Origin of the sequence: Pseudomonas monachiensis (genome assembly GCF_047345015.1) — a bacterium.
Classification (GTDB): Bacteria; Pseudomonadota; Gammaproteobacteria; order Pseudomonadales; family Pseudomonadaceae; genus Aquipseudomonas; species Aquipseudomonas monachiensis.
Genome location: NZ_CP178857.1, coordinates 3,025,466 through 3,140,808, shown reverse-complemented (window position 1 = coordinate 3,140,808; position 115,343 = coordinate 3,025,466). Strand labels below are relative to the sequence as shown.

The following is a 115,343-nucleotide window of genomic DNA, read 5'->3' as shown; positions in this document are numbered from 1 at the left end:
ATCAACCGCCAGCATCCGGTGAAATTCGAACAACTGGACGACCTGGCCCATTACCGTGGCGGCCTGTTGTTCGGCGAGAGCTATGGCGTGGAGTTCGATCGCATGGTTGCGCGCAACAACAATATCGAATGGGTTTCCGACAGCCACCAGAACTTCGGCAAGCTGATTCGCGGGCGCATCGATTTCATCACCCAGGAGCGGCGTACCGGCCAGTTGTACGTGGAAAACCTGCCCGGCGGCCAGGACATCGTCGCCTTGCCCAAGGCATTGAGCGTGGACTATCTGCGGGTTGCCGTGTCGCGACGCTCGCCCTTGGCCACTCGCATGCCCGAAATCAATGCGCAGTTGCAGCGCATGGTCGACGGCGGTGACATCGAGCGCTGGCTCAACGAAAGCGAAGTGACCTACCGCGACATGATCAACCTGCCGGCGGATGCGCAATGATTCGCGCCCGTCCCGGTGGACTGTTGCGGCGCCTGCTGCTGTTCATTCTGTTGTTCAGCCTGTGCTTCACCGTGCTGGCCAGCAGCGTGCAACTTTACATCGAGTATCGACGGGAAATGCGCGACATCGAATCGCGCATGGAGCTGATCCGCGCCGGCTACCTGGCCAGCCTGGAACGCAGTCTCTGGGACTTGAACCAGGAGCAGCTGAATGTGCAGTTGCGCGGGCTGGTGGACTTCTCCGACGTCGCGCGGGTGCACTTGACCAGCGCCGATTTCGACCTGGTACAGGGCAATCCGCACCCCACGGGCCCGCTGCGCATCGAGCGCTTTGTCCTGGACTATCAGCCGCCGTCCGGCCCGTTGCGCAACCTTGGCGAGCTGGAGGTCAGCACGGATCTGGGGGCGGTGTACCAGCGTCTCTACGCCACCGGTTTGACCAGCCTGCTGTGGATGGCGGTGTTCCTCTGCGGCCTGGCCGTTGCCTTGTCGGGGCTGTTTTATCGACTGGTAACCCGGCACCTGAAAGTCATGGCCGAGTTTGCCCGGCGCATCGCCGCCGGTGAGTGGCACGAACCCCTGCACCTGGACAAGCGTCGTGGCAGCGACGAAATCGACACCGTGGCCCATGCGCTGGACGATATGCGTCGGGCGATCCTGCGGGACATCGAGCGCCGGGAAACCGATCGCCTGGCCTTACAGGACAACCGTGACGAGCTGCTGAAAATGGTCGAGCGCCGCACCGCCAGCCTGATGCGTGCCAAAGACGAGGCGGAAGCGGCCAACCTTGCCAAGTCGCGGTTCCTGGCGACCATGAGCCACGAACTGCGCACGCCACTGAACGGCATTCTCGGCATGGCCGAATTGCTGCGCGGCGCGCGCCTGGATGCCCAGGACGGCAAACGCCTGGATGCCTTGCACAAGGCCGGCGAAGGCTTGCTGACGATCCTCAATGAAGTGCTGTATTTCGCCAAGCTGGAGGAGGGCGTCAGCCATCCCGAACCGGTGGATTTCTCGCTGCGCCAGTTGCTCGACGAGGTGCTGACACTTCTGGAACCGCGAGCGCTGAACAACGACACGATCCTCAGTTGCCGCATCGATCAGCGGATTGCCGAGTATCACCACGGCGCCGAGCAGTTCCTGCGCCAGGTGCTGAGCAACCTGCTGGCCAACGCGATCAAGTTCACCGAAGGCGGCGAAGTCGGCGTCGAGGTGGCGCTGCTTGGCGAAACCTGCGAACAGACCGGGCAGCGGCTGCGGGTCAGTGTCACGGACGACGGCATCGGCATTGCCCCTTTGATGCAGGCGAAGATTTTCGAGCGTTTCACCCAGGCCAGCGAAGAAGTCGCGCAACGTTTTGGTGGCACCGGGTTGGGGTTGGCGATCTGCAAACATCTGGTGGAGCAGATGGGCGGCTGCATCGGTGTGGACAGTGAAGAGGAGCGCGGCAGTTGCTTTTGGTTCGAGCTGTCCCTGCAACCGGCCAGCGGCGTGGCTGAGGTTGCGCCGGTTCGCGCGGCGGGGCCGGCACTGAACATCCTGGTGGTCGAAGACGTGGCGCTCAACCGCGAAGTGGTCAAGGGCTTGCTGCAACGGGACGGCCACCGGGTGTGGCTGGCCGAAGAAGCGGATCAGGCGCTGCAACACTGCGCGGCTCGGGTGTTCGACCTGATGCTGCTGGACGTGCACCTGCCGGGCATCAGCGGTGTCGAGCTGTGCCGGCAGATCCGCAGCAGCGACGGGCCGAACCGTCACACGCGCATCTTCGCCCTGACCGCCAGCGTGCAACCGGCGCTGGTGCGCGGTTATCTGGATGCCGGCATGGACGGAGTCCTGGCCAAGCCCTTGAAGCTGGAAAACCTGCGCCAGGTGCTGGAAGGGCAGGCGCCTGTGGCCGAGTCGCTGCCGAGCGATGAGGCAATGGACTGGCCGCTGTTGCAGACCCATCGCAGCCTGTTGGGTGCGCAAAAGGTCCAGGGCCTGCTGGCGGTGCTCCGCGACTCGATCCTGCAACACCGCGATGCGCTGCATGAAGCCATGGCCGCCAACGACTGCACAGAGGTCGCACAATTGGCTCACCGCCTGGCTGGTAGCTGCGATTCCCTGGGTTTTCGGGCCTTGGCCACAACGTTAAGGGCGCTGGAGACCTTGGCGCTGGCAAACGATGAATCGGCGATCCAGCACATGAGACCCACGCTCGATGAGCAATTGCAGCACTCGCTCGAGACTCTCAAAGGCCTGTTGCAGAGCTGACGTACAAATTTGTTACGACTTTGTACAACTTCGATCTTTACGGTCAACGCGAACTTACATGGCTTTCCAATAATCGACGCAACCGCCGCAGCGCGGTCTTCGAAGCTTATTGGAGATAATAATAATGAATTGCCGTAAAGCTGATCCCTCCCTGCGCCGTGACGTCCTGTCGCGCGCTGTTCACCTCAACGACTGCTGAGGTGCCGACATGAACGAAAACACTGATCGTAAAGGCATACAGCTGACCCGCGCCCTCAAGAGCCGGCACATTTTCATGCTGTCGTTGGGCGGCGTCATCGGCACCGGGCTGTTCATGGGCTCCGGCGTGACCATCAATCAAGGCGGCCCGGTGGGGGCGATCCTGGCTTACCTGTTCGCCGGTTTCCTGATGTACCTGGTGATGGTCTGCCTGGGCGAACTGTCGGTACAGATGCCGGTGTCCGGTTCGTTCCAGACCCACGCCACCAAATACATCGGCCCGGCCACCGGGTTCATGATCGGCTGGGTGTACTGGATGAGTTGGGCCACCACCGTGGGCCTGGAGTTCACCGCCGCCGGCATGCTGATGACCCGCTGGTTCCCGGCGGTGCCGATCTGGTATTGGTCGGCGCTGTTCGTGGTGGTGCTGTTCGGCATCAATGCCATGGCGACCCGCGCTTTCGGTGAAGCCGAATACTGGTTTTCGGGGATCAAGGTTGCGGCGATTCTCGGTTTCATCGTGGTCGGCGTGCTGGTGATCTTCGGCGTGATGCCCCTGAGCAGCGGCGCACCGGCGCCGATGGCGAGCAACCTGATCGGTGATTCGTTGTTCCCCAACGGCCTGTCGGCGGTGTTCGCGGTGATGATGACCGTGGTCTACGCGTTCCAGGGTTGCGAGATCATGGGCGTGGCCGCCGGTGAAACCGATCAGCCGGAAAAAAGCATTCCCCGGGCCGTGCGCAACGTGGTGTTCCGCGTGCTGATCTTCTACGTGCTGGCGATCATCGTGCTGTCGGCCATCGTGCCGTGGCAGCAGGCAGGGCTGATGGAAAGCCCGTTCGTGCAGGTGTTCGACATGGTCGGCATTCCCTACGCCGCCGACCTGATGAACTTCGTGATCCTCACCGCAATCCTCTCGGTGGGCAACTCCGGCCTGTATGCCTCGACGCGCATCCTGTGGGCGATGTCGAAAACCGGCATGGCGCCGAAAAGCCTGTCGCCATTGAGCAAGCGTGGCGTGCCATTACGCGCCTTGAGCATCACCCTGTGCTTCGCGCTGGTGTCGCTGATGACCAGCTTCGTCGCCGCCGACACCTTGTTCATGGTGCTGATGGCGGTGAGCGGCATGTCCGGCACCGTGACCTGGATTGTCATCGCGCTGGCGCAGTACAAGTTCCGTAAGGCGTACTTGCGTGAGGGCGGCAAACTCAGCGACCTGAAATACCGCGCACCCTGGTTCCCGGTATTGCCGTTGATGTGCATCACGCTGTGCTGCTCGCTGTTCGTGTTCCTGGCCCTGGATGAAACCCAGCGTCCGTCGCTGTATTGGGGCTTTGGCTTCATTGCCCTGTGCTATGGCGCGTACTTCCTGATCCATCGCAAGCGCCAGGGCGTATTGGCGCCGAGCTTGCCGGCTGTGTAATTCCTTCAATCCAGCACATTCCCTGTGGGAGCGAGCTTGCTCGCGATGGCGGCATCAGGTTCAACATCACTGTTGACTGGTCTACCGCTATCGCGAGCAAGCTCGCTCCCACAGGGGTTTGCGGTGTTCGGTAAATTTGCGACCGGCCTCCTGTCACCAGTTGTTCGAAGTTGTAACAGCGCCAACGGCTTACGCTCGCCCATCTATAAATAATTCAATTAAACCAATGTGTTACATGATTTTTGAGCTTGTTACAACTCATCTCCCCGCCGATTGCCGCCTTACTGAACACTCGTTTAGTATGGCCTCAAGTCGCATCACCTCAGACCAATCACAATAATTCGAGGATTCCCATGACCACTCAATCGTCGCTGCTCAGCCAGGTCGAAGCAGGCGTTGCCTGGATCACCCTCAATCGCACTGCCCAGCGCAATGCGCTGGATATTCCGACGCTGAAAAACCTGCATGGCCTGCTCGACGCTTTCAACGCCGATCCGGCGGTGCGCGTGGTGGTGCTCACCGGTAGCGGCCGCAGCTTCTGCGCCGGCGCCGACCTCGACGAATGGGCCGATGCCGAAGCCCGGGGCGCGCTGGAGACCTACGGCTGGACCGAAACCGCCCACGCCCTGATGACCCGCCTGCACAGCCTGGAAAAACCCACCATCGCCGCCATCAATGGCACCGCTGTCGGCGCCGGGATGGACCTGACCCTGTGCTGCGACCTGCGCATCGCCGGGCAATCGGCACGCTTCAAGGCCGGCTACACCAGCATGGCGTACTCGCCGGACGCCGGCGCCAGTTGGCACTTGCCGCGTTTGATTGGCAGCGAACAGGCCAAGCGCCTGCTGTTCCTTGACGAGTTGTGGGGCGCCGATCGTGCCCTCGACGCCGGACTGGTCGGCGATGTCTGCGCTGACGATCAACTGCTGACGGTCACCAGCGAACTGGCCGCACGCCTGGCCGCCGGCCCGACCTTCGCCTTCGCCCAGACCAAAAAACTCATGCGTGAAGGCGCCGAACGCAGCCTCGCCGAACAACTGCAAGCCGAGCTCGCCGCCGGCCTGCTCTGCGGTCGCAGTGAAGACGGCAACGAAGCCCTGCGCGCCGCCATGGAAAAACGCCCGGCACGCTTCATCGGTCGTTGATTCCTCTCCATCTCCCAGAACACGAACAACAGGTAGCAGCATGAATTTCCAACTGACCCAAGAACAAGAAATGTTGGTGGACTCGGTACGCAGCTTCGTCGAGAAGGAACTGCTGCCCTATGAAGAACAAGTCGACCGCGCCGACGAGGTCTCCCCGGAACTGGCGGCGCAGATTCGCGGCAAGGCGATCGCCGCCGGCTTCTACGCCTTCAACATGCCCGAGGAAGTGGGCGGTGGTGGCCTGGACTACCTGTCCCAGGCGCTGATCGAACGCGAGCTGTCCAAGGTGTCCTGGGCGCTGCACGTGTTCGTCGCGCGGCCGTCGAAAATCCTCATGGCCTGCACCGGCGACCAGATCAACGACTACCTGTTGCCGTGCATCCAGGGTGAAAAGATCGATTGTTTTGCCCTGACCGAGCCGGGCGCCGGCTCCGACGCCAACGCGATCAAGACCCGCGCCGTGCGTGAAGGCGACGACTTCATTCTCAACGGCAGCAAGCATTTCATCAGCCACGCCGGCCATGCCGATTTCGCCATCGTCTTCGCCGTGACCGACACCTACGAACACAACGGCAAAAAGCGTAACGCCGTGACCTCGTTCCTGGTCGACCGCAACACCCCGGGCATGACCATTCGCCGTGGACCGAAGTGCGTGAGCAACCGTGGTTACCACACCTTTGAAATGTTCTTCGACGACTGCCGTGTGCCGGCCAGCAAAGTGCTGGGCGAAGTCGGCAAGGGTTGGGAGGTGGCCAACGCCTGGCTGACCGCCGGGCGTGTGATGGTCGCGGCCAACTGCGTCGGTCAGGCCCAGCGCGCACTGGACGTGTCGCTGCAATGGGCGGCGGATCGCAAGCAGTTCGGCCAGCCGATCGGCACCTACCAGGGCGTGTCGTTCAAGTTGGCCGACATGGCCACACAAATTCGTGCAGCTGAACTGCTGACCCTGCACACCGCCTGGAAAATGGACCAGGGCACCATGACCGATGGCGAGGCCGGCATGGCCAAGCTGTTCGCCAGTGAAGTGCTCGGGCGTACTGCCGATGAGGCGGTACAGATCTTCGGCGGCATGGGCCTGATGGACGAAGGTCCGGTGGAGCGCATCTGGCGCAACGCACGGATCGAACGGATCTGGGAGGGCACCTCGGAAATCCAGCGCCACATCATTTCCCGCGAGCTGCTGCGGCCGCTGCTGCGCTGATCGGCCCGGAGAATTCCCATGTCCAAAACCATTCGTGACAACCTCAAACGCATGCTCGCGCCGCAACACGTGGCGTTCGTCGGCGGCCGCAGCATGGCGCGTGCACTCAAGCGCTGTGCCGAGGGCGGCTACCAAGGGCAGATGTGGCTGGTCAATCCGCAGCACGACAGCCTTGAAGGCGTGCCGTGTGTACGCAACATCGCCGACCTGCCATGCGGGCCCGATGCGGTATTCATCGCCACCAACCGCGAACTGACCCTGATTTGCGTCACCGAACTGGCCGCCATCGGCGCGGGCGGGGCCATTTGCTACGCCTCCGGCTTCGCCGAGACCGGCGCCGAAGGCCAGGCCCTGCAACAGCAACTGCTCAAGGCCGCTGGCGACATGGCCTTGCTCGGCCCCAACTGCTACGGCCTGCTCGACTACCTGCACAGCTGCGCGCTGTGGCCGGTGGCCCATGGCGGCAAGGCGGTGGAGAAGGGCGTGGCGGTGCTGACCCAGAGCGGCAACTTCGCCTACAACCTGTCCATGAGCGACCGCTCGCTGCCGGTGGCCTACATGGCCTCGGTGGGCAATCAGGCGCAACTGGGTGTCGCTGAACTGATGGACGTGTTGCTCGACGAGCCTCGGGTCACCGCCATCGGCCTGCACCTGGAAGGCCTGAAAAACGTGCCGGGGTTTGCCCGCGCCGCGCACAAGGCGCTGGAGAAAGGCATCCCGATCATCGCCCTGAAAACCGGCGTGTCGCAGATCGGCGCCGAACTGGCCTTGAGTCACACCAGTTCGTTGTCCGGCTCCGATGCGCTGTACGACGCGCTGTTCGACCGTCTCGGCGTGATTCGCGTCAGCGGCCCGGTGAGTTTTGTCGAAACTCTCAAAGCCGCGGCTTGCGGCAATCTGCCGGCGGGCAACAGCCTGATCGCGCTGGCCTGTTCCGGTGGCGACGCCGGGTTGATTGCCGACTACGCCGAACGCAACGAACTGGACCTGCCGCAACTCGATCCAGGGCAGGTCGGCGAACTCGCACAAGTGCTGCCGACCTACGCCAACCTGGTCAACCCGCTGGATTTCACCACGGCGATCTGGGGCGACGGCGAAGCCTTGAACCGCATGCTCGACAGCGCGCTGCGCACCGAAGCCGATGCGGCGATGCTGGTGCTCGATTACCCGTCGGAGTTCACCGGCGAGCGCAAGGAGTGCGACCTGCTGCTGGAGTTGTACTGTGCGGCACTGCAACGTCACGGCAAGACCGGCTTCGTCACCTCGGCTTTCCCCGAGCTGCTGCCGGCCCATGCCCGTGAGCGTCTGCACGCCCAAGGCGTCGCGGCCTTGCAAGGTGTTGAAGATGGCTTGGCCGCGTGGGGTCGCATCGCCGGTTATCAGCGCAATCGCCAGACTTTGCTGGCGCTGGGGGAATCGGCGTTGGTGCCGTTGTGCCCGCAAGCGCTTGCAGGCGAGGGACGCTTGCTCAATGAGTGGGACTCCAAACAGGCGTTAAAAGCCTTTGGCCTGCCGACGCCAAACGGCGTATTGAGCACCCCGGACAAGGCACTGAAGGACGCCGAGGCATTGGGCTATCCGCTGGTACTCAAAGCGGTCAGCGCTCAACTGCCACACAAGACCGAGGCCGGTGCCGTGGCGCTGAACCTCAAGGACGGCGCGGCATTGAGCGCTGCGCTGGAGAAAATGCGCGCCAGCATTGCCGCTTATGCCCCGGGCGTAGCCTTCGACCAACTGTTGCTGGAACCCATGGCCAAAGCGCCGCTGGCTGAACTGATTGTCGGCGTCAAGCGTGAAAACGATTTCGGCCTCGCGCTGGTGATCGGTGCCGGCGGCATTCTGGTGGAGTTGCTCAAGGACAGTCACAGCCTGTTGCTGCCGACCACCGACGGCGCGATCCGCAATGCCTTGCTCAGCCTGCGCAGCGCGCCATTGCTGCAAGGTTTCCGTGGTCGCGAGCCTGCTGACCTGGACGCCTTGGTGACCGCCATCCGCGCCGTGGCCGACTATGCCTGCGAGAACGCCGCTCACCTGCTGGAACTGGATGTGAACCCATTGTTGGTCGGTGCCCAGGGCACAACTGCGGTCGATGCGTTGATTCGCCTCGGCCAGGAGTGAGGACATGAATATGCAAAGCAAAACCTTGACCGGTGGCCAGGCCCTGGTGCGTCTGTTGGCCAACTACGGCGTCGATACCGTGTTCGGTATCCCCGGCGTGCACACCCTGGAACTGTATCGCGGCTTGCCCGGCAGCGGCATCCGCCACGTGCTGACCCGCCATGAGCAGGGCGCCAGTTTCATGGCCGACGGCTATGCCCGGGTCAGCGGCAAACCCGGCGTGTGCTTCGTCATCACCGGCCCCGGCGTGACCAACGCCGCCACCGGCATCGGCCAGGCCTATGCCGACTCGATTCCGATGCTGGTGATTTCCAGCGTCAACCACAGCGCCAGCCTGGGCAAGGGCTGGGGCAGCCTGCACGAATGCCAGGATCAACGGGCGATGACCGCGCCGATTACTGCGTTCTCGGCAGTGGCACTGACCGCCGAAGACCTGCCGGAGCTGATCGCCCGTGCCTACGCGGTGTTCGACAGCGAGCGCCCGCGCCCGGTGCACATCTCGGTGCCGCTGGACGTGTTGTCGGCACCGATTGCCCGTGACTGGAGCAACGAGGTGGTGCGTCGCCCGGGTCGCGGCCCGGCATCGGCCACCGCCATCGATCAAGCCGTGGCCAGACTGAAGGCTGCCAAGCGCCCGATGATCATCGCCGGTGGTGGCGCGCTCAATGCCACCTCTGAACTGCAAGAAATCAGCACCCGACTGGCCGCGCCACTGTTCACCAGTGTTGCCGGTAAAGGCCTGTTGGCACCGGATGCACCGTTGAGCGCCGGTTCATCCCTGTGTGTGGAACCGGGCTGGAACCTGATCGCCGAGGCCGACGTGGTGCTGGCCGTCGGCACCGAAATGGCCGACACCGATTTCTGGCGTGAACGCCTGCCGCTCAATGGCGAACTGCTGCGCATCGACATCGACCCGCGCAAGTTCAATGACTTCTATCCGTGCGCGGTTGCCTTGCACGGCGATGCACAACAAACCCTCAGCGGTGTGCTTGAGCGCCTGCCATCCGACGTACGCGACGCCGGCGCCGCCACTGCCTCGGTGGCCGCCCTGCGCGACGCGGTCAAGGCCAGCCATGGCCCGTTGCAGTCGATCCATCAATCGATTCTCGACCGTATCGCCGCAGAGCTGCCGGACAACGCCTTCATCAGCACCGACATGACCCAGCTTGCGTATACGGGTAACTACGCCTTCGACAGCCTGGCTATCCGCAGCTGGCTGCACCCGACTGGCTACGGCACCCTGGGTTACGGCTTGCCGGCCGGCATCGGCGCCAAATTCGGCGCGCCGCAGCGGCCCGGCCTGGTGTTGGTGGGCGACGGTGGTTTCCTCTACACCGCCCAGGAGCTGGCCACCGCGGTGGAAGAACTGGACAGCCCGCTGGTGGTGCTGCTGTGGAACAACGACGCCCTGGGGCAAATCCGCGACGACATGATCGGCCTGGATATCGAGCCCATTGGCGTGCTGCCGCGCAACCCGGATTTCGCCGCCCTCGCTCGTGCGTTCGGTTGCACCGTTACCCAGCCGCAAAGTCTCGCCGAGTTGCAAACCGACCTGCGCCACGGCTTCAAGCGCAACGGCGTGACCCTGATCGAGCTCAAGCACGCCTGTGCGCAGTGATTTGCATTTTAAGGGGATGAAGCGATGCGCTTTTCCGATCTGACTCAACGAATCGCCGGTGACGGCGCCGCCGCGTGGGACATTCACTACCGCGCCCTGGCACTGCGCGAACAGGGCGAAGACATTCTGCTGCTGTCCGTGGGCGACCCGGATTTCGACACGCCACAGCCCATCGTGCAGGGTGCTATCGACAGCCTGCGCAGCGGTAACACTCACTATGCCGAGGTGCGCGGCAAGCGTGCCCTGCGTGAAGCCATTGCCAGGCGTCATCAGCAACGCAGCGGCCAGTCCGTTTCGGCGGATCAGGTCACCGTGCTGGCCGGGGCGCAATGTGCGCTGTTCAGCGTGGCCCAATGCGTGCTCAATCCGGGTGACGAGGTGATCGTCGCCGAACCGATGTACGTCACCTACGAAGCGGTGTTCGGTGCTTGCGGTGCCGTGGTGGTGCCGGTGCCCGTGCGCTCGGAAAACGGCTTCCGTGTGCTGCCTGAAGACGTCGCCGCGCGCATCACCCCGCGCACCCGGGCGCTGGCACTGAACAGCCCGCACAACCCGTCGGGCGCGAGTCTGCCGCGTAGCACCTGGGCCGCCTTGGCTGAGTTGTGCATCGGCCACGACCTGTGGCTGATTTCCGATGAGGTCTACAGCGAACTGCTGTTCGAAGGCGAGCACGTCAGCCCGGCGAGCCTGCCGGGCATGGCCGGGCGCACCGCGACCCTCAACAGCCTGTCGAAGTCCCACGCCATGACCGGCTGGCGCGTCGGCTGGGTGGTGGCACCGCCATCCCTGGCCGCGCACCTGGAAAACCTCGCGTTGTGCATGCTCTACGGCTCGCCGGACTTCATTCAGGACGCTGCCGTGGTGGCCCTGGAAAGCAACCTGCCGGAACTCGAGGCCATGCGCGAAGCCTATCGCCAGCGTCGCGACCTGGTGTGCGACAGCCTGGCCGATTGCCCCGGCGTGCGGGCGTTGAAACCCGATGGCGGGATGTTCGTGATGCTCGATATCCGCCAGACCGGGCTCAGCGCCCAGGCGTTTGCCGACCGCCTACTCGATCGCCACGGTGTGTCGGTCCTGGCGGGCGAGGCCTTTGGCCCGAGCGCAGCGGGGCATATTCGCCTCGGTCTGGTGGTCGGTGCCGAACCGCTGAGCGATGCCTGCCAGCGCATTGCCCGTTGTGCTCAAGAACTGATGGAGGCCCAGGTTCATGCTTAATCACAAGACACTGTTTATTGGTGGTCGCTGGCAAACCCCGTCGGGGCAGGGCATCGCCGAGGTGATCAACCCGGCCACCGAGGAAGTCTGCGGTAGCGTTCCGTTGGGTGATGAACTCGATGTCGAAAACGCCGTGGCGGCGGCTCGCCGGGCCTTCGCTTCGTGGTCACGCACACCGTCCAGCGTGCGTGCCGGGTATATCCGTGCCCTGGCCGAGCAACTGCGCAATCGTGCCGATGAGATGGCCGCGGTCATCACCACGGAACTGGGCATGCCGGTGCAGTGGTGCCGCTCGGTGCAGGTCGACGGGCCGATCATCGGCCTTGAGCAATACGTCGAACTGGCTCATCTCATGGACGAAGTGCGCGAAGTCGGCAATTCGCTGGTGATCCGCGAGGCGGTGGGCGTCTGCGCGTTCATCAACCCGTGGAACTACCCGCTGCATCAGTTGATCGGCAAACTCGCCCCGGCACTGGCCGCCGGTTGCACGGTGGTGGTCAAGCCGAGCCAGGAAACCCCGCTGCATGCCTTCCTGCTGGCGCAAATGATCGAGGACATCGGCCTGCCGGCCGGGGTATTCAACCTGGTCAGCGGCCCGGGATCGAAAGTCGGCGAAGCGCTGGCCAAGCACCCGGACGTGGACATGGTGTCGTTTACCGGATCCACCGGCGCCGGCGTTCGCGTCGCGCAGGCGGCGGCGCCATCGGTCAAGCGGGTGTGCCTGGAACTGGGCGGCAAGTCGCCGTTGCTGATCGCCGAAGACGCCGACCTGGCAGCGGCGGTGCGCTACGGTGTGCAGGACGTGATGATCAACTCCGGCCAGACCTGCACCGCGTTGACCCGCATGCTGCTGCCGGCCAGCCGTTACGCCGAGGCCGTGGAACTGGCACTGGCGGAAACCCTGAGCCTGCCCATGGGCGACCCCCTCGACCCGCAAAGCTTCCTCGGCCCGATGTGTTCGGCCGGGCAGAAACGCACTGTGCTCGACTACATCAAGGTCGGCCAACAGGAAGGTGCACGGCTGCTGTGCGGCGGTGACACGCCGTCCGCGTTCGAGCGCGGCTTTTATGTCAGCCCGACCCTGTTCGCCGATGTCGACAACCGCATGCGCATTGCCCAGGAAGAAATCTTCGGCCCGGTGCTGTGCCTGATCCCCTATGCCGATGAGGCGCAAGCGATCCAGATCGCCAATGACTCGCCGTTCGGCCTGTCCAGCGGTGTCTGGGCCGGCAGTGCCGAGCGCGCCTTGCAACTGGGGCGGCAGATGCGCGCCGGCCAGTGCTTCCTCAACGGCGCGGCGTTTAATTATCAGGCGCCGTTCGGTGGCTACAAACAGTCGGGTAACGGTCGAGAATGGGGTGAGGAGGGGTTGAACGAGTTCGTCGAAGTGAAGGCGATCCAGGTGTGACGGTTGGCGATTCAAACTGTTCGTCAACCACGATGGTTGCTACTCCACACCGTCAACCGATACGCGGGAACAAATCTAAGGAACCACAATGAAAGTACTGATCGTCCACGCCCACCCGGAACCGCAATCCTTCACCGCCGCCCTGCGCGACCAGGCTGTCGCCACCCTCGAAGCCCAGGGCCACGAAGTGCAGGTCAGCGACCTGTACAAAATGAACTGGAACCCGGTGGCCAGCGACGCGGACTTCTCGAATCGGGAAAACCCCGAATACCTGGTCTATGCCCTGGAACAACGCCTGGGCGTGAAGAGCCAGTCACTGGCGGCGGACATCCAGGCTGAACTGGACAAACTGCTGTGGGCCGACCTGCTGATCCTCAACTTCCCGATCTTCTGGTTCTCCACCCCGGCCATGCTCAAGGGCTGGATCGACCGGGTGCTGGTGTCCGGCATCTGCTATGGCGGCAAGCGATTCTACGATCAGGGTGGTTTGGCCGGGAAGAAGGCACTGGTGACCGTGACCCTGGGTGGACGTGAACACATGTTTGGCGAGGGCGCGATTCATGGGCCGCTGGAAGACATGTTGCGCCCGATCTTGCGTGGGACCTTGGCTTATGTCGGTTTTGATGTGCTGGAGCCGTTCGTGGCGTGGCATGTGCCGTACATCAGTGAAGAGGCGCGCCAGCAGTTTCTGGTTGATTACGGGCAGCGGCTGCAGCACTTGAGCGACGACCAACCACTTGTATTTCCGAAGCTGTCGCAGTTCGATGACAAGCTCTATCCGCTGACCACCAACACTTAATATGCACCGCATACCCTGTGGGAGCGAGCTTGCTCGCGATGACTGACTACCAGCCAATATAGATGTCGACTGACAGTCCGCTATCGCGAGCAGGCTCACTCCCACAACTCCCACCGCCTGTTCGGAAGTCCATCTTTGCGGGGCCGTTGAACTACACTTTTCAGTTGTTCCACCCGATCGGCAGGGCGACGCATGACGTCGCTTGCCATCCGCCAGTCGCCCCAAGGCTTGCCCATTGTTGCAAGCCTGTCGGAGGTCATCATGAATAGGTTTTCACCGGTCAGTCTGTGCATCGCATTGTCGGTTTTGAGTAGCCCGGGATGGGCGCAATCGGTGGTGCCGATGAAAGGGCAAAGTTCTCAACAAACCCAGGCCGACATCAACGAATGCAACAGCATTGCCGCCAGCCAGGGCACCTCGACGTCTTCCTCGTCTTCCGGCGGGCGGCTCAAGGGGGCCGCTGTGGGGGCTGCCGCTGGTGCGGCCGGGGCCCAGGTGCGCGGCAATCAGCACGACGACGCTTATGATCGTGTCGACGATGACAGGAAACAGGACTATCGCCAGGACCGCGCCAAGGAGACGGCGGCCGCCGGGATGGTGGTCGGTGGGTCACGTCAGCGTCAGGAACGCCGGGCGGATCAGAAAACCACCCAGGCCAATACCGCGTCGGCCTACAGCAGCTGTCTGCAGGGCAAGGGTTATCAGGTCAATCCTTGAACTGACCCTGAACCGGGCGCCGGCCGCCTGAACAGATCTCAACCTGTGGGATCTTCAGTGTTTCAAGAATCCGGTCACGAGCACAGCTTCCGGGGCTTGAGCTCGCTGTTTCAAGGAAACAGACGGATAAGGAAACTGCCTGTAGCACAAATCTGACAACCGTTCATCGGTGAACTACGCTGCGGTACGTACCCTCGATCTGAATTTCGTGACGTAAGGATCCGACACATGCGGAGCAGGCTGCTCGCTGTAATGTTTACTGTTTTCGGGATGTTTTGGTCGGTGCAACTGTGGGCCGAAGATGCGCCGAAAGTGGTTGATGCTCCCGTTGAATTGAAAGTGGCCAACCGCAGCATCATGGTGTTTCGCGCGACCATCTTCGGAGAAGCCCCGGTGTCGCGGGTCAAACGGGCGAAAGCGGTGATCGGTGAGGCGCTGGATGACACCGACGATCTCAATGTCTCCATCGACCCGATCATGAAAAGCTACATGGTGCTGCTGGGCAGCCGGCGCGCCTTTATCGTTTCGCCCAATGATTTCGACGCGACCGAATTCGACACGGTACAGCAGGCCGCCGAAGCCGCGGCCGACCGGCTGCGCCAGGTCGTGGCCGAAACCCGGGAAGCCCGTAACCTGCAGTTGATCCTGCGCTCCGTAGTCGCTGCGTTGATCGCCACTGGCGTTTACATCGCGCTGCTGTTCGGCATGTCGTACCTGCGGCGCAGAGTGCTGAAGAAACTGCCCGAGCTGATGCACCGGCACACCCAGGCCCTGAAAGTCGGACGGGTGCCGCTGGTCGACGCCAATTACCTGTATCCGCTGGCCAGCCGCCTGCTGGAGCTGGTGCGCTGGGTCGTCGTGTTGCTGCTGACATACGAATGGCTGGGCTTTGTGCTGTCGCGCTTTCCCTATACCCGTCCCTGGGGCGAAAGCCTCAACAATTATCTGCTGGAGCTCGGCGGCTATCTGCTGCAAGGGATCGTCGGTGCCATACCCGGGCTGGGCGTGGCGCTGGCGATCTTCTTCATTGCCCGCGGCGCCACCGCGTTCATGCGGCGGATACTGCGGCGCATGGCGGCACCGGGCACCCTCAGCTGGCTCAACCATGAAACCCTGCAACCGACCCAACGCCTGACGTCCCTGGCGATCTGGCTATTTGCCCTGGCCATGGCCTATCCGTACCTGCCGGGTGCCGGCACCGATGCCTTTAAAGGCTTGTCGGTGTTGATCGGCCTGATGATTTCCCTGGGCGCCACCAGCGTGGTGGGGCAGGCGGCGGCGGGGTTGATCCTGACCTACACCCGAACCTTGCGCCCCGGCGAATTCGTGCGCATCGGCGACTACGAAGGCACGGTGACCGAACTGGGCATGTTCACCACCAGTATTCGCACCGGACTGGGCGAGGTGCTGACTCTGCCCAATTCGATGATCACCGGCACCGTCACCAAGAACTACTCGCGGGTGGTACAAGGCCCCGGCTACGTGGTCGACACTATCGTGACCATTGGCTATGACACGCCGTGGCGACAGGTGGAGGCGATGCTGCTGGAGGCCGCGAAACGCACGCCGGGGATTCTCGAAGTACCGCCGGCCCAGGTGTTCCAGACGGCCTTGTCGGACTTCTACCCGGAATACCGGCTGGTGGCCCAGGCCATTCCCAGCCAGCCTCGGCCGCGCGCCGTGCTGCTGAGCATGCTGCACGCCAACATCCAGGATGTGTTCAACGAGTACGGCGTGCAGATCATGTCGCCGCACTACCTGGGCGATCCGCAACAAGAGAAATGGGTGCCCCAGGACAAGTGGTACCCAGCCCCGGCACAAGAACCGAAGGAACCGTGATTTTTCGCCTGAAAGGGAGTTCGCACCATGCTTGAGTTCATTCTCCACGCCCTGCGGACTGACCCGGAAATCGCGGTGTTCCTGGCCATTGCCCTGGGCGTCTTCGTCGGCCGCATCCACATCGGCAGTTTCCACCTCGGTTCGGTGGCCGGTGCGCTGTTGATGGGGCTGCTGATCGGCCAGATCGGGCTGGAGGTGCCGACCGGATTGAAGTCGGTATTTTTCGTGATGTTCATCTATGCGGTCGGTTTCAAGAGCGGGCCGGAGTTTTTCGGCAGCCTCAATCGCGGCACGCTGAAACTGGTGGTGTTGAGCGTGGTGCTGTGCGGGACCGCGCTGGCGGCGATCCTGCTGATGAATGCGGTGTTCGATTTCGACGCCGGTTTCACCGCCGGGCTCGGCGCCGGTGCACTGACCGATACGGCGATCATGGGCACCGCCACCAGCGCCATCAATCAATTGTCGATCGACACCGTGGCCAGGGCCCAACTCAACAGCCACATGGCGATTGCCTACGCGATCACATACCTGTTCGGCACCATCGGCCTGATCGTCTTCGTCGGTAGCATTGCCCCGAAGTTGCTGGGCGTGGACCTCAGGGAGTCGGCGCGGGAGCTGGAGCTGGAGTTGGGTATCGCCAAGGAAGAAGACGCGATCACCGTGCCCTACACCCGCATCGTCGTGCGTGCCCATCAGGTGGCGGCCAATGGTTCGGCGAATGGGCAGCGTATTGCCGAGGTGGAGAAACAGCACGAGTCGCTGACCGTCGAACGCGTGGTACGTGCAGGAAAAATCTTCGAGCGAGACGAAGCGTTCACGCTGATGGCCGGGGATATCGTCGGGGTCTACGCCTTGCGTGAAGCCGTGGGCACGCTCACCCAGTGGATCGGACCGGAAATCGACCATGCCGAATCCTTGTCTTTCCCCACCCGTGAGGTGGACATCGTCGTGACCTCGCCTGAGTTCGCCGGCAAGACGATCCATCAGGCGAAAAGCCGGCTGGAAAGCGCCAGGCGCCTGGGCTGCTTCATCAATACCATCACCCGCCAGGGCTACGAGTTGCCCTTGCTGCCCAACACCGTGCTGCGTCGAGGCGACGTGATTACCCTGACCGGCCGCACCGCCAGTGTGGAAGCCGTGGCCAAGCGGTTAGGGCGAATTCGCGAGCACAACTACAAGAGCGACATCGCCGTGCACACCCTCGGCATGGTGCTGGGCTCGTTGCTGGGGCTGTTGTCGACTCATGTCGGGATGATCCCCGTGGAACTGGGCATCGGAGGCGGGGTGTTGGTCGCCGCGCTGGTGATTGGCTGGTACAACTCGCGTCACCCGGAAATCGGCGCGTTGCCGCCCGCCGCGCAATGGGCGTTTTCCGAGTTCGGCCTGACCGCGTTCGGCGCGGTGGTCGGCTTGCTGGCCGGTCCCGCGGCGTTTGCCGCGATGAAGGAACAAGGCCTGGCATTGCTGCTGTCCGGCGCCGTGGTCACCATTGTGCCGCCGTTGGTGGCGCTGTACTTCGGCCGCTATGTGTTGCGCCTGCACCCGATGATCCTGTTCGGCGCCCTGGCCGGTGCGCAGACCGAAGCCGCTTCGATGAACAAGATCATCGAGCAGTCCGGCAGCAACACCCCGGTGATTGGTTTTACCGTGTGTTATGCGATTTCCAATGTGTTGCTGGCGGTGTGTGGGCCGATCATTGTGTTTGTCGTTGCCGGCTAGCAATTTTGCAACCGCAGTGACTTCTGTGGCGAGGGAGGGCGCATTGCGGGAGCAAAGACGCACCTGAGCACCGGTTATCGGGCCCGGTGCCAAGGTGGGGGCATCGCACAGAGTGCGTTGAGCGACCAGCAAGGCCGCTCAGTTGCAGCGGTATCAGAAAAGCATGTAGGCGGATGCGGTCGTCTGATTCAGGTCGATCTCTCCGACCTCCAGGACTTCGTATTCGGCGCGCAGGCCGATGTTGCGAAAGACATCGAGCTCGACGCCGACACCGTAGGTCAGGTCAACCCCGGTATCGTCGTCGGTGGCATTGCCGTCGGCGTCCCAGGCGTGAGCGCCGACACTGCCGAACACCCGCAGCCGATCACCCAGCGGAAAGCCGACATGGGCGGCAGCCTGGGCCGATTTACCATCGAAGTCGACGTTCTTGTCCTTGAACTGACCGAGGTCGACATAGGCGCCCTCGAAGGCCAGGTAGCTATTGACGCGATACCCGGCAAAAACCTTGTAGCTGGTGTCGTCGTCATCCAGTCTGGATTCGTCGGTCTGAATGCTGCTTACGCCAGCTCCAAGATATAAACCTTTGTCATCAGCGAGCGCCTGAAAAGACAGCAGCGATAGCAGTGAAGCGAAGCCAAGGTTTCGAAGTAGCATGTTGAGTGGAGTCCTTGTACAGGGTTGTCTGGTGTTAGGGTTCGGCGAGCATTTGAGGGACCATGAGGGGTTAATAGAAGTCATTGATTGATATTTTTGGGTCGTAGGGCGGGATGTTTTCCGGACATTGAAAGTAGCGTCTTGCCAACGCTTGAATCGGCAGTGCTTTGGAGAACAACCAGCCTTGCGCCAGTAGAACCCCTTCCGAAACCAGATGCGGAAGTTGTTCCTGAGTCTCCACACCTTCGGCCACGACCTTGAGCCTTAGCGATTTGGCCAACTGGGCAATGTGGCGCCACAAGGCATCCTTGGCCGCGATCTTGTCGCCTGCGATGAACGAGCGGTCTATTTTCAGAATGTCGAAAGGCACTGAATCGAGGAGCGAGAGGTTGGAATAGCCGATGCCGAAGTCGTCCACGGCAATGCGGTGTCCGCACGCACGAAGCCGTCGCAATTGCAGGGCGGCGGGCTTCTGATCGAGCATGGTCCTTTCGGTGATTTCAAAGGCCATGGCGGACACAGGCATGTTGTAGGTTGCCAGCACGCTGGCCACATAGTCCGGGAAGCTCGGGTCCTGAATATCCTGGGCGCAAAGATTGACCGTAATGTAGAAGTCCTTGCACGCCCAAAGGTAGGTGCTGTAATCCTGCGCCACTTGTCGAATCACCGAGCGCGTAAGTTTGCGGATCAAGTCAGACTTCTCCGCCACCGGGATGAAAACATCCGCCGGCACTTGGGTACCGTTGTCGTTCCAGTGGGAAAGTGATTCGGCGCCCACCAGATAGCCCGTCGTCAAATTGACGATAGGCTGGTAGTGAACGCCCAGCGTGTTGGTTTTCAGGGCTTTGCGAAGCCGTACGGCGGTAGAGGTGTAATGTCGTTGAATACACCTTGCGAGCAAGAGCAGGGCTGTAAACAGGCACGCAAGGCCAATGAATAATTTGAGTTTGAGACCAGTCAGGTAGCTCAACGGAAGAGAAACGACAGCGATCAGTTCATTTCGGTTGCCCGCAAAGGCGATCAGGACCTTATCTGCCGAGATAACCAGTTCTTCCAGGTGGAAGGGTTTGTGCATCGTCAGCGGTGTATGGCCGGTGGAGGCGATGGGCACTGCGCCGCCGGGGCCGATGAGGTCCAGTTGCAGGTCCTCGGGAAACTTCAGATTATCGAGCAGGATCTTCTTGTTTGCCCAGACGTAGGTTGACTGTTCCGACACAATGATAAAGTCGGTGTCCGCGGAAACCCTGTGGCCAGCATCCACCCAGTAGGTTCGCTTTCCAACGGAGAACTTGCGTTTCTCGCTACCGGCCAGTATCGACGGGAGTTCTTGTCCGTAGGAGGAACAGATCTTGCCATTGGGCAACTGGATTGCCGCTTGATCAACAAATCGCAGGTTCTTGACCAGGTCAGCCAGTTGCGAGTATTGCTCGACGGAGCATTCCTGACCCGAACGATCAAGATCGTCGAGGGTTTCCAGTACTTTGTCGATCTGCGCATTGGGTTCCACTTGAGCAGCACGCAGATCGGCATAAATGTTATTCAGCTTCCGTGCAATGAATGGCTCCGCCAGTACTCCAGCACTGAGCCATGCGGCCCAACCCGCTGCAGCAATCAGACAGACAGTGACTGCGTGCCTTCCAAGTAACGCTTTATATGCGGCAACCATCGACAAACCTCGAGGTATCATTATTTCACTGTGCATCCTGCAGTCGCGGATTAAACGACTTCAGTACCAGTCAATTACCCAGGCCAATAAGATGCCGCTTGCATAGACGACCATGCACAGTGCGATTTTCTGCTTGAGTGGCAGTGTGTTTATTCGATGATGCATGCTTATCTCCCTTGAGTAGGCAAATAAGCAATTTTGGATACCTGTGGTTAATCAAGGGAAATCATTAATCATCATTTACGGGGCATTTATAAATACCGGTTAACGATGATTTCTACCCTCGGCGACCTGATTGTAAACGGGAGAGACCGTGCTCCTGGGCCTGGCTGAGTTGCGCCTGGCCGTTTCCGACGGCGTCTCTCCGTAAGCCAACTGATACGCCTTGGAAAACCGGCCCAGATGATGAAAATTCCAGAACATCGCGGTTTCGGTGACGGTGGGCCAGGTTTTATTGATCAGGTCGCGACGGGCGCTGGCGAGTCTCAAGTTTCTGATGTAGGCGATAGGCGACATGCCGAACGTTTCAATGAAGCCAAAGTGCAGGGTGCGGGTGGTGGTTTCCAGTTGCCTTACGAGCGACTTTATAGTGAGCGTTTTTTTTGTGTTTTCATGGATGTACTGTATGGCTTCTATCGCCACTTTTCTTCTAGTCGGGACTTTGCGGCTGAAACCGCCTGCGGGTGTCAGCGATTGCAACAATGAAGCAAGCACTGCACTTCCAATCGCAGATCGCTTTGCTTCATCGCATTCAGCCGAAGCCGTGTCGCTGATATCGACACAGCAAGCACTGATGGCTTGAATGGCCGATTGAATGAATTGAAAGTTTTCAGCCTGATAGCTGTGGTTTGTCCGGTTTGCAAGGATATCTATGACAGGGTGATCTTGGCGGTATCGGTCATAGTGTTCCAGTGTCGTGGTGAGGGTGAAAAGTGTTTCATTCGGTTCGCAGGTGTAATGCACCGTTTCATCGCTGTGCAATACGATGACTTCGTTAGGCCGCAGTTTGTGATCGTTGACGACGGGGCGACCAATCGGCGCCTGGGAGATGGCGAATGTCACGAATCCGGCAGGGACAGAACTGACCAGGGTCACGGATGAGTCGAACTCAAGACGACTGCACTGCAGTTGCGGGCTGTGAAAGAGTTTGTGTTGCCGAATGCGCGCCTCATGCTCGGCCGGAAAAAGGCTCATTTCCCAATTGCCTATTGTTCTATTCAGTTGGCTCGGCAAGGCGGAAGACAAATGAAAGATCTCGTCGGGCGGTGCGATACTCATGAAATTGAAGGCTCATCTGTTAAATGAATAGGGTCAAGCCTGACGGGCAGTCACGGAGAAGATACGCGATTGGCCGTTCTTGCTGTCGGTAAGCTCGACCTCGTTTCCATTGGCTTTGAACGGGGTGTCAGAGGCCCCGGATCAGTTCCAGTTCCGCAGAAAATGCGTACTTGCTGTCCAACGCTGAGTCGTCCATGTGTTGAACATTGCGCGGATCGATTTTCGAACTGAAGATCTGCGATTGGGGTTTCATCGGGTCAATGGCAGCTGCTGTAAAGGCGTGAAAGTCGTCGATACGATAACCGGTTTTTACCTGATAGCCAGTTTTCACGGTACTTGGGGCCTTCTTGTTGGTTTCGATACTCGTCAATTTGGCACTGTAGAAGCCCTTGTCGTCGGCCATGGCCTTGAGGGAAAGCAATAAACCAAACGACACGGTGACGAAGTTTTTCAGTAGCATCGAGGCGATTCCTTATTAACAGTTTATTCAGGCAGAACAGAATGTCAGCTGTATCTCTGCCACGACTTGGGCTGTAAATAATCTCACTTCGATTGTGCCTGCCAAAGTCAATAACTCATATTTGCCAGGTCGCCGGAAGAGGTCAGTCAGCGCTTGCCCCTGCGGATACAACGCTCCTCAAAGTAGTATGAACCAGTTGGCGTAGCTCATGCCGGCATCACTTTGTGGTGGAGCAGGGAGAGCAGAATCACTGTTCTGTTCGTCCGTTTGATACTCATTCTCACTGTGGATTTTCAGATGCGACAGTTTCTGACTGTCATCCGGGCTTGTTTCAATTTCATAATATTCAATGGTCGTGCTTTCGACGGAGCGCTCGTCGTGTGCCAACGAATAAAGTGGCATGGCAGACAGAAAAAAGACCGCCAGGTATCCGAAAGTCGTCGTTCTATGGGTTCGCAGGAAATGCATGGTTTTCACTTGATTCTCCTGTATAGGGCATTGTCCCGGGCGAGAATCAAGCAAGCTCGATTCCAAGGATTATCGGCGAGGGATTTTTGGCAGGAGAGACGTATGATTCAAATCAATAAGTGTTATTTTTGTTTGAAGGGTTCTTTGATGTGAACCTGTGCCAGGTGGGTGTCGAGTCGCTACCTGAGGCCGATTAATGGCTCATGCAGCGCAAGCGGCCAAGTTCATGGATGTAAAAACACGCGGCGCCTTTATCCTGGGTCGGAATCAACTCGTAGTTAAGAATGGCGCCTTCTTGCAAGACATACTGACGCCTGAAGAACAGGTCAGGGGTCTTTTCAATGGCAAAAAGTTCATTGTCCTGGCTGAGTTTGACATTACTGACTTTGATCTCGACGTGTGTCTTGCTTTCTCCGATTATATTCGCCGAGATGGTCGCATTACGGATTTTTCCATTCAGGCTTTCCAACGTGGTTCCCGTGAGTCGACCATGCCCGATAGTGAGGTATTCTTCGGTATTGAGTTGGTTGAGATCCTCCAGCCATTGTCGGGATTTTGTCTGGTAGCTGATATTTTCCATGTAATGCGAAGGAGAGTAAAAAATGGAAAAAATGCACAGTGCATTGATCAAGCCTATAAGAGGCCAGTGAACGGCCTGCGGAATTTCAAACTTCATAAGGTGACTTCCAGACATTGACGAATCATCAAGGCGAGGTCTCTTTCGCTGCTGTTCAATTGCAGATTTGCAGTGCTTTGATCCTGGCGGATGCACGAAACGGAATAATTGGCTTTATACAGGTTGATCCAGACCTGGCCCTTCAGGTTTGGCGGTAGCTGTTCAGTTTGTTTGGCCGACAGGTCCATCAGCGCTTGAGCCTCGGCAAGATTGCTGCCCACGGCGTGTATGACCAGTCCACTCTTGTCGAGACTGGAAATTTCAATTTTTGGCGCGTCGAAGTCGAATTGAAAAATACTAAAGGCAACGACTGCCAGCGTAACGACATAAGCGATCAACTGAGCCTTTGTAATACGAGTGGATTGACTGGTTTTACCAGAAGGCGCCAGTCGTTCATCACCACCCGGTGGCGGTAGTTGCCCGGTGAAGGCCTCGGGTGGCTGTGCCGTTTCCTCTTGGGGTGTCGTTACATCTGCTTGTGCATCGACGACACATTGCCGGTTGAAGCAATATCCTCGTCGAGGAACCGTCATCAAGATCTCGTGATCCCGACTGTCATTGAGAATATTGCGCAGTGAGAAAACCGTCTGGTTCAAACTGCCGGAGGCAACCACGCGGTCATTCCAGGTGTACTCGATGATTTCATCGCGGGTTTTAGTGACACCTGGCTCCATGAGCAGCAGGTCCAACAGGCGCGACTCAGCTCTACCTAGCGTGGAATTCTGTACATCTCCATGGGGTGTTGTAATGGAAAGCATGGCGTTGTCGGGGTCGAATACCGCCACGGCGCCATTTTTCAACTTGAAGGTGTAGCTCATAGAAATCTTCCGTTCAGGCGGTGCTGGCCTGAGTATAGGGGCCGGATTTGGCTCGGTACATTCTGGTCTGGGAGGTGAGCGAAGATGAGGGTCGGGCGGAAGGTGCGCTGCGTGTCGCATTTACAGTGCCGGACTGGCTCGTGTCAGAGGCGTGCGGTTCGGCAAACAGCCGGGCCTGTCAGTGGTATCAGTTCAATCAAACAAAAAAAAAGCATTGCTGGATGATCCATGGTTTTCGATTTGGACACCATGAATAATGCTTGGAATGGATTAACGGCGCTATCCGAAAACTGCAAGCTGGAGCAGGTGGACTTGCGCGCAGGCACGCCTGAGTGAACTAACATCGCTGTTGCGACAGGTTTCAATTTCAGCCTGAACTATCAGGATACAAATCAATGGTTGTGTTTTTCTGCGCCGGGTTTGTTAAAGATTATTTTTGATTCTTATTAGCTTTGAACCAGAGGCGTTACCGATTTAAATGGCTCTCGAGGAGCGTTGACGCACATCGCGCTCATGCTTTGTTTGTCGCGGCGTAAACGATCCTCACCTCTCGTTCTACGGCTTTGCCCCGGGTCCTTTCTTGAAGGGCCCGGGGCTTTTTTTGAGCGCGGTAAAAGACAGGGGCACGAACACTCAAGGCCATCGTCGTCGCCGATCAGGGCAAGACATCGTAGCCACGTTGTTGCAGGCAACTGTTGTAGACGGAGTTGTTGGCGGTGACGCTTTGTTCGCTCTCACTCAGGTTCTGCCGGCGCTCCTGGCGTTGTCTGGAGCCCCCGACGACGGCACCGGCAGCCGCGGCACTGTGTGCCCGGTTCTGGCGATAGTCTTGCTTGGTATCGTCGTCGATCTGGTCATAGAGGTTTTCATGTTGGCGACCGCGAATTTCTGCCGCCGTGGCACCGGCGACCGCGGCGGTGGCGGCGCCCTTGACCCGACCACCGGAGGGCACGGTGCCTTGCACCGGATGTTGCGCGTTGGCCTGGGACTGGCAGGCACTGGTGTCCTGCTGGATGGTCTGGGAAGTCTGACCTTTGAGGGGAATCACGGTCGCAGCCAGGGCGCTGGTGCCCAGCAACATCGTAGCGAGCGCTAAGGTATTGGCCAGTATTTTCATCATTGAGTCTCACGTCAGGCGTCGGTACGGTTAACGGTTTGTCAGAGGGAAAACACGGCAAGGTATCACATTGAAACCCCATGCAGGTCTGCTTGCGATGGGGTTTGCCTGAGCGTCAACGCTTGAGGAGGAGGGCCTGCATATCGTCTGTCATGCCTTTGAGTGCAACCTTGAAGTCATTGGCAACAATCGGCTGTTCGGCATTCTTGATGGTCTCGCCGAATACCTTGCGCACGATCTTCGCGACCGGCATACCGGTCTTGGCGTCGATCAGGTTGGCTTCGATGTACATCTCGGCGGTCTGGTCCCGATGCCCGGTGGCGGCTTGTGTCGCCCCGACAATGGCCCCGATTGGAACGGCCTCATACCAGTGCATGCCTTCATTGTTAGCGCTGACGTGGGTGATCGCCGCCTGCAGGATCAGTGACCGCGAATCGGTCGGCGCCAGCTGCGGATAAGGGACGATCGCATAACGACGGGCAAAGGCGGTCTTGACGCTGTTACTGGCCATCAATTGCAAGTCTTGCAGGGTCTTCAGGCTGACGCGCGCGGTCGGCTGCGGCGATGGATACAGTTCCATCTGCCTGAACACTACTGTGGAATACGTGCGTGGATCGAACCCTGGCGATACCCAGCGCAATACTTTCTGCTCACTCGGCGTAGTTTGCTCCTCCAGGCCCTGGTAATTGCCCAGGAAGCCCGAGTATTGCTCTTGCTGCGCGACTTTCGAGACACAGCCGACCTGAAATACACAGCTCAAAGCAATACCCGCAATCCATTTGTTCGACATGCCCATGTGTTTGGTTCTCAAGTGATTAAAGTTGTCATTCGGGTTCCGACCTGGCCCCGGGCATTGGTCCGGGCACCTTGTATCCAGGCACTGGTACTCGCCGGTCGGTTACGCAAAGCAGGTGCTTGCACGCCGGTCAATGCGGGCCGAATGCTGCACGTAGCGGCGGGATAATCCGAATCAATAACTCTCAAAAACTGTTAAATACCCGACCGGAAAAAATTGCACATCGATCACAGTTGCCTACGCTAACCCTTTGCAATGCCGGCTTTGGCGTCTACAGGTGAGTGAGATGGATTTGAAAGAAGGATGGATGGGTACCGCGTCGACACTCGTCGTTGCGTTGGGTTTCATCCCGATGGCTCAGGCCGACGATTCGGCGGAATTGGCGAAGAAAGCCCTCAACCCGGTCGCGGCGATGTACAGCCTGCCGGTGCAGTACAACTGGGACCAGAAGATGGGGCCGACCGGGGAGGGCATGCACAGCGTCACCAATATCCAGCCTGTGCTGCCGTTTGCCTTGAACGAAGACTGGAACCTCATTTCCCGGACCATCCTGCCGATCATCGACCAGCACGGCCTGGCCCCCGATGGCGCGGCGGACAAATCCGGCAGCGGCGATATCACCCAGAGTTTTTTCTTTTCGCCGACCAGGCCCACGGAAAGTGGCTGGATACTCGGTGGTGGCCCGGCGTTGCTGATACCGACCGGCAGTGATGAGTTGCTCGGCAGCGAGCAATGGGGCCTGGGCCCGACGGCCGTGGCGTTGAAACAGTCCAATGGCTGGACCCGAGGCATTCTGGCCAACCATATCTGGGGCCTGGACGACAGCCCGCCGGACGACAAGGAAAAGGTCAACCAGACCTTCCTGCAACCCTTTCTCTCGTACACCACCCATACGTACACGACCTACGGGGTGAACACCGAGTCGACCTACAATTGGCAATCGCGCGAATGGTCGGTACCGGTCAACCTCACGGTCACCCAACTGCTGAGGATCGGCGGTCAACCATTGACGGTGCAGGCCGGCCCGCGCTACTGGCTCGACAGCCCGGAAGACGGCCCGCAAGGCTGGGGCTTTCGCGCCGCTGTGACGCTCCTGTTTCCACGCTGACAGGCCGTTTCCGAGGGCCTGGAGGAGACACCCCATGGACCGATTCGCCGGCGGTTGTTTGTGCGGCAAGGTGCGTCTTGTCGCATCGGGGCGCCCGTTCCGGGTTGGCGTTTGTCACTGTCTCGACTGTCGCAAGCACCATGGGGCGCTGTTCCACGCGTCCGCGATATTTCATCAGGATGCCGTGACAGTCGAGGGCGAAACCCGTGACTACGCCGGGCGGTATTTCTGTCCCCACTGCGGTTCGTCCGTGTTCTCGCGCAGTGCAGACGAAATCGAAGTGAACCTGGGATCCCTGGATGCTCCTGACCAGTTGACGCCCACCTACGAGAGCTGGACTGTGCGCCGTGAGGCCTGGTTGCCGGCGTTTGCGCTCACCCGGCATTACGAGCGCGATCGAGATTCCACGGGGCGTTTTGAAGACTAACGGGCACATACTCCATCCTCAACAAATCAATATCAGCCCGTTATCCCCAGCGCGACCGACGAGCAGTCGATCGCGTGCTGTCGGTCAATTGCTCATGATGGGTGCCAGTGCAGCCTGAATCCGGGACATCTGTGCCGGCGTTGTCATCTGCGTCAGCAGTCGGCCGAAGTGTGGATGCCGTACACCCGAGATAATGTATTGCAAGCGGTAGGCGCTCAGCACGCTGGCTTTGATTTGCGCCGTCTCATCGACACTGAACGATCGTGAAGCATTACCAATGAAGTAGTCGGCATCGGCTGCCGCTTGTGCCTGCAGGATTGTGTCCACGGCCGCCACCAGCGCAATCAGGTCATTCACTGCCTGGTCGCGCTCGGCTGGCGAGAGTTTCACGTGCTCGTCCCGCCACTCCAGTTCATCGAGTACCACGTGGCGGCTTTCATCCTTCCAGTGGAATTTGAAGACATCCTTGAACAACGGGCACAGCTCCTCGCGCGGGGCGATGCTTTGCACGTAGTGCGCCTGTACGAACAGTTCGATATGACAGGTCAGCGCCAGTACCGACCAAGTGCTGGCCGCGAGTACCGCGCGCGCGACCTCGTTTGGATCGGCAACCTGACGATATCCCGCGGGCAATTTCGAACTCATCATCGTCTCCATGCGCCGGAACAACTCCTGGTGCTTGATCTCGTCGTTGGAAAAACGCACCAGTGCTTCAAGCGCCAGTTGATCGTCAAACACATGGGCCCGACCCTGATCGAGCATCTTGGCACTGATGAAACGCTCGACCAGGCCAAAGATATACGCGTAGGTCCGGCCCTGGATCTGACTGAGCAGACGTGCCTCGGCCGCATCGAGAAAAGTCAGGCGGTCGACCTGTGACAGTCCGTCGGGCAGGAATTTGCGCGAGAAGTCGAAACTGCGGTCCTGGAGCAGATCGCGATCGATCTGCCATTCGGTTTTTTTCGAAGACCTGACCATTTGCGCATAACGGGCGGTGTTGCCTGACGCTGAGCCGGGTAGGGTAACGACGCTGTTCATATGGATCTCCTGCTGCCCTGGTTGAGTTGGTATGGGGCAATTTCGGTTGACGTCGGAGCCAGTGAACCTCTTGGGACAATCTCGATCGCTGAGTCCGCGTTGGTGCTAATCTAGGCGTCGCAGTCCAGGCGGTGAATGACCGTTGCGCCTGAATACCTGCTCCGGACTCCGGAAAGGATGGCGATCAAGTGTTGGATGCGCTTTCTGATGTCTTGCGTGTGATTCGGCTGTCGGGAGGGGTCTTCCTCGAGGCGGAGCTCACTGCGCCCTGGTGCATCAACGGCAGAATCTCGACGGATGATTGCAAGCCGTTCCTGGCGGCCCCTCGACACATCATTGCGTCGCACTTTGTCGCCGCGGGGCACATGCAAATTCAAATCGACGGTGGCGCCGCCATCGAGGTAGGGGCAGGCGAACTTGTTTTGCTTCCCCGCAACGATGCCCATTCCTTTGGCAGCGACCTGAGCATTGCGCCCATGCCGGCCCGGGAAGTCATCCAGCCGCCAGAAGTCGGCGGCATTTCACGGATCAGGTACGGCGGGGGCGGCGAGGCCACGCAGTTGTTGTGCGGGTTCCTCGGTTCGGAAACTCCCTTCAGTCCACTGCTTTCATCGCTGCCTTCCTTATTGAAGCTGGACCTGCGGGCGACGGCTTCGGGCACCTGGATCGAAAGCTCATTCCGTTTCGCTGTCAGTGAAATCGCGGCGGGCCGCGTCGGCTCGGCAACGGTCATCGCCAAGCTATCGGAACTGCTGTTCGTCGAAGCCGTCGGCCAGTATGTCGCCAGCCTTCCCGCTGAGCGGCGCGGGTGGCTGGCGGGTTTGCGCGATCCGCATATCGGGCGGGCACTGGCGTTACTGCATGCTCGCCCGACCGAAGGCTGGACCGCAGAAGCCCTGGCGCTTGAGGTAGGCATGTCGCGCTCTGTATTCGCCGAACGCTTCACGGCATTGGTCGGACAGCCACCGATGCAATACCTGACGCTGTGGCGCATGCACGTGGCGGCCCAACAGCTGCGCGAAGGTCGCGGCAATGTGGCGCAAATCGGCTTTGCCGTTGGCTACGACTCCGAAGCCGCGTTCAGTCGCGCATTCAAACGTCAGTTCGGCACATCCCCCGGCACCTGGCGCAGACAATCAGCGTGAGAGGGGCCGGTGCCGGCTCTCCATGGTTACCTGACCAGGCTTGCTCCTTTGAACTCAAGGAAGCCGAGGCAATTGCGCCCGAGCCTGGCTGGCTCGCAGCGTATTGGAGACCTTGGCTTGAATCTCGTAGGCAGGCGCCTCGACGGCTTCGTAATCACGGGTATAACGGGTGGCAAACTCGTGATTGCCCCATTGCTGGTACTGCTGCACGTGTTTCAACTCATGGGCCCACAGCGCGACATCGTTCAGTGCATCTTCGGCATTTCGAAACACGATGATGTCGATAAGGGTGACCGCACGTATATCGGGATTCTGCAGCATGGTGTTTGCGGCGTTCAGTTCCACATCATCGCCGACTTTGTAGCGAGCCGAATCGAGCACTTGAATGTCATACCAGGGTTCGAGCTGGGCCCGGATATTCAGCGGGATTGGCAGGATATCGCCCGTTGCCGCGGATTCGCGCGATTGCACAATCCAGCTCTGCAATCCAGAGGCGGCCATCTGGTTCATGTCGTCGAAGATCGATCCAGCGTCCTCTTCGGAATCCGGAGCACAAAAACAAGCGACCATGCAGACCTGGGACTGGCCGGCCGGGCAGGCGAAAACCGAAGATGAGGTGCCAGTGCAAAGGAACACTATCGTTAACCGGAAAACCTGACGCAAAAATACAGCTGACAATGGGTTCTCCCCTGGGCAATGGCGATCGGCAGGCAATACGTTGGGCATCTTGTGTCCATTGCCCTGCCGCGTGTTGGACCGCTGCTACACCGTTCGATTCCCTGGGTTCCACAGTATTTTCAACATCACCTGAAAGGCCGTGCCTGTGAGCATCAACGCCAACATCATTGCGTTCTTCTTCGGGCTGATTTACCTGTTTGTGCTGGGACTTGGGAAAGAAAACCTGACGCTGATTGCGATCATGGTTGCAATTTCCTTCGGGCGCTAACGTAACCCCAAAGACTGACGCAACTGCGCCGGACTCACTCCAAGGCGTTGTTTGAAGGTGGTCGCCATGTGCGCCTGGGAGTTGAAACCGCAGGCGTAGGCAATCTGCGTCAGGGTGGCGGTCGAATCGCGCATCAGGGCGCGGGCCCTGGCGAGGCGGCGGTCGATCAGGTAACTGTGGGGGCTTTTGCCGGTGGCGTTTTTGAAGGCCCGCATGAAATACCCCTCGGACAATCCAAGCAGGCTCGCCATCGCCGGCACGCTCAACGGGCCATCGAGGCCAGCGTCAATGAATTCATCGAGCAAGCGCATCCGGCTGCCGGTTATCGAGCCATGGGGGGCTGTCGACAGCGCTTCGCTACCCGTCGCCCGCTCGGACAACGCCAGTGCCCAGGCTTCCCAATCATCCTCCACGCAAGGGTGCAACAGCGCGGCACGGATTCGCCACGCGAGGGCGGTGGCCTGCTGGTCGATGCGATTGTTGAAGGCGCGATCCCCCGTCAACGCCATACCGTCGGTGCGAATCACCCGCAGGTATTCACCGCCCCGGGGGGACTCGGACAGCACGTCACACCCAGCGGGGACGAACGCCAGGCCGTTGGGCACGGCATCGAAGGGGCGTATTCGGTCACTGCCGATGGCGTGCAGGCCTCGCTGGCTGTCGAAGGCGAAGCCGATTCCCGACCGGGTCGCGACATAGCGGGTCGCGTAGGCGCAGCCGGGGAGCAATTCGATTGCCCAAGGGCCGGCCTCGATACGACGGACCGGTTCGGACAGCAGGGGTGGCGGCGGGCGATTTCGATGACTCATGGACACCATAGTAGTGAAGAGGGGGGACAAAAGTCAGGTCGGTTTTTTGAAAGCCGCGGTACCGCGCCGTTGTTCAGACTGGACAAAATCTCAAGGAGACCACTCATGCACAGACTGACTCGCGACGATATCGAACAGGCAGCTCGCCTGGTTTACCAGGTCATGCCCGCCACGGCCCAGTACCCTTGGCCCTTGCTGGCTCAACGGTTGGGTTGCACGGTGTGGGTCAAGCACGAAAATCACACGCCTACCGGTGCGTTCAAAGTGCGCGGCGGTATCACGTTCATGCACTGGCTCAAGCGCGAACACCCGGGCGCGAAGGGCATTGTCAGCGCTACCCGCGGCAACCATGGCCAAAGCCTGGCACTGGCGGCTCGCACGCTGGGTTTGCAGGCGTTGATCGTCGTGCCGGAAGGTAACTCGGTGGAAAAAAACAACGCCATGCGCGGCTTTGGCGCTGAAGTGGTCGAGTATGGCCGCGATTTCGATGAGGCCCGTGAAGAGGCTGCGCGCCTGGCGCAGACCCATGACCTGTTCCTGGTTCCGCCGTTTCACACCGAGCTGGTCAAAGGCGTCGCCACCTATGCGCTTGAGCTGTTCAGCGCTGCACCGGACCTGGACACCGTTTATGTGCCGATTGGCTGTGGCTCGGGGATTTGCGGGGTGATCGCCGCCCGCGATGCGTTGGGTCTGCAAACAGAGGTGGTTGGCGTGGTTTCCACGGAGGCGGCGGCTGCACAGTTGTCGTTTGACGCTGGCGAGATATGCGAAACCGCCTCGGCCAACACCTTTGCCGACGGCCTGGCCGTACGCAAGCCGATTCCCAAAGCCTTTGCCGTCTACGCGGCAGGTGCGGCACGGATCGTATCGGTCAGCGATGAGCAGATCGCCGAAGCCATGCGTGTGTATTACACCGATACCCATAACCTTGCCGAAGGGGCCGGTGCGTCGGCGTTGGCAGCGCTGATCTCGGAGCGTGAAGCCATGTCGGGAAAAAGGGTGGGGGTGATTCTGTCCGGTGGCAACGTCGACAGAGCGGTGTATGCACGAGTGATTGCGTGAAGGCGGCCATGGCCCTGGTCACATAAATTTGAAATGCGCGGCATTGCTCGACAGAATCACGCCCCGATCCGGCCAAAGGCGCCGGACGTTCGTGGTCAAAGGGGCCGCAGTTGAACCAACAGACATTGTCCATGCGCCTGGAACGCGTGGCGGCACAGGTGCCAGCCGGTGCGCGCCTGGCCGATATCGGCTCGGATCATGGCTACCTGCCTGTGGCATTGATGCGCCGGGGCGCCATCGCGGCGGCGGTGGCCGGCGAAGTGGCGTTGACGCCGTTCCACGCGGCCAACCGCACCGTGCGCGAGAACGGCCTGGACTCGCGGGTCACCGTGCGCCTGGCCAACGGCCTGGCGGCAATCGAGCCGGGAGACGGGATCACGGCGGTCAGCGTCTGTGGCATGGGCGGCGAAACCATCCGCGACATCCTCGACAGCGGCAAGGCGTACCTGAGTGGTCAGGAGCGCCTCATCCTGCAACCCAACGGCGGCGAGCAGCCACTGCGCCAATGGCTGATGGACAATGGCTACCGCATCCTCTGCGAGGAGGTGCTGCGGGAGAATCGTTTCGACTACGAGATCATCGTCGCCGAGCGCTCCGGACCAGTGATCTACACCGCCCAAGAACTGTACTTCGGTCCGTTGCAAATGCAGGCCCGCAGTCCGGCGTTCCTGGTCAAGTGGCAGCGCAAGTTGCGCCAGAAACAAAAGACCCTGAGCCACTTTGCCCGAGCGCAGCAGGCCGTGCCCGAGGAGGCGGTGCAGGACATCGCGCGGCAGGCCCGGTGGATCACCGAGTTGCTGGCTTGAGCAAGCCTGGGGCACAGCTTCTCAAGCACCTCGCTTCAGTGTGGGTGCGAAAGAGTCGTTTCCATTCGGCGTGAACCGAATGCGGCAGGCGTTCGCGTAGTTGCTCACCAGCGAACAGACGCTCCTTGCGCGAGAGAAAGACCGCATCGTCACCGGAGTCGTCCGACGGCTTTGCTTTTCAAACGTAGCAGTTCCGATCCTGGATACTGTATTGCCAGTACTGAATTTGCGCTCGATTGGAAGTGGTTTGCTGATGACTGCAGGCGACTCGAGCGTGCTGGCAACCGGTAGGAAATTGTGCCACTGGTCGGGTCTGGCGACGAAAGTTCAGCGCAAAAGCGGTTTTATTTTCGGCGTGGAACAAAAAACGATTCAGCTGCGTAGCGACGCGGGTTTCAGCCAAAGCGGCAGGTGTCCACAAGTGCTGGAAATAGTACCGTTTGTCGATGTTTGTGCTCAAAAAATGAACGAACGGGATATGCTGGGCTCTGATTTCCCAGCAGGCGGATCCTTAGGGTCCCGCTGCACTCACTAGTAAAATGGACGTATACCTCATCTGCATTGAATGAAATGCACATGGGGATTTTTTTTACCTGAGACCTGGAGTGATAGTATGCCGTCATCACTGACTCGCTGGGCGAGTCGCTCTCTCTTGTAATACCAAATTATTTAGTTGCTTCAATCTTTGCCAACTTGACCTTGCAGGTGCGAATCAATAATTCGCACGCCTGGGGCATGGTCAATTCGCACTGCTGCTATAAGTGGAGATGTAGTCTTGGATATTAATACAATGATCGGCCTGATCGGCCAGAAAGAATCCATGGAGTTTTTGCGTTTAGGCGTTGTGTACGTTCATCTGTTGGCTTGCTGCGTAGCTATTGGCCTGGTGTTTGCCAGCGATGCGGCAATGGTGAAGGACTTGTTGAAAGGTCGCGTGTCGTCGGGGCACGATAATGAACATATGGCCAGTCTGCAGAAGTCTGTTGCCAATGCGTTGATATTCTTATGGGTTACCGGAGCTGCGGTAATAGGCATTGATTACCTTGAAAAAGGCATGACCTATTTTGCCAATCCAAAACTTCAAGCCAAAGTTATTATTGTATTGTTGCTGACGTTCAACGGCATGTTGTTGCACCGCTATGTATTGCCTGCAATGTTGAAGGCCGGTTCGTTGCTTGATCTTCAAGTCAATGTACGTATGTTTGCCCTGTTCTCTGGCGCACTGTCAGGCGTGTCCTGGTTGTATGCCGCCATGCTCGGTGTCGGTCGACCGCTGGCCTGGAAGTATTCGCTCACCGAGTTGCTGATGGCCTATCCGGTGTTGATCGTACTCGGCTTTGCGATGATGGTGACGCTGACCCAGTGGGCGCGTAAACGCAACGCAGCAACGCAGGTTCAGGAATCTACCTGGATGTTTGCCGGAATTCCTGCGCTGCGTTGAACTGACGTGAATCCAGGAAAGGACGGTTGAAACCGTCTGAACCTTTCAAACATCAGACCCCTCCTTGTGAGGGGTTTTTTGTGGGTGCGGGCACCCGAAAGCCGAGCAACTGTTTGCCGGAGCATGGTCGGCCTGCTACATGGCAGCGGTGGGGCTGGCCGCCCAACAGATGAACGTGACACTGCCGACCGACATGGCCGTCGGCCTGACCTACACGCAATACATCTCCCTGGTTGCGCTGTGGGAGGAAGAGTTTGAGATCCAGTTCCGGAGGGCAATGCAGCTATCGGATGTTCTGCGGTGGTTGTACCGCGGGACTGAGTCTTGATCTGAATCCCCCCGATTTCGGCGTGATTTCCCCCCGCTAATGGGCACGATTCCCCGGCAAGACTCGCGTCTCCATCCGCTTGGGAATTTCAAACTCCGAGCAATGTTTGCGGGGCGTTCAGGTATGCCGACAAATTTTGTTACATCAATGGCAGGGTAATTGCTGAGCGAGGGTATCCCGTTCATGAAAGGTGTCGGGACGCCGTGGAGCTGCAAGTACCCCCATTGAACGATCGATGTAACCGTCGGGTTGCATCACGAGACACCCCTGGCGACTCAATGGAAGTGCTGCGGTCATCCTCTGCAACTGTCCAGGGGAAGTCGTTATGATCCACTCCAAGGTAGTGCCGCTGCGACGTCTGTTGTGCTTGCTGGTTTGCCTGTTGACGGCCACGCTGGTGGCGGCCGACGAGCCTCAGGGCAATGACAATCAAAGTAACGATAAGTGGGTGGAACCGGCACGCTCCAGGCTCATGCATGTGATTGGCGGTATGCCGTTCTTTCCCCATCGGGCCAATACCACCGGCAACCTGGTCTTGAATGTGAAGGACTTCGACAATGCCCAGGTCTGTGGCGCCTGTCATACGGAGATCTACAGGCAGTGGCGCTCGTCGATGATGTCCCAGGCCTGGGATGAACCCATCTATCGGGCCTTGCTCAAGCGTGCGAGTGCGGCCACCGAGGGCAAGGTCGATAACTTCTGCACCGGCTGCCATACCCCGATCGGTCTCACGACCGGGCAGATCACTTCGCAAGTCAACCGCTCCTCGATTGAAGACAGTGCGAAGAACCATCCGATGCCCGGGGTCGATTGCGAGACCTGCCACAACATCAGTGCCCGCACGGGCCTCGATAACGGCGCCTATGTCCTGAGCCCGCGGGCCCACGGCAAACCGACCAAGTTCGGCCCGCGCAGGGATGCCGTTTCGCCCTATCACGACACCGTCTATTCCGCTCTGCACACCCGCTCGGACTTTTGCGGCACCTGCCACAACGTCACGCACCCCTTCAGCAGCGTGGCGGTGGAGCGCACCTATGATGAATGGCAGGAGAGCACCTACAGCCTGAACAATGTGACTTGCCAGAGCTGCCACATGCCGGGTTTTGCGGGCAAGGCCGCGATCATGGGGCCAGACCGCGAGGAGGTCGCTTCGCATTGGTTCAGCGGGGCCAACGCGATGATGCTCAAGCATCTCGGTCAGGAGGAGGGCGCGCAACGCGCACGCGACATGCTCGGGCGCGCCGGGGACATAAAGTTCGAGCAAGTGCCGGCAGCCATGACGCCCGGGCAATACACCTCGGTAGCGGTCAAAGTGACCAACGTCGGCGCCGGGCACAAGCTGCCGACCGGCTTTCCCGAGGGGCGGGAGATGTGGATCGATTTTCGGGTGCGCGATGCCAGTGGTCGCGAGATCTATCGCCTGGGTTCGATCAAGGACGGCAAGACCGAGGTCAACACGCGAAATTTCAAGGTGCACATTGGCGACAAGGACGGCAATCCGCTGGACGTCGAGGTCTGGAATGCCACGCAGATTCTCTCGGACAACCGCATTCTGCCCAAGGGCTACGATATCGGGGAGTTCTCCTTCCTGGTGCCGGCCGACGCCGTCGGGCCGCTGACCCTCACAGCCGATCTGAACTACTGGCCGTTCTCCCAGAAGCTGGCCGACTACCTGCTCGGCAAGGATCAAGTGCAGGTGGAAATCACCCGGATGGCCAACGTCACGCAGAGCGTACCCCTGTCGACCAGCCTGTCGGTTGTCGGGCCAGATACGGCGCACTTTTAGCGGTGCTGCGTCGACCTCCAGGCGGGGCTCTGGCATTTAAATCGAGACGTTCGTCCTGAGTAGCGTCAATGACGTGTATCGGAATGATATGTATTTGCTTAGAAGGGATGATCGTTATTAATTGCGCGATGATTCAGGCAAAGACTTCAAAAAACGCTGTTCATGATCAGGATCCGGTAACAGACAGGTGTCGTATTTTCCGAAGAGCCGATAACGATTAAGCGCAATGCGGTCGTATGCCCAATCTCGAAGTTTACGAGGGAAGATGCGCAGCAGATACACGGGGCGCCAGCGTGGGGGAAGCTGGGCGATGACTTCGAAAAAAGCTTGCGAACGCTCCCAGTAGCGTCGGTCGCGGATCACCGCCATGGTGTGGAATTGATCCATGGGCAAACCTGCCCATGCGAGCAGAGCCTGCCCCTCGGGTGACTGAACCGCCGCCAACCGCAGGCGCCGCTGGCGGTCATGGCGAATCAAGAACCTCACCCAGCCATTGCACAGTTTGCAGACACCGTCGAACAAGACCACCGTCTCTCCTGGTTCGAGCAGGGGCGCGGGTGAGGGACGGATTTGCGAGACTGGCATTTGAGACTTGAGGCCGCACATTTCAGTTAACCGGGGGGCGCGCTACACAGATCAGCTTTTGGCGCGATCGGTTGCCTTGGCTTTGCTTTCAGCTACAGCGCCTTCAGTTTTCTGTTTCTGTGCTACCTGGTAGGTGTCCATCGAGACTTTGCGGGCCGACTCCATGCGTGCGAAGGTCTTATCACCACCACCTGTGGCCATCGCCAGAGAAGAGGCGGTCAGAGTGGCAACTACGAAGAGGGCTTTCATGGATTTCATTTGGGTATCCTCAAGTGAGATTTAGTTAATAGATAACAGCAGGATTTATTCGCAAAACTAGAACTTCCTGGTTCAATCTGGCTTCACCATCCAGCCAGGGCGGCGTTTGCTGGTGACCAGGTGCCTTGCTCCTTGCGCTCTTGCGCGTCTCTGCTTTTTGCCCAGGCAGTGAGCAGTACCATCGCCCCGAATCCACCGACGATGAGCACCGGATAGGCTGCCAGCAACTCCACCAGCGAGTACTTCCAGGCCAGCGGACGACCGACACCCAACATGGCGGCATAGAACCACGACACGCCAGAGAGGGCACCGGAGAACAACGCCAGCATGCGCAGGTTGAAGGAGAGATTCAGTAGCGAACCGGCTTTCTTCAGCGCCGGCAATACAGCGCTATGCAACAGGAAACCGTTAAAGGTCAACAGCACAACGATGCCGATCTTGGCTTGCAATTTTGGATTGAGAAAATACTCCATCCCCTTGCCGGCATAGTCGATCCCTACAATGCCAATACCCGTAATCCAAAGCGCTACAAGTGCAAGCGATACGGTTTTTTGAAGGCTTTCCATGTGCGCGTCATCGTGGTGACTTGAGGCATCGCCCTTCAGGAGTTGCTTGACCATTGCAATGTCACTGGTCAAGACCAGCCCGATTGCCACGCAGCAGGCGATAAGATGAAAATATACAACGCCCAAACGCACATATTCCACGGTGGACGAAGAGAACATACTAAGTTCCATGGTGACCTCTTGGCTTCAGTGAATCAGTAATGCTCTCGGCACGGCTTAGTTGGAGTTTGCCGTTGCTGGCTGCAATCAGGATTCAGCAATTATTATCAATTAATCTTGCGACATTACGCCGCCAAGATAACGGTGAGTTTCTCGAATGAACTTTTAGTCATTCGATCATGTCCATTTTCAGGTAACAAAAAACATCATTCGCACTGGGCGCAGTATGAGGTTTAACTTCCGCTTCTGGGGGTGGGCAGTCGAGGCCCGGAACTCTATTGGCGAGTGGATCAGGCAATACTGTCGGGGTTGGCCGGACTTGCGCCCCACTCGAGGAAACGGATCTTGTGAACCTCGCCTTTACTGTCCAGATAGACAACAGTCACCGGTACCACGCCGGTCTTGTCGGATGTATCGGTACGCTGCAGTACTTGTTTCACATCGATGTCCATTCCGTAGTGGTAATCGACGGCCGAGACATGCGCGCCGGGTTCTTGCAGGCCGTTCTGGTCGAAGACGCTTGGTGCGAGACTGGAAATCACGGCACTTACTACTGTGGCCATGCTCATTAGGCTGTACCTCTGCTGAAGTTCGCTTGACGGGGACCTAATGTGACATGTCTTGAAACTGAAGTTCACTTCACCGCGACGAACGCGCCCGCCTGAAAAGCCTGTAGTGGCTGCAAACTCCCGGGAATTCCCCGCGCTTGACGCCTCTTGACCATTCGTCCTTTAAACCCCGTATTTGTTGGGTAAAGTCCGTTTTTTAAGGAGGTCATGACATGTCATGACGGATTTTCACGCAAGGTGAATCAGGGCCATCCGGGTCAGTCGAGTGGCAGCGATATCGTTAATCTCGTTCCTTTGTCCGGCGCGCTGTCGATCGTCAATTCTCCGCCCAGCATGCTGATGCGCTCCTTCATTCCCACCAGCCCGAACGAGTTCAATTTTTTGCGATCCGTCATGCCTACGCCATTGTCTTTGATCCGCAGATAAAGCCAACGACCCTCCCTGGAAAGTTCGATATGCACCTTTGTCGCTTGCGCGTGTCGGGCAATATTCGACAGCGATTCCTGCACGATACGGAACAGAGTCGTGGCGGATTTTTCATTCAGATCGCAACGGAAGTTTTCGTCTTTTGCCGACATCTTGCAATCGATCGCACTGCGCTGCCGGAACTCTTCAAGTTGCCACTCGATTGCTGCCTGCAATCCCAGATCGAGTACGGGGGGCCGAAGATCATTAATGATACTGCGGACACTGCGGATGGCTGTATCGAGGTGATTCAGGGCATCACTGGCCTTTTCGTTGAGCTTGGGGTGCATGGTACTGGTGCGCGCCTGCAACATGGAGACATCGATTCGCAAAGCCAGCAGACTCTGTCCCAGTTCGTCATGGATGTCGCGTGCGATCCGCTTTCGCTCTTCTTCCTTGATGTGCTCCTGATAGGAGGCCAGTTCGCGCAGCAACAGCTTCGATTGCAGCAACTCTTCGGCCTGCATCGTCAGCTTGCGCTGCAAGTAGAACAGGTCGACAAACACCCGGATCTTGGCGCGAAGAACCTCGGCCACAATCGGCGAGAAGATGTAATCCACTGCGCCGGACGTATAACCGCGGAAACGCTCGGAATCCGTGTCGGCCTCAGCTGTGACGAAGATAATGGGCGTGTGGGCCGACTTCGGGCGGCCGTGGATGAGTGCCGCGGTCTCAAAACCGTCCATCACTGGCATTTTCACGTCGAGCAGAATGACGGCGAAGTCGCGTTGCAATAGCAGGCGCAGGGCCTCGCGTCCGGAGGTCGCCGTGGCAATATCGAGGCCCATGTCCGCAATCACCGCGGCGAGCGCCGTAAGCTTGGCGGGATTGTCATCCACCAGCAACACAGATGCTGGCACGCCATCAGGCGGGAGCGGGTGCCGCGCCTGGGCTCTCTCATTGAATACCGGAGGTTCCTGTTGCATATCTATGCCACTTCGGTTTGCGCTAGCGCGCAATGAGCGCGGTACACAGTCATCGATAGAGCCATTTGCGCATCAGTGACAGCAACTGGTCGGTATCCACCGGCTTGCTGACATAGTCCGAGGCTCCTGCCTCGATGCACTTTTCGCGGTCACCCATCATCGCCTTGGCCGTCAGCGCAATCATGGGCAGGGTTTCAAATCTCTTGAATGTGCGGATCTGGCGCATGGTTTCATAGCCATCCATCTCGGGCATCATGATGTCCATCAGCACAATGTCGGTATCGGGCTGCTGCTGCAGCAGTTCTATGGCGGTTCGGCCGTTTTCGGCCGTGGCCACCAGCATTTTGTTGCACTCAAGCACGCTGGTCAGGGCAAAGATATTGCGCACGTCATCGTCGACCACCAGGGCCTTTTTACCCTCGAGGCTGTCCGAACCCTCATAGAGTTTTTCCAGCAACCTGCGCTGGGTCTGCGTCAGCCTGGCTACGACGCGGTGCAGAAACAGCGCGGTTTCGTCGAGTATGCGCTCGGGGGACTCAACGGCCTTGATGACGCCCTTGCCGAGCAGGGTCCTGAAACGCTCGCGTTCCGGCTTGGTCAGTGTCTCCGCACCATAGACGACGATCGGCAATTCACGCATGGCGCGGTCTTCCTGCAACGCCTCGAGCAACCTGATGCCGGATGCGTCGGGCAGTTTGAGATTGATTGCCATGCAGTCGTAGCGTTTCTTTGCCAGTTTCTTCAAGGCTTGCGTGTCGCTGGCGGTCGCTTCGATCTTCACGTCGGTGTTGCCGAGTAGATCGAGGATATGGGCACGGCTCCCTTCGTTGTCGTCAATGAGTAGAAGGTTCCTGGTCTTGCGCCGAGCGAATGCCACGATGCCGACCAGCGCATTTTGAATCTCGTCGGCTGTGACCGGCTTGAGCAGATAGTCGAAAGCGCCGTAGCGCAGCCCGCGTGTGTGGTCGTCAGTGGTGGAGATGATCTGGACCGGGATGTGACGTGTAGCGAAATTGCGCTTCAACTGCTCGAGCAGCGACCAGCCATCGATGTCCGTCAGGCCCGGGTCCAGCGTGATCGCAGCGGGTTGGAAGCGCTCGACAAGCTCCAGTGCATCTGCGCCACGGGTCGTGACGATAGCCCTGAACCCCTCCTGGTGCGCGGCCTCGAGCAGAATGCTGCCGAATCGGGCGTCGCCCTCGAGCATCAACAGCACTTGGTCCCCGGGTTGGACAGACTCGCGGTCGTCCGGTATCTGTGCAGACGGGCTTGACATGGGGTCGCGCTTGACTTGGCCAGGTACTGTCTCTGTCTCAGTCGCTGACTCGTCTAGCGTCTGACGCTGGGCATTCTCTGTACGTAAGGGTACGTACAGCGCGAAAGTACTACCCGGGCCGATCTCACCGGGGATCAACCGCAGCTCTCCACCCAGCCGGTGTGCGAGCTCACGGCTGATCGACAGGCCGAGGCCGGTGCCGCCGTATTTACGTGAGGTTCCGGTATCTGCTTGCTGGAACGCTTCGAAGATGAGCTTCTGCTTGCCGGCAGATACGCCAATGCCGGTGTCGGTGACCACGAATGCGACTACTGTATCGGCACGATTGAGCTCGCTGTTATCCACGCTCCACCCGGACACAGCGGGTTCGATGCTGATCTTGACGCTGCCTTGCTCAGTGAACTTGAAGGCATTGGACAGCAGGTTCTTGACCACCTGTAGCAGGCGCTTTTCGTCGGTCCAGATGACGGGGGGCAGGGCAGGCGCCAGTTCAATCGTGAAGGTGAGGCCCCGGCTTTCGGCGACCGGCCGGAAGGTGCGTTCGATCTGGTCGTGCAAATCGGCGAACAGCGCTTCATTCAGATCCAGTGTGACCGTACCTGACTCGATCTTGGACAGATAGAGAATCTCGTCGATCAGTTCCAGCAGGTCTTTGCCCGCGCTACGGATGGTCTTGGCATATTCGACCTGCCTTGGTGTGAGATTGTGTTCCGCGTTGTCGCTGAGCTGCCGGGCCAGGATCAGCAGGCTGTTCAATGGCGTTCTGAGCTCATGGGACATGCTGGAGAGGAATTCGGACTTGTACTTCGAGGTCAGCATCAGCTGCTCCGCCTTCTCCTCCAGCGACAGCTTGGTGATTTCGACTTCGCGGTTCTTGCGCTCGACTTCGGCTTTCTGTTCCGCCAGCAGTCCAGCCTTGTCCCCCAGTTCCTCGTTGGTCTGTCTCAATTCCTCTTGTTGCTTTTGCAACTCCTGCGCCAGCGATTGCGACTGCTTGAGCAGTTCTTCGGTACGCATATTGGCTTCGATCGTGTTGAGTACGATACCAATCGATTCAGCAAGCTGATCAAGGAAGGTTTGATGAATGATGCTGTAGCGCGTGAACGAAGCCATTTCGACGACGGCCTTGACCTTGTTCTCGAACAGGATCGGCAACACGATGATATTCAGCGGGGCGGCCGCACCAAGTCCCGATGAAATCGCGACGTAATTGGCGGGTACATCGGTCAGCAGGATGCGTCGCTTCTCGTAGGCGCATTGCCCGACCAAGCCCTCGCCGAGCCGCCACTCATCGTTCACATTGATGTTTCCCTTGTACGCATAAGCGGACAGCAGCTTGAGTTTCGCGGGATCGGGCGGGCTCTCGTTCATCATGTAGAACACACCGTGCTGGGCGTTGATCAGCGGAGCCAGTTCAGACAGCACCATCTTGGAGACTGCCGCCAGATCGCGCTGGCCCTGCAGCAGACGGTTGAATTTCGCGAGATTGCTCTTGAGCCAGTCCTGCTCCGCGTTTTGCCGCGTGGTTTCCCGCAGGTTGCGGATCATCTCGTTGACGTTGTCCTTCAATTCCGCCACTTCACCCTTTGCTTCCACTTCCACGTAACGAGTCAGATCGCCCTTGGTCACGGCCGTCGCCACGTCGGCAATTGCGCGCACCTGATTGGTCAGGTTGGCCGCCAGGCCGTTCACGTTGTCGGTCAGGTCGCGCCAGGTGCCGGCAGCACCCGGCACGTTCGCCTGGCCCCCCAGCTTGCCCTCGACGCCCACTTCACGCGCCACCGAGGTTACCTGGTCGGAGAACAGCGCCAGCGTATCGGTCATACCGTTGATGGTGTCGGCCAGTTCGGCGATCTCGCCCTTGGCTTCCAGTGTCAGTTTTTTCTTCATGTCGCCGTTGGCTACTGCGGTCACCACTTTCGCGATGCCTCGCACCTGGCTGGTCAGGTTGGCCGCCATGAAGTTCACGTTTTCGGTCAAGTCCCTCCAGGTACCGGACACGCCTTGCACCTGTGCCTGTCCCCCGAGCTTTCCTTCAGTGCCGACTTCGCGCGCCACCCGCGTCACTTCGGCGGCAAAGCTGTTGAGCTGGTCCACCATGGTGTTGATGGTGTTCTTCAGCTCCATGATTTCGCCCTTGGCCTCCACGGTAATCTTGCGCCCCAGGTCGCCTTTGGCCACCGCCGTCGTCACGTCGGCGATGTTGCGCACCTGATTGGTCAGGTTGGCCGCCATGCTGTTGACCGAGTCGGTCAAGTCTTTCCAGGTTCCACCGACGCCCGTCACCCTGGCCTGGCCCCCGAGCTTGCCGTCAGTCCCCACTTCGCGAGCCATGCGCGTCACTTCGTCGGCAAAGGTCGAGAGCTGGTCCACCATTGTGTTGATGGTTTCCTTGAGTTGGAGAATTTCACCTTTGGCTTCGGCTGTGATCTTGCGCGACAGGTCGCCGTTGGCCACCGCCGTCGTCACGTCGGCAATGTTGCGCACCTGGGTGGTCAGGTTGGCCGCCATGCCGTTGACCGAATTGGTCAGGTCCTTCCAGGTACCGGAGACGCCAGTCACTTCGGCCTGTCCGCCCAGTTTGCCTTCGGTACCGACTTCCAGCGCGACGCGTGTCACCTCAGAGGCGAAGCTGGAGAGCTGGTCGACCATCGTGTTGATAGTGTTTTTCAGTTCGAGAATCTCGCCCTTGGCTTCAACGGTAATTTTCTTGCCGAGGTCGCCGCGCGCCACCGCCGTCGTCACCTGTGCGAGGTTGCGCACCTGGGTGGTCAGGTTGGCCGCCATGCCGTTGACCGACTCGGTCAGGTCGCGCCAGGTGCCTGATACGCCGCGCACTTCCGCCTGGCCGCCCAACTTGCCTTCGGTACCGACTTCCAGTGCCACGCGGGTCACCTCCGCAGCGAAACTCGAGAGCTGGCCGACCATCGTGTTGATGGTGTTTTTCAGCTCGAGAATCTCACCCCTGACTTCGACGGTAATCGTCTTGCCCAGATCGCCTTTGGCCACCGCGGTCGTCACGTAAGCGATGTTGCGCATCTGGGTGGTCAGATTGGCGGCCATGTCGTTGACGGAGTCGGTCAGGTCTTTCCATGTGCCGGACACCCCTTTGACATTGGCCTGACCACCGAGTATCCCCTCAGTGCCGACTTCGCGCGCCACGCGGGTGACCTCGGAAGCGAAGGAGCCCAGTCGAGTCACCATGGTGTTCACGATCCGGGCGGATTTGAGGAACTGGCCCCGCAGTTTCAGGTCGTCGAGTACCGGTGGTACCTGCTGGCTCAGATTACCCTCGGCAACCGAGCCGATAACGCGGATCATCTCGTTCATCGGACTGATGAGGTCGCTGGTGAGTGCATTGCTCGAGTTGACGATCTTTTGCCATGAGCCTTTCATCATCGGCAGTTCGATGCGCTCATCGACCTTGCCCTGCTTGCCTATCAGTCGCGCCACGCGTTCGAATTCCGTGGCGGTGTCGGCCGCCATGTCGATGATCTCGTTGAGCGTGTCGGCGATCTTGCCCGGCATGCCGGTCCAGTCTTCCGGCATACGCGTGGTGAAGTCACCATTGCGCAACGCCTTCAGCGCTGCCAGCAACGTCTTCATGTCGAAAGCTTCGATCGGTGTCGTCACTGTGGCCATGTCTATGTCCAGTCAAGATGGATGCCAAGCGCAAGGCGTCGTGCAGGAGCCGGCATTGCAGTATTGACCATGCTGAAAGCTGAGCGTTGGCTTACGAAATATTAGCAAGGTTGGCGCAATACCCCGGATCCTGGGGGAAATTGGCCGGGAACAGGCCGTTCCAAGTGACTGCAACCGCGGTCCGGGGATGTGAGCACTAACGCCTGAGGCAAAAGTGCAAGTGTGCTCTGTGCCTGCTAACGTCAAGCTCTGCAGCAGATTCCATGGCTTGCAGGCCACTGCCGAATGGAAAATACAGATGAGTGACCACAAAATCAGAGTCTTGCTGGTAGATGATCACAGCATCGTGCGTAGCGGCGTGCGACGCATGCTGGAGACTGCCGGCGAGATTGACGTTACGGGCGAAGCAGAGACGGCACAAGGCGCAATGCTCCTGGTCCGGGAGCAGGATTTCGACGTGGCGCTGGTAGACATTCAGCTTCCCGACAAGACCGGCCTTCAACTGCTCAAGCTCATGCGTGCAGAGAAGCCCAAGCTCGCCGTTCTGATGTTGAGCATGCATTCGGTCGAGGCCTATGCATTACGCGCGATCAAGCACGGCGCAGCGGGATACCTCACCAAGGATATTTCCGCAGCCACCCTGGTTACGGCAGTTCGCAAGGTGGCCTCAGGCGGCAAGCACGTCAGTCCTGAGCTGGCAGAAAAACTGGTCAACGCTATCGGCAGAGGCGACGGGGCACCCCACGAAGCACTATCCGACCGGGAGCTTGAAGTACTGAAGCTCCTCGCTTCAGGCGAGAGGATTGTCCGCATCGCTCAGATACTGCACTTGAGCCCAAGTACCGTCACGACGTACCGGGCACGGATCCTGGAAAAGACAGGGATGGACAGCAACGCGAAACTGGCCCGCTATGCGCTCGAAAACGGCCTGTTGACTTAGTACACCCTGCCATCCGACGCCGCCGGGCCGCTCAATCCTTCTCGGCTTCCTCAGCACTCCGCGGCACATGCCCGGCATCGCCGAAACGTCGCCTGGTCCTGCCTGCCTGTAGTGGAATCACTACAAAGAAGTCCTGCTAACGTCGATAGCGGGGACCGTACCAATCAAGCATATTTACCTCTCGGCAAATTTTCGTCCGTTCAATGGAGTTGTCTTTGTCAGCGTCTTGTACAGCCATTTTCACAAGTCAGAAAAGACTCCGGAATCGATATCCGCAAGTTGAGCGAGGAGTGCACGCTGCATTCGTGTTGAACCAATGTTCTAACTGGAGACGTCATGATGATAGGTTATTGGTTATGTGCGTTGCTGTGGGGTGTGGTGCTGCTGGAGGAGATCCAACTCATGCCCCCTCAGGAGTGGAAAGACGAGGGGCTGAAAAAGGTTCTGTTATTGCGCCGGACCAGAACCCGGACCGGCTACTTTATTGCGTTGATCGCGGGCGCGGTGTGCCTTTATAGCGAAATCCTGGTAGCGCCGGTCGAGCAGAGCATTTTCAATCCGGAGTTGATACTTGCTCTTTGCGGTGTTCTTTGGGGTGCTTATCTTTCCATAGTTTGTATGAAGGGCAAGCGATAGACGCCTATCTCAACTCATCCGAGGTTAGCGGACGAGTTCCAGGCGCGCGGCATTATTGATCGGGATGAGCGAAAGGGTCTGAGGCGACGGAGCATAATGCCCGTGCTGTCGAGGCGGTTTCAACACACTGGATTGGGTGTAGGCGGGATCTTGGTTAAACCGGCGCTGGCAGCACCTTGGGTGCTGCCAGCGAGGCTTGAGGCTGCACACTTCTGTCAGCCGAGGTTTTGTGAACTGCTAAGCAGCGGAATTTGAATTTATTGGCTAAAGCTGAACTTCCGTGTTCAACCTGGCTTCACCATCCAGCCAGGGCGGCGTTTCCTATTGTCCTGGTGCCTTGCTCCATACGCGCTTCGGTGTCTTTGCTTTTTGCCCAGGCAGTGAGCAGTACCATCGCCCCGAATCCACCGACGATGAGAACCGGATAGGCTGCCAGCAACTCCACCAGCGAGTACTTCCAGGCCAGCGGACGACCAACACCCAGCATGGCGGCATAGAACCACGACACGCCAGAGAGGGCGCCGGAGAACAGCGCCAGCATGCGCAGGCTGAAGGAAAGCTTGAGTAACGAACCGGCTTTTTTCAGCGCCGGCAATACAGCGCTATGCAACAGGAAGCCGTTAAAGGTCAACAGCACAACGATGCCGATCTTGGCTTGCAATTTTGGATTGAGAAAATACTCCATCCCCTTGCCGGCATAATCGATCCCTACAATGCCAATACCCGTAATCCAAAGCGCTACAAGTGCAAGCACTACGGTTTTTTGAAGGCTTTCCATGTGCGCGTCATCGTGGTGACCTGACGCATCCCCCTTCAGGAGTTGCTTGACCATTGCAATGTCACTGGTCAAGACCAGCCCGATTGCCACGCAGCAGGCGATAAGATGAAAATATACAACGCCCAAACGCACATATTCCACGGTGGACGAAGAGAACATACTAAGTTCCATGGTGACCTCTTGGCTTCAATAGTGAATCAACTTGGCTCTCGGCACGGATTGATTGGGTTTACCGTTGCTGACTGCCATTTAGATCCAGCAATTGTTATCAATTAATCTTGTGACATTACGCCAGCAAGATAATAGTGAGTTTCGCGAATGAACTTTTAGTCATTCGAATATGTCCATTTTCAGGTAACAATAAACATCATCCGCACTGAGTGCATATGAGATTTAACTTCCGCTTCTGGGGAGGGCGGCGAAGCCCGGAACCCGATCGACTGATTGATCAGGCAATGCTGGCGGGGTCGGCGGGGCTTCCACCCCATTCGAGGAAACGGATCTTGTGAACCTCGCCCTGGCTGTCCAGGTAGACAACAGTCACCGGCACCACGCCGGTCTTGTCGGATGTATCGGTACGCTGCAGTACCTGTTTCACATCGATGTCCATTCCGTAGTGGTAATCGACGGCCGAGACATGCGCGCCGGGTTCTTGCAGGCTGTTCTGGTCGAAGACACTGGGTGCGAGACTGGAAATCACCGCACTGACAATTGTGGCCATGCTCATAAGGCTGTACCTCTACTGACGTTTGCTTGACAAGGACCTAATGTGACACGTCGAGAAAGTGAAGTTCACTTCACCGCGACGAACGCGCCCGCCTGAAAAGCCTGTAGTGGCTGCAAACTCCCGGGAATTCCCCGCGCTTGACGCCTCTTGACCATTCGTCCTTTAAACCCCGTATTTGTTGGGTAAAGTCCGTTTTTTAAGGAGGTCATGACATGTCATGACGGATTTTCACACAAAGTGAATCAGTGCTTTCAATCTGTCGGCTGTCAGGGGAAAAATGTCGGGTATTGGTCGTCGCGAAGGGTTGCAAACGACCCAAAACCGCCCGTGACGACAGGCGGCTTTGGGATTGAAATGATCAGCCGTTTGATGGACGAGGCTAGCCTTTGCCTCCGCTGACACCGCTGCCGCTGCTACCACTGCGGCTGCTACCACTGCCGCTGCTATCTTCCCGGTTATTGTCGTCCTCGACCTGTGGCCCGACGCCATCTCCGGTACGGAATGTCGGTAACGCAACCGAGTTCACGAACTTCACGCCGTCCCAGCTGGGCAATGGCGTGGGCATCAATTGGATCTGGCCCGGGTGCTCGGAGTCCCAGCGCAACAGCATCGCCGTGTCCTCATGTTGTGTATTGTGGCAGTGCTCCATGTAGGTACCGGCAAACTCACGGATGCGTAAGGCCATTTCGACATTGTCGAGGCTTTCGGGATGGGAGCCTACATTGTAGATATCCTTGCGCGCCCCTTTTTCCCATTCCGGTGGTGTCTTGCCACCTCGACTGAGAATGATCCCTTCCTCGAAGTGCACATGCACCGGGTGACTCCAGCCATTGCCGCCGTTCTGGATCTTCCAGACTTCCAGCGTGCCTTCACCCTTGAACCCTGCCGATGTCGGGCCGGTGGCCAGTTGTGGTGCGGCTGAAATCCGCCGCGGGTCCATGCCGAAACCTTCGCCGCCATCGGTCTTGATCGTCCAGGGCTTGAAATCCGTGCCATCGGAGCGGCCAAAGATAAAGGTGCGGTGCCGCGCCTGGGCAAGCCGCGCGATATCGGCAGGGTCATCACGGTGCAATGGCAGGGGGATCATTAACTTGCCCTCGGGCTTGCCAGGTTTGGCGGGCTCGAAGTCGACCGGGTTCATGCTGACATCCTGGCCGGTGTAGGGCTTGACGTTGATTTGCATGAATATGCCCACACCAGGGTCACCGTTGACCCACTGTGGTCCTTTGCTGGTCTGCCTGACAACGGGCAGGTATTTCCCGGAGAGTACATCCGCCAACGGAATATCAGCGTTGGGACGCTTGCCGTTTTCATGCTCCTCGATGTTGACGAAGAAAATCCTGTCGCCCGGCTTTATGCCGTTTTTTGCGAAGTCGACGACGATGTCATAGCGTTCGGAAATGCCCTGTATCGGTAGGATCGCATTGTGGTCCTGTGTGTCGCCGTCGCCGTCGAGGTCCAGGCTGCCATCGAACGGCACCGCGTGCTCCATGATATTGCCGTCGTTGGCAATCATGTGGAACGGCACGCGGGTATAAGACAGGCCTGAACCGGTCCGACCAGGAAACTCGCCACCATTACCATTGACCTGACGCACCACCGCCAGCTTGAAGTAGCGAGAAACCGATCCGTTGAGTATGCGGAAACGGTAGCGGCGGGCACGTACGTCCAGGAAGGGCTTGTACTCCCAGTTGGTCAACACCTGGTCACCGAGAAAACCGTCGGTGTTGAAGGGGTTGAACCACAACTGGCCGGCCTTGTCCCAGGCCTTGTCGGCGATCGTCAGGTTGACGTCATAGTCGCGGTTACCCCAACCCAGCGCGGAACCGCTGGGCAAGCGCAGGTTGACCCCGTCGTCGACCGCCTCGTTGCCACGGTCCACGGCACTGTAATAGTTCATCATCGTGGCATTGCCCTTGTAGACATTCTGCGCGGTGAAATCGAGCATGTGGTCGTGGAACCAGTGGCTGCTCATGGTTTCGCGCCAGTCGCCACGGATCTTGATGGTGCCGTTGTTGCAAGTCTTGAAGCCGGGCTTGGCGTCGTTGACGAAAAGGATTTCACCGGGGTCGCAGGGGAATGCCGCACGCGGATCCTGAGCGCTGGTATTGATGCTGTCGTAACCGGCCAACTGGATCGGCCAGCGATAGTCGTAGAACTGGCCCGGGAAGAAGAACGCGTTGGCAAAACCGTCGCTTTCGGCGGGCGAGTGGCCGTTATGTTCATGGGTGGTGATGGTGTGCAGGCCAAAACCACGGTTGGCTGACGGGTCAATGGGCAAGGCATCGTAATGACGCATCAGCATCGCCTGGCCGTAGCGCACCTGGAGCAGCTTGGGCGGAAAGGTGCCGTCGAATGTCCACAGCGCATTGTGGTCCTGGACAGGGAGGTTGGGGTGAAACTGCACTTGAATGCCCTTGGTTGTGCCCTCGTTGACCGGGCTGCCGTTGGTGTTGTGATAGAGCCCGCCAGGGGCAAATTCCCCCACGGCGTAGTTATGCCGTTGCATGCGATCACGCAAGCCGCTGTTGACGTGTGCGCCGGCCTGTACAGTCTTGAAGGCTTCGCGCGGGAAAAACTCATTGAAACGCTGGTGCGACCAGCCTTTTCCCGGTGGCCGGCCTTCTGCGGGCGAATCGACCCGGCGATTGAGGAAATCCTCGATCTGGGCCTTCCAGGGGTTGCGGTCCAGCACATTGGAGAACTCGGTCGGGAAGGGCGTCAAGGCGGGCTGCCTGAGAAAGGTATCCAGCGCAGCCGGCGACGGACCGCTACGCGCCACCTTCAATGGATCTTGCGCTGGTGCGGGTCCCAGCGTTGGAACCGGAAACGGAACGGGTGATGGCGGGTCGGCCGCATTCAGTTTGTTCGAGCCGAATTCCTCGAACAGTTCAAGCTTCTGCGTGAACGGTTGAGCTCCGAACACCGGGCTGGCGTTACCGTTGGTGGGGATATTGAAGCTGGGTTGCAGATCGGGTGGCAGCACATTGTCGACCAAGGGGGTCTTGCGGTTACCGACCACTCCATTGGGCAAGTCGAAGGCGCCGACGTTTGCCGCAGGCAGCTTGAGCAAGTCCCTCAAGGCGGCTTCGGGGTCGGCGGGCTGATTGGTGAACGCCGATGGGTCGGTAGGAGGCGGTGGGTCGGTGTTGTCGAGGGGGGCTGCCCGGGTCTGGGACAGGCCCAGCCCAAACACAAGCATGGCAGCAGAGATACTCAACGCCAGTCTGGTTTTGGACAATGAACCAGGTATCAACCTTCCGGCATCCAGTTTCATCGCAAACACCTCTGACGGGTTCCTCGGAGCGTGGCAATGCATGGCATCGAGCCACTGCTTCCAGCCCCGGTTGGTTAAACTTTTGATTCCGGGCCGGGATGGAAACGATGCATATTTCCCGCCAAAAGTGACAGGGAGTGACTGGTGGCTCTACGCCGCAGCCCCCCTTGTCTGCTGGCTTCAAGTTGACGTATCAGAAGCCCGGATGGACACCCCTATACGGGGAATATCCCCCAATACAGGGGGCGATTGTGCGGGCGTGCGGGCCAGCAGTTAGCCGAAGCGGTTACCGGCCCAAACTGTTCAGTCGTGCAGGCCTGCCGTTTCATCCAGGTGGTCAATGTGTCTGAAACGCTCGACCAGGAAATCGATCAGGCTGCGCACGCGGGCTGACAGGTGCAACTGTTGCGGGTACACCGCATAAACGTCGGCGCGGGTCGGGGTCTGGTCTTCCAGCACTAATCGCAAGCGGCCGCTGCGCACGTATCGTGCAATGTCCCATTCGGCCCGCAACAGAATGCCGTAGCCTTCAAGCGCCCAATTCAGGGCCACTTCGCCGTCGTTGCAGCCGAGTGCGCCACGGACCTTGATGTTTTGCGTGCGCCCCCCGTTGGTGAAACTCCACACCCCGTAGGGCGTTTCGTTTTGCCTGAGAAAGATGCAGTTGTGTTGCTGCAGGTCCGACAGGCGTTGCGGCACGCCGTGCTTTTCCAGGTACAGCGGCGAAGCGCATAGGAGACGCCGGTTGGACGCGATCTTGCGCGCATGGAAGGCGGCGTCCGGCAGGGTACCGAAGCGGATGCCCAGGTCAAACCCATGGGTCGTCAGGTCCAGGGGGTGATCGCTGATTTCCAGCTGCACCTCCACCTCCGGGTACTGGGCGAAGAATGCACCCAGGGCAGGGCCGATGTATCGGCGACCGAAACCCAGCGACGCGTTGACCCGAATCAGGCCTTTGGGGGTGGCCCGACTGCTGTGGATCAACTGCTCGACCTCATCGATCTGCGTCAGGATACGAGCGGCGTGGGAAAACAGCAGTTCACCTTCCGAGGTCAGGCTCATGGAGCGCGTGGTGCGATTGACCAGGCGGATGCCCAGTCGAGCCTCCAGCGCGGTGAGACGCTTGCTGACCGCCGGTGGCGTGATACCCAGTTCCCGTGCGGTCGCGGCGAGACTGCCTTTATTGGCCAAAAGGTAGAAAAACGACAAATCCAGGGTCTGGCTCATTCGTAACTCAAAGTTATTTATGTAGTGATTATGAGTAACTCACAGCTATTTGTTCACTACATATACTCCGCTCACACCCTGATTGAACAGCCCGTTCGACAGGCACAACAAGAAACCTACGAGAGTGGAGTTGACCATGAGCGCATACAAGATTGCAGCGGTTCCAGGTGATGGCATTGGTGTCGAAGTGATTGCCGCTGGCGTCGAGGTGCTGCAAGCCCTGTCGAAAAACTCCGGCTTCCAGCTGGATTTCAAACACTTCGACTGGAACTCGGATAACTACCTGAAAAACGGCTACTACATTCCCGAAGGTGGCCTGGAAGAACTGAAAACCTTCAATGCCATCTTCTTCGGTGCAGTGGGCGCGCTCAATGTGCCGGATCACATTTCACTCTGGGGTTTGCGCCTGCCGATTTGCCAGGGCTTCGACCAATACGCCAACGTGCGTCCTGCCCGGGTACTGCCGGGGGTGAAAAGCCCGCTGCACAACGGCGATCAAATTGACTGGGTGGTGGTGCGGGAAAACTCCGAAGGTGAGTACTCCGGCAACGGTGGCCGGGTACACCGTGGCCTGCCGGAAGAGGTTGCCACCGAAGTCTCGGTATTCACCCGTGCCGGCGTCGAGCGCATTCACCGTTTCGCTTTCGAACTGGCGCGCAGTCGTCCGCGCAAGCACCTGACCATGGTCACCAAGTCCAACGCCCAGCGTCATGGCATGGTGTTGTGGGACGAGATTTTCTACGAAGTGGCCAAGGATTTCCCGGACGTCAGGATCGACAAGGAACTGGTCGATGCGGTGACTACGCGCATGGTGCTCAAACCGTCGACGCTCGATGTGATCGTCGCCACCAACCTGCACGCCGACATACTGTCGGACCTGGCGGCGGCACTGTCAGGCAGCCTGGGCATCGCACCGACCGCCAACCTCAACCCGTCCCGCCAATTCCCGTCGATGTTCGAACCGATCCACGGCTCGGCGTTCGACATCACCGGCAAAGGTGTGGCCAACCCGATCGCGACGTTCTGGACGGCGGCAATGATGCTCGAGCATCTCGGTGAACACGCCAGCGCCAAACAGTTGATGTCCGCGATCGAAGCGGTGACCGAAAGTGGTTTGCATACCCCGGATCTTGGCGGCAACGCCACCACCCGCCAGATCACGGATGCAGTCATCGCATTGATCAACCGCTGATTTTTCCAGCGCTTCCGGGCAGTACTGCGGCACAACGCCAAGGGGCGGGTCAGTTGATCTGACTCCCTGGCATTTCCTGACAACAATAAAAAATCAGGGCCCTGTCATGAAAAGAATATTCGGCAAACTCTATGTGCAAGTGCTGATGGCGGTGATCCTCGGTGCCATCGTCGGCGTGTTCGTTCCCGAAACCGGTGCTGCGCTCAAGCCCTTGGGCGATGCCTTCATCAAATTGATCAAGATGCTCCTCGCTCCGGTGATCTTTCTGACCGTGGTCACAGGGATTGCCCGCATGGAAAACATGAAGGAACTGGGGCGTGTGGGCTTTCGCGCCTTGCTCTATTTCGAAGTGGTCTCGACCCTGGCGCTGGTGGTCGGCCTGGTGGTGGTCGATGTGTTCAAGCCTGGTGCCGGCATGAACATCGACGTCGCCACCCTCGACACCTCCAGCCTGGCCACCTACACCACGGCGGTGAAACATGCATCGTTCATGGACTTCGTCATGAACATCATCCCTGACACCATCGTGGATGCCTTCGCCAAGGGCAATGTGCTGCAGATCCTGCTGTTTTCCATTCTGCTGGGCATCGCCCTGGCGCATGTAGGGCCACGGGGCAAGGCATTCGTCGATACGCTCGATAGCCTGATGCAAGGCATGTTCCGCATCGTCAGCATGGTTATGCGCCTGGCACCGATCGGCGCATTTGGTGCCATTGCCTTCACGATCGGCAAGTATGGCTTCGGCTCGCTGTTCTCTCTGGGCAAGTTGATGGCTTGCGTCTATCTCACCTGTGCCGTGTTCGTGATCTTCGTCCTCGGCCCGATCTGCCGCTACAGCGGTTTCAGCCTGTGGAAGTTCTTGAAGTTCATCAAGGAAGAATTGTTCACTGTGCTGGGTACCAGTTCTTCGGAGTCGGTGCTGCCACAGATGATTTCCAAAATGGAGAAGGCCGGGGTGTCCAAACCCGTCGCCGGAATGATCATTCCCTCCGGCCTGACCTTCAACCCGGACGGGCAAGCGATCTACTACACCATCGCCGCGATATTCATTGCCCAGGCGACCAACACGCCGCTGACCCTGACCGATCAACTGATCGTGCTGGCAGTACTGATGTTCACCTCCAAAGGCTCGGCCGGTGTCACTGGTTCCGGGTTCATCATTCTGGCCGCTACCTTGTCTTCCCTGGGCACCATACCGGTGGCGGGCATGGTGTTGCTGCTGGGCGTCGACCGGTTCATGTCGGAAGCGCGGGCAATCACCAATACCATCGGCAATGGTGTGGGCACCATGGCGATTGCCAAATGGGTCGGGGCGCTGGACACCGTCAAGATGCACAAGGCACTCAATGGTGGGATCGAGGAGCAAAAACCTGAGGCGGTGCGGGCGGAGGTGGTTCATGCCCATGCATCGGCAACGAGCAGCCCCTTGCTTCCCGGCCTTGAACAAACTTCACGAGTGTAGGTATCCAGGGGCTGATGTCCCGAATACAAAGGGCCCTTCGGGGCCCTTTATTGTTTTGCCGGCGGCTTCGACAGGGGGAGGCTTGAACCCTCGGTGATTTGAAATGACGCAGGTCGCCTTCAGAAAATACAAATGAGAATACGTATCAAAACATGGCGGTGTGGTATACCATGCGCCACGATTTGTTGGCATGTATGCCGTCCTGTTTGGCTATTTTCACAAGGTTTCCTAGATGCGTCGTACTTTGATGTCTATCTGCGTGCTTCAGGCGTTTTCCGCTTCCTCCTGGGCGGAGCAAGCCACTACCGATAAATCCAGTCTGGAGTTGCAAGCGACAGACATCATTGGCACCGCAGACTTTGAAACCGCCCTGGGGCCGGTTGACGGCTATCGCGCGACGCGCTCGGCCAGCGCCACGCGCACCGATACGTCGATCCACGAAACGCCACAGTCCATCACCGTGGTCACCAGGGATGTCGTCGAGGACATCAGTGCCACCCGCTTGCAGGACGCCCTCGATTACGCTGGCGGGGTGGGGCGGGCCAACAATTTCGGCGGCCAGGGCCTGACCACCTTTACCGTGCGCGGCTTTACCACCGGGGAGTTCTATCGCAACGGATTCCCGATCAACCGTGGTTATCCGAACATGCCCGATGCCAACACCATCGAGCGACTGGAAGTACTGCGAGGGCCGGCGACCATGCTCTATGGCCGAGGCGATCCGGGCGGCACCTTTAACGTGATCTCCAAACAGCCCCTGGCCGTGCCCACTGTGACCCTGGGCAGCCAACTCGATGACCAGGGCATGAAGCGTGGCACGCTGGACGCCTCCGGTCCGTTGGACGAAGAGGGCCGCCTGGCCTATCGCCTGAACGTGGTGGGCGAGGGCGGTGATACCTTTCGCGATCATGTCGAAACCGAACGCTACGGCGTGACCCCGGTGCTGTCCTGGCAGGCCACCGACGACACCAAGGTAATTTTCGAAGGCGACTTCATGCGCAACAATCACCCGCTCGATCGCGGCGTGACGCGCTATCCGAATCAGATTGGCACCGCGTCCCGCGATACTTTTTTCGGCGAAAAAGACGTCGGCAAATTGCACAACGACAACAACATGGCGCAGCTGCGGTTTGAACATTTGTTGAGCGATAACTGGACGTTGGGCGGCGGATTCCAATGGCTCGACGGCACCCTCGAGGGGAATGCGGTCGAAGCCAACGGTGTGGCCGCGGACGGGCGCACCCTGGGCCGTAACTTCAACTACCGCAAGCTGGAGTGGACGGACAAGGACACCCAACTCAACCTCACCGGACATTTCACCGCAGGCGGTTTCGATCACACCCTGCTGACCGGTGTCGAGTACGAGGATTACGACTACAAGTCGATCATCCAGCGCTCCAGCGGCGCGGTGAGTGCCTACCCGATCGATATCTTCAACCCGGTGTATGGCCAACCGCGTCCAGCCCTGACCCGAACCCCGACCAACGACAAGGAAAATCTCAAGACCTACGCGGCATTCGTCCAGGATCAGGTGGCCTTGACCGAACGTTTGAAAGTATTGGCCGGGGCCCGTTTCGAGCGCTTCGAGCATGATTACCAAACCTTCGTGCCCGGCGGCAGAAGCTGGGAGGCCAGCGACAATGCGGTGACCCCGCGCGTTGGCGTGACCTATGACCTCACCGACACCGTGGCGATCTACGCCGATACGGCTCGCTCGTTCAAACCCAATACCGGTGCCAGTCGCCAGGGCGGTGGTTTCGAACCGGAAAAGGGCAAGTCCTATGAACTGGGTATCAAGTGGGAAGCGCTGGACAGTCAATTGAGTGTCGACGCGGCGATCTACCAGATCGAAAAGCGCAACGTTCTCACCACCGATCCGGTGGACTCGACGTTCAGTGTGGCGGCAGGCGAGGTGCGCAGCCGTGGTTTCGACCTGAACATCGCCGGCAACCTGACCCCGCAATGGCGGGTGATTGGCGGCTACGCCTATGTCGATGCCGAAGTGACCAAGGACAACGTCATCAAGTCCGGCACCCGGCTGATGAACATTCCGCAGAACAGCTTCAGCCTGCTCAATGTCTACGAGTTCCAGGATGGCGCGCTCAAGGGGCTGGGGCTTGGCACCGGGCTCAAGTACGTCGATGAGCGTGCAGGGCAGACGGCCAACACGGCGTTTTCGATGGGCAGCTACACCGTGGTCGACCTGCTGAGCTATTACAAAGTGAACGACAGGGTCAGGCTCAACCTGGATGTGAAGAACCTGACGAACGAAGATTATGAGGAGGGCGCATTCGGCAACGTCTACGCCTATCCAGGGGCACCGAGAACGGTGCAGGTCGGTGTTTCCTATACGTTGTAAAGGTGAAGTCAACTTGACCGCGACGAACGCGCCGGCCTGAAAAGTCCGTAGTGGCTACAAACCCCCGGCAATTTCCCGCGCTTCACGCCTCTCGACCATTCGTCCTTCCCCCTTCGTATTTGTTGGTCAAAGTCCGTCATGACATGTCATGACGGACTGTCGCTCAAGGCGACAATCGTTTCGTCACCTTCAGACTTCGTTAAGAAATACCTTTGATACTTCTCCCCAATAGATCCGGGGAGATGTTTTTCAATGTCCGATTTCAACTGGAACCTTCAGTTGCCGCTGCACTTTGGCCTGACCGAAGCACAGCAGATGTATCTGGTCAGGGCCTTGCCGGACGCCCCCCAACGGGGCGCCTTCGAAGCCTTTATCCAGCAACGTTTTCGTAAGGCCCACGGTGCCGATATCCGCCATTTCATGCCGGAGCTGTTTGGCATGAGCGATGCGTCCGGCGCGCTTTGTGCGGTGGTCGGGGTACGTCTGGCGAGCACCGGGCCGCTGTTCCTGGAAGGTTATCTGGACGAGCCGATCGATCCGCTGATCAGTGCCGCGGCCGACCACACCGTAAGCCGCTCGGACATCGTCGAGGTAGGCAACCTGGCTGCCAGCGACACCGGCAGCGCACGGATGAGCATCATCGCGATGACCTACCTGCTCGCCATGGGGGGGTTGGAATGGGTCGCTTTCACCGGAAACCTGGGGCTGGTCAACAGCTTTCATCGCCTTGGCTTGAAGCCCGTGACCCTGTGTGCTGCCGACCCGGCGCGCCTGGGCGAGGACCGCCATGCCTGGGGCAGTTACTACGAAAGCAAACCCTGGGTTCATTTCGGCAATATCCGCTCCGGTTTCATTCATTTGCGCAACACTGGCCTGTTCAGTCGCCTGGGCTTGCCGACCTCCATTGAAGGGGACTGCCATGTCGCCTGAAATGGAGCGTTTCAAACAGGCCCTGCGTCATCATGCCGAGCAAAAAACCAATGCCATTGCCTTGTGGGGCGATCATCTGAAGCTGGACTACGCCACGCTGTATGCCGAGGTCATTTATCGCCAGCAGCGCCTGCGCGATGAGCAGGTCAGGGTGGTCGCCCTGGCGCTGGACAATGGCGTCGAAGCCATGCTGTGGGACCTGGCCGCGTTGTTCGAGGGATTGACCTGCGTGGCCTTGCCGCCTTTTTTCAGTCCGGCGCAACGCAAGCATTGCCTGGAGCAGAGCCAGGCCGAACATGTCATTGCCGAACCGCAACTGCACGACGAGCTGCAAGCGGCTGGGTATCAGAAGGACGGCGAGTTCTGGCTCCGTACCTTCAATGACCCGAACCGAATGCCTGAAGGCACCGCCAAGTTGACCTTCACCTCGGGTACCACAGGCACGCCCAAGGGCGTGTGCTTGAGTGCCGACAGCATTCTGCGGGTCGCTCGCGAGCTGCACCTGGCCAGCCAGCCCACCGACCCGCAACACCACCTGGCGTTGCTGCCGCTGGCCATTTTGCTGGAAAACATCGGTTGTTACGCCGCACTGTATGCCGGCGCTACCCTGAGCCTGCCCAGCCAGAAAGCACTGGGGATTCAAGGCGCCAGCGGTGCGGATGTGACCCAGCTGTTGGGGTGCCTGGCCAGCCGTTCGCCCCAGAGCCTGATTCTGGTGCCGCAGTTGTTGCTGATGCTGGTCAGTGCGGCCGAGCAGCAGGCTTTCGACCCACAGCATCTGCGTTTTACCGCCGTGGGCGGTGCCCGGGTCAGCGAAGATCTCCTGCATCGCGCCCAACGCGTGCGCATACCCGTCTATGAAGGTTACGGGCTGTCCGAGTGCGCGTCGGTAGTGTGCCTCAATCGCCCGCAAGCACAGCGCCCCGGCAGTGTCGGACGGCCATTGCCCCATGTGCAGATTCGCCTGGCGGACGACGGTGAAGTGCTGATCAAGGGTTCAACCTTGCTGGGCTATCTGGGAGAGCCGCCGCATACCGCCCAGTGGTGGCCCAGCGGCGATCTCGGCGAGTTCGACGCCGAAGGTTTTCTCTATCTCAAGGGACGCAAGAAACATCAGTTCGTCACCAGTTTCGGTCGCAACGTCAACCCCGAGTGGGTGGAAGCCGAATTGACCCAGCGTGGGCCCATCGCCCAGGCCTTCGTCTATGGCGAGGCCATGCCTCACAACCATGCGCTGCTCTGGCCCCATCGCCCGGACTGCACCGACGAACAACTGGCCGCCGCCGTAGCCCAGGCCAACGAGGCTTTGCCCGAGTACGCCCACATCCATCACTGGAGCCGGCTAGACCAACCCTTCACTGCCACCAACGGCTTGCTCACCGCCAATGGCCGGCCCCGCCGTGACGCCATCATCGAACGCTACCGGGGGCAATTGGCCGAATCTGCATTTTCCGAGGAATCCGCACCATGAGTTTTTTTGACAGGCTGCAACAAGCCACCGAGCAAGAACGCAATGAACTGTTCAACCTGCCGATCATCCGTGATGCGCTGCAGGGCGAAGTCAGTCTGGAAAGTTACCGGGCGTTTCTGGCACAGGCCTATTACCACGTGCGCCATACCGTGCCATTGATGATGGCCTGCGGTGCGCGCCTGCCGTTGCGCCTGGAATGGTTGCGCAAAGCGGTATGTGAATACATCGAGGACGAATACGGCCATGAACAATGGGTACTCGATGACATTCAAGCCTGCGGCGGCGACAGGGACGCTGTACGCGACGGGCGCCCGTCATTGCCGATCGAGTTGATGGTCAGTTTCCTCTACGACCTGATCGCCAGGGACAATCCGGTGGGATTGTTCGGCATGGTCAACGTGCTCGAAGGTACGAGCATCGCCTTGGCCACCCACGCCGCCGGCAGTATTCGCCAACGCCTGGACTTGCCGGAAAGCGCTTTCAGCTACCTCAGTTCCCACGGCTCGCTGGATATCGAACATATGCAGACCTACCGTCGACTGATGAACAGCCTTGAAGACCCGGGCGACCAGGCCGCCGTCATTCACGCCTCCAAAGTGGTGTACCGGCTCTACACCGATATGTTTCGTGGCTTGCCGCGTAACGGGGAGAGCCTGCATGCGCCTGTCTGAAGCTCGCGTCGTGTTGACCGGTGCCAGCGGCGGCATCGGCCTGGCCATCGCCACCGCACTGTGCGCCAGTGGTGCCCGGGTGCTGGCCGTGGCTCGGCATCGGGAACCCTTGGTGCCGCTGCTTGAGCTTTATCCCGGTAACCTGAGTTGGGTCCGCGCGGACCTGACGCTGCTCACCGACCGCCGCGAGGTATTGGCGCGGGCGCAGGGCATCGGCGGCATCAACCTGCTGATCAATGCCGCCGGGGTCAACCATTTCGCCATGCTCGAACAACTGGACGACAGTGAAATCAATTCGATGCTCGCGGTGAACATTGGCGCGCCGATGTGCCTGACAAAACTGATGTTGCCACTGCTCAAGCAAGCCGACAGTGCCATGGTGGTGAACGTCGGTTCGACCTATGGCTCCATTGGCTACCCCGGCTACGCCAGCTACTGCGCCACCAAGTTTGCCCTGCGCGGGTTTTCCGAAGCCTTGCGTCGAGAGTTGGCAGACACCCGGGTCAGTGTGCTTTACGTCGCCCCGCGAGCGACCCGTACCAGCATGAACAGCCCGCAGGCCCAGGCGCTGAACGATGCGCTCAAAGCCAATGTCGACGATCCGCAAACCGTGGCGGCCGCGGTGATTCATGCCATTGCCGGTGAACGTCGCGACTTGTACCTGGGCTGGCCCGAGCGTTTTTTTGTACGCCTGAACAGCCTCCTGCCCCATCTGGTGGACCGTGGTTTGCGCAAACAATTGCCGCTGATCCGCCGCCTGAGCCAGAAACCCGACCAGGAGAATCCCGAACCATGAAAAAGATCATCGCTTGCCTGCTGCTTGGCGCCTTGAGCCAGAGTGTCTGGGCGCTGGATGCTGCCGACCAGCAGCGTCTCAACAGTATCCAGCAAAGCTGGGCGCACATTCAGTACGAGTTACCCGAGGGGCAACGAACCGCGGCTTTTGAAAAACTGGCCGCCCAGGCTTCGAGCTTCAAGCAGGAACGCCAAACGGTGGCCGAGGCCTGGATCTGGTCCGGCATTGTCACCAGTAGCTGGGCGGGCGCCCAGGGGGGACTGGGTGCGCTGGGCAAGGTCAAGGATGCCAAGGCCGACCTGGAAAAAGCCCTGGCCCTGGACCCCAAGGCCCTGCAAGGCTCAGCCTATACCAGCCTGGGGGCGCTCTATGACCGCGTACCCGGTTGGCCCATCGGTTTCGGCGACGCTGACAAGGCCGAGCAGTTGCTCAAGCTGGCATTGCAAATGAACCCCAACGGCATCGACAGCCTGTACTTCTGGGGCGATCACCTCTACCGTCAGAAGCGTTATGTCGAAGCCAGGGCTGCGCTGCAAAAAGCCTTGCTGGCTGCGCCTCGACCTGGCCGCGAGAGCGCTGATGCCGGGCGCCGCAAGGAGATCGAAACGCTGTTGGTGGACGTGAACAAGAAACTTGGCTGACAGGAGACCCTGTGCGTTTATTACTCATAGAGGATGACGTGGCACTCGGCGAGGGCATTCATCAGGCCCTCGGCCGTGAAGGTTATACCGTCGACTGGTTGCAGGACGGCAACAGCGCCTTGCACTCGTTGCTCAGTGAAATCTTCGATCTGGCGGTGCTCGACCTTGGCCTGCCTCGCATGGACGGTCTCGAAGTGCTCAGGCGCTTGCGCGACAGCGGTTCCAACCTGCCGGTGTTGATCCTGACCGCGCGCGATGCCACCGAAGACCGCATCGCGGGCCTGGATGCTGGCGCCGATGACTACCTGATCAAGCCTTTCGACCTGGCAGAACTGAAGGCGCGCATACGTGCGTTGCTTCGGCGCAGCGCCGGGCGTGGACAATCGCTGATCGAGCACGCCGGTATCAGCCTGAACCCCGGCACCCAGCAAGTGAGCTACAAAGGCGAGCCGGTGGCCCTGACACCCAAGGAGTACCAGTTGCTCCACGAGTTGCTCTCGCCACCGGGCCGGGTAATGACTCGCGACCATCTGATGCAGTTGTTGTACGGTTGGAACGAAGAGGCCGAAAGCAACACCCTGGAAGTGCACATCCATCACCTGCGCAAGAAGTTCTCCACCGATCTGATCCGCACCGTCCGTGGTATCGGGTACCTGGTGGAGGAGCGTCGATGAGTTCGATCCGGCGTCGCACCCTGGTCCTGATCATCGGCCTGATGCTCGCCGGCCTGGGCGTGATCAGCGTGTTCAATCTGCACGACAGCAATCACGAAATCGCCGAAGTCTATGATGCCCATCTGGCCCAGAACGCTCGCCTGCTGCAAGGGGTCATGCGCATGCCCATGGTGAGCAAGGACCATGCGGACCTGTACAAGGCTTTCAACCAGGCCCTGAACGAGGCGACGCCCAGGGCCGAAGGGCATCCGTATGAAACGAAGATTGCGTTTCAGGTATGGAACGCCAGGAACGAAGTGCTGGTACATACGGCCAGCTCTCCGTCCTTCAGCACACCGCCGGTCACACCAGGCTTCAGCGATGTAGTCGATCTGAACAATCGGCTTTGGCGCGCCTTCCTGCTTGAAGACAAGCAGAACAACCTGCGCATCTGGGTGGGTGAACGGGACGACGTGCGAATGGACCTGGTGGACCGGATCGTACGCCACACGCTGTGGCCCAATATCCTGGGGAGTCTGTTGCTGGCCGCCATGATCTGGCTGGCCATCGGCTGGGGATTGAAGCCGCTGGTCAACATGGCTGCAACGCTGCGGGCCCGCAAGCCCGGCTCGCTCGAACCCCTGCAATTGACGCCGCTACCCACTGAGCTTGAGCCCATGCAGGCGGCCCTCAATCGCATGCTCGCGCAAATTCAGGAAGTCATGGGGCGCGAGCGACGCTTTATCGCCGATGCCGCCCACGAAATGCGTACACCCCTGGCCGTGCTCAGGATCCACGCGCAAAACCTGATGGAAGCGGGGAGTGAAGAGGATCGTCGCGCATCGCTGGAATTCCTGATTGCCGGTGTGGACCGTACCAGTCGACTGGTCAATCAATTGCTGACGATGGCTCGTATTGAGCCTGGAGCAGGGACTGAACCGCCTGCATCTATTGATCTGGCCAGCACCGTTCGCGACAGCCTGGTCCAGTTGACGCCCTGGTTGCTGAGCAAGGGGCTGGAACTGGTTTTTGAAGTCAGCGACGACATCATCCTTGCCAGAGTCGACCCGGCCGCGATCGATATTGCCTTGAACAACCTGGTGACCAATGCGGCGAATTTCTCCCCTCGGCATGGCGTGATCACTGTAAGGCTGGTCGAGAAGGAAACCCGCTACGAACTGTCTGTCGAGGATGAGGGCCCGGGCATCAACGAGCAGGATCGCGATCGGCTTTTCGAGCGTTTCTACAGCCGCGGAAATGATCAGGGTGCAGGGTTGGGGCTGACCATCGTCAAGGCCATTGCCGATCGCTTTGGTGGGCAGGTCAAACTGGAGAACCGCACCCCTGGAGGGTTACGCGCGACGTTGGAAATCCGTCGCTTTTGACGTTGTTCCTGGTTTTGCCTGGTGCAACGTCCAGGGGAGCGATTGTTGGTCGGATGAAAACATACGACTGGTGACCGGCGTGCCCCCGGGTTCCCTGCTATTAATCAATGAATGTTCGAATGCTTATCCGTTCGGGAGCCGCGTCATGAGTCCATCCATTCGCATCGGCATAGTCGACGATCATCCGATGTTACGTGAGGGCGTTGCCAATACGTTGAGAAAACGGGCGGATCTTCAGGTCGTGGAGCAGGGCGCCAATGCGCAGGATGCCAGGGATATCGCCCAGAGGGTGTACCCGGACGTGATGCTGATGGACGTCAATATGCCGGGGGATGTGTTCGCCGCGGTGCGCTTCATTTCCACTGAACTGCCGGATGTGAAGGTGCTGATGCTGACGGTTTCGGAGTCTGAAGATGACGCCTTTCTGGCACTGGATGCTGGCGCGCGCGGGTATGTGTTGAAGGGTGTCAGCGGACCGGACCTGATCCTGGCGATCAGGTCGGTTGCCAAGGGTGAGACCTATATCACCCCCGAGTTTGCCAACAAACTGCTGAGTAACAGCAAGAAGCACGAGGCGCAAACGCCCAACTTTGATTTGACCCACCGCGAGGAGGAGGTCATTCGAGAAGTTTCAAAGGGTCTGACCAACAGGGAAGTCGCGACAAGGCTGTCGATCAGCGAAAAAACCGTCAAGCACCACATGGGCTGCGTGATGCACAAGCTGCACGCCCGAAATCGTGTCGAAGCGGTCACGGCTCTACGGCGTTATTGGGAGCGTGAAGCTGTCGGGCGCCTTCACAACGGTGAGGGGAAAACCCCAGTGGATGCCCACAGCAGCTCTGACTAAAGCTTGAACTGTGCATTGACCGACGTACCCGAGGCGCTGGAGTCGATGCTGAACAACCCGCCCAGGGATTCAACGCGATAACGCAAACCGGCGAGTCCCAATCGGGTTCTGCCGGATGTATCGAGCAGCATGGCGTCCTGCGCCATGCCCGGACCACCGTCCCTCACGCTGATGTTCAATACCTCATCAACGTATTGCGCACGGATGACCTGGCCTTCGCCGTTGGCATGACGGAAAGCGTTGTTGAGGGTTTCTTGCACAAAACGGTACAAGCAGAGTTTGAGCGGCAGTGGCGCGGCCTCCGGTAGCCGCCCCATGGTTAATGTGACCCGGGTGCCAGTGCGTTGCTCGTGCCGTTGCGCCACCAGTTGCAACTCTTCCTCCAGGCTCAGGTCGTTGATTTCCGGAAGCGCCAGGCCTCGTGATAAATCGCGGACCTCGCTCAATGCGTCGGTGGCGGCGCCACGAATGGTTTCCAGCGACTCCTGATCGACAGCGGAGCAGTTTTCGGCCAGGTCGTCGAGACGGATCAGAATCAAGGTCAACAGCTGCGCCGGCCCATCGTGCAGGTCTGCACCAATGCGCCGCAAGGTGAGTTCGTTGATCCGGGAAAACTCCTGGGTAGCCGTCGCCATCTTGTGCTGGAGTTCGGCATTGCTGAGATGCAGGCGGGTTTGCTCCTGCAACCGCATGCGCAGTGCCACTTGCTGTCGCAGGATAATCTTGTCACTGCGTCGCACGATGAAGAAGAGCAGCGTCAGCATCGCCAGTGTCGCGGTGCCTACGTCCACCCACACCTGCTGCCGGACGCGATTGATCTCGCGCTTGAGGCTATCGGCCTTTTCATAAAACTCGCCCACCGCAATGATATCTCCGGTGCGTGAGTCGCGAAGGGGCGCGTAGATCTCATAGAGCGGCATGTTGAGTTTGCGCTCGAACTCGTTCTCATCCTCCTCCTTCAGGTCTTTGAGGTCGGTAACCACATTGCCCTTGAGTGCCTCGGTGATTTCATCGAGTGGGAATTTGCGGTCAGTGATGGCTTTGTTCGTGCCGTAGATCACCGTGCCATCTGCTCGCCAGATCTTGATCGAAACAATGTGCTGTTTGAGCGAACGACTTTCCGCGAGGCGATCGAGGGACTGGACGCTGGCAGCCGAGAGGGCGTTGTCCCGGCTCATTTCCTGCACATAGGGCTCCAGAAACGTATCCATGTACTGAGCGGCAGCTTCTGCTGCGCTGTGCACGGCGGCGTTTTCTATCCGTTCACTCACCAGATTACCGACGAAGAACATGGTCAGCCCCAGGATCACTGCAGCGACAATGACAAACTGGGTCGAGCGACTGAGTTCGCGCGCCTGGCCCCCGATGCGAGTGCGCCTGATGCCATTGCCAGCCACTTCGCAAACAGGGGCTGGTTCGCCCGGGGACTCAGTCTCCTGCGCGGTAAACGCCTGGTTTTTTGATTCGGCTCTTGCATCTTTTTCCATCGGCCTGATTCCGTGATCATCGTGATATGTCGGTTGGAAACCCTGCAATTCGATGGATATCCGGAGATTGGCTGTGGGCGCCATGCCCATGACTGACAGTAGTTCACTGTATAGCGATCCGACGCCCGCCTTGTGCAATTTCAGGCAAGGCGTTATGCCGTGCGTCAGTTCAAGCTGGCCGCACCGCCAGGATTTGTTCGATCAGCCACGCCAGCACCGGCTCATGTTGGCGTTGCGCCAGATGCACTCATCGGGGTGGAACGAGCCGACGTCGAGCGGCAATTCGAACACCTGCAGCGGCAACAGCTGCGCGAACCGAATGGCCAACCGGGGAAGCCGTTTTCGCATTTTGATGGCTACGCCGTGCGGCGGTAACCGAGAGACTCCGGTTACCGCCGCGCTGCATTCACTGTCTATGTTCAGGCTTGCGCGGCGCTGACCTTGCCAGTGATCGTGGCATTCTTGCGGACCGCTTGATACAGCAGGCTGGACACCATGAACCCGACAATGGCCAATACGCTCATCAACGAGAACACGTAGTTGTAGCCTTGTTGACCCGGGAAGTGGTCAAGGATGGCGCCATAGATGACGTAGGCAAACATGCCGGGTGCATAGCCGATCAGGCAACCGATCCCGAAGGCTGAACCGGTGATGTGCTGGGGAATGCCGACTTCACCCATGGGGGCCCAGAACACGCCGCGCATGGAAAACACAATCAGCGCGAAGGAGAGGGTGGCCGCCATGCCTGCGTAGATGTAATCCGGGCTTTTCGGGATGAGCATGATGACGCCCATCAGCGGCAACAACGCCAGGAACGCCCACTTCAGATAGCGGCTGGAACTCTTGAACTGTTTGTCGGCGATGAAGCCACCGGCGGGGCCGCCCAGGATCTTGAGGAAGTACTGGTTGATGATGCCGTAGGCGCCCACCAGGGCCACGGGCAGTTCGTACATTTCCTTGAGGTAGGGAATGAAATAAGTCAGGCCGCAGTACACGATGTAGACCATGAACACATTGAGGCTGACCAGCCAGATGCCCGGCACCTTGATGGCCTCGAGCAGGTTCGACAACCCGTTCTTCGGCTTGACGGTCGACTGGGTTTTGCCGCTCTTGAGCAGCAGCCAGGTCAGGGTGCCGGCAAGAATGTCGATGACCGAGTAGAAGAGGATCGCCGACTTCAGACCGTTTTCACCGGAGCCCATGGCGACGAAGACGCCCAGCGCAGAGAAGGCGACCAGGGTATCGATGACGCCACGCCCGCCTTCGAGCAGGCCGAACAGGCGCCCCTGTTCCTTATCGTCGCCCAGGTTGCGGATGGCTTTGAGCAGCGAAGGCCAAAAGAGGCAGTCGGCACACACGGCCAGCAGGCAGAACACCACCAGCAGATTGCTGAAGGGCGGAAAGGTCGCCAGGTAGAGCCCGAGGCCGCCGGTACCGATCAGGCCCAGGGGGATCAGCTTGCGCGTGTCGTAGCGGTCGGCGAGCATGCCGCCCACCACGAACAGCGCCGTGGCGATGATGGCGTTGGCACTCAGCAGCACGCCGATTTCAGTGTGGGACAGCCCCATGAATTCTTGCATGGGGATGTAGAAGGCGTCTTTGAGATTCGCCAGCTTGTAGATGGTGCCACCACCGAGGATGAGAATCAGGAATCTGAGCCATTTGGCCTTGTCTTGGGATGTCATTATTGTTCTCCAGGCTTGATTGGGTAGGCAGTGCCGATGGGCACGTCAGGTTCAGGCGTCAGGGCATTGGGCCAGGGTCAACTCGGCCAGGGTGCGGAACTCGGCCAGCAGGCCTCGTACGTAGGCCACCTGGTTGTTTGCCCAACGATGCTCATCGGCCAGCATTCGCTCCAGCGAGAAGCCTTCCGGCAGCGCTGTTTCACTCATTTCCCGGTATGCAATGAACGGGTCGGCGGCTTCGTCGAGCTGGCGGAACGCCGGGGCGACGTAGTGGTTTTCCTGCTCGAGAATGAAGGCGATCACCTGTGGGGTTGATTCGCCGAGCATCAGCAATTCGAACAGCATGCGTGCGCTGGGCAGGTCGTCTTCGTCACTGCCTTGCAGCACACCGTAATGCCCGAAGCCGTTTTGCTCAGGCACGATGCGCACACCCTTGAGGTGGGTCTGGCGTATGTGCGGGGCCAGGGTGCGCAGTGCCGCAAGGGGCTGTTCGCAGGCATTGATCATGTTGCCGAAATCAAACAGGGCATGCAGCCGAGGGTGGTTCAGCCGGTTCAACAGTTGCGCGATCTCGCCGCTCTTGAGTTCCTCATGCTGCTCGAAGTCGAAGAACAGGTCGTGCTCGTCTGCCTGTTGCGCGAGGTAGTGCAGGTCTGACTCGATCACGTCCATGACCCGGGACAGCGCCCCTTCGTAGCGTGAGTAGACACGGATGTTGCGGGTGCCCAGCGCCTTGGCAATGGCGATCACTTGATCGACATCTTTTTTCAGGGTGCTGCTGATTTCCAGATGCACGTCCAGCCCGAGTGCATTGGCCTTGGCGGCGAACGCCTGAAGCTGCGCGGCTGTCATTTGACTCAGACTGTTTTCCTCACCGTCTAGCAGGTGCAGGCTCAGGCCCTGCAGTTCATGGCGATAGGCAAAATCCAGCAGGTCGCCAGGGGTGACACGGCCGTGGGTCAGGTTGGTCAGCAAGGGATAGGCATGGGCAAACAGGCGCAGTTGCGCCAGTCGGTCGAGCAACTGGCGGGCCAGCGCCTCGTTCAGTAGGGGCGGAGCCTCGGCCTCGACAGCCTTATGGCTGAGCAAGGCGTTGAATCGTTCCTGGATCTTATTGTTCATTCGAGTCGTTCCTGGTTCAGACACCGGGTCTACCGGCGCAGCCTTTATCGCGCCAGTCAGGAACTCTCGATAGATCCATTATCAGTTAATTCATAAGGCCACTTGCCTTGGGTCAAGTGGCCGGTTGCAGGTAGCCCATTTTGTCCAGGGCCTGGGCCAGCGCTTCGACGCGCGCTTGAGCCTGGTCCTCGGGGGTGCTGGCAAAGCCGATCAGCAGCGCCGGCGGCAAGACGTGTTCGACCCAGTAGTCGCTCAGGGGATAGGTATGAATGCCATGCTCGCCAAGTTCCCTGGCCAGGGCATCGTCATCGAGATGCGCGGGTAACCAGGCGATCAGGTGCATACCGGCTTCCACTGGCGTGATCCTGAAGAAAGTCCCCAGGCGTTTGTGCAGGTGTTCCACCAGTGCCTGCTGGCGAGCCTGGTACAGGGCGCGCATTCGACGAATATGGCCGAGAAAGTGGCCTTCGCGCATGAAGTCCGCGGTGACGGCCTGGAGCAGGGTGGGCGGGCTGCGATCCATGACCGCCCGCAGGGTGCAGAAGGGTTCGATCAAGGCGTTCGGCAGTATCACGTAACCCAGTCGTAGCGAGGGGAAGAGCACTTTGCTGAAGGTCCCGGCGTAGATGACCCGGGCCCATTGGTCCATGGCATAGAGTGCCGGCAGCGGGCGGCCGTTGTAGCGAAACTCGCTGTCGCAGTCGTCCTCGATGATCCAGCTTTGATTCTGGGCGGCCCAGTCGATGAGTTCCTGGCGCCGCCCATAACTCATGGTGATGCCCAAGGGATGCTGGCGAGAAGGTGTGGTAAACACCAGGCGAGCGTCAGGACACACAGCCAGGCCTTGCCGGACATCGATCCCCTGTTTGTCGATACGCAACGGCACGACCCGGCCACCCTGGGCCTGGAGCGCAATGCGCGCCGCGATATGCCCCGGATCCTCCATCCAGAAGCTGTCCTGCGGGTTGAGCAACAGCATGCCCAGCAGGTTGAAGGCTTGCTGGGCGCCGGACACGATGACCACTTGATCGGCAGTGCAATCAATGCCACGGGCATCGAAGACGTACTCGGCAATCGCCTCGCGCAGGGCCAGCAATCCCTGCAATTCTCCATAACCGAGCATGGCCTTGGTCGGCTTGTGCAGGTGGCGGTTCAACAGGCGCTTCCAGACCGATTGCGGGAACGCATCGTAGGCGCTGTGACTGGGCAGGAACGAGGTCGGGCTGCCGGTCGCCCAGCCGGCATAGGAAACACCGCGGAAATGATCGCTGCGCAACGACAGCATGGACTGGCTCAGGTCGGACAGGCGAGGGGGCTGGCGCTTGTGCTCATCGTCGTCGATACCGCGGCTCTCCCATTCATGCCCCACATAGGTCCCGGCCCCGGTCCGCGACGTCAGGAAACCTTCGGCAATCAGCTGATCGAACGCATTGAGAATGCTGATTCGCGACAGCTGCAGTTCCTTGCTCAGGGTCCGGGTGGAGGGCAGGCGCACGCCGCCCTGAATCCTGCCGCTGAGAATCTGTTTGCGAATCTGCAAGTAGAGTTGGCGGTACAAGGGGATGGAGCTGGCACGGTCCAGTTCGATACCTGACAACAGCAAACCTGCGGAGGATTTCATTTTTGGTTCGTCTGGATGAGTGTGGTTTGGCCTGAACTGCCGTCAGGCGCCCGGGTGCGAAAGGGTATCGAGGGGGGCTGGATATGTCATCCACCACAGCGTCACAATAATATGGCTGCCGAGTACGGCATTGCACTAACCGATCTTGTCATGGTCCATACACCCCGCATCGATAACTTGATCAAGGACCGCGAAAGCATGATCGCCGCCACATAATCAGCAACGCCCTCCACCCGGTTCCGTGAATCGGGCCTCGCCGCACGTTTATCCCTCAATTCCTTTCGAAGATTTAACCCATGTACCTACGCAAAATTGCAGTTGGGCTGTCGGCCCTTGTTTTGCTCTCGACCGGGGCGCAAGCCCGCAGTCTGCTGGATCTCCTCAAACCGCCCACCGCGCAACATGAACACACGTCCCGCTCCGGTTCGATCAGCCAGAACGCGGCCCTGGACCTCTATTCAAGCAAACAGAAACAGGCATCGTTTGACGGCTGCGCCGACCTGTTCCCGGCAGCGAAACCGATCAACACGGCGACAGTGCCATCCTCCATGAAACCCCTGGCGCTGTGTTCCGACAACTTCGCGGTGCTGTACTCGCAAACCAGCAAGACCCCGCTGGTGGTGGTCGAGCGTCTGAATGCGGCCCAGTTGCAGGATGCCAAAGGGGAGGAGCGTACCAATCAGTTCTACCCGGACCCACGCATTCCCAAGAGTGGGCGCGCCGAGTTGAGCGACTACCGCAGCCAGAAGCCGGCCGTGGACCGAGGCCATCAATCCCCGGCAGCCGATGCCCCGAGCCCCAAGGCAATGGCCCAATCCTTTGCGCTGTCGAACATGGTGCCGCAAGACCCGACCAACAACCGCAAGATCTGGAGCAAGGTCGAGTCTGACGTCCGCAAGTTTGCCAAGCGCGCCGATGGCAACGTGTTTGTCTTTACCGGCCCGCTCTTTGACCCGGGCCACTCGACCATCGGCGACAACCAGGTCTGGGTGCCGACCCGTCTGTTCAAGCTGGTGTACGACGCATCGTCCAAACGTGCCTGGGCCTACGTGCTGCCTAACGCAGAAACCCGAATCGAGAAGCCGATGGACTATGAGACGTTCGTGAAGAGTACCGGGCTCAAGCTGCTCGGGAACCTGCCCGTGACAGGTTCCGCCGGGCGCACCTGATGGCTGGATGAGCAGCACCCCAAAGGTTGGAGGCAACCGATGGGGTGTTGCATTGACCGATTAAATTCCGGCAAGGGGTAACAAATTGTAAAACTGGACTATACCCAATAGGGCAATCGCTCCGGACCCGGGACATGATGCCCCTGAAGGTACTCGTCCCAGGAACTTCAACGTCAAGTAGACCGAGAGATTCTGGATATGAACGCATTGAAAATCGCTGCCAGCGATGCGGTCCGGGATTGTTTTCGTAATACCCGTGAAGTCGTCCGGTTCGACCAGACAGACTTTACCGATGTCGCCGTCGCCGTACTCTGCATTGATGACCTGGCCGCCGGAGTGCTGGATGCCATCAAGCGCACCGGCTTCGATATCCCGATCTTCCTGGTGGCCTCTCAGGGCCGCAGCAATCGCTCCCTGGCGATCTACAAGCAACTGCGGGATGTCATCTTGCAGGTCAATGGCGTCTTCGACAGTTGCAGAAGTACATGTTCCGCAAGGAACACTTCCCGAAAAAGGGCATCAACCGCTTGCCCGGTTTTACGCCGGAGTTGCAGGGGGTGTACCTGAAGCAGGAAGGCGGTCGTACCCGGGCGTATGGGTATGTGATCAAGGCCTGATGCTCCACGGGTAAGAGGCGTTCATCTGGTCAAGCAGTAAGCATTAGCCCCTGTCCGGCCGCGTGTTGCACGTCGCCAGCCCCAGGTTCAAAACCCTGCAAAAAGGCAAGGAGTTTGCGATGGCTGATTCAAGCAAGAAAATGGGCCTGATGGGGCTCACGACGCTGGTAACGGTCAACATGATGGGCTCGGGCATCATCATGTTGCCCACCAACATGGCTCAACTGGGTGCCGTCTCGCTGCTGTCATGGATCTTCACGGCAATCGGTTCGATGGCCATCGCCTACTGCTTTGCCCAGTGCGGAGTCTTCTGTCCGCGCTCCGGCGGTTTGTCCGCGTACACCGAAGAAGCCCACTCAAAGTCGGGTTTTTTCCTCTGCTCTTACCTGTACTTCCTGTCACTGGCCATCGCCAACGTGGCCGTGGCCATTTCGGCGGTGGGCTACATGACCGCCTTCGTTCCCTGGCTGGGCACGGGTGCCATTCCATTGTGCGTCGGCACGATCTCGCTGATCTGGCTGACCACCTTCGCCAACTTCGGTGGCCCGGGCATCACCGGCAAGATCGGCGCGTTCACGGTGTGGGGGGTGATCATTCCGGTCGCGGGCCTGAGCATCATCGGCTGGTTCTGGTTCAAGTCCGATGTGTTGGCCGCTGCCTGGAACCCCAACAGCCTGCCGATTTCCGAAGCCATCGGCAAAGCCATCCCCCTGACCCTGTGGGCCTTCCTGGGCATGGAGTCGGCGGCCCAGGCCACCGATGCCGTGGAAAACCCCAAGCGCAATGTGCCGCTGGCCTGCCTGTTCGGCACCCTCGGTGCCGCCGTGGTCTATGTGCTGTCGACCACTGTCATCCAGGGCATCATTCCCAATGACGAACTGGCCAAATCCTCGGCGCCTTTCGCGTTGGTCTACGCCACGATGTTCAGCCCGATGGTGGGCAATATCGTCATGGCGCTGGCGGTCATGGCCTGTGTCGGCTCGCTGCTGGGCTGGCAATTCACCCTGGCGCAAACGGCCAAGATGACGGCTGACCAGAACCTGTTCCTCAAGCTGTTCAGCAAGGTCAACTCGATGAATGCGCCCGTCGTCGGCATGATTGTCTGCGGTGTGCTGCAGACCCTCATGGCCCTGTCGACCATCTCGCCCGATGCCGCCGCCCAGTTCAGCAAACTGGTCAGCCTGGCGGCGGTTACCAACCTGATCCCTTACATAACGGCGATGACCGGCCTGCTGGTGATCATGCACAAGGCCGGGGTCTCGTCGGGCATTTACTCGCGCAACCTGGTGGTCTTGCTGATTGCCATAACGTACTCCTTGTACGCCCTGTATGCCTGCGGCAAGGATGCAGTGATGGGCGGCACCCTGGTGCTCGCTGTCGGCTACCTGCTCTATGGATTCCTCGCCAAGCGCTTCACCGAAGCGCCAGCGGCCAACCAGGCCAGGGTCGCAAACCCTTAGGCGTGGCCAACAGGACTGCACAGACATCTGCATACGGGGAAACCGGACATGAACGTACCATTTGCCACAACCACCAGACTGCTGCTCGCCTTCGCACTCTCGACGCTGCCGCTAGTGGCTGGCGCCAATACCCTCGAACGTGTGCGCAGCAGCCACACCTTTACCCTGGGCTACCTGCCAGACCTGGCCCCTTTCAGCAAGCAGGAGGGCGACAAGGCCAGCGGCTATGCCATCGACCTGTGCCTGAAAATCGCCGACAAGCTCAAGAGCGAACTGGGCCTGCCCGACCTGCAAGTGCACTATCAGCCGGTAACGGTTTCGGACCAGGTCAGTGCCGTGAGCCAGGGCAAGGTCGATATCCTCTGCACGCCGACAGCGCCTACCCTGGAACGGCGCAAGATGATCAGCTACTCCATACCGGTCTACACCGCCGGCCTCTCGGTGGTGGTGCGCAACGATGCCGGCGAGCCGTTGCTCAACGTGCTCAACGGCAAGGTCGCCAATGCCGGCCCGACCTGGCGCGCCAGCATCAACAACGGCCTGGCCAACCAAACCTACGCGACCCTGGAAGGGGGCGTGACCGAAGACTGGATTCGCGAACAGATGCGCCTGCTCAACGTGATTGCCTCGCTGGTGACCGTGGCCAACAACGACGAAGGCGTCAAACTGGTCTCCGAGGGCAAGGCCGATGCGTTCTTCTCCGAACGCATGCTGCTGCGCAACGAAATCGCCAAGGAAGGCGCCGACAAGAACCTGATGATCCTGGACCGGATCTTCGAGTACTCGCCGGTGGCGATGATCGTGGATCGCAATGACGAAGACTTCCGTTTGCTGGTCGATACGGCCCTGAGTGAAGCCTACTACTCGGGCTACATAGAAAAGGCCTACGACCAGTATCTGGGCGGGAGCAACCTTACCGTAAAGAGATTGTTCAGGGTCTATGCATTGCCCTGATGCCGTCGAGAATCAAAGGCCGCTTGCGGGCGGCCTTTATCGAGCAGGTTGGCGAGCCGCCTCAAACTGACCTGTTACAGTTACCCAGTGCCTGTCCAAGGCACTGCTTGCAGGCAAGTAGCAGACTACTCAGGAGCTTTATCATGCGAATCGTCGCAGCCACTGTGTGCACACTCCTATTCTCCCTGGCTTTGCCATCAATCTCCTTTGCCGGTTCCAATTGCGATGATGCGGGCAGTGCAAGTGATGTCAGAAACTGCTTGAAAAACAGCAATGATCAAAAGGGGAAGGGCAATTGCAATGACAATGGCAATTGCGGCAAGTCCAAGGACAAGGCCAAAAATAATAATGATGACGATTACTCGGTCAGTTGCATGGAGATCAATAACCTTACCCTGCGACGTCAGTGCCTTGATAAACGCAGAGATTGAATGACGGGATTGCACCAGCGGATCCAGCAATTGTTGAGCGCCAATCAACTGCGAAATCATGCAGCGACCTGAGCGTCGCCGACGACCCCCTGCATATGTCGGGTATCGGCCGATGCCTGCCTGTTGCCCGGATGCCAGACGGTCAACAGGCGCCAATGGCTATCGGCTGAAACGTTCGGCCAGGCTGTGCAGGTAATCGGCCATGACTTCCAGGTCCTGGCTGATGGCGGCGCCTTGCTTGGCCTGCCCGGCGCTGTGATCACACAGTTGGGCAATTCGGGTGATCTGTTGATTGATATCTTCAGCCACGTGACTTTGCTCTTCAGATGCCGAGGCCATCTGCTGGCTCATGCCGGTTATCCGGGTGACGGCCTGGCTGATGCCGACCAACGCCGACTGCACCGCCTCGACACTTTGCATGCTTTCGCGGGAAATCTGCTCGCCACGATTGGCCGTTGAAACGGCGCGATCGGCACCGTCATACAGTGAAGCGATGATGCCGTGGATCTGTTCGGTGGAGGTGCGGGTGCGTTGGGCCAGGGAGCGCACCTCGTCGGCAACCACGGCAAAACCGCGTCCTTGCTCACCGGCCCGCGCCGCCTCGATGGCCGCATTGAGCGCCAGCAGATTGGTCTGCTCGGCAATGGAGGTGATGACATCCACGACACTGCCGATCGATTGCGTTTCGCTCGCCAATGCATTGACCGCCTGGCCAATCTCGTTGACCGCCTCGTGCATGGTTTTCATGGCACTCAGGCTTTGCCGGGCCAACTCGCTGCCGTCACGGGTCAACTGGTCAGCCTCCGAGGCGGCATGTGCGGTGCTGATGACGTTTTGCGTGACTTCCTGAATGGTGGCGGCCATCTGTGAAATGGCGGCGGCAGACTGATCGGTTTCACTGCGCTGGCGATCCAGCGACTGCGCCTGGGAACCTGAAAGCTCCGATGACTGCGCCGCCTTGGCCTTGACATTGACCCCGGCATCGACCAACCGGCTCAGGGCTGTCTGCAGGCGCGCTTCCTCACTAAGCATGGCCATGTCCAATTGCCCTTGGGGGCCGTGGTTATCGCTGTAGGTGAGCGCGACCAGCGGATCGGAAAAGGCTTTCGGATGCTCGGCCAGGGTGCGCTCAATGGCCCTGCGATTTCGGGACTCGATCAGGTACCAGGCAATACCAAGGCTTGCGATCAGGACCCCTTGTGCCGCCGTTTGAGGTAGCCACTGACTACCCACCAGTGAAACTCCGCCAGCCATCAATAATGGCCATCCCTGTCGGAGTGGCCGGAATATCCGCGCGCTGCGCGCAACGATCGGCTTGCCGGCCCGCATCCTGGAATAGAGCGCTGATGCCCGCCGGACCTGGTCGCGGCTGGGCACCGAGCGGACCGATTCGTAACCACTCATGCGTCCGTTTTCATAGATGGGCGTGACGTAGGCACTGACCCAGTAGAAATCACCATTTTTCGCGCGGTTTTTCACAATACCCATCCAGGGTTTGCCTTGCTTGATGGTATGCCACATATGCACGAATACCCCGGGTGGCATATCGGGGTGTCGAACCAGGTTATGGGTCTGCCCGACCAGTTCGTCGTAGGTGAATCCGCTGATGGCAACGAAGGCGTCATTGCAGTAGGTGATTCGGCTGTCCAGATCGGTCGTGGAGATCAATCGCTGTTCGGTGGGGAAAACTCTTTCATGCTCGGTTACGGGTAAATTCACACGCATACAATGCGACCCCTCGGATTATTATTATGTTGAGCATATAAATCAGGAATGCGCCCAGGCATTGCGCCGGCCGGGCCTGGCGTCAGATCGGGGGGGATTCAACGCGCGGGCCTGAAGAGGAATTTATGGACGGGGGAGGCTATCGACCCTTCATTCGACGACAATTTCTTTTCATTTCATGACAAATCGGCGATATCAATGTGAAATCACTCGTGACGTCGACTTGAGTGGCCCCTGAGCCGCGAATGAGCATCGCAGTCAGAGGCCGCTGATGGAAACCCTGCTTACATGACGCCTGCCGGCTCGTTTCGTGTTTTCAGGCCGATGCGCCCACGCCCTCGGCTTTCTCCTGCGCCGCAACGTCATGCAGGGAAATCCTTGAAGTCTCCGGTAATGCCAGCCCACCCGCCAATGCGAGCAAGGCAATCGCGATCAGGTAGAACGCCGGCGACAGGTTGCTGCCGGTGGTGCTGATCAGCCACGTTGCCACCAGCGGCGCGGTGCCGCCGAACAGGGTGTACGCCATGTTGTAGGTGATAGCCGAGGCGGTGTATCGAGTACGGGTAGGGAAGGTTTCCGAGAGCAAGGCCGCGGTGACCACGCCACACAACACCGCGCCAATCGCCAGGAGCATGACGCCGACGATGGACGCGGCGAACGAACCGGAACTGGCCATCAGGAACGATGGATACACGACCACGATCAACAGCGCGCAAGCCGTCATCACCGTGATTCGACGCCCGACCCGGTCCGAATACAGCCCGGCCAGCGGGCAGATCGCCGCAGCGAACAACAATGCAATCAGGGACACCAGCAAGGCTGTTGCGCGACTCAGGCCTCCGGCGACTTGCAGGTAGGTCGCGAAGTAGGTGGTGAACATGTAAAACGAAAGCGCCGTGAGTGACACAAAGGCGCCCAGGCAACAGATCGCCGCACCATGGTTGCGCAAGGTTTCCTTGAGTGGGGAGTGGGCGACAGCATGTTCCTGAGTCACTGCCTGGAATGCCGGTGTCTCATCGAGCTTCCAGCGCAGGTAAAGCCCCACCAGGCCCAGAGGCGCGGCAATCAGGAACGGCAAGCGCCAGCCCCAGCTCCCCATCGCTTCGGCGGACAATGACGCCTCGAGCGCGTACGCCACCACGGCGGCCGCGGCGAAGGCGGAAAATGTCGAGACCGGAATGAAGCTGCCGTACCAGGCGCGTTTATCACTCGGTGCATGCTCCATCAGGTAGGCACAGGCGCCTGCGTATTCTCCCCCGGCGGAAAAACCCTGGGCGCAACGGATCAGGGACAGAAGAATCGGCGCCATGACCCCGATCGCCGCATAAGTGGGCAACAGTCCGATCAAGGTCGTGGCGCCGGCCATCAGCAGGATGGTCATCGCGAGGGTGCGCTTGCGGCCGATCCTGTCGCCCAGCATGCCGAAGAAAATCCCGCCAAGGGGCCGAAACGCAAAGGCCACGGCGAATACCGCAAAGGTCTTGAGCAGCGCGGCACTGGCATCGCCGCTGGGGAAGAATTGCTGGGCGATGGTCGTGGCCAGAAAGCCGTAGACGGCAAAGTCGAACCATTCGACGAAATTGCCGATGCCGGCGGCCACAATCACTCTTCTCAGCGTTTGCGGGCTGACTTGTTCCATAGTTGCGCTCGTCATGCTTGACCTCGACTGTTCGTCAGTAAGCTATCGATTATCGGGGCAGGCCCTGAGGTGGCTCACTTCAAAAGTGTCACCCACATAGTCAGTACCGACTTCATGCCGTTGAATGAGGCAGGATTCGCGCCAGATTGGCCCAAGGAGGGAAAAGGCCGACTTTTTCGCAAATTTGAAAAGCGTTGGGGGTATTGTCGGTCGCAGGGATCAGATCAATCAGAAGGGATGAAGATGACATTGACTGCCGAAAGCCTGCTCAGGATCGCAATGGCCAACCCGGTAAACGCAGAAATTTCCGCTCGCTTGCCTGAGCTCGGTTTGAACCAATGCCTGCTCACGGCCGGTTGCCTGTTCCAGGCCGTCTGGAATCATCAGGCACAGCGACCGCCGGCGTGGGGTGTGAAGGATTACGACGTCTTTTACTTCGATGATGACCTGTCGTGGGAAGCTGAGAATGAGGTTATCCAGTCAGGTCAGCGTCTGTTCCAGGACCTCGACGTGAACATTGAGATCAAGAATCAGGCTCGCGTCCACCTGTGGTACGGCCAGCGCTTTGGCGGGGATTATCCAAGGCTTCAGTCAGCCAAAGACGGGATTGACCGCTACCTGGTTGCCGGCACCTGCATTGGCCTGGATATTGAAACTGGCGAGGTCTATGCGCCCAACGGCCTGGCCGACACAGAGCACGGACTACTTCGAATCAATCCAAAGAATCCCAAGCCAGAGCTGTTCGATCAGAAGGCGAGAAGTTATCAGGCTCGCTGGCCGTGGCTCAGGATCGTGGAACAGCAACGTTGAATGGGGGGAGCCGATTGCTGCCGGTCGCGTCGGGCTTCAAACGCCCCCCTTAACGACCGGGTGCCTCATTTAGCACACGCCGCTGCTACTTTTTCGCAGCGAGAAATGACTCGGTGCTACCCCATACCAGCGCTTGAATGCCTGGGAAAAGCTCGACAGGTCGCTGAAACCCAGTCGCTCGGCAATCTCGGTGAGGCTCAGGCGTTCGTCGTTGAGCATTTCGATGGCACTGTGGCTGCGGGCTTCGGCCAGCAAGGCACGGAAAGTGGTGCCTTCATCGTGCAGGCGGCGCTTGAGGGTGCGTGTGCTGACGTGGATCAGGCGGGCCATGGCGCACAGGTCCGGTGGCGTGTTGTCGGTACTGGTCAGGTAGTGCTGGACCAGCGCCGTCATGCCGGAACGGGCGATCCGCCGCTGCATCAACTGTGTGCACATCTGCTCGCACATGCCCACTGTGACGGCGTTGGCTTGTGGCAAGGGGCGCGCAAGGAATGAGCGATCAAAGGCCAGGCTGTTGCTGCTGGCTGCGTAGGCAGGCGCCAGCCCCAACAAACGGTCGTTATCGCACTCGTGAGCGGGACCTGCGCGCAGCGTGAAACGCGACAGCGAAAAGTCATCGCCCCCCAGTTCCTTGAGCAACAGCGCCCCCGCAGCCATGTCCCGGGCCAACAGAAAATCCCGCAGGTCGGGTGCCAGCCCGGGCGTGGCGAAAGTCAGCACACCTTCACTGCCTTGCTCTTCATAGGTCACCACGGTGAATGCGTAGGTCAGTGGCAAAAAGCTCAGTGCCAGGGCTAGTGCATCCCCGGTGGTCGCGCTGCTGATCAGGCCGTAACCGAACAGGCCGTAGGTCGAGAAGTGGTAGCGTGCACCGACTTCGAAACCAAGACCCGGAGGATGACCGAGCAACTGCAACAGATTGCCGGTCACCCGCAGTTCCTGATCGGCAGTCAGCTCCAGATTCGGGTCGGCCAGTTGCGCTGCCGTCAGCCCCGAACCGGCCAATATCGCGCTGGCCTCCAAGCCTTTTTCGACACCGAACTCCACCAGCAGCAAGGCGCTGGCCGGGCCACGCAGAAAATCCCGAAAGCTCATGCCGATGTGCCTGTGGCGAAAAGGTTGGCCCGAATAATAAAACAATTGTCCCATTCCAGCATTCGGTTCTTTATCAATGGCCGTCACCATCCTTTGCGCACGGTTCGTCGTTTAACCATCAATAAAAGGCCGTTGCGGCACCTGGCGAAAACCTGGAGGCGCAATTGTGTGTTGTCGGGTAACCCCGCAAATCTCGCACTGCCTTGCACAAGGGAGAACAACAATGAAAAAGACCTTCGATTACATCGTAGTGGGCGGCGGTTCCGGTGGTTGCGTGGTTGCCGGTCGGCTAAGCGAAGATCCGGACGTCAGTGTCTGTTTGCTCGAGGCCGGTGGTGGCGGGCAGTCCAGCCTGGTCAATATCCCGGCGGCGATGGTGGCAATGGTGCCGACGTCGGTGAATAACTGGGCCTTCGACACCGTCCCGCAAATGGGGCTGGAAGGGCGCAAGGGCTACCAGCCAAGGGGTAAGGCACTGGGAGGTTCCTCTGCGATCAACGCCATGATCTACGTGCGGGGTCATCAATGGGACTACGACCATTGGGCCGCCCTGGGCAATACCGGTTGGGGGTTCAAGGATGTCTTGCCGTACTTCCGTCGCAGCGAACACAACGAGCGCATCGGCAACCACTTGCATGGGCGGGGCGGGCCGTTGTGGGTCAGCGATTTGCGTTCGGACAATCCATTCCAGCAACGTTTTCTGGAGGCGGCCCGCGAGTCCGGTTTGCCGCTGAACGACGACTTCAACGGTGAGGAACAGGAAGGCGTTGGCATCTATCAAGTCACGCAAAAGCACGGTGAGCGCTGCAGCGCGGCGCGGGCGTATCTGTTGCCGTATGTGGGCGTGCGCAACAACCTGACCGTCGAAACCCGGGCCCAGGTGCAACGCATCTTATTTGAAGGCACTCGCGCCGTGGCTGTCGAGGTGTTGCAAAACGGCCTGGTTCGCACCCTGCGCGCCAGGCGGGAAGTCATTCTCGCCGCCGGGGCTTTCCAGACCCCGCAACTGTTGATGTTGTCGGGCGTGGGGCCGAAAGAGGAACTGCAACGCCACGGCATCCCGCTCTTGCAGGACTTGCCTGGTGTCGGGCAGAACCTGCAAGACCACCCGGACTTCGTTTTCGTCTACAAGACCTCAAGCCTGGATGCCATGGGTGTTTCACTTGCAGGCAGTACCAGAATGCTCAAGGAAGCCGGCCGTTTTCGCCGGGAACGTCGAGGCATGCTGACCTCGAATTTTGCCGAGGGCGGAGCGTTTCTCAAGACGCGCGAAGGGCTGGATAAACCGGATATTCAATTGCATTTTGTCGTGGCTCCGGTGGAGGACCATGCGCGCAAGTTGCGCCTGGGCCATGGGTTGTCGTGCCACGTTTGCCTGTTGCGTCCGCGCAGTCGCGGAACCGTATCTCTGGCCAGCAAAGACCCGCAAGCGGCCCCGCTGATTGATCCGGCGTTTCTTCAGGACCCGCAGGACCTGGAAGACATGGTCGCGGCATTCAGACTGACACGCCGTTTGATGCAGGCACCGGCCCTGGCCAACTGGATCACCCGCGACCTGTACACCGACGGGGTCGACACCGACGAGCAGATCCGCACCGTACTGCGTCGTCGTACCGACAGTGTCTATCACCCGGTGGGCACTTGCCGCATGGGCGATGACCCACTGGCCGTGGTCGACGCACAGCTTCGTGTACACGGTCTGCAAGGGCTGCGAATCGTCGACGCATCGGTGATGCCTACCCTGGTCGGCGGCAACACCAACGCACCGACCATCATGATCGCCGAGAAAGCCGTTGATCTTATTCGCGGTATTGGGCGGGTGTGTTCCTCCGCCCGGACTGAAACGACAGCCACCACTGAAAACAACAATGAGGCATCTTATGTCGTTGCATGAAGTTGGAACCGGCAGTCAGTCGGCAACAGCCTTGAGCGCCATCATCATCGGCAGCGGTTTTGCCGGTATCGGCATGGCCGTTGCCTTGCAAAAGGCCGGTGTGAAGGACTTTGTGATCCTGGAGAAGAAACAGGACGTCGGCGGTGTCTGGCGGGACAACAGTTACCCCGGTGCCGCGTGCGACGTACCTTCGCACTTGTATTCGTTTTCGTTTGAGCCGAACCCGGACTGGAGCAGGGTGTTCGCGCCCCAGGCCGAGATTCATGCCTATCTGCGGCATTGCGCTGACAAGTACGGGCTGGACAAGCACATTCGTTTCGGCGCCGAAGTGGTGTCCGCCGAGTTTGATGAACGCACCTCGCTGTGGCACGTGACTCAGCAGGATGGCAGCGTCCTGAGTGCATCGCTGTTGATCAGTGGCACCGGTCAGTTGAGTCGCCCGGCGTTCCCGAAGCTGGCGGGTATGGAAACCTTCAAGGGACACGTGTTCCACTCGGCGACCTGGGACCACGGCTATTCGCTGGCTGGCAAACGCGTGGCGGTGGTCGGCACCGGTGCATCGGCCATTCAGTTCGTGCCGGCGATTGCCGGGACTGTCGGGCACATGAAAGTGTTCCAGCGCTCGCCGGCGTACCTGATGCCTCGACCGGATCGGGCTTACTCGGAGCGGGCCAAATCATTGCTGCGCAACGTGCCCTGGATGATGACCGCGTACCGTGCCTCGATATACATGCGCTACGAGTCCCGGGCGCTGGCGTTCACCCGATTCAAGGGCTTGATGAAGTGGGCGGTGGGAATTCCGTTCCGTCGACTGTTGTCCGGGCAAGTGCCGGACCCGGTACTGCGCAATAAACTGACCCCGGATTATCCATACGGCTGCAAGCGTATCCTGCTGTCGAGCGATTACCTCAAGGCCATGAGCCGGTCCAACGTGGAGTTGGTGACCGACGGCATTGCGCGAGTCACTGAAAGCGGCATTGAAACCGTTGACGGCCAGCGGCATGAAGTCGATGCGATCATCTACGGCACGGGGTTCGCGGCCACCGAGTTTCTGTCGCCAATGCGTATCGTCGGGCGCAATGGCGTGGACCTTAACCATGCCTGGCGCGATGGCACCCGCGCGTATCTGGGGCTGACGGTTGCGCAATTCCCCAATTTCTTCATGTTGTATGGGCCCAACACCAACCTGGGCCACAACTCGATTGTCTACATGCTGGAAAGCCAGATCGCCCACGTCATGCGCTGTTGGCGCGCGATGAAGGGCAACGGCGCCAACACCGTGGAAGTCGACTCCAGCGTGTATGAGCGCTTTCATGGGCAGGTCCGGCAGCGCCTGGTCAACACGGTGTGGAACGGCTGCAAGAGCTGGTATGTGGATGACGCTGGCAACAACAGCACCAACTGGCCTGGGTTCACCTTGAGCTATCGCTGGCTGACGCGGTTTTCCGGGTTGCATGCATACCGCTTCACACGCGAGTTTAAAGGCGGCGCGACCGTTGGCGAATCCCGCGACTGGGCGGAAACGTTGAGCGCCGGATTCCTGAGGGTTTTTTTGCGCACCACGTTTCGCTCTCTGATCGGGCCTGGGTTGGCTGCGCCAGCGCAGAGAAAGGTCGTGAGCCTATTGTCCAGGTTGATGCCTGGCACTGGCGGCGTGATTCGTTATCGTCAGCAGGCAAACGGCGTTCCCGTGCAAGTGGTCGCACCGAAGCAGGGTGAAAACGGCGGGGTCATTCTGTACCTGCATGGCGGGGCGTTCTGCCTTGGCTCGCCGGATACACATTGGAGCATCACCAGCCGCTTGGCCAAGGCCTCGGGGATGTCGGTGTGGGTAGCTGATTATCGCCTGGCGCCAGAACATCCTTGCCCGGCGGCATTGGACGATGCGCTGGCTTGCTACCAGGCACTACGGGCTCAGGGGTATGCCGCTGACCGAATCTTCCTGGCCGGTGATTCGGCGGGCGCCTCGCTGGTGTTGGCTCTGGCGCTCAAGCTGCGTGATCTGCATCCGCATTTTGCCGCCGGCATGCTTCTGTTGTCGCCAGTGGCTGACGAAAGCCTGAGCGGTGCTTCCATGGCCTCGCGGGTCGAACAGGATCCGATGATCCGTCGCGGCTGGCTGGAGCAGGGGCTGGGCTGGTATGCCGGTACGCAGGTGATGGACTGTCCGCTTGAGGTGGACCTGCAAGGGCTGCCGCCGATGTTGATCCAGGTCGGTGACCATGAGCTGTTGTTGTCTGACGCCACCCGGTTGGCCGAGCATGCGCTTGACTGCGGGGTGAATTGCCGCCTGGAGGTGTATGCCGCACGCTGGCACGTGTTCCAGTTGCAAGCCTTCTACCTGCGTTCGGCGGCCAAGGCGTTGAAGACCCTCGGCACATTTGCCCGGGAGCAACTGGCACGCACGAAGCCTGGAATGACGTAAAACCAAAAACACAAAAGCCCGCCATTCTCTTTAGGGTGGCGGGCTTTTCGGCGTTTTATCGGGCGTTCTTGCTCGCTGGTCGGTAACGGCACAATGGGGCCAATATCTTAAGCTGGTATCATTCAAGGCCTGACATACCGAGTAGAAAAAATGAATCGTCAAAAGAAATTAAAGCAGCTGTTCAAGGCTAAGGCCAAAAAGGCCAGTGCCAAACTGGCACCGAAGAGCAAGGATAAATACATTTGCAAAGCGGACCGATTGAAGCTGGCAGAAACCAGTGTCGAGTCAACGATCGCCTCTGAGAGCTGATTCAGGTCGGACCGCGTAGACGTGGTCGAACCCTTCCTCCAGGTCGAAGACGCTTCGCGGCTTTGAATGACCAGACTGCCTTGCTACATTTGACCGATCACTTCGGGACAATTTCTGCCGTCTCGAAAGGTGTCAGGCAGCCGGTCATTTGAGTCGGCAACGTCAGGGGCCTTTCACAAAAAACACTCACCCGAAATCTCAAACCCCCGGTTCTTCAGAACCTGGGGGCTTTGTCATTCATCGCTCCTGCATGAGTGTGCGTTGTTTCGCCACGGACCTAGCGGATACCGGCACCCGCCATGGACTCTGGTACCCACTGCGCCGTCGATAGCGGCTCGATGTAGCGGATCCCGCCATGCGGGCCCACCACGCCATTGATGTTATAGGTGCCTTTCGACAGGTCGTAAGTCATGAAAGGAGTGGCGTCCGGTACCTGCTGGTCGTAGCTCTGGCTGAAGAACGCGAAGGAACCGCGGTATAGCTGGCCACTGGTGTCGTACTGATCGGAGGCCACCGCGGCCCAGGTGTCTTCATCGAGGTAGAAGCGGCGTTTCTGGTAGATGTGCTTGGCCCCAGGCTTGAGGTTGCCTTCCACGACGTAGACCCGGTGCTTTTCCCAGCGTACGAAGTCCGGGGCAATGAAGTTGGGCGTGGTCAGCGACTTGGCAGTGCGAGCGTAGGTGAGTTTGTAGGTGTTGTAGGGCACGATCATTTCCTGCTTGCCCACCAGCGTCCAGTCGTACAACTCGAGCGCACGGGCGGTACCGGGATTGGGGGTGTCGTAGGCCAGGATCGAGATCTGTTTGACCCGGCGTTGGGCAGGCATGTACTGCCAGGCGCGGCCAGGGAACTGCGTCGGGTTGGTCGCGTTCTTGAGCATGATCGACTCGCCGGCCCGGCGGGCAGGTCCGGTATAGGACAGTTTCAACTGATAGTAGATGTCGGAGCTGTTGAACGGCTTCGACAGGTTCTCGTAGATCGGGAAGGAGATGAATGCCTCGCCGGTCACCGCCAGGCTCGGTACGCCCGCCGTGTCGACGCTCCAGGAGTCGTACTTGGAATGGATGTTGACGCCCTGGTAGCGCAGCAGGAAATTCCACATTGCTTCGGCGCCGGATTGCGGGATCGGGAACGGCACTCCGGGCATCACATTGTCGATGGCGATCCCGCCATTGAGAGACCTGGCGTTGGTGGCATTCTTGCGGCTGTTGTCCAGGATCGCCTGTGGCAGCGATGCCGTGCGGTGGGTCGGATAGACGTCAATGCGAAAGTCGGGATAGCGCTTGGCCAAGGCCACTGTGGTGGCGGTCAGCATGCCTTTGTGCGCGTCGACGTTCTTGCCGTTGATCACCAGCAGCGGTTTTTCGCCCGCAAAGGGGTCCGGGCGCATGCTGTCGCCGGCCTTGAAGCTGGAGGGGGCGGAGGTCAGGCCACCGTTGTAGGGCGGAATGGAACCGTCGGCATTGCCGGCCTTTTCGGCACCCACCCACGTCAGGCTGGTACCCAGCCGGGCGGCTTCCTGGCTCGACACATAGGCTTGGGCATCGATGGCCAGCGCCATGAGGGGTACAGCAGCCAGAAGACTTTTCACGAATTTCATATTGTTATTCTCCTGCCTGGCGTACCAGGCAACTCGTGACTCAGGCGCAGCAGACGCTCACGTCGACTCATCGCCAAAGACCTTTTCAGTACTGCCATTAAATAGCTCCCGTATCAGGGGCACTTTTCATTCGACGACAACCCCTTGGCTATTGATGACAGGCCCGGGCTGTCCCGGCGGGCATTCGATGGGGAGAGTGGCCATCAGTTGTTTGTATTTTTCAGCGGAATCATCGGGTTACCGAATGGTCATAGTTACGGCTGAACACTGCCCGGATGAAAGACTCGAGCAGCCATGACCCTTCCATATCTCCGACGTTTAGGACGTTTTTTATGAATCGCGCAGTAATCTTGATCGTGGCCATTTCCAGCGCCGTCTTGTTGGGAGGCTGCGGCCCGCATTGGGATGACGGAGAACGGTACGGGCGGTATCACGATCATGACCATCGACGGGGTTACGACCACAGAGGGGACGATGATCGGGGTTATTACCGTGACTATGATCGTGGTGACTATGATCGCGATCACCGTCGCTACCGTGATCGCGATGACAACGACGACTGATACGTTAGCTTCGAGTGATAGACGCCAGGTTTGGACAACACAGCGAATAATTTGCAGCCCGTCTCAGACCTGGCACTAAATTGAACAAATTCATTGAAAAAAACCGCCATAAGCTTTAAACGGAAAGTCAAATGGCACATTGAATGCAATCAGCCAGTGAGTTTCAGCAGTTTTGGCTCAGGGAGCGCTGATGAGTTTTCGTACGTTGACCGGCCCCCCGCGGCAATCGAGCAATGACGCAGTTGCCGCATTTCACCCTCCAGGGAACCCGGATACTGTCGGTATGGCTTGCGCCGGCAACGACGACAGGATCGAACAACTGCTGGATTCGGCGCGCAACTGGGACCATACCACCGCGTGGGTGTTTTACCGTGCCGGTGAACAGATGCTTCGGGTTGGTCAGGGCGACCCACGGGTACCGTGGCCTTCGAGTGTTGCGAATGACGAGTTCGAAGCCTTTTGCCTGGCTTCGAACCTGCACCGCTGGCCCACCGGCAGGGGCGAAAGTGAGCTGGGTTGGCTGCTCGCACCCGTCGACGATGCGACGCAACCGGCACTTGCTGAACTTGCCCTGCGCCTGGGCATCGAGCTACAGACCAATACCCTGGCCCGTGCGCAGATCACTCAGCGTGTGCTGTATGAAATTACCTACCTGGCCAGTTCGACCCGTGACCGCTCAGAGTTCCTGGTGGGGGCTCACCGGCTGCTGGCCAGCCTGATCGACGCCGAGAACTTCTATCTCGCCTTGTATAACCCGCACACTGGCAAGATCGACTACCCGTATTACGTCGACATCATCGACGTTGATGCCCTGGAATCCGAAAACTACGAATACCTTGACCCTTCGCGCCTGTCGCTGACCGGCCAGGTGTTGACCACGGGCCAGCCGTTGCTGATCGATGCCGCCGGGATTCTTGCGGCCCAGGCCGAGAACCGTTTCCACTGCGTGGGTGATCGTCCCGAGTTCTGGATGGGCGCGCCGTTGAAAAATGCCTCGGACGAGGTGTTTGGCATGCTGGCGATGCAGGTCTACGACGTTTCTCGCATCTACAGCGCCGAAGACCGCGCGCTGTTCCTGGTGGTCGCACGCCACGTGGCCATGGCGCTGGACCGGATTCTGCACCGGGAGGACCTGGAAGAAACGGTGTTACGTCGCACCCTGGAGCTTTCGGCAGTCAATGACGCATTGCGCCAGGAAGTCACAGACCGGGAGCGTGCCGAACATCTGCAAGGCGCGCTGTTCCAGATTGCAGAACTGTCGAGCCAGCCGGGTGACATGGCCGAGTTGTTCCAGACCCTGCATGGCATCGTCGGTGATCTGCTGTTCGCGCAGAACTTCTACATTGCCCTGTTTGACGACGGGACCGGCGAAGTGACGTTTCCCTATTACGTGGATGAACGCCAGACCACTTGCCCGGCGGCACGCCGAGGCCGCCGGGGCTTGACCGAGTACGTCATCCGTCAGCGCCGCCCGTGCCTGATAGATGTCGGCGAGGCAGAACGATTGTCCGCGCAGGGTGAAATCGAAATTGCCCATGAGTCCGTGCGCTCCTTCTCCTGGCTGGGCATCCCCTTGTTCGAAGGCGACGTGGTGCGTGGTGTGCTGGCGGTGCAAAGCTATACCTCGCAGGTGCGCTATACCCTGCGCGACCAGGAACTGCTGACCTTCGTGTCGCGGCACATCGACACAGCGTTGTCGCGACGCACGGCCGCCGAAGCGATTCATGCCGCCAACCTCAAGCTCGAAGCCAGGGTGCAGAGCCGCACCCGCGAACTCGATCACGCCAATGCCAAGCTACAGCACGAAAACTCCCACGATGCGCTGACCGGGCTACCCAATCGCACCTATCTGCAGCAGCGCCTCAACCTGGCCTGGTCACGGTTCGGCAGCGAAGGCGGGCACCTGGCGGTGATGTTCATCGACCTCGACCGCTTCAAGATGGTCAACGACAGCCTCGGCCACCATTTTGGTGATCTGCTGTTGATGCAGGCCGCCCACCGCTTACGCGGTTGCCTGCGCGACACCGACATGCTGGCGCGCCTGGGGGGCGACGAGTTTTCGGTGATGGCTCCCGAGGCATCGCTGGAGGTGGTGATTGAAATCGCCGAACGGATCCTGGTGGCATTCGACCTGCCGTTTTTCATCAATGGCCATGAAGTTTTTTCGTCCTGCAGTATCGGTATCGTCAGCGCCGACAGTCAGTTCCATCACGAGCCCGCCGACTTGCTGCGCGATGCCGATGCGGCGATGTACCGGGTCAAGAGTGCCGGGCGCGACAGCTACGCCGTGTTCAACCAGGAAGTGCGCCGTGAAGTCTCGGACCAGGTAGAGCGAGAAGGCGCCTTGCGCAACGCGCTCAAACGCACCGACGAACTGCTGCCGTATTTCCAGCCGATCGTCAGCATCGAAACCGGTGAACTCTTGGCCCTTGAAGCGCTGATCCGCTGGCACCAGCCGGGCGGCCGGGTGATCGCACCGGGCGAGTTCCTGCCGGATGTCGAGGGGTTGCGCCTGATCGGTCGACTGGACCTGTACATGCTCGCCAGCATTGCCGCGATCCTCGCACAGCCCGAACACGCCGACTGGCCGCCGGTGCACGTCAATTGCTCCAGCTACAGCATGACTCGCCCCGAATTCGCCGGTGAGGTGCTTGCACTGTTGGCGCAGCACCGGGTTTCGCCATCGCGAATCTGCCTGGAGTTGACCGAAGGGGCACTGGTCGCCGAACCGGCGATTGCCCGACAGACCATGCAACAACTGGCCGACAACGGCATGTCAGTGGTGCTCGATGACTTCGGTGCAGGGTTTTCATCCCTGAGCTATGTGCATCAATACCGTTTCAGCGGCTTGAAAATCGACAAGTCGTTCATCTTCGAACTGACCACCAGCCCCCGCAGTCGTGCGATTGTCCGGGCCATTGTGCGGATGGCCGAATCGCTGGACCTGAGCGTGGTGGCCGAAGGTGTCGAAGATCAAGCGACGCTGGAGTTGCTGCGTGAAATGGGGGCAGGGCAGGCCCAGGGTTATCATTTTGCCAAGCCGATGAGCTTGAAGGCGCTCTTGACCAGTCCACTGCTCGGTCGCTAGAGGTCACCACTGTCCGCTACCTGGAGAGTCCAATGCCGCCCATCATCACGCGCCTGGGGGCGCTGCTGATTCTTTGCCTGGCGCTTGATGTGACAGCCCAGACCAATGCCTGCCCGGCTGGCGAGAAACAAGTGTGCCTGGATGGCTGCATTTGCCTGCCAGACGTGGTGCCTGATGGCATCTACCAGATCGCGGCGCCTGCCCTGGCATTGTGGCTGACCCAGGCCCGTGCTGAAGCTGCGAACGCCGGCACCCAAGCCATTCCACCGCGCATCCGCGAGCAGTTGCTGCATTGGTACGAGCCCGGCGTCCTCGATACCGCGCGCTACAGAATAAGCGACAACGGCCAATTCAACGCCGCCACTGCCATGCTGCAAAACCCCGATGTCGGTGCCGTGACGCTGATCGATATCATCCTGTTCCGGGACGCTCAATCCGCAGAACAGGACATCGAGCTCTGGGCTCACGAACTCAAACATGTGCAGCAGTATCAGGATTGGGGGGTGTCGGGATTTGCCCAGCGGTATACGCAGGATTTCAATGCGGTAGAGGCGCCGGCTTATGCCATACAGGCTGAGGTCAGGCGCTCGGTGCGGGCGGGGGTTTACTGAAGGCCAGCGTACTCAAGATCAGGGCCGTCGCACTGATCGAGGCTCCCAGCAGGCAAACGGCAGTCCAGCCCCATAGCGCATACACCTGCGTCGCGGCAGCAGCACCCAGTGCGCTGCCCACCGAGTAAAAGCACATGTAGGCGCCGACCATGCGACTTTGGGCGTCGGGCCGTGTCGCGAAAATCAGGCTCTGGTTGGTGACGTGTACGGCTTGCACCGCGAAGTCGAGCAGAATCACCCCGCAAACCAGCGCGATCAGCGAAGACTGCGCAAAGGCGATGGGTAGCCAGGACAGCGTCAGTATCACCAGCGAAATGCCGGTGACCCGTTGCCCCAGACCCTGGTCGGCCCAGCGTCCGGATCTTCTGGCAGCCAGGGCACCGGCGACGCCCGCCAGGCCAAACAGGCCGATGACCGTGTGTGATAGCGACAACGGAGGGGCGCTCAACGGCAGCACCATGGATGTCCATAGTACGGAAAACGCGGCAAAGATCAGCAAGGCCAACAGCCCCCTGATTCGCAACACCGGTTCGGTCATGAACAGCGTGAAGAGCGAGCGGATGAGTGCCGGGTAAGTGTATCGACTGCGTGGCGTTGCTGCGCGAGGCAAGACTTTCCAGAACACCGCCGCAAGGGTCAGCATCAATCCCGAGGAAACGAAATACACGGCGCGCCAGCCTGCCAGATCGGCGATCAGCCCGGAGGTGAACCGCGCCAGAAGAATGCCCAGGACAATGCCACTGGTCACGGTCCCCACGGCCTGGCCACGTTGTGCCGGCGTTGCCAGCGCGGCGGTGCAGGCCACCAGCACTTGAACCATCACTGCCAGCAAACCCACGGCGATCATGGCCCCCAACAGGGTCAGCCATTGCTGTGCGGCGCCGACTCCCGCCAGTGCAATCGCAGACAGCAGCATTTGCGTCAGAATCAGCCCTTTACGGTTCAACAAGTCGCCCAAAGGGACGATGAACAGTAACCCCAGCGCGTAACCGACTTGAGTCGCCGTCACCACAAACCCGATCATTGAGGGGGCCACATCCAGGCTCCGGGCCATTGAATCGAGCAAGGGTTGTGCGAAGTAGACGTTGGCGACGGCGAGCGCGCAGGTGACAGAAAACACAAACGTGAGTTGCGCAGAAAGCCCCGAAGCCTGCGCGGCGAAAGGATGGGTGGCTGAATCGGTACCTGCTTTCATGTGAGCCTCCGTGGCGCTAAACTGGTTTCAATTAGCAACTTGATTCAATTGTTATCGAATCAGGTTTCATATTGCAACCACATTGCTCAAGACCAGACGACTGAACTGGCCGTCCTTATCCAAAAAGGTAAACACCATGGTCGCAGACCCTTCACCGCAAGGCAGCGAATGCCCGGTAGCACGAACACTGGAAGCCATTGGGGATCGTTGGTCGCTGCTGATCATTCGCGACGCGTTCGACGGCATTCGCCGATTCAGCGAATTTCAAAAAAGCCTGGGGGTGGCCAAAAACATTCTGGCATCGCGCCTGAAGACGTTGGTTGAGGCCGGTGTGTTCGACGTTCAGCCTGCGTCGGATGGCAGTGCCTACAAGGAATACGTCCTTACGGAGAAAGGACGGGAGATCTTTCCGGTGGTGGTCAGTATGAGGCAGTGGGGCGAACGGTTTATGTTCGCGCGGGAAGAAACGCGCTCGGTATTGCTGGACAATGAGTTCGGCCAGTCCCTGATGCCGATTGAAGTACGCTCCGCGAGCGGTCAGAAACTTGGACCGTCCGACTGCCACCGAGTGAGGGTGGTTGCCGACGAGTCTTGAATCGAACGGTTGAAGGCGAATCAGTCGAGCAGCGCCACCAATCGTGGTTTCATTGTGGGCGGCTCGAGCGGCACTGTGGTTCCAGACATCAAGGGGATGTCTCCTGCACCGGGCATTGTTGAACGAAGCGGTCGATCAACCACCTCGCCGCCGGCCCCGGCGGCAGATCTGTGCGGTAAATGATGTCGAAGGCGTAAATCCCGCTTTTGTATTCCGGTATGTTCAGTTGCACGAGTCGGCCGCTTTCCAGATCTTCCCGGACCATTGGCGCGGGCATGTTCCCCCAGCCGATGCCCTCACGCAGCAACATGTGTTTGGCGCCCAGGTCCGCCAGGCGCCAGGTGCGGTTACTGAGCACCGCGAAATCCTTGCCCCTGGTCAGGACCGAACGATCGGACAGCACCAGTTGTGTGTGCTCTCGCCCGGCGCCCGGAACGTTCGCGTCGCTTGAAGCCAGCGGATGATTCGGCGCCGCCACGGGAATCAACTCGACACTGCCGACGCCTATTCTTTCGATGCCGTCGATGCCCTCGTTCATGGGGCCGCTGACGCCGATGATCGCACCTCGGTTGATCACCAGCTCAGTGACGGCACCGAGGGCTTCCATGTGCAAGTGCAGGGCAACCGTCGGGAACTCTTCGCGAAAGGATTTGAGTGCGTCCACCACGCGCTCGGGGGGCAGCATGACATCGAGCACCACGTGCACTTCGGCTTCAAGCCCCTGGAGCAGGCCCTTCACTTTGGCGCGTAATCCATGAACACCGTTAGCGATGGTCCTGGCTTCGGCCAACACCGTGCGGCCGGCATCGGTGAGCTGGGGTTTGCGGGTCGTCTGGCGATCGAACAACGACACCCCGAGCTGCATTTCAAGATTGGCGATCGAGTAGCTGACGACCGACGTGGCGCGATGCAGTTTTCTGGCGGCCGCCGCAAAACTGCCGACTTCCACGACCGTCAGGAACACCCGCAGTTGGTCCAGTGTCGGTGTTCCCGGGTCAGAGATCATGCCTGTTTCCTCGAACCAGATGTCCCTGAGCAAATTGCACGATTTAACTCCTTTACCGGATATGTGGGCTGGCTTTTCTAATTTATAGAATCTAATGATCTAAATTAGTCAGCTATTCAGGTTAGCTGATGCAGGGCAACATTTCTTCACCCGGGCGGTTCAAGTCGAATCGCACCCAACCGAAGGAATTGCCCCATGACGACTTCTGCAAACATCGCTCAAACAACCACTTCTGAACAGAGCCGTTCTGATGTGGCCCAAGCCTCAGCTTCGTTGATCGGCCGCGTACTGCTCAGCGTAATCTTCATCCTTTCCGGTTTTTCGAAACTCGCCGCTCCGGCAATGATGGTCGGCTACATCGGTTCGGTCGGCCTTCCGTTTCCACAATTGGCACTGGCGGTGGCGATCATTGCGGAGATCGGCGGTGGCCTGGCACTGATCGCCGGTTACCGTACCCGTACCGTCGCCGCCGTACTGGCCGTGTTCAGCGTGTTTACCGCGCTGGCGTTCCATAACGCACTGGGCGATCAGAACCAGTTCATCCACTTCTTCAAGAACATCGCCATGGCCGGTGGCCTGTTGCAGGTCGTGGCCTCCGGTGCCGGTCGCTTCAGCCTCGACGCTCGCCGTCGTTGATACGTCCGCGCTGCGCAGGGCCCGCGCCCTCGCAGCGCAAATGTTTCGGCTTCATCGACATCGTCGGCGGTTACGCGACCAAAGCCGTTGCCCAGGTTTCCAAACTGGCGCTCAATCCAAAATCGATCAGTGTCTTGCAGGCCGGCGCTGTCCCGGCAACGGCCCTGACGGCCTGGCAGGCGCTGACCGAGCACGCTGGCGTGCAACGTCGCCAGAAAGTGTTGATCCATGCCGCGGCCGGTGGCGTGGGCAGCATGGCCGTGCAGATTGCCAAGTACCTGGGCGCCGAAGTCTACGCAACGGCCTCGGCACACCATCAAATCCCTGTGTTGGGTGACGAGTGTTACTCGCGATCCCGATCTACAGCACGCCTCACCTGGTTCAACAGGTGATCGACATCCTCGGCGGTGGTGGCGAACGAGGTGACGAAGCGAACGACATTCGGTCCCCAGCGATCATGGTAGAACCCGAACCCGGCCTTTAGCAGGGCATCGATCATTGCCGAGTCCAGCCGACAGAACAGGATGTTCGCCTCGGTGCCGCCGAGCACCTCAACCCCGCTCAGGCCAGCAAGTCCCTGGGCCAGGCGCTGGGCGGCAGCGTTGGCCTTGCGTGCGTTGTGCAGCCAGAGATCGTCGGTCAGGTACGCATCGATCTGCGCCGACAGAAAACGCATCTTGGAAGAGAGATGGCCTGCGCGCTTGCGCCGGTAACTCATCTCGGTGGCGAGGGAGGTGTTGAACAGCACGATGGCTTCCGCCGCCAGCGCGCCGTTCTTGGTGGCACCGAACGACAGGGCATCCACGCCGGCCTTCCACGTCATCTCGGCCGGGGAGCAGCCAAGCGACACCAGGGCGTTGGCAAAGCGCGACCCATCCATATGCAATCCCAGGGAAGAGGACTTGCAGACGTCACCAATGGCTGCGATTTCGTCCAGGGTGTAGAGGCTGCCGACTTCGGTGGCCTGGGTGATGCTGACGCAAGCGGGCTGGGTCGTGTGCACGTCGCCGACTTTGTCGCGGGTGCGCTCGCGCAGTCGGACGATATCCAGCTTGGCCGCCGGGCCGTCGACGGTCATCAGCTTCGCGCCGTTGGAAAAGAACTCCGGCGCGCCGCATTCATCGTTGTTGATATGGCTGGCCGGATGGCAGTAGATGTTGCCCCAGGGTGGCGTCATCGCGCTCAGGCAAAGCGCGTTGGCGGCGGTGCCGGTGGGCACGAGAAAGACCTCCACGTTGCGTTCGAAGATTTCACAGAACTTGCGCTGGACCTGCGCCGTCAACTCGTCGGTGCCATAGGGACTCGCCTGGCCCGTGCTGTGTTTGACCAGGGCTTGTACCACCTCCGGCGAAGCACCGGCGATGTTGTCACTTGAAAAACCCAGCGCGGGCGATCTGTTTGTTTCACCGTTCATCATCCAGTTCTCGGCTGCGCAGGCGAAGGTGTTTCGCCCGGATTGGCGCATCCTATGGAGAGGGAAGGTTGTTGCGCTTGTAAAAAATTGACAGCTGAAGGCCTAAGTCCTGTAGCGCGATGGCGCGACGCCGAATGCCTGCCGAAAGGCGCGGTTGAAATGGCTTTGATCGTAGAAGCCGACGGCGTGGGCGACCTCGACGATGGGTTGCGCGCTGCGAGAGAGCAGACCACAGGCCCGTTCGAGACGCAGGCGAAGCAGCCACGCGTGGGGCGTCATGCCGACCGTGCGCTTGAACTGCTTGAGAAACGGGAAACGGCCCAATCCGCACAGGCCTGCGAGATCATCAAGGGTGATTCGCTGATCGATGTGACTGAAACAATAGTCCCTGACGCGAGACCATTGCAGAGGCGACAGGGTGCCGGTAATCGTTTCGGGCTTGATCGCCCGTGACTGGCTCAACAACTGTTCCAGCAGGGTGAACCATTGCGTCTGCACCGCGAGGCTGCCGGGGCCAACGCACTGCTGCATCGCTTCGTGCAAACCGCGCAGGTTGCCTTCAAGCCCCGGGTCTTCGAGCAATACACCGGCCAATTCAAGCTCTTTCGGATGACCGCTGATTTCCTCGGCCAGGCTCGCGACCAGCGCCTGGGACAGGCGGAATGTCTTGAGCGTATAAGCGCCGCCGCCCTCGGACACGCCATCGTGAATTTCACCCGGCGGCATCAGGGCAACACCTCCTGGTCCTAAAAGAAACGACTCGCCTTTGGATCGATGGCGCTGGATGCCCTCGGTGACAAAACCAATGTGCAAATCGAGGTGGTAATGACGATCGAAACCGACATCCGCAAAACGTGCGGACCCCAGCACCAGGCCTGGTACTTCGGAGACGTGATGGTACTGGGCATGCTCAGTCATGAAACCCGTTCAACAATCGGCGAGGAGGGCGAAAGACTCAAAGTCTAAGTGTGTCAGAGGTATGGATCCATGGGTAGCCAACAACTGGCCTGAGGTTGTGCATGAGTCATTGAGTGTCAACCGAACTTGCTCGGCATGGTGATGTTGCGCAGCTTGTCCGCTGCGCAACGTCCAGTAGCTGCCGCTAGCTTTGTGGCACCACCCGCGCTTCGTTTCCGGCACCCTCGACATACACGTTCATGCCTTTTCTCAGCACCGGATTGATCGACTGGGTCACCTGAACCAGTACGCCGCTTTGGGTGCGGACGATGATCTGCTGTGCGTCCACGGGCTGATCATATTTTTTCTTTTCGATGTAGTTGCCGCCTGCCGCGCCCGCGAGGGCACCGGCGACCATCGCCACATCCCGGCCGGTGCCCCCGCCGATCAGGCTGCCCAGGCCCAGACCGCCGATACCACCCAATATGGCACCGACACCGCTGTCGTGATTGGTCTGCATCTGGGTCTGTGTAATCTCCTCGATTTTCCCCGAGCGAATCTCCGTCTCGCCAGCGCCTCCGCTCCCGGCACCCACCGCGGCACAGCCGCCAAGCACCAGTCCAAAAAGCGCTAACGTCAGCCAGGAAGCGATTGTTTTCATCGTCGAACTCCATTTTTCAGAGGAAGTGGGTCATGCAAACGCATCCAATGACGTTAGACGAAAAAATCCGGTTCAGGCGCTTGTTTGGCTGTGCACAGCACTTGAGGTTGGCCAGGCTTTGTCTTTCTTGGAAGCTGATGATCCGCGGGTACCTTTGAGCCGCAGGGTTGCAACCAGGTTCAAGATGGACCCCGTGTGGCGCGCGAGCAAGCTCCCTCGCCACAGGTTCAGTATCCCCCTTGACTGACCGATCAGGACGAGCCCGCTCCCGCAGGGTGTGCGCTCAACCCAAGCCTGTGAAATCGCTGGCGTGCAGCTCCTGGACGCCCACCAGTTGGATTTCGAATTCCGGGGTGGCGTCGGCGTTGACACTGCCCTGGAGAACGCCATCGGCAAAGCGTAGTTGGCCGGTGGCGTTGGCCGGGTCGAAAGCGTTGCTGCCAATGAAGGTGAAGGCGTCGACAGCGGTGGTCAACGGCTTGGCGTCCAGGCCGGTGAAATCCAGATGATCACCCTCGGTGCTCTTGAAACCGTTGATCACATCGCGCAAAGCCCCGACGCCCATGTCCGACAGCGCACTGAACGCGAAGGTATCCGCGCCAGTGCCACCGGTGAGGTTGTCGGTGCCTGCACCGCCGATCAGTCGGTCATCGCCCGAACCGCCCACCAGCGTATCGTTGCCCGCACCACCGTTCAGAACGTTCGCGGCGCTGTTGCCCGACAGACTGTCGGCGTAGGCGCTTCCCGTCAGGTTTTCGCAGAACTTCAAGGTGTCGAGCCCGGAGCCCGCGGTGTTTTGTTGCGCCGAGGTCGAGAGGTTTACGTTAACGCCGGACAGGGCGCGCGCATAAGACACCGTGTCAGTGCCATCGCGCCCGTCCAGCACGTTGTTACCGGCTCCGGCGAACAGCGTGTTGTTCAGCGCGTTGCCCGTGCCATTGGCGGCGCCAGTGCTATCGATATACAGATGCTCGATGTTGTCGCCGAGGGTATAGGCTGCCAAGTCGCTGTGCACACGGTCGCTCCCTCCAGACACTGCATTGCTGTTGGTCTCGATCACGGCGTCATCGGCGTTGTCGACATAGTAGGTGTCGTTGCCATCGCCGCCACTCATGCTGTCGGCTCCGGCGGCACCGTCGAGCAGGTTATTGGCGGCATTGCCGGTGATGAAGTTGTGCCGTTCATTGCCGGTGCCGTTGATGTCCGACACGCCGCTGAGCACCAGGTTTTCCAGATTGGCGCCCAGAGTCCAGCTGACCGAGGCCTGCACCGTATCGATCTGCGAGATCGAGGTGCTGGTTTCCACCACGCGGTCCAACGCGTTGTCGACCACATAGATATCGTTGCCATTGCCACCGGTCAGGGTGTCGGCGCCAAGGGATCCATCCAGTGTGTCGTTGCCCGAACTGCCCGCCAGGGTATCGGCCTGGTCGGTACCGGAAATCATGTTCCGGGCGTTGTCGAAAATGTCCTGCACGCTGTTGTTGTCGTTGGGGTTGCCCTGCAAGCCAAGGTCACCGGCAATGTAGTCGGCCAAACGCTGGCCGACGATCTCCGCCGACTCCTCGTGCAGGTGCCAGACGTCGTCGGGATACGTCAGCGGATCGACTTCGTGGCGCAAGGGGAGGTCGGTGTAGTCCACCGCCAGCTTGACGTCGACGCGCTCGGCGGCGATGGCTTCCTGGGCGGCGCGGACATAACCAGCCCCCTCGACGATGGAGGCAATTTTTTCCTCTGAATAACCACGGGCCCGCGCCGCGTCCTGGTCGTAGTGACCGGTTTCCATCAAGTACACGCTGAAGTTGCCGAACTGGGCATGCAGGTAATCAAACACCTGCAGGGTCGCGGCCTTGTACGCCGCTGCTGCTGCAGCTTTGTCCGTGGCGCGGCCGATCTCCTGGGCGGCTTCCTCGCCCTGGCCCCAAATGATGCCCATGGTGACGTTATTGATCGATTGCAGTTCGCTGAGCTGGCCTCGCAGCAGCGTTACGGCGCGCAATAACGCCGCGCCGGGCTGGTTGGTGTCGGTCAGCCACCAGCACAACTCGAGCTCCCCGGCGCTGAGTGTCGACAGGCCGGTGACCGTGCTGCCCCCCACTGCGATGTCGATGCCGTTGCCATCGGCGTCGGTGAATTGGCTGCGCACATCATAGGGGGTGTAGCGGTCCAGGTCGTTGACCAGCATCGAGGTGCCGGACTGACCGTCGTCCTCGGTCATGCGCAGCAGGCGCGCATTGGATTGGCCGAGGGTGGGCAGGTAGAGAATGTCCTGCCGGGGGCTCTCGCCGAACACAAAGTCGCTGGCGGTCAGGGTGTTGATGTAGTTGCCGTTGAGGGCGATTTCAAAACGATTGCCATCGGCATCCGCTTCGGCGGACTTGATGTAGGTCTTGTCGCCGGCCGCGTTGAGGGTGATGTACAACGTGCCATTGTTGCCATCGCCGAGGCCGATAATACCCAGGCCTGAAACATCGATCTTGTCGACGCCCGCGGTGAAGTCATAAATCGTGTCGGTGGCCGAGACACCGCCGGTGTCGTAGTCACGGTAGCTGTCGAGCACGTTGCTGTAGCGGAAGGTGTCGGCACCGTCGCCGCCGTACAGCGAGTCGCGTCCGGCGCCACCGTCGACGATGTCCGCGCCGGTGCCAGCCTTGATCGTGTCGTTGCCACCGAGGCCGAGGATCAGGTCCGCACCCGCCGTGCCGTTGAGGGTTTCGGCGTTGTTGGTGCCGGTGATGGTATTGGCGGGTACATCGGCCACGACAAGGGTGAAGCTATCACTGACCGATGCTCCGGCCGGGTCCGTGGCCTTGACCAGCACGTTGTAACTACCGGACGCGGTGCTGGGCGGCGTGCCGGTGAAGGTCAGGTTGGCGGCATTGAAGACCAGCCAGCCGGGCAGGGCGCTGCCATCGGCCAGTTTGGCGGTGTAGCCGAGGCTGTCATTGTCCGGATCGGTGAAGCTGGTCGCTGGCACCACGTAACTGAACGGGGTGTTTTCGGTCGCGCTCTGATCCAGCAGCGGATTGGCCAGCACCGGTGCCTGGTTGGTCGGTGCCGACGTGGCGAAGACGAAGTTGGCGCTGGTCAGCTTGTCGAGGTAGTTGCCGTCCAGCGCCACTTCGAAACGGTTGCCATCGGCGTCGGCGGCCAGGGACTTGATGTAAGTCTTGGTACCGGTACTGTTGAGTGCCAGGTACACGGTATTGTTCTTGCCATCCCCCAGGCCGGTGAACCCCATGGCCGAGAGGTCGATCTTGTCGGCGGTGATATCGAAATCGGTGATCAGGTCGCCAAGGTTGGCACCGCCGGTGTTGTAGTTGCGGTAACTGTCCAGGCGACTGGAGAACACAAAGACGTCCGCTCCGGCACCTCCGGTGAGGGTGTCCATACCCGCGCCGCCGTCGAGCCTGTCGTCGCCCGCGCCGCCACTGAGGCTGTCGTTACCCGCCAGGCCGAGCAGGGTGTCGGCCGAATCGCTGCCCAGCAGCGAGTCGCTGGCGCCGGTGCCGGTGATCACACGATTGAAGATGAAGTGGCTGGCGGTCAGGGTGCCGGTGAGGTTGCCCGAGAGAATCAGTTCGAAGCGATTGCCGCTGGCATCGGCATCATAGTCCTTGATGTAGGTGCGGTCGCTGCTGGCGCTGTAGCTGACCTGCAGGGTGCCGCCACGGCCATTGCCCAGTCCTGTGAAGCCGAGGCCGGCGAGATCGATCTTGTCCTGGGTGACGTCGAAGTCGGTGATGGTGTCATCGAAGCTTGTGGTTGCGTTGCGGTAACTGTCGGACTGAGTGGTGAAACGGAACGTATCGGCGCCGGTACCGCCGGTGAGTTTGTCGATGCCTGCACCCCCCACCAGAATATCGCCACCGGCTCCGCCATTGAGGGTGTCGTTGCCGGCAACGCCGTAGAAAATCTCGCTGTCGGCGCTGCCCAGCAGGGTGTCGTTGCCGGCCGTACCTTGCACGATGGTCATCGGCACCGTGGCGCTGACGTAGCTGCCGTCGCCATAGATCAGCGTGGCGCCGCTGCTGGTGTGACTGATGGTGTTGCCAATAATGGCGTTGCGATCAGTGCCGTCTTCATTGCGCTCCGCGACGCCGTAGGTCGACAGGTCGCTGCCGCTGATGAGGTTGCCCTGGATGGTGTTATCGCTGCCGTTGAAGTACTTGCCGGACACGCCCAGGGTGTCGTCGTAGGACTGGATGATGATCTCCGGGACGGGGCTGCCCAGGGAATTGTTGTTGAGCGTGTTGTCGATGATCTCGACGTGGTTGCTGCCGTAGATGCGCACACCGGCGCTGGCGTTGTCGTGAATGTCGACGCCGCTGACGGTCACCTCGCTGGACAGCTTGATCAGCACCCCTTCGGCGCCGTTGCCGTACACCTCGCCACCGGTGATGGTGATGTTGCTGGGGGAGGGGATGTCCTCGCTGCCGCGCTGCACCACGATGCCAGTGCCGCCGTTGTTGTAGGCAACGTTATTGGTGAGCGTGAAGTCGTGGGTGCTGGTAACGATGTTGAAACCGTGCCGGTCGTTGTCGTACGCGACGTTGTTTTCGAAAGTGCTGTCGCTGAGGAAGTCGGCAACGAAACCGTCCAGGCCGTTGCCGTGGGACACGCTGTTCTTGATGACCATGTTGACGGTCTGCTCGTGGGGGTCGAAACCGTACCCGGAGCAATCCTTGATCTCGACGCTGTCGAGGGTGACGTTGGAGTCGTAGCCCGCTTCGCCTGGAATGTAGCCGTTGAACCAACCGTCGATCTTGCCCGTGGTGTTGTCACGGTTGCCGTCGATGGTGAGGTTGCTCACGCCAAAGTCGTGGGTTTGCTCGCCGTAGGCGGAGCGGATGACTCCGGTGATCTTGGTGTCGGAGCCGTCAGCCACCTTGACGGTGGTTGCGCCCATGCCGTCGCCGTACAGGTAGACGTTGCTCTTGAGCATCAGGCAGCCGTCGGAGGGTTCCTCACCTCCCGAAACGATATAAGTTCCGGTCGGCATGTACACCTGCCCCCCGCCTGCAGCGGCCGCCGCATTAATTGCATTTTGTATCGCCGCCGTGTCGTCAGTGATGCCATCTCCTTTGGCGCCAAAATTTTGTACATTGAAAATCATGAGTTTATCTCCGTATCAGGCGAAAACCTCGGTAGTGCCAATATTCAATCGACAGCTAAGGCTTTATGACCCAACGGAGCGCAAAAGTTGCGACCGCATATCGGGGAAGCGTCAAGAAAACAGAACCAACTGATTAGCGGTTATGAGATGTTTCGAAAAAATAACGTTTTGTTGACGCTCGCTCGGGTAGCGAGGTTGCAGTGGACCAGCCAAGGAGTTGGCGCAAAGCTGGGTGGGAGGTGCCTGGAGGATCCTGGGCGATTCAAGTGGGCTCTACGTCTTCGGGTCGACAGAAACGCGTCACAACCCATGACATTGATGTTTGAGCGTCAACTGCGGTTTTTGGGGATGGAATTGCCCATCCGCGAATTCCACCGATGATCGTTAAGAGTGGGCTACTGCTACATACATGATTTAGCTTATGGGCGATGACCGATGTTCATAAGCGGCTGTAACCCTGGGTTTTGAGACCCGTTAGCCCGAAACCGGGTTAGAGTGTTCATCAATCTCTGTTCATAAGGGACCCTCCACTCGATTCGCGTAGTTGCGCCAAAGGGTTCCAGCGAACGAACAGGGCAAAAAAACCGTATATCAATCGTTATGTGAAAAATGAATCGTCCGCTGTTTGTTTCTCTGGATGGGCCCAAGGGAGCCGGCAAAACCACACTGTTGGAGGCCGTCACGAAAGTACTGAGGGCAGGCAACAAAAAAGTGATTCGACTTTGCGAGAAAAAAAGCGATCCCTATAGGGGTGAAACAATGACCCTCGTGAACAAATTCGTCAGAAATCCCACCCGCGATTTGGAGTTGGAGGTTTGTGAGCGCTTTGCTGATAGCCGTACCTGGATTTCCCGGCACGTGCTGGCTAAACAGCCACCAGGCAGCATCATCTTGATCGATCGCTGGTACCCGTCTGATGCCGCGTTTCGCCGGATAGTCCCGTTTGCAGAGATTCTACAGTTGAACATTGATCGAAACGTGCGAGTGCCCGACCTGCATGTCGGGGTTGTCACCGCCCCTGAAATTTCATGGGCGAGGGCAGCGGCACGACGGCGTGGGCTGAGCAGTACCGTGATCCATAAGCTGGAAGAACATGTCGCTTGTACCAAGGCGTTCGAGCAAGCGACTGCAGATCACGGCTGGGTTTTATGCCGTAATGAAGGAACGATCGAAGACGCAACGATGCAGGTGATTTCTGAGATCTATAGCGTCCTTCGATGCTAGCGAAGGCGCGCGAACCTTTAAGAAGCAAACGACTATGTATCTGGTATGTGGCGAAGCGCTTTTCGATTTCTTTAGTGAAAACGACCCCGGAGCTCAAGCTTCAAAAATAAACTACAAGGCCATTTGAGCCTCGATTGATCTGCCCAGTAGGTCGGTGACAGGCTAGTGGCAAATCGAAAGCAAGCGGGCGCGCTATCACCGAATTAACTGAATCTTATAGCGATGCCCTAACCACCAATGGACAATCAACGGGCTGGGCTCCCGATACGTCGAGGGTCTCGATCAGGTGCCGGGCAGCCTTGCGACCGATCTCGTAGTACGGTAGTTGCACCGTGGTCAGCGGCGGGATGAACAGCTCAGCAATACCGATCATGTTGTCGTAGCCGAGCACGGCGACATCGTCGGGAATTTTCAGGCCACGGCCCAACAACAGCTGATAGGCACAAAAGGCAATGCGGTCGTTGCCACAGATCAGAACATCGAACTGGGGACGACCTTCGATGATGTGCCGGTCGAGGATGGCTGCGGTTTCACCATAGGCATCATGATCGGAAAGGTCGTATTGCAGCAGTGCGTCAGGCGCCAGGCCGAATGCCTGACAGGCACGCTGCAGGCCTTTTTGTCGCAGGCCCCAGGCCAGGCTCTGTTTGGGCAGATTGATGCACAGAGGGCGTCGATAGCCTTGGCTCAACGCGTGATGTACGGCGCGATACTGCCCCGATTCGTCGTCCGGCACATAACTGACCAGGTGACTGTCATCGGCCAGGCAATTGGCGAGGACCAGGGGTTTGCTCTTCAAGCGCTCGGGAATGCTCACCTGGCGAAACCCCATGGCGCTGAAGATCAACCCGTCGGGACGGTGCGACAACATCAGGTCGATGTTCTGGTCGGTGGGCGGATTGCTCAACAGGTTGAGGATGAAGACATTCCAGCCGGCTTGCTGTGCGGTCTGTTCGATGGACAGCAACAGTTCGACCGCGAACGGAGTGGTCGCGGTGTCTAGCGCGAACACTCCGATGGTTCGCGACTGGAGGTTGTCGCCGCGCATCTTGCGCGCCGACAGGCTCGGTACGAATTGCAGTTCATCAATGGCGCGACGCACCCGCTGAAGGGTTTCGGGACTCAGTTTTTCCGGATTATTGAGCGCTCGAGAAACCGTCATCAGGGACACGCCGGCCAGCTGTGCAACATCTTTCACTGAAGTCATGCGAGATGAGACCGGTCAGGTTGACGCAGAATCATGACACAGGGCCCGGGCTTCTCGCGACTCGAATGACGCGGCTCATAGCCATCCAGAGCCGAGAGGCCATGCCTTGGGAATCGAGACACGCCCGCCACTTCCGCTGGTAAACAGCTTCACGCCCAGACTGTCGGGCCGCGGATAGAAGCGACTGCTGAGGCTGAAGCGCCCGTTCGCGTCGAACACCTCGATGGACGAGCGATCGAGAAACACACGCAGTTCCAGTCGCTCTTGTGTCGGGTCTATCGCCACGCTGCGCTGACCGGTGACTTGTGCACCCGAGCGGTTGCGGTCAAGCACCAGACGCTGCAGTGATGCATCGTAATAGAGCAGGGTTTCTTCCTGGCCATCATCGCTGCAACGCAAGGCGATTCCCAGGTGGCCGTCGGTGCAGTCGAGCAAATCCAGATGCACATGGATTTCGAGCCTGTCGCCATTCACTTCCCGCACCCATCGGGCTCCCGCCCCATCCCACCAGGACGTGCCCGGTATTGGCTCCTTGCGTAAGGCGGCGAGCTCCCGAGCTGGATACACGCAAAGCCGATCGGCGTGCAGTTCAAGTTCGCGCGGCAACCCGAGCATGCCGCACCAGTGATGGGCCTGGCTCGGCATCGGGCTTTCCCACATGTCGAGCCACGCCCACACAAGACGCCGACCATCGGCGGCCAGTAGCGTTTGCGCGGCATAGAAATCGTGGCCGTTATCCAACTCGATAAAAGGCCCGCCGTTGAAGTGCCATTTGCTGTCGAGTCGGCCCACTCGATAACCGGTCTGGTACTTGTTGAGCCGTTCGTAACGCTCGGGTTGCATGCCCTGAGGGGAGTAGAGCAGCACATCGCGCCCGTTCAATCGGAACAGATCCGGGCACTCCCACATATAGCCATCGCCCTCACTGCCGCTGGACACATAATTGAGGAACTCCCAGGCATGCAGATCCGTGGAACGGTATAGCGGCAGTAGCGGTTTATCAGCCAGACGCGCGCCGGCAATCAGGTACCAATAGTCATCCTCCTGCCATACCTTGGGGTCACGAAAGTGCATGATCGTGTCTTGCGGCGCGTTCTCGATGACGGCGCCATGCTTGACGAACCGGATGCCGTCGGTGCTGGTGGCCAGGCACTGGACTTGGCGGATCGAGCGTTCGTCACCCACTTCTCCCAGCCAGGTGTGCCCGGTATAGATCAGTGCCAGGGTATCGCCACACACCACCGCGCTACCGGAAAAACAACCGTCACGGTCGAAGTCGTCGCCGGGCGCCAGCGCAATGGGCAAATGTTGCCAATGGACCAGATCGGAACTTTTGGCATGCCCCCAATACATCGGGCCCCATTTCGCTTCGAAAGGGTGGTGTTGATAGAACACATGGTATTCGCCACGAAAGTACACGACCCCGTTGGGGTCGTTCATCCAGCCCACGGGGGGGGCAAGATGATAATCGGGTCGATAATCGTGGATGACACGAGACAGGCCATCACTGAGCGCATGCTGCGCAATCTCAAGGGCAGTGGACATTGGAACACTCATGGAATTCAAAGACACAGTCATAGGGCGCCTGCTCGTGCCGAGCGTAGAGGGACGCCATCCGGCAGGGTTTCAATGGCGTGTGGGTGGCGCTTGAAGGCCGTGCCGTCGGCGTCGAACAGGTGCAGGTTGTCGACGTCCAGTTGCAGTTCGACCCGATCGCCCGCCTGCCATCCGGCGTTGACCTCACAGCGACAGATCAGTGGCTCGTCCTGACCTGTATCCAGGTGCACATAGGTTTCACTGCCCAGGTATTCGACCCCGGTCACGACGACGCCGGCAGTTCCCTGCGCCGCCTTGAGCGACATGTGTTCCGGGCGAATCCCCAGGCTCAGTGGGGCGTCCGCCGCCAGGTTCGAGCTGTCGAAGGGCAGGGAGGTCATACCCAGGACGGGAGATTCGACCAGGCTGGTTTCACCCGGGGCATGCAGGCGTGCCGCCAGAAAGTTCATTCTGGGCGAACCGAGAAAACCGGCGACAAAGCGGCTCGCCGGACGCTCATAGAGTTCGCGCGGTGAGCCGACCTGTTCTACGTGACCGCCATTGAGCACGACAATTTTGTCGGCCAGGGTCATCGCTTCCACTTGATCGTGAGTGACGTAGATCATGGTCGAGCCCAGTCGATCATGCAGCCGGGCGATTTCGTTGCGCATCTGCACCCGCAAGGATGCATCCAGATTGGAGAGCGGCTCATCGAACAACAAAATGTCCGGCTCACGCGCCATGGCTCTGCCCATTGCCACACGTTGACGCTGGCCTCCAGACAGTTCTTTTGGCTTGCGTTGCAGCAGTTTGTCCAATTGCAGGATTTGCGCTGTTTTCAGCACGCGCTCACGCAGGCTGCTCTTTTCAGTCTTGGCCAGTTTGAGACCAAAGCTGATGTTGTCGTAGACGCTCATGTGCGGGTATAGCGCATAAGACTGAAACACCATGCCGACGCCACGCTCGCGCGGCTCCAGGTCGTTGACCCGTCGCCCGTCGATCAGCAGGTCGCCGCCGCAGATCGAATCCAGTCCGGCGATCAGGCGCAGCAGGGTCGACTTGCCGCAGCCCGAAGGGCCGACGAACACCACGAATTCACCCGCCGCGATTTCCAGGCTGACGTCGCGAAGAATCCGCGCGCCGCCCAATTGTTTGTTCACGTTGTCCAGTTTCAATTTGATCACGATGCTGTTCCTTGTCTTTGTTGGGCATCAACCCTTTAACGCGCCGGCAGTGAGACCGGAAACGATTCGGCGCTGGAAAATCAGCACCAGAATCACCAGTGGGACGGTGACCAGCACCGATGCAGCCATCAACAACCCCCAAGGCAGCTCATGAGGGCTGCCACCGGAAATCAGGGCGATGGCGACCGGCACCGTGCGTTGCGTGTCAGTGAGGGTGAAGGTCAGGGCAAACAGGAACTCGTTCCACGCGGCGATGAAGGCCAATAAGCCCGTGGTGACCAGCGCGGGCCAGAGCAGCGGCAACAGCACGCGGGTCAGCGTGACCCAGGGTGAAGCGCCATCCATGATTGCCGCTTCTTCCAGTTCATGGGGCAGTTGCCCCATGAACGTGGTCAGCACCCAGACGGTGAATGGCAGGGTGAAAATCGTGTAGCTCAGGATCAACGCCCAGGACGTGTTGTACAGGCCCAGCGCGCGGATCACTTCGAACAGCCCCGACAGCACCGCGACCTGGGGAAACATCGACACACCAAGAACCAGCATCAACACCGTGCCACGCCCACGGAACTTCACCCGGCCCAAGGCATAGGCGGCGGTCAGGCTGAGGAACAGCGCCAGCGTCACCACACACAGCGCAACCACCAGCGAGTTACCGATGGCCCGCAGGAATGAGGCTTGGTGGAGTACCGCCGCGTAATTGGAGAAATCGGGGTTATCGATCCAGTAGCTCACCTCGAACAAGGCGCTGGACGGTTTTAGCGAAGTCACGATGGCATAGTAGAAAGGGAAGACCGCATACAGCAGCAACACCCCGATCAGGCACCAGAACCCGAGGCGCAACAACGTTTTTTTCAGTAGGCGCGGGCTCATGACCGGACCTCCAATTGACGGCGTCCGAGGTAGAGATAAAGCAGGGCGATGACCGCAACCACCAGAAACAGCAGCGTCGAGGCCGCGCTGCCGTAACCGACGTCCTGGAACTCCACCAGGTGCTGGCGGGCATACACCGACATGCTCATGGTGCTCGACGAGTTCGAGGTCAGCACATAGATCACGTCGAATACCCGCAGCGAGTCGAGGATGCGGAAGATCGCCGCCACCAACAAGGCGGGCATCAGCAGGGGAAGCGTGACACGCCAGAACACCCTCAGCGGATGAATGCCATCGACCCTGGCGGCCTCGTAGCAATCGCTCGGCAACATCTGCAAGGCCGCCAACATCAGCAGCGTGACAAAAGGGACGGTCTTCCAGACGTCGACGATGATCACCGCCCACATCGACAGGTCCGCATCGGCCGTCCAGGCCAGGGGCGCGTCAATCAGGCCGAGGCTCAGCATCAGGTGATTGATGATGCCGAACTGGTCGTTAAGCATCCATGACCAGATCTTTGCCGAGACAATGGTCGGAATCGCCCAGGGAATCAGAATCAACGCACGTACGAGGGAACGGCCGGTGAACTTGATGTTCAGCAGCAACGCCACCAGCAGCCCCAGCACGACTTCCAGTCCCACCGAGACCACGGTGAAATGCAAGGTGTTGCGCACCGCGTTCCACCATTGAGGATCGACCAGGATGCCCGACCAAGTGGAACCGTTGTGGAACAGATAATTGCTTAAGCCTACGAAGGATCCGCCGCTGGTGTCCGCCAGGTTGGCGTCGGTCAGGCTGAACCAGAATGTTCGGAGCAGCGGCCAGGCTGCCACCAGGGCCAGACACAGCAGCATCGGTGTCAGAAATAGCCAGGCGGCGCGTACTCGGCGACGTTGTACTGGCGTTTCCCTGGTGAGCAGGAGCTCGTCACAGGGGGCAGTAGTAGAGACAGACATGGTGATTTCCTTCCTTGTGGCTTACCAGTTCCGGCGTTTGATGCGCGTGAGTTCGCTTTCCAGTTCGGCCAGCGCCTGATCGACAGGCAACTCGCCCGCCAGCACGCCATGCACTCGATCGAAGAACGCATTGGAGACCCTTGGATAGCGATCGGCAGTGATTGAGGCAGGGCGCATGACCCCATCGTTGAGAATGCTGTGGAGCTGGCTGTAATAAGGCATTGCCGCGAGCAGTTCGGGATCTTGATACAGCGACTCTATAACCGGGTTATAGGCGCCTATCAGGGCACGACGTTTTTGCTCTTGGGCACGGGTCAGGTAGCTCACCAGCTCGGCGGCAAGTTTTGGATGGGCGCTGTAACGCGATACCGCCAGGCCCCAGCCACCGAGGGTGGAGGCATGGCTACCGGTCTCGCCGCCACGGGGCAGGGGAGCGACCCCGACCTTGTCTTTTACGGCACTGTCCTGGCTTTGTACCAACGCCCAGACATAAGGCCAGTTACGCATGAACAGCGCATTTCCCGATTGAAATACACCCCGGCCTTCTTCCTCGGTGTAATTGAGTACGCCCCGCGGGGAGATGTCACCTACCCAACTTTTCGCCAGAGTCAAAGCCGTTCTTGAAGCCTGGCTGTTGACCACGATGTCACCTCGTGGATTGACCAGTCCGCCTTCCGATTGGCTGCTGATCCACTCCAGTGCATTACACGTCAGGCCCTCGTAGGCGCGCCCTTGAAAGATGTAACCCCACGCATTGGGATTCCCGGCAGTGCGCTCGGCCTGTTGAATATTCCTGGCGGTAGCGGTCATTTCCTCCCACGTCTGGGGAACTTGCTGGTTGTACTTCTCAAGCAAGTCCTTGCGGTAATACAGCAAGCCCGAGTCGGTGAACCACGGCATCGTCACCAGCCGTCCGTTCACCGTGGCGTTATCCACCTGTGCCTGGAAGTAGCCTTGGGTCGCGTTGGCGGGAAGCACCTCGCGCAGATCCATCAAGTGTTTGGCCAGCATCCCCGGCCACACCATGTCGATTTGAATGATATCGATGTCAGTGGACTGCGCACTGAGGATCTGTTGATAGAACGACAACCTCTCGGTCGCCGAGTTAGGCGTGGAAACCACCTCGACGTTGTTGCCGGTCTGTTTCGACCACGCCTCGACAGCCTCCTTGCAGAGCTGCAACTCCGCACCCACCGCGCCACACGAGATCGTTAAATCGGCAGCGCTCGAGAGGCATGGAAATCCGGCACAGAGGGTGAGTAGTGCGGCTGGAAGGAGAGTTTTTAGCTGTTTCATAAAGCCCTCTTTATTTTTGTTTTTAGAAAAGTTAACGTTAACATCGCCAAATGTAGCAGCGTATTTGCGATGAGGCATCCTTTTTTTCGTCAATTTTGACAATTCACAATTGACGAAAAAAGGCCGCTCGCGGGAACAGAAAAATAAAAACAAAACAGGAAATTCACATGCAGAAAGCATCAAGCTGGCTACTCGCAGGCGTGCTCGGCACCTCGGCGGTAACCTCTCAGGCCGCGACTCTGGAAGAACGCATGGCCGCGTTTGAAGCCCGTGCCAGCGCCGCGGAAAAGCGTGCAGCCGCAGCCGAGCAGCAAACCCAGGCACTTGCCAGGGAATTGCAGCAGATCAAACTCGCCACTGCTCCCTTGCAGCCCGCCGCGTCTACTGCGGCAGTAATTTCAGCGCCCGCTTTGGATACCCGACTGGCAAAACTCGAGGCCCGTCAGCAAAGCCTGGAGAAAGAGGGCAGTACCGGACACCTCACTGATGGGTTCAGCTTCAACGGCTACGCCCGCTCCGGATTGCTGATCAACGATCGGCTGGGGGGTGGTCGTGGCGGCCCTTATGAAACCCCTGCCGGTTCAGTCGGTGGTGCAGTCGGGCGACTCGGTAACGAGGACGACACCTACATGCGTATAGACCTGTCGAAAGAAATCTATGCGCAAAACGGCACCCGTTCCAAATTCACGGTTTCCATCGCCGACGGTGTGGAAAGTTCCAATGACTGGACGGCCGACGAAAGCAAACTGAACGTGCGCCAGGTATTCACAGCGCTTGACCATCTGGCTGCGTTCAAGGGCAATTCAGTGTTCGAGAACGCCACCCTGTGGGCAGGCAAGCGATTCGATAGAGATAATTTCGATATCCACTGGCTGGACTCGGACGTTGTCTATCTGGCCGGCACCGGGGGTGGAATCTACGATATGCAGATGAACAAGAATTGGCGTTCGAACTACTCTTTGATCGGGCGTAACTACGGGGATTTCAGTCAAGGCGATCTTAGTGCCGATGTGGAAAGCTACATCCTGACCTCCAACCAGTTCTTCGAGGATGGTCAGTGGCAGTGGATGTTCAATGCCATCGGCGCAAAGAAAAACGATTTCGCTACCCGCACCAATGCAGCGGGTATGACGCCTGCGGATTCCGGCTTGCACAGCATGCTGGCCAATCACCAGAAAAACTTTTTCGGCAGGGAAGGCTTCTTCAAAACGGCGCTGCTCTATGGGCAAGGTCTGGGAGCCGAGGTCAAGAACATCGGCTCGGATGGCGAACTCATCGACGATGCCCGCGCTCTGCGTCTGGCACTTTACGGTGAGACACCCCTTGCGCCTGACTGGCGCATCGGGCCCAGCTTGCTGGCCGAACAGAGCAAGGATAGATACGTCAAGGGTGACGACTACCGCTGGCTGACCCTGAACGTGCGTTTGGCCAATGAAATCAACAGCAATTTCGAGATGGCCTACGAAATAAGCTGGCAAACCATGAACCTCGACCCGAAGGGCTATCTACAACGTAATGCGGTCGACGGTAACTTTTGGAAATTCACTGTCGCCCCGACATTCAAACTCGAGGTTGGAGATCTTCTTACACGTCCCGAATTGCGAGTGTTCGCAAGCTTCATGAACTGGTCTTCGGATCTGGACAGATTCAGTACCACAGACTCCTTTGGCATGACGGACTTCAAAGCCGGAGGTGTATGGCAATACGGCATACAAATGGAAACCTGGTTTTAATATTCAAGCGCGTTCGGCCAACATCTGCTTTTAGGTTGGCCATGAGAACTTCTCTAACTTCAACAAACCCTGCCTTTCATCAAAACGCATTGAGTCAGTGATTACCGGTCGAATCTGATCAGCCAGCAGTTCCCTACGACAAAAAATTGAGGAAATGACGATGGTATTGCCTCGCGCAGTAGTGTTTGGCGAAGCCTTGACCGATCTTGTCCAAGGCACTCCTGGACAGTGGAAGGGCTACCCGGGTGGTGCTCCCTGGAACGTTGCACGAGCGCTAAGTCGCTTGGGTGTCAGCAGCGCTTTTGCTGGGGCGGTGAGCATGGATTCACTGGGTGACGAGATAGTTTCACAGTCGGAAGCGGCAGCATTGGATATGAGGTTTATCCAACGGGTAGACCGAGATCCTTTGGTCGCCATCGTTCCATCGAGCCGTCCTCCAAGGTATTTTTTTGCTGGAGATGCCGATCTGTTTTTTGATCCGGATCTGATGCCCGATGGATGGATCAACCATGCAGAGCTGTGTCATTTCAGCTGCATCAGTTTGGCTCGACAGCCACTCGCAGACAGGCTGGTTAAAATTGCTCAGCAGGCCAAAGAAGCCGGTAAACGGATTAGCTATGATCCGAACTGGCGCAATTTAATGGATAGCCATTATCGGGAGCAGACCTTCCCTACGATGACCACCCTTGCTGACATGATCAAGCTTTCCGACGAAGACCTTCGGCAAGTTTATCCAGGGCTGACAGAACACCAGGCAATGGATGAACTTCGCGCTCTTAATCCTCAGGCGCAGATCCTTTTTACCCGAGGGGAACACGGGATGGTTCTCCACACCCCGGACAGCCAACTCGATCAGCCGGCTATTGCCGTGAAGGTAGAGGACACGGTTGGAGCAGGAGACGCGTGTATGGCTGGTTGGCTGGCTGCGGAGTTGTTGGGGATCGCGGACTTGAGAGAGCGCCTGCAATTTTCAGCGGCTTGCGCATCCATATCTTGCCGCCATGCCGGAGCCCATGCTCCAGCGCTAGCTGACGTGGAAGGTTTGCTGCAGCGGCTAACATTGGCAAACCCAGGGGATTGCTGATCCGTGTAAATCTATCGCTACCACCTTGTGTTGGCAGTCAAATGCTCTAGTGCGCAGCTTTGGCCAATCGCTGTCGCAAAACTGTAATGTTGCCGTCATAGAATTGACATGACTTCTTACACACTTCAGCCGGCCTTTGGCCTTTTTCATGGATGAGCAAGCCCTATGCGTCGTGTCATATTCAATCAGAAAGGGGGCGTTGGGAAATCCAGCATTGCCTGCAACCTTGCCGCCGTGAGTGCTGCCGAAGGTTACCGAACGCTGCTGGTAGATCTCGACCCCCAGGCAAACTCGACTCACTACCTCACGGGCTTGACCGACGAGCACATTCCCGCAGGCATAGCGGACTTCTTCAAACAAACACTGTCCAGTGGCTTTGAAGGCAGAAGGAATCGAGTGGCCATCACCGAGACCCTTTACGACAACCTTCACCTGGTGACTGCTAGCTCTGAACTGTCAGACCTCCAGTCAAAACTCGAGAGCAGGTTCAAGATCAACAAGCTGCGCAAGTTGCTGGTAGAGCTGTCCGAGGACTATGAGCGCATCTATATCGATACGCCTCCGTCGCTGAATTTCTACACATTCAGCGCGCTGGTGGCTGCAGATCGATTGCTGATTCCATTCGATTGCGACAGCTTTTCTCGCCAGGCGATGTACCGTGTTATCGCACAGGTAGAAGAACTACGTCTTGATCACAATGAATCACTGAAAGTGGAAGGGGTGGTGGTCAACCAGTTCGCCGGGTATACCGGCCTACACCAATCTCTCGTGAATGAGTTGCTGGCCGAAGGCTTGCCAGTGCTACCGGTCTATCTGAGCAGCTCCGTCAAGATGCGCGAATCTCACGAAATGTCAGTTCCCATCGTCCATTTGGCCCCGCGACATAAGCTTTCGCTGGAGTTTGTTGGCTTGCTGGACGCCCTGGAACGGGCCGCTTAGCTTCATCGCGGATGGGCTGTTACAAGTGTAATCGTCCCCTCAGGGGTGTCACTCCAGCTAGTGTCAAACCAGCCAGGGTCGATGATTCAAAACCAGTTCGTACAGCTGAAACACTAACGAAACATT

General features: G+C 59.1%; 95 protein-coding genes and 5 pseudogenes (1 of these 100 cut by a window edge). 55 read left to right on the top strand and 45 right to left on the bottom strand.

What is annotated here, in order from left to right; all coding sequences use genetic code 11:
* The 13 genes from ACMDB8_RS14020 to aspT all read left to right on the top strand — a co-directional run.
* A protein-coding gene (locus tag ACMDB8_RS14020; protein WP_056725057.1) for a substrate-binding periplasmic protein crosses the window boundary here: on the top strand, positions 1-444 show its 3' portion. Its footprint begins 330 nt before the window's first position; 444 of the gene's 774 nt are visible here — the last part of the coding sequence; its start codon lies off the left edge, out of view; the stop codon is at positions 442-444.
* Complete coding sequence (locus ACMDB8_RS14015) at positions 441-2,696, top strand: ATP-binding protein (RefSeq protein ID WP_409079214.1); 2,256 nt, start codon at positions 441-443, stop codon at positions 2,694-2,696. The genes ACMDB8_RS14020 and ACMDB8_RS14015 overlap by 4 nt, the downstream gene beginning before the upstream one ends.
* A gap of 208 nt (positions 2,697-2,904) precedes the next feature.
* Positions 2,905-4,317: an amino acid permease gene (locus tag ACMDB8_RS14010; protein WP_056725052.1), complete on the top strand. Its 1,413-nt coding sequence runs from the start codon at positions 2,905-2,907 to the stop codon at positions 4,315-4,317.
* Between the two features lie 353 nt (positions 4,318-4,670).
* Complete coding sequence (locus tag ACMDB8_RS14005; protein WP_056725050.1) at positions 4,671-5,462, top strand: enoyl-CoA hydratase/isomerase family protein; 792 nt, start codon at positions 4,671-4,673, stop codon at positions 5,460-5,462.
* Positions 5,463-5,502: 40 nt separating this feature from the next.
* The gene (locus tag ACMDB8_RS14000) at positions 5,503-6,663 is read left to right on the top strand and encodes an acyl-CoA dehydrogenase family protein (protein WP_056725048.1); all 1,161 of its coding nucleotides are present in this window, start codon (positions 5,503-5,505) and stop codon (positions 6,661-6,663) included.
* 18 nt (positions 6,664-6,681) lie between these two features.
* Positions 6,682-8,781, top strand: a complete 2,100-nt coding sequence (locus ACMDB8_RS13995) for an acetate--CoA ligase family protein (RefSeq protein WP_056725046.1) — start codon at positions 6,682-6,684, stop codon at positions 8,779-8,781.
* A gap of 10 nt (positions 8,782-8,791) precedes the next feature.
* On the top strand, positions 8,792-10,399 hold the full coding sequence (locus ACMDB8_RS13990; protein ID WP_223542153.1) for a 5-guanidino-2-oxopentanoate decarboxylase: 1,608 nt from the start codon (positions 8,792-8,794) through the stop codon (positions 10,397-10,399).
* 24 nt (positions 10,400-10,423) lie between these two features.
* Positions 10,424-11,614 carry a pyridoxal phosphate-dependent aminotransferase gene (locus ACMDB8_RS13985; protein ID WP_409079215.1) on the top strand — a complete coding sequence of 397 codons (1,191 nt, stop codon included), beginning with the start codon at positions 10,424-10,426 and terminating at the stop codon, positions 11,612-11,614.
* Positions 11,607-13,022: an aldehyde dehydrogenase family protein gene (locus tag ACMDB8_RS13980; RefSeq protein ID WP_056725041.1), complete on the top strand. Its 1,416-nt coding sequence runs from the start codon at positions 11,607-11,609 to the stop codon at positions 13,020-13,022. Before ACMDB8_RS13985 ends, ACMDB8_RS13980 begins: the two co-directional genes overlap by 8 nt.
* A gap of 88 nt (positions 13,023-13,110) precedes the next feature.
* Positions 13,111-13,821, top strand: a complete 711-nt coding sequence (locus ACMDB8_RS13975; RefSeq protein WP_409079216.1) for an NAD(P)H-dependent oxidoreductase — start codon at positions 13,111-13,113, stop codon at positions 13,819-13,821.
* Positions 13,822-14,082: 261 nt separating this feature from the next.
* Entirely contained in the window at positions 14,083-14,538 is a 456-nt protein-coding gene (locus ACMDB8_RS13970) for a YMGG-like glycine zipper-containing protein (RefSeq protein ID WP_056725037.1), read from the top strand.
* Positions 14,539-14,766: 228 nt separating this feature from the next.
* Positions 14,767-16,377, top strand: coding sequence for a mechanosensitive ion channel family protein (locus ACMDB8_RS13965; protein WP_223541157.1), 1,611 nt, complete (start codon positions 14,767-14,769; stop codon positions 16,375-16,377).
* Between the two features lie 27 nt (positions 16,378-16,404).
* Positions 16,405-18,096 (top strand): aspartate-alanine antiporter, encoded by a 1,692-nt coding sequence (aspT, locus tag ACMDB8_RS13960; RefSeq protein WP_223541158.1) that lies wholly within the window; start codon positions 16,405-16,407, stop codon positions 18,094-18,096.
* A 153-nt stretch (positions 18,097-18,249) separates the two neighbouring features.
* On the opposite strand, the gene ACMDB8_RS13955 is transcribed toward aspT, so the two are convergent.
* The 9 genes from ACMDB8_RS13955 to ACMDB8_RS13915 all read right to left on the bottom strand — a co-directional run bounded on the left by ACMDB8_RS13955 (position 18,250) and on the right by ACMDB8_RS13915 (position 26,029).
* Positions 18,250-18,750: an outer membrane beta-barrel protein gene (locus ACMDB8_RS13955; protein ID WP_056725031.1), complete on the bottom strand. Its 501-nt coding sequence runs from the start codon at positions 18,748-18,750 to the stop codon at positions 18,250-18,252.
* A 70-nt stretch (positions 18,751-18,820) separates the two neighbouring features.
* A complete protein-coding gene (locus ACMDB8_RS13950) occupies positions 18,821-20,416 on the bottom strand; it encodes an EAL domain-containing protein (protein WP_223541159.1) in 1,596 nt (531 codons plus the stop codon).
* A gap of 264 nt (positions 20,417-20,680) precedes the next feature.
* A complete protein-coding gene (locus tag ACMDB8_RS13945; RefSeq protein WP_409079217.1) occupies positions 20,681-21,694 on the bottom strand; it encodes a helix-turn-helix domain-containing protein in 1,014 nt (337 codons plus the stop codon).
* Positions 21,695-21,821: 127 nt separating this feature from the next.
* On the bottom strand, positions 21,822-22,154 hold the full coding sequence (locus tag ACMDB8_RS13940) for a hypothetical protein (protein ID WP_056725025.1): 333 nt from the start codon (positions 22,152-22,154) through the stop codon (positions 21,822-21,824).
* A 177-nt stretch (positions 22,155-22,331) separates the two neighbouring features.
* Positions 22,332-22,622, bottom strand: coding sequence for a hypothetical protein (locus tag ACMDB8_RS13935; protein ID WP_056725119.1), 291 nt, complete (start codon positions 22,620-22,622; stop codon positions 22,332-22,334).
* Positions 22,623-22,815: 193 nt separating this feature from the next.
* Positions 22,816-23,298 (bottom strand): hypothetical protein, encoded by a 483-nt coding sequence (locus tag ACMDB8_RS13930; RefSeq protein WP_409079218.1) that lies wholly within the window; start codon positions 23,296-23,298, stop codon positions 22,816-22,818.
* Complete coding sequence (locus tag ACMDB8_RS13925) at positions 23,295-24,116, bottom strand: transcriptional regulator (protein WP_056725021.1); 822 nt, start codon at positions 24,114-24,116, stop codon at positions 23,295-23,297. Before ACMDB8_RS13925 ends, ACMDB8_RS13930 begins: the two co-directional genes overlap by 4 nt.
* A 655-nt stretch (positions 24,117-24,771) precedes the next feature.
* Positions 24,772-25,233, bottom strand: a complete 462-nt coding sequence (locus ACMDB8_RS13920; protein ID WP_082562968.1) for a YMGG-like glycine zipper-containing protein — start codon at positions 25,231-25,233, stop codon at positions 24,772-24,774.
* A gap of 115 nt (positions 25,234-25,348) precedes the next feature.
* Positions 25,349-26,029 (bottom strand): DUF3313 domain-containing protein, encoded by a 681-nt coding sequence (locus ACMDB8_RS13915; protein WP_056725017.1) that lies wholly within the window; start codon positions 26,027-26,029, stop codon positions 25,349-25,351.
* Between the two features lie 307 nt (positions 26,030-26,336).
* Between ACMDB8_RS13915 and ACMDB8_RS13910 the strand changes: the two genes are divergently transcribed.
* Together ACMDB8_RS13910 and ACMDB8_RS13905 are read left to right on the top strand one after the other, a co-directional pair.
* Entirely contained in the window at positions 26,337-27,137 is an 801-nt protein-coding gene (locus ACMDB8_RS13910; protein WP_409079243.1) for a transporter, read from the top strand.
* Positions 27,138-27,171: 34 nt separating this feature from the next.
* Positions 27,172-27,564: a GFA family protein gene (locus ACMDB8_RS13905; RefSeq protein WP_056725014.1), complete on the top strand. Its 393-nt coding sequence runs from the start codon at positions 27,172-27,174 to the stop codon at positions 27,562-27,564.
* An 84-nt stretch (positions 27,565-27,648) separates the two neighbouring features.
* On the opposite strand, the gene ACMDB8_RS13900 is transcribed toward ACMDB8_RS13905, so the two are convergent.
* Entirely contained in the window at positions 27,649-28,602 is a 954-nt protein-coding gene (locus ACMDB8_RS13900) for a diiron oxygenase (RefSeq protein WP_409079219.1), read from the bottom strand.
* Positions 28,603-28,790: 188 nt separating this feature from the next.
* On the opposite strand from ACMDB8_RS13900, the gene ACMDB8_RS13895 reads away from it, so the two are divergent.
* Positions 28,791-29,747, top strand: a complete 957-nt coding sequence (locus tag ACMDB8_RS13895; protein ID WP_056725010.1) for an AraC family transcriptional regulator — start codon at positions 28,791-28,793, stop codon at positions 29,745-29,747.
* A gap of 54 nt (positions 29,748-29,801) precedes the next feature.
* Here ACMDB8_RS13895 and ACMDB8_RS13890 read toward each other — a convergent pair whose 3' ends face one another.
* Positions 29,802-30,473 carry a DUF4157 domain-containing protein gene (locus ACMDB8_RS13890; protein WP_236709745.1) on the bottom strand — a complete coding sequence of 224 codons (672 nt, stop codon included), beginning with the start codon at positions 30,471-30,473 and terminating at the stop codon, positions 29,802-29,804.
* Between the two features lie 97 nt (positions 30,474-30,570).
* On the opposite strand from ACMDB8_RS13890, the gene ACMDB8_RS13885 reads away from it, so the two are divergent.
* On the top strand, positions 30,571-30,693 hold the full coding sequence (locus tag ACMDB8_RS13885; protein ID WP_409079220.1) for a DUF2628 domain-containing protein: 123 nt from the start codon (positions 30,571-30,573) through the stop codon (positions 30,691-30,693).
* Here the strand turns inward: ACMDB8_RS13885 and ACMDB8_RS13880 are convergent.
* Complete coding sequence (locus ACMDB8_RS13880; RefSeq protein WP_223541200.1) at positions 30,690-31,511, bottom strand: helix-turn-helix transcriptional regulator; 822 nt, start codon at positions 31,509-31,511, stop codon at positions 30,690-30,692. The two genes, ACMDB8_RS13885 and ACMDB8_RS13880, sit on opposite strands and share 4 nt — an antisense overlap.
* A gap of 96 nt (positions 31,512-31,607) precedes the next feature.
* Between ACMDB8_RS13880 and ACMDB8_RS13875 the strand changes: the two genes are divergently transcribed.
* From ACMDB8_RS13875 to ACMDB8_RS13850, 6 genes and pseudogenes are all read left to right on the top strand, one after another.
* On the top strand, positions 31,608-32,564 hold the full coding sequence (locus tag ACMDB8_RS13875) for a threonine dehydratase (RefSeq protein WP_409079221.1): 957 nt from the start codon (positions 31,608-31,610) through the stop codon (positions 32,562-32,564).
* Between the two features lie 110 nt (positions 32,565-32,674).
* Complete coding sequence (locus ACMDB8_RS13870; RefSeq protein WP_409079222.1) at positions 32,675-33,370, top strand: tRNA (adenine(22)-N(1))-methyltransferase; 696 nt, start codon at positions 32,675-32,677, stop codon at positions 33,368-33,370.
* Positions 33,371-33,470: 100 nt separating this feature from the next.
* Entirely contained in the window at positions 33,471-33,905 is a 435-nt protein-coding gene (locus ACMDB8_RS13865) for a hypothetical protein (RefSeq protein WP_409079223.1), read from the top strand.
* Positions 33,906-34,160: 255 nt separating this feature from the next.
* Positions 34,161-34,811, top strand: a complete 651-nt coding sequence (locus tag ACMDB8_RS13860; RefSeq protein WP_223541201.1) for a hypothetical protein — start codon at positions 34,161-34,163, stop codon at positions 34,809-34,811.
* A 91-nt stretch (positions 34,812-34,902) separates the two neighbouring features.
* Positions 34,903-35,019, top strand: a pseudogene (locus ACMDB8_RS13855) (peroxiredoxin); the annotation flags it as partial.
* Positions 35,020-35,464: 445 nt separating this feature from the next.
* Positions 35,465-36,925: a multiheme c-type cytochrome gene (locus ACMDB8_RS13850; protein ID WP_056725000.1), complete on the top strand. Its 1,461-nt coding sequence runs from the start codon at positions 35,465-35,467 to the stop codon at positions 36,923-36,925.
* A gap of 117 nt (positions 36,926-37,042) precedes the next feature.
* On the opposite strand, the gene ACMDB8_RS13845 is transcribed toward ACMDB8_RS13850, so the two are convergent.
* The 6 genes from ACMDB8_RS13845 to ACMDB8_RS13820 form a co-directional block, all read right to left on the bottom strand.
* Positions 37,043-37,510 (bottom strand): thiol-disulfide oxidoreductase DCC family protein, encoded by a 468-nt coding sequence (locus tag ACMDB8_RS13845; protein WP_409079244.1) that lies wholly within the window; start codon positions 37,508-37,510, stop codon positions 37,043-37,045.
* Between the two features lie 51 nt (positions 37,511-37,561).
* A complete protein-coding gene (locus tag ACMDB8_RS13840; protein WP_056724998.1) occupies positions 37,562-37,768 on the bottom strand; it encodes a co-regulatory protein PtrA N-terminal domain-containing protein in 207 nt (68 codons plus the stop codon).
* Positions 37,769-37,851: 83 nt separating this feature from the next.
* Positions 37,852-38,505 carry a hypothetical protein gene (locus tag ACMDB8_RS13835; protein WP_409079224.1) on the bottom strand — a complete coding sequence of 218 codons (654 nt, stop codon included), beginning with the start codon at positions 38,503-38,505 and terminating at the stop codon, positions 37,852-37,854.
* 278 nt (positions 38,506-38,783) lie between these two features.
* Positions 38,784-39,062, bottom strand: coding sequence for a DUF2790 domain-containing protein (locus tag ACMDB8_RS13830; RefSeq protein ID WP_056724994.1), 279 nt, complete (start codon positions 39,060-39,062; stop codon positions 38,784-38,786).
* 257 nt (positions 39,063-39,319) lie between these two features.
* Positions 39,320-40,453 carry an ATP-binding response regulator gene (locus tag ACMDB8_RS13825; protein ID WP_056724992.1) on the bottom strand — a complete coding sequence of 378 codons (1,134 nt, stop codon included), beginning with the start codon at positions 40,451-40,453 and terminating at the stop codon, positions 39,320-39,322.
* 49 nt (positions 40,454-40,502) lie between these two features.
* Complete coding sequence (locus ACMDB8_RS13820; protein ID WP_056724990.1) at positions 40,503-45,371, bottom strand: HAMP domain-containing protein; 4,869 nt, start codon at positions 45,369-45,371, stop codon at positions 40,503-40,505.
* A gap of 298 nt (positions 45,372-45,669) precedes the next feature.
* Here ACMDB8_RS13820 and ACMDB8_RS13815 point away from each other — a divergent pair, with 298 nt between their 5' ends.
* Entirely contained in the window at positions 45,670-46,311 is a 642-nt protein-coding gene (locus ACMDB8_RS13815) for a response regulator (protein ID WP_223541165.1), read from the top strand.
* Positions 46,312-46,647: 336 nt separating this feature from the next.
* Positions 46,648-46,947 (top strand): hypothetical protein, encoded by a 300-nt coding sequence (locus ACMDB8_RS13810; RefSeq protein WP_056724986.1) that lies wholly within the window; start codon positions 46,648-46,650, stop codon positions 46,945-46,947.
* Positions 46,948-47,242: 295 nt separating this feature from the next.
* On the opposite strand, the gene ACMDB8_RS13805 is transcribed toward ACMDB8_RS13810, so the two are convergent.
* The 4 genes from ACMDB8_RS13805 to ACMDB8_RS13790 form a co-directional block, all read right to left on the bottom strand.
* A complete protein-coding gene (locus ACMDB8_RS13805) occupies positions 47,243-47,896 on the bottom strand; it encodes a hypothetical protein (RefSeq protein ID WP_223541167.1) in 654 nt (217 codons plus the stop codon).
* Between the two features lie 277 nt (positions 47,897-48,173).
* Positions 48,174-48,452: a DUF2790 domain-containing protein gene (locus ACMDB8_RS13800; protein WP_056724982.1), complete on the bottom strand. Its 279-nt coding sequence runs from the start codon at positions 48,450-48,452 to the stop codon at positions 48,174-48,176.
* Between the two features lie 379 nt (positions 48,453-48,831).
* Complete coding sequence (locus tag ACMDB8_RS13795) at positions 48,832-51,729, bottom strand: multicopper oxidase domain-containing protein (RefSeq protein WP_409079225.1); 2,898 nt, start codon at positions 51,727-51,729, stop codon at positions 48,832-48,834.
* 303 nt (positions 51,730-52,032) lie between these two features.
* Positions 52,033-52,956: a LysR family transcriptional regulator gene (locus tag ACMDB8_RS13790; RefSeq protein ID WP_056724978.1), complete on the bottom strand. Its 924-nt coding sequence runs from the start codon at positions 52,954-52,956 to the stop codon at positions 52,033-52,035.
* 136 nt (positions 52,957-53,092) lie between these two features.
* On the opposite strand from ACMDB8_RS13790, the gene ACMDB8_RS13785 reads away from it, so the two are divergent.
* The 11 genes from ACMDB8_RS13785 to ACMDB8_RS13735 all read left to right on the top strand — a co-directional run bounded on the left by ACMDB8_RS13785 (position 53,093) and on the right by ACMDB8_RS13735 (position 65,363).
* Positions 53,093-54,148: a tartrate dehydrogenase gene (locus tag ACMDB8_RS13785; protein WP_056724976.1), complete on the top strand. Its 1,056-nt coding sequence runs from the start codon at positions 53,093-53,095 to the stop codon at positions 54,146-54,148.
* A 106-nt stretch (positions 54,149-54,254) separates the two neighbouring features.
* Complete coding sequence (locus ACMDB8_RS13780; protein WP_056724974.1) at positions 54,255-55,610, top strand: dicarboxylate/amino acid:cation symporter; 1,356 nt, start codon at positions 54,255-54,257, stop codon at positions 55,608-55,610.
* A 232-nt stretch (positions 55,611-55,842) separates the two neighbouring features.
* A complete protein-coding gene (locus ACMDB8_RS13775) occupies positions 55,843-57,969 on the top strand; it encodes a TonB-dependent siderophore receptor (RefSeq protein ID WP_409079226.1) in 2,127 nt (708 codons plus the stop codon).
* A 252-nt stretch (positions 57,970-58,221) separates the two neighbouring features.
* On the top strand, positions 58,222-58,899 hold the full coding sequence (locus tag ACMDB8_RS13770) for a thermostable hemolysin (RefSeq protein ID WP_223541169.1): 678 nt from the start codon (positions 58,222-58,224) through the stop codon (positions 58,897-58,899).
* Positions 58,889-60,370, top strand: a complete 1,482-nt coding sequence (locus ACMDB8_RS13765) for an AMP-binding protein (protein WP_409079227.1) — start codon at positions 58,889-58,891, stop codon at positions 60,368-60,370. Before ACMDB8_RS13770 ends, ACMDB8_RS13765 begins: the two co-directional genes overlap by 11 nt.
* Complete coding sequence (locus tag ACMDB8_RS13760; protein ID WP_056724967.1) at positions 60,367-61,041, top strand: TenA family transcriptional regulator; 675 nt, start codon at positions 60,367-60,369, stop codon at positions 61,039-61,041. The genes ACMDB8_RS13765 and ACMDB8_RS13760 overlap by 4 nt, the downstream gene beginning before the upstream one ends.
* Positions 61,028-61,837 (top strand): SDR family oxidoreductase, encoded by an 810-nt coding sequence (locus ACMDB8_RS13755; protein ID WP_056724965.1) that lies wholly within the window; start codon positions 61,028-61,030, stop codon positions 61,835-61,837. The genes ACMDB8_RS13760 and ACMDB8_RS13755 overlap by 14 nt, the downstream gene beginning before the upstream one ends.
* Positions 61,834-62,478, top strand: coding sequence for a tetratricopeptide repeat protein (locus tag ACMDB8_RS13750; protein ID WP_056724963.1), 645 nt, complete (start codon positions 61,834-61,836; stop codon positions 62,476-62,478). The genes ACMDB8_RS13755 and ACMDB8_RS13750 overlap by 4 nt, the downstream gene beginning before the upstream one ends.
* 11 nt (positions 62,479-62,489) lie before the next feature.
* Entirely contained in the window at positions 62,490-63,152 is a 663-nt protein-coding gene (locus ACMDB8_RS13745) for a response regulator (protein ID WP_056724962.1), read from the top strand.
* Positions 63,149-64,516: a sensor histidine kinase gene (locus tag ACMDB8_RS13740; RefSeq protein ID WP_223541172.1), complete on the top strand. Its 1,368-nt coding sequence runs from the start codon at positions 63,149-63,151 to the stop codon at positions 64,514-64,516. Before ACMDB8_RS13745 ends, ACMDB8_RS13740 begins: the two co-directional genes overlap by 4 nt.
* Before the next feature lie 145 nt (positions 64,517-64,661).
* Entirely contained in the window at positions 64,662-65,363 is a 702-nt protein-coding gene (locus ACMDB8_RS13735; protein ID WP_056724958.1) for a response regulator, read from the top strand.
* On the opposite strand, the gene ACMDB8_RS13730 is transcribed toward ACMDB8_RS13735, so the two are convergent.
* The 5 genes from ACMDB8_RS13730 to ACMDB8_RS13710 form a co-directional block, all read right to left on the bottom strand.
* Positions 65,360-66,850 carry a sensor histidine kinase gene (locus ACMDB8_RS13730; protein WP_409079228.1) on the bottom strand — a complete coding sequence of 497 codons (1,491 nt, stop codon included), beginning with the start codon at positions 66,848-66,850 and terminating at the stop codon, positions 65,360-65,362. The two genes, ACMDB8_RS13735 and ACMDB8_RS13730, sit on opposite strands and share 4 nt — an antisense overlap.
* A 201-nt stretch (positions 66,851-67,051) precedes the next feature.
* Positions 67,052-67,177: a hypothetical protein gene (locus ACMDB8_RS13725; RefSeq protein ID WP_263291638.1), complete on the bottom strand. Its 126-nt coding sequence runs from the start codon at positions 67,175-67,177 to the stop codon at positions 67,052-67,054.
* 92 nt (positions 67,178-67,269) lie between these two features.
* Positions 67,270-68,535: an MFS transporter gene (locus tag ACMDB8_RS13720; protein ID WP_056724954.1), complete on the bottom strand. Its 1,266-nt coding sequence runs from the start codon at positions 68,533-68,535 to the stop codon at positions 67,270-67,272.
* Between the two features lie 51 nt (positions 68,536-68,586).
* Complete coding sequence (locus ACMDB8_RS13715) at positions 68,587-69,657, bottom strand: sugar phosphate isomerase/epimerase family protein (protein WP_056724952.1); 1,071 nt, start codon at positions 69,655-69,657, stop codon at positions 68,587-68,589.
* 112 nt (positions 69,658-69,769) lie between these two features.
* On the bottom strand, positions 69,770-71,278 hold the full coding sequence (locus ACMDB8_RS13710; RefSeq protein WP_056724950.1) for a PLP-dependent aminotransferase family protein: 1,509 nt from the start codon (positions 71,276-71,278) through the stop codon (positions 69,770-69,772).
* A gap of 296 nt (positions 71,279-71,574) precedes the next feature.
* Between ACMDB8_RS13710 and ACMDB8_RS13705 the strand changes: the two genes are divergently transcribed.
* From ACMDB8_RS13705 to ACMDB8_RS13685, 5 genes and pseudogenes are all read left to right on the top strand, one after another.
* On the top strand, positions 71,575-72,447 hold the full coding sequence (locus ACMDB8_RS13705; RefSeq protein WP_056724948.1) for a DNA/RNA non-specific endonuclease: 873 nt from the start codon (positions 71,575-71,577) through the stop codon (positions 72,445-72,447).
* A gap of 198 nt (positions 72,448-72,645) precedes the next feature.
* A pseudogene (locus tag ACMDB8_RS13700) lies at positions 72,646-72,801 on the top strand (Orn/Lys/Arg decarboxylase N-terminal domain-containing protein); the annotation flags it as partial.
* A 131-nt stretch (positions 72,802-72,932) separates the two neighbouring features.
* Entirely contained in the window at positions 72,933-73,064 is a 132-nt protein-coding gene (locus ACMDB8_RS13695) for a hypothetical protein (protein ID WP_409079245.1), read from the top strand.
* Between the two features lie 119 nt (positions 73,065-73,183).
* Positions 73,184-74,524, top strand: a complete 1,341-nt coding sequence (gene potE, locus ACMDB8_RS13690; protein ID WP_056724945.1) for a putrescine-ornithine antiporter — start codon at positions 73,184-73,186, stop codon at positions 74,522-74,524.
* Positions 74,525-74,572: 48 nt separating this feature from the next.
* Positions 74,573-75,478, top strand: a complete 906-nt coding sequence (locus ACMDB8_RS13685) for an amino acid ABC transporter substrate-binding protein (RefSeq protein WP_056724943.1) — start codon at positions 74,573-74,575, stop codon at positions 75,476-75,478.
* Positions 75,479-75,675: 197 nt separating this feature from the next.
* Here ACMDB8_RS13685 and ACMDB8_RS13680 read toward each other — a convergent pair whose 3' ends face one another.
* From ACMDB8_RS13680 to ACMDB8_RS13665, 4 genes and pseudogenes are all read right to left on the bottom strand, one after another.
* Positions 75,676-75,969, bottom strand: a complete 294-nt coding sequence (locus tag ACMDB8_RS13680) for a hypothetical protein (protein WP_223541175.1) — start codon at positions 75,967-75,969, stop codon at positions 75,676-75,678.
* 99 nt (positions 75,970-76,068) lie between these two features.
* Positions 76,069-77,043: pseudogene (locus tag ACMDB8_RS13675) on the bottom strand (methyl-accepting chemotaxis protein); the annotation flags it as partial.
* Positions 77,044-77,325: 282 nt separating this feature from the next.
* Positions 77,326-77,634, bottom strand: a pseudogene (locus ACMDB8_RS13670) (PAS domain-containing protein); the annotation flags it as partial.
* Between the two features lie 316 nt (positions 77,635-77,950).
* On the bottom strand, positions 77,951-79,288 hold the full coding sequence (locus ACMDB8_RS13665; protein WP_056724938.1) for an MFS transporter: 1,338 nt from the start codon (positions 79,286-79,288) through the stop codon (positions 77,951-77,953).
* 228 nt (positions 79,289-79,516) lie between these two features.
* Between ACMDB8_RS13665 and ACMDB8_RS13660 the strand changes: the two genes are divergently transcribed.
* The gene (locus ACMDB8_RS13660) at positions 79,517-80,083 is read left to right on the top strand and encodes a nucleotidyltransferase family protein (RefSeq protein WP_409079229.1); all 567 of its coding nucleotides are present in this window, start codon (positions 79,517-79,519) and stop codon (positions 80,081-80,083) included.
* A gap of 69 nt (positions 80,084-80,152) precedes the next feature.
* Here the strand turns inward: ACMDB8_RS13660 and ACMDB8_RS13655 are convergent, their stop codons facing one another.
* On the bottom strand, positions 80,153-81,178 hold the full coding sequence (locus ACMDB8_RS13655) for an AraC family transcriptional regulator (protein WP_056725112.1): 1,026 nt from the start codon (positions 81,176-81,178) through the stop codon (positions 80,153-80,155).
* A gap of 223 nt (positions 81,179-81,401) precedes the next feature.
* Between ACMDB8_RS13655 and ACMDB8_RS13650 the strand changes: the two genes are divergently transcribed.
* The 3 genes from ACMDB8_RS13650 (at position 81,402) to ACMDB8_RS13640 (ending at position 85,806) form a co-directional block, all read left to right on the top strand.
* On the top strand, positions 81,402-83,072 hold the full coding sequence (locus ACMDB8_RS13650) for a GMC family oxidoreductase (protein WP_056724936.1): 1,671 nt from the start codon (positions 81,402-81,404) through the stop codon (positions 83,070-83,072).
* Complete coding sequence (locus ACMDB8_RS13645; protein ID WP_223541178.1) at positions 83,059-85,497, top strand: flavin-containing monooxygenase; 2,439 nt, start codon at positions 83,059-83,061, stop codon at positions 85,495-85,497. Before ACMDB8_RS13650 ends, ACMDB8_RS13645 begins: the two co-directional genes overlap by 14 nt.
* Positions 85,498-85,647: 150 nt before the next feature.
* Complete coding sequence (locus tag ACMDB8_RS13640; protein WP_082562965.1) at positions 85,648-85,806, top strand: DUF2986 domain-containing protein; 159 nt, start codon at positions 85,648-85,650, stop codon at positions 85,804-85,806.
* Between the two features lie 277 nt (positions 85,807-86,083).
* Here ACMDB8_RS13640 and ACMDB8_RS13635 read toward each other — a convergent pair whose 3' ends face one another.
* Positions 86,084-87,406 (bottom strand): DUF1329 domain-containing protein, encoded by a 1,323-nt coding sequence (locus ACMDB8_RS13635; RefSeq protein WP_409079230.1) that lies wholly within the window; start codon positions 87,404-87,406, stop codon positions 86,084-86,086.
* Between the two features lie 332 nt (positions 87,407-87,738).
* Here ACMDB8_RS13635 and ACMDB8_RS13630 point away from each other — a divergent pair, with 332 nt between their 5' ends.
* From ACMDB8_RS13630 to ACMDB8_RS13620, 3 genes are all read left to right on the top strand, one after another.
* On the top strand, positions 87,739-87,969 hold the full coding sequence (locus tag ACMDB8_RS13630; protein ID WP_082562964.1) for a hypothetical protein: 231 nt from the start codon (positions 87,739-87,741) through the stop codon (positions 87,967-87,969).
* A gap of 190 nt (positions 87,970-88,159) precedes the next feature.
* Positions 88,160-91,057, top strand: coding sequence for a sensor domain-containing phosphodiesterase (locus tag ACMDB8_RS13625; RefSeq protein ID WP_223541180.1), 2,898 nt, complete (start codon positions 88,160-88,162; stop codon positions 91,055-91,057).
* Between the two features lie 32 nt (positions 91,058-91,089).
* Positions 91,090-91,668, top strand: coding sequence for an eCIS core domain-containing protein (locus tag ACMDB8_RS13620; protein ID WP_223541181.1), 579 nt, complete (start codon positions 91,090-91,092; stop codon positions 91,666-91,668).
* Here the strand turns inward: ACMDB8_RS13620 and ACMDB8_RS13615 are convergent.
* A complete protein-coding gene (locus ACMDB8_RS13615) occupies positions 91,637-92,863 on the bottom strand; it encodes an MFS transporter (protein ID WP_223541182.1) in 1,227 nt (408 codons plus the stop codon). The two genes, ACMDB8_RS13620 and ACMDB8_RS13615, sit on opposite strands and share 32 nt — an antisense overlap.
* Before the next feature lie 136 nt (positions 92,864-92,999).
* Here ACMDB8_RS13615 and ACMDB8_RS13610 point away from each other — a divergent pair, with 136 nt between their 5' ends.
* The gene (locus tag ACMDB8_RS13610) at positions 93,000-93,458 is read left to right on the top strand and encodes a winged helix-turn-helix transcriptional regulator (protein ID WP_223541183.1); all 459 of its coding nucleotides are present in this window, start codon (positions 93,000-93,002) and stop codon (positions 93,456-93,458) included.
* 88 nt (positions 93,459-93,546) lie between these two features.
* Here ACMDB8_RS13610 and ACMDB8_RS13605 read toward each other — a convergent pair whose 3' ends face one another.
* On the bottom strand, positions 93,547-94,464 hold the full coding sequence (locus ACMDB8_RS13605; protein ID WP_056724920.1) for a LysR family transcriptional regulator: 918 nt from the start codon (positions 94,462-94,464) through the stop codon (positions 93,547-93,549).
* Positions 94,465-94,659: 195 nt separating this feature from the next.
* Here ACMDB8_RS13605 and ACMDB8_RS13600 point away from each other — a divergent pair, with 195 nt between their 5' ends.
* Entirely contained in the window at positions 94,660-95,100 is a 441-nt protein-coding gene (locus tag ACMDB8_RS13600; protein WP_409079231.1) for a DoxX family protein, read from the top strand.
* 44 nt (positions 95,101-95,144) lie between these two features.
* Positions 95,145-95,417: pseudogene (locus tag ACMDB8_RS13595) on the top strand (NADP-dependent oxidoreductase); the annotation flags it as partial.
* Positions 95,418-95,443: 26 nt separating this feature from the next.
* Here ACMDB8_RS13595 and ACMDB8_RS13590 read toward each other — a convergent pair.
* The 4 genes from ACMDB8_RS13590 to ACMDB8_RS13575 all read right to left on the bottom strand — a co-directional run bounded on the left by ACMDB8_RS13590 (position 95,444) and on the right by ACMDB8_RS13575 (position 103,188).
* Positions 95,444-96,514 carry a threonine aldolase family protein gene (locus ACMDB8_RS13590; RefSeq protein WP_409079232.1) on the bottom strand — a complete coding sequence of 357 codons (1,071 nt, stop codon included), beginning with the start codon at positions 96,512-96,514 and terminating at the stop codon, positions 95,444-95,446.
* Positions 96,515-96,616: 102 nt separating this feature from the next.
* Positions 96,617-97,432, bottom strand: coding sequence for an AraC family transcriptional regulator (locus tag ACMDB8_RS13585; protein ID WP_056724914.1), 816 nt, complete (start codon positions 97,430-97,432; stop codon positions 96,617-96,619).
* 184 nt (positions 97,433-97,616) lie between these two features.
* The gene (locus tag ACMDB8_RS13580) at positions 97,617-98,072 is read right to left on the bottom strand and encodes a glycine zipper 2TM domain-containing protein (protein WP_056724912.1); all 456 of its coding nucleotides are present in this window, start codon (positions 98,070-98,072) and stop codon (positions 97,617-97,619) included.
* A 283-nt stretch (positions 98,073-98,355) separates the two neighbouring features.
* A complete protein-coding gene (locus ACMDB8_RS13575; protein ID WP_409079233.1) occupies positions 98,356-103,188 on the bottom strand; it encodes a M10 family metallopeptidase C-terminal domain-containing protein in 4,833 nt (1,610 codons plus the stop codon).
* Positions 103,189-103,797: 609 nt separating this feature from the next.
* Between ACMDB8_RS13575 and ACMDB8_RS13570 the strand changes: the two genes are divergently transcribed.
* Positions 103,798-104,412, top strand: a complete 615-nt coding sequence (locus tag ACMDB8_RS13570) for a dTMP kinase (RefSeq protein WP_409079234.1) — start codon at positions 103,798-103,800, stop codon at positions 104,410-104,412.
* 214 nt (positions 104,413-104,626) lie between these two features.
* On the opposite strand, the gene ACMDB8_RS13565 is transcribed toward ACMDB8_RS13570, so the two are convergent.
* The 6 genes from ACMDB8_RS13565 to ACMDB8_RS13540 all read right to left on the bottom strand — a co-directional run bounded on the left by ACMDB8_RS13565 (position 104,627) and on the right by ACMDB8_RS13540 (position 111,461).
* Positions 104,627-105,619, bottom strand: coding sequence for a LacI family DNA-binding transcriptional regulator (locus tag ACMDB8_RS13565; RefSeq protein WP_223541187.1), 993 nt, complete (start codon positions 105,617-105,619; stop codon positions 104,627-104,629).
* Positions 105,620-105,694: 75 nt separating this feature from the next.
* Positions 105,695-107,197, bottom strand: coding sequence for a glycoside hydrolase family 32 protein (locus tag ACMDB8_RS13560; protein WP_409079235.1), 1,503 nt, complete (start codon positions 107,195-107,197; stop codon positions 105,695-105,697).
* A complete protein-coding gene (locus ACMDB8_RS13555; RefSeq protein ID WP_409079236.1) occupies positions 107,194-108,339 on the bottom strand; it encodes an ABC transporter ATP-binding protein in 1,146 nt (381 codons plus the stop codon). Before ACMDB8_RS13555 ends, ACMDB8_RS13560 begins: the two co-directional genes overlap by 4 nt.
* Before the next feature lie 27 nt (positions 108,340-108,366).
* On the bottom strand, positions 108,367-109,209 hold the full coding sequence (locus ACMDB8_RS13550) for a carbohydrate ABC transporter permease (RefSeq protein ID WP_409079237.1): 843 nt from the start codon (positions 109,207-109,209) through the stop codon (positions 108,367-108,369).
* On the bottom strand, positions 109,206-110,165 hold the full coding sequence (locus ACMDB8_RS13545; RefSeq protein WP_223541190.1) for a carbohydrate ABC transporter permease: 960 nt from the start codon (positions 110,163-110,165) through the stop codon (positions 109,206-109,208). The genes ACMDB8_RS13550 and ACMDB8_RS13545 overlap by 4 nt, the downstream gene beginning before the upstream one ends.
* Positions 110,166-110,186: 21 nt before the next feature.
* On the bottom strand, positions 110,187-111,461 hold the full coding sequence (locus ACMDB8_RS13540) for an ABC transporter substrate-binding protein (protein WP_223541203.1): 1,275 nt from the start codon (positions 111,459-111,461) through the stop codon (positions 110,187-110,189).
* Positions 111,462-111,628: 167 nt separating this feature from the next.
* Between ACMDB8_RS13540 and ACMDB8_RS13535 the strand changes: the two genes are divergently transcribed.
* The 3 genes from ACMDB8_RS13535 (at position 111,629) to ACMDB8_RS13525 (ending at position 115,217) form a co-directional block, all read left to right on the top strand.
* Entirely contained in the window at positions 111,629-113,194 is a 1,566-nt protein-coding gene (locus tag ACMDB8_RS13535; protein WP_223541191.1) for a carbohydrate porin, read from the top strand.
* 160 nt (positions 113,195-113,354) lie between these two features.
* On the top strand, positions 113,355-114,278 hold the full coding sequence (locus tag ACMDB8_RS13530) for a carbohydrate kinase family protein (RefSeq protein ID WP_223541192.1): 924 nt from the start codon (positions 113,355-113,357) through the stop codon (positions 114,276-114,278).
* 165 nt (positions 114,279-114,443) lie between these two features.
* The gene (locus tag ACMDB8_RS13525) at positions 114,444-115,217 is read left to right on the top strand and encodes a ParA family protein (RefSeq protein ID WP_056724878.1); all 774 of its coding nucleotides are present in this window, start codon (positions 114,444-114,446) and stop codon (positions 115,215-115,217) included.
* The last annotated feature ends 126 nt before the right edge of the window (positions 115,218-115,343 follow it).

Excerpts from the sequence above, each read along its gene's own strand:
- ACMDB8_RS14015 (WP_409079214.1), top strand. The coding sequence starts at position 441 with ATGATTCGCGCCCGTCCCGGTGGACTGTTGCGGCGCCTGCTGCTGTTC.
- ACMDB8_RS14010 (WP_056725052.1), top strand. The coding sequence starts at position 2,905 with ATGAACGAAAACACTGATCGTAAAGGCATACAGCTGACCCGCGCCCTC.
- ACMDB8_RS14005 (WP_056725050.1), top strand. The coding sequence starts at position 4,671 with ATGACCACTCAATCGTCGCTGCTCAGCCAGGTCGAAGCAGGCGTTGCC.
- ACMDB8_RS14000 (WP_056725048.1), top strand. The coding sequence starts at position 5,503 with ATGAATTTCCAACTGACCCAAGAACAAGAAATGTTGGTGGACTCGGTA.
- ACMDB8_RS13995 (WP_056725046.1), top strand. The coding sequence starts at position 6,682 with ATGTCCAAAACCATTCGTGACAACCTCAAACGCATGCTCGCGCCGCAA.
- ACMDB8_RS13990 (WP_223542153.1), top strand. The coding sequence starts at position 8,792 with ATGCAAAGCAAAACCTTGACCGGTGGCCAGGCCCTGGTGCGTCTGTTG.
- ACMDB8_RS13985 (WP_409079215.1), top strand. The coding sequence starts at position 10,424 with ATGCGCTTTTCCGATCTGACTCAACGAATCGCCGGTGACGGCGCCGCC.
- ACMDB8_RS13980 (WP_056725041.1), top strand. The coding sequence starts at position 11,607 with ATGCTTAATCACAAGACACTGTTTATTGGTGGTCGCTGGCAAACCCCG.
- ACMDB8_RS13975 (WP_409079216.1), top strand. The coding sequence starts at position 13,111 with ATGAAAGTACTGATCGTCCACGCCCACCCGGAACCGCAATCCTTCACC.
- ACMDB8_RS13970 (WP_056725037.1), top strand. The coding sequence starts at position 14,083 with ATGAATAGGTTTTCACCGGTCAGTCTGTGCATCGCATTGTCGGTTTTG.
- ACMDB8_RS13965 (WP_223541157.1), top strand. The coding sequence starts at position 14,767 with ATGCGGAGCAGGCTGCTCGCTGTAATGTTTACTGTTTTCGGGATGTTT.
- aspT (WP_223541158.1), top strand. The coding sequence starts at position 16,405 with ATGCTTGAGTTCATTCTCCACGCCCTGCGGACTGACCCGGAAATCGCG.
- ACMDB8_RS13955 (WP_056725031.1), bottom strand. The coding sequence starts at position 18,750 with ATGCTACTTCGAAACCTTGGCTTCGCTTCACTGCTATCGCTGCTGTCT.
- ACMDB8_RS13950 (WP_223541159.1), bottom strand. The coding sequence starts at position 20,416 with ATGGTTGCCGCATATAAAGCGTTACTTGGAAGGCACGCAGTCACTGTC.
- ACMDB8_RS13945 (WP_409079217.1), bottom strand. The coding sequence starts at position 21,694 with ATGAGTATCGCACCGCCCGACGAGATCTTTCATTTGTCTTCCGCCTTG.
- ACMDB8_RS13940 (WP_056725025.1), bottom strand. The coding sequence starts at position 22,154 with ATGCTACTGAAAAACTTCGTCACCGTGTCGTTTGGTTTATTGCTTTCC.
- ACMDB8_RS13935 (WP_056725119.1), bottom strand. The coding sequence starts at position 22,622 with ATGCATTTCCTGCGAACCCATAGAACGACGACTTTCGGATACCTGGCG.
- ACMDB8_RS13930 (WP_409079218.1), bottom strand. The coding sequence starts at position 23,298 with ATGAAGTTTGAAATTCCGCAGGCCGTTCACTGGCCTCTTATAGGCTTG.
- ACMDB8_RS13925 (WP_056725021.1), bottom strand. The coding sequence starts at position 24,116 with ATGAGCTACACCTTCAAGTTGAAAAATGGCGCCGTGGCGGTATTCGAC.
- ACMDB8_RS13920 (WP_082562968.1), bottom strand. The coding sequence starts at position 25,233 with ATGAAAATACTGGCCAATACCTTAGCGCTCGCTACGATGTTGCTGGGC.
- ACMDB8_RS13915 (WP_056725017.1), bottom strand. The coding sequence starts at position 26,029 with ATGGGCATGTCGAACAAATGGATTGCGGGTATTGCTTTGAGCTGTGTA.
- ACMDB8_RS13910 (WP_409079243.1), top strand. The coding sequence starts at position 26,337 with ATGGGTACCGCGTCGACACTCGTCGTTGCGTTGGGTTTCATCCCGATG.
- ACMDB8_RS13905 (WP_056725014.1), top strand. The coding sequence starts at position 27,172 with ATGGACCGATTCGCCGGCGGTTGTTTGTGCGGCAAGGTGCGTCTTGTC.
- ACMDB8_RS13900 (WP_409079219.1), bottom strand. The coding sequence starts at position 28,602 with ATGAACAGCGTCGTTACCCTACCCGGCTCAGCGTCAGGCAACACCGCC.
- ACMDB8_RS13890 (WP_236709745.1), bottom strand. The coding sequence starts at position 30,473 with ATGCCCAACGTATTGCCTGCCGATCGCCATTGCCCAGGGGAGAACCCA.
- ACMDB8_RS13880 (WP_223541200.1), bottom strand. The coding sequence starts at position 31,511 with ATGGTGTCCATGAGTCATCGAAATCGCCCGCCGCCACCCCTGCTGTCC.
- ACMDB8_RS13875 (WP_409079221.1), top strand. The coding sequence starts at position 31,608 with ATGCACAGACTGACTCGCGACGATATCGAACAGGCAGCTCGCCTGGTT.
- ACMDB8_RS13860 (WP_223541201.1), top strand. The coding sequence starts at position 34,161 with ATGATCGGCCTGATCGGCCAGAAAGAATCCATGGAGTTTTTGCGTTTA.
- ACMDB8_RS13850 (WP_056725000.1), top strand. The coding sequence starts at position 35,465 with ATGATCCACTCCAAGGTAGTGCCGCTGCGACGTCTGTTGTGCTTGCTG.
- ACMDB8_RS13845 (WP_409079244.1), bottom strand. The coding sequence starts at position 37,510 with ATGCCAGTCTCGCAAATCCGTCCCTCACCCGCGCCCCTGCTCGAACCA.
- ACMDB8_RS13840 (WP_056724998.1), bottom strand. The coding sequence starts at position 37,768 with ATGAAATCCATGAAAGCCCTCTTCGTAGTTGCCACTCTGACCGCCTCT.
- ACMDB8_RS13835 (WP_409079224.1), bottom strand. The coding sequence starts at position 38,505 with ATGGAACTTAGTATGTTCTCTTCGTCCACCGTGGAATATGTGCGTTTG.
- ACMDB8_RS13830 (WP_056724994.1), bottom strand. The coding sequence starts at position 39,062 with ATGAGCATGGCCACAGTAGTAAGTGCCGTGATTTCCAGTCTCGCACCA.
- ACMDB8_RS13825 (WP_056724992.1), bottom strand. The coding sequence starts at position 40,453 with ATGCAACAGGAACCTCCGGTATTCAATGAGAGAGCCCAGGCGCGGCAC.
- ACMDB8_RS13820 (WP_056724990.1), bottom strand. The coding sequence starts at position 45,371 with ATGGCCACAGTGACGACACCGATCGAAGCTTTCGACATGAAGACGTTG.
- ACMDB8_RS13815 (WP_223541165.1), top strand. The coding sequence starts at position 45,670 with ATGAGTGACCACAAAATCAGAGTCTTGCTGGTAGATGATCACAGCATC.
- ACMDB8_RS13810 (WP_056724986.1), top strand. The coding sequence starts at position 46,648 with ATGATGATAGGTTATTGGTTATGTGCGTTGCTGTGGGGTGTGGTGCTG.
- ACMDB8_RS13805 (WP_223541167.1), bottom strand. The coding sequence starts at position 47,896 with ATGGAACTTAGTATGTTCTCTTCGTCCACCGTGGAATATGTGCGTTTG.
- ACMDB8_RS13800 (WP_056724982.1), bottom strand. The coding sequence starts at position 48,452 with ATGAGCATGGCCACAATTGTCAGTGCGGTGATTTCCAGTCTCGCACCC.
- ACMDB8_RS13795 (WP_409079225.1), bottom strand. The coding sequence starts at position 51,729 with ATGAAACTGGATGCCGGAAGGTTGATACCTGGTTCATTGTCCAAAACC.
- ACMDB8_RS13790 (WP_056724978.1), bottom strand. The coding sequence starts at position 52,956 with ATGAGCCAGACCCTGGATTTGTCGTTTTTCTACCTTTTGGCCAATAAA.
- ACMDB8_RS13785 (WP_056724976.1), top strand. The coding sequence starts at position 53,093 with ATGAGCGCATACAAGATTGCAGCGGTTCCAGGTGATGGCATTGGTGTC.
- ACMDB8_RS13780 (WP_056724974.1), top strand. The coding sequence starts at position 54,255 with ATGAAAAGAATATTCGGCAAACTCTATGTGCAAGTGCTGATGGCGGTG.
- ACMDB8_RS13775 (WP_409079226.1), top strand. The coding sequence starts at position 55,843 with ATGCGTCGTACTTTGATGTCTATCTGCGTGCTTCAGGCGTTTTCCGCT.
- ACMDB8_RS13770 (WP_223541169.1), top strand. The coding sequence starts at position 58,222 with ATGTCCGATTTCAACTGGAACCTTCAGTTGCCGCTGCACTTTGGCCTG.
- ACMDB8_RS13765 (WP_409079227.1), top strand. The coding sequence starts at position 58,889 with ATGTCGCCTGAAATGGAGCGTTTCAAACAGGCCCTGCGTCATCATGCC.
- ACMDB8_RS13760 (WP_056724967.1), top strand. The coding sequence starts at position 60,367 with ATGAGTTTTTTTGACAGGCTGCAACAAGCCACCGAGCAAGAACGCAAT.
- ACMDB8_RS13755 (WP_056724965.1), top strand. The coding sequence starts at position 61,028 with ATGCGCCTGTCTGAAGCTCGCGTCGTGTTGACCGGTGCCAGCGGCGGC.
- ACMDB8_RS13750 (WP_056724963.1), top strand. The coding sequence starts at position 61,834 with ATGAAAAAGATCATCGCTTGCCTGCTGCTTGGCGCCTTGAGCCAGAGT.
- ACMDB8_RS13740 (WP_223541172.1), top strand. The coding sequence starts at position 63,149 with ATGAGTTCGATCCGGCGTCGCACCCTGGTCCTGATCATCGGCCTGATG.
- ACMDB8_RS13735 (WP_056724958.1), top strand. The coding sequence starts at position 64,662 with ATGAGTCCATCCATTCGCATCGGCATAGTCGACGATCATCCGATGTTA.
- ACMDB8_RS13730 (WP_409079228.1), bottom strand. The coding sequence starts at position 66,850 with ATGGAAAAAGATGCAAGAGCCGAATCAAAAAACCAGGCGTTTACCGCG.
- ACMDB8_RS13720 (WP_056724954.1), bottom strand. The coding sequence starts at position 68,535 with ATGACATCCCAAGACAAGGCCAAATGGCTCAGATTCCTGATTCTCATC.
- ACMDB8_RS13715 (WP_056724952.1), bottom strand. The coding sequence starts at position 69,657 with ATGAACAATAAGATCCAGGAACGATTCAACGCCTTGCTCAGCCATAAG.
- ACMDB8_RS13710 (WP_056724950.1), bottom strand. The coding sequence starts at position 71,278 with ATGAAATCCTCCGCAGGTTTGCTGTTGTCAGGTATCGAACTGGACCGT.
- ACMDB8_RS13705 (WP_056724948.1), top strand. The coding sequence starts at position 71,575 with ATGTACCTACGCAAAATTGCAGTTGGGCTGTCGGCCCTTGTTTTGCTC.
- ACMDB8_RS13695 (WP_409079245.1), top strand. The coding sequence starts at position 72,933 with ATGTTCCGCAAGGAACACTTCCCGAAAAAGGGCATCAACCGCTTGCCC.
- potE (WP_056724945.1), top strand. The coding sequence starts at position 73,184 with ATGGCTGATTCAAGCAAGAAAATGGGCCTGATGGGGCTCACGACGCTG.
- ACMDB8_RS13685 (WP_056724943.1), top strand. The coding sequence starts at position 74,573 with ATGAACGTACCATTTGCCACAACCACCAGACTGCTGCTCGCCTTCGCA.
- ACMDB8_RS13680 (WP_223541175.1), bottom strand. The coding sequence starts at position 75,969 with ATGATTTCGCAGTTGATTGGCGCTCAACAATTGCTGGATCCGCTGGTG.
- ACMDB8_RS13665 (WP_056724938.1), bottom strand. The coding sequence starts at position 79,288 with ATGACGAGCGCAACTATGGAACAAGTCAGCCCGCAAACGCTGAGAAGA.
- ACMDB8_RS13660 (WP_409079229.1), top strand. The coding sequence starts at position 79,517 with ATGACATTGACTGCCGAAAGCCTGCTCAGGATCGCAATGGCCAACCCG.
- ACMDB8_RS13655 (WP_056725112.1), bottom strand. The coding sequence starts at position 81,178 with ATGAGCTTTCGGGATTTTCTGCGTGGCCCGGCCAGCGCCTTGCTGCTG.
- ACMDB8_RS13650 (WP_056724936.1), top strand. The coding sequence starts at position 81,402 with ATGAAAAAGACCTTCGATTACATCGTAGTGGGCGGCGGTTCCGGTGGT.
- ACMDB8_RS13645 (WP_223541178.1), top strand. The coding sequence starts at position 83,059 with ATGTCGTTGCATGAAGTTGGAACCGGCAGTCAGTCGGCAACAGCCTTG.
- ACMDB8_RS13640 (WP_082562965.1), top strand. The coding sequence starts at position 85,648 with ATGAATCGTCAAAAGAAATTAAAGCAGCTGTTCAAGGCTAAGGCCAAA.
- ACMDB8_RS13635 (WP_409079230.1), bottom strand. The coding sequence starts at position 87,406 with ATGAAATTCGTGAAAAGTCTTCTGGCTGCTGTACCCCTCATGGCGCTG.
- ACMDB8_RS13630 (WP_082562964.1), top strand. The coding sequence starts at position 87,739 with ATGAATCGCGCAGTAATCTTGATCGTGGCCATTTCCAGCGCCGTCTTG.
- ACMDB8_RS13625 (WP_223541180.1), top strand. The coding sequence starts at position 88,160 with ATGAGTTTTCGTACGTTGACCGGCCCCCCGCGGCAATCGAGCAATGAC.
- ACMDB8_RS13620 (WP_223541181.1), top strand. The coding sequence starts at position 91,090 with ATGCCGCCCATCATCACGCGCCTGGGGGCGCTGCTGATTCTTTGCCTG.
- ACMDB8_RS13615 (WP_223541182.1), bottom strand. The coding sequence starts at position 92,863 with ATGAAAGCAGGTACCGATTCAGCCACCCATCCTTTCGCCGCGCAGGCT.
- ACMDB8_RS13610 (WP_223541183.1), top strand. The coding sequence starts at position 93,000 with ATGGTCGCAGACCCTTCACCGCAAGGCAGCGAATGCCCGGTAGCACGA.
- ACMDB8_RS13605 (WP_056724920.1), bottom strand. The coding sequence starts at position 94,464 with ATGATCTCTGACCCGGGAACACCGACACTGGACCAACTGCGGGTGTTC.
- ACMDB8_RS13600 (WP_409079231.1), top strand. The coding sequence starts at position 94,660 with ATGACGACTTCTGCAAACATCGCTCAAACAACCACTTCTGAACAGAGC.
- ACMDB8_RS13590 (WP_409079232.1), bottom strand. The coding sequence starts at position 96,514 with ATGAACGGTGAAACAAACAGATCGCCCGCGCTGGGTTTTTCAAGTGAC.
- ACMDB8_RS13585 (WP_056724914.1), bottom strand. The coding sequence starts at position 97,432 with ATGACTGAGCATGCCCAGTACCATCACGTCTCCGAAGTACCAGGCCTG.
- ACMDB8_RS13580 (WP_056724912.1), bottom strand. The coding sequence starts at position 98,072 with ATGAAAACAATCGCTTCCTGGCTGACGTTAGCGCTTTTTGGACTGGTG.
- ACMDB8_RS13575 (WP_409079233.1), bottom strand. The coding sequence starts at position 103,188 with ATGATTTTCAATGTACAAAATTTTGGCGCCAAAGGAGATGGCATCACT.
- ACMDB8_RS13570 (WP_409079234.1), top strand. The coding sequence starts at position 103,798 with ATGAATCGTCCGCTGTTTGTTTCTCTGGATGGGCCCAAGGGAGCCGGC.
- ACMDB8_RS13565 (WP_223541187.1), bottom strand. The coding sequence starts at position 105,619 with ATGACTTCAGTGAAAGATGTTGCACAGCTGGCCGGCGTGTCCCTGATG.
- ACMDB8_RS13560 (WP_409079235.1), bottom strand. The coding sequence starts at position 107,197 with ATGACTGTGTCTTTGAATTCCATGAGTGTTCCAATGTCCACTGCCCTT.
- ACMDB8_RS13550 (WP_409079237.1), bottom strand. The coding sequence starts at position 109,209 with ATGAGCCCGCGCCTACTGAAAAAAACGTTGTTGCGCCTCGGGTTCTGG.
- ACMDB8_RS13545 (WP_223541190.1), bottom strand. The coding sequence starts at position 110,165 with ATGTCTGTCTCTACTACTGCCCCCTGTGACGAGCTCCTGCTCACCAGG.
- ACMDB8_RS13540 (WP_223541203.1), bottom strand. The coding sequence starts at position 111,461 with ATGAAACAGCTAAAAACTCTCCTTCCAGCCGCACTACTCACCCTCTGT.
- ACMDB8_RS13535 (WP_223541191.1), top strand. The coding sequence starts at position 111,629 with ATGCAGAAAGCATCAAGCTGGCTACTCGCAGGCGTGCTCGGCACCTCG.
- ACMDB8_RS13530 (WP_223541192.1), top strand. The coding sequence starts at position 113,355 with ATGGTATTGCCTCGCGCAGTAGTGTTTGGCGAAGCCTTGACCGATCTT.
- ACMDB8_RS13525 (WP_056724878.1), top strand. The coding sequence starts at position 114,444 with ATGCGTCGTGTCATATTCAATCAGAAAGGGGGCGTTGGGAAATCCAGC.